108 protein-coding genes and 1 tRNA gene (1 of these 109 only partly in view) are annotated in these 110,778 nt (G+C 63.0%); 58 read left to right on the top strand and 51 right to left on the bottom strand.

Annotated elements, in window-relative coordinates; all coding sequences use genetic code 11:
• From Q0T48_RS11720 to Q0T48_RS11730, 3 genes are all read left to right on the top strand, one after another.
• Positions 1–529, top strand: a 529-nt coding sequence (locus tag Q0T48_RS11720) for an ATP-binding cassette domain-containing protein (RefSeq protein ID WP_295956517.1), incomplete at its 5' end; no start/stop codon positions are given.
• Positions 519–1,496, top strand: coding sequence for an MlaD family protein (locus tag Q0T48_RS11725; RefSeq protein WP_295956518.1), 978 nt, complete (start codon positions 519–521; stop codon positions 1,494–1,496). The genes Q0T48_RS11720 and Q0T48_RS11725, both read left to right, overlap by 11 nt.
• Before the next feature lie 59 nt (positions 1,497–1,555).
• Complete coding sequence (locus tag Q0T48_RS11730; RefSeq protein ID WP_295956521.1) at positions 1,556–2,176, top strand: ABC-type transport auxiliary lipoprotein family protein; 621 nt, start codon at positions 1,556–1,558, stop codon at positions 2,174–2,176.
• A 7-nt stretch (positions 2,177–2,183) separates the two neighbouring features.
• Here the strand turns inward: Q0T48_RS11730 and Q0T48_RS11735 are convergent, their stop codons facing one another.
• The gene (locus tag Q0T48_RS11735) at positions 2,184–2,723 is read right to left on the bottom strand and encodes a polymer-forming cytoskeletal protein (RefSeq protein WP_295956523.1); all 540 of its coding nucleotides are present in this window, start codon (positions 2,721–2,723) and stop codon (positions 2,184–2,186) included.
• 176 nt (positions 2,724–2,899) lie between these two features.
• Here Q0T48_RS11735 and ruvA point away from each other — a divergent pair, with 176 nt between their 5' ends.
• Together ruvA and Q0T48_RS11745 are read left to right on the top strand one after the other, a co-directional pair.
• Entirely contained in the window at positions 2,900–3,472 is a 573-nt protein-coding gene (gene ruvA / locus Q0T48_RS11740) for a Holliday junction branch migration protein RuvA (protein WP_295956524.1), read from the top strand.
• A 149-nt stretch (positions 3,473–3,621) separates the two neighbouring features.
• Positions 3,622–3,870, top strand: coding sequence for a hypothetical protein (locus Q0T48_RS11745; RefSeq protein ID WP_295956526.1), 249 nt, complete (start codon positions 3,622–3,624; stop codon positions 3,868–3,870).
• A gap of 60 nt (positions 3,871–3,930) precedes the next feature.
• Here Q0T48_RS11745 and Q0T48_RS11750 read toward each other — a convergent pair whose 3' ends face one another.
• Positions 3,931–5,091, bottom strand: a complete 1,161-nt coding sequence (locus Q0T48_RS11750) for a carbonic anhydrase (RefSeq protein WP_295956528.1) — start codon at positions 5,089–5,091, stop codon at positions 3,931–3,933.
• 120 nt (positions 5,092–5,211) lie between these two features.
• Between Q0T48_RS11750 and ruvB the strand changes: the two genes are divergently transcribed.
• Both ruvB and Q0T48_RS11760 read left to right on the top strand, forming a co-directional pair.
• Entirely contained in the window at positions 5,212–6,273 is a 1,062-nt protein-coding gene (gene ruvB, locus Q0T48_RS11755; protein WP_295956529.1) for a Holliday junction branch migration DNA helicase RuvB, read from the top strand.
• Positions 6,274–6,474: 201 nt separating this feature from the next.
• Positions 6,475–7,587, top strand: coding sequence for an NADH:flavin oxidoreductase/NADH oxidase (locus tag Q0T48_RS11760; protein WP_295956531.1), 1,113 nt, complete (start codon positions 6,475–6,477; stop codon positions 7,585–7,587).
• Positions 7,588–7,670: 83 nt separating this feature from the next.
• On the opposite strand, the gene Q0T48_RS11765 is transcribed toward Q0T48_RS11760, so the two are convergent.
• The 8 genes from Q0T48_RS11765 to Q0T48_RS11800 form a co-directional block, all read right to left on the bottom strand.
• The gene (locus Q0T48_RS11765; RefSeq protein WP_295956534.1) at positions 7,671–8,312 is read right to left on the bottom strand and encodes a histidine phosphatase family protein; all 642 of its coding nucleotides are present in this window, start codon (positions 8,310–8,312) and stop codon (positions 7,671–7,673) included.
• Positions 8,313–8,322: 10 nt separating this feature from the next.
• A complete protein-coding gene (locus tag Q0T48_RS11770; protein WP_295956535.1) occupies positions 8,323–8,937 on the bottom strand; it encodes a DUF4136 domain-containing protein in 615 nt (204 codons plus the stop codon).
• Positions 8,934–9,881, bottom strand: a complete 948-nt coding sequence (gene ttcA / locus Q0T48_RS11775; RefSeq protein WP_295956537.1) for a tRNA 2-thiocytidine(32) synthetase TtcA — start codon at positions 9,879–9,881, stop codon at positions 8,934–8,936. Before ttcA ends, Q0T48_RS11770 begins: the two co-directional genes overlap by 4 nt.
• 60 nt (positions 9,882–9,941) lie before the next feature.
• On the bottom strand, positions 9,942–10,694 hold the full coding sequence (locus Q0T48_RS11780) for a transporter substrate-binding domain-containing protein (RefSeq protein WP_295956539.1): 753 nt from the start codon (positions 10,692–10,694) through the stop codon (positions 9,942–9,944).
• Between the two features lie 44 nt (positions 10,695–10,738).
• Positions 10,739–12,088, bottom strand: coding sequence for a diguanylate cyclase (locus tag Q0T48_RS11785; RefSeq protein ID WP_295956541.1), 1,350 nt, complete (start codon positions 12,086–12,088; stop codon positions 10,739–10,741).
• Positions 12,079–12,855, bottom strand: coding sequence for a transporter substrate-binding domain-containing protein (locus Q0T48_RS11790; RefSeq protein WP_295956543.1), 777 nt, complete (start codon positions 12,853–12,855; stop codon positions 12,079–12,081). Before Q0T48_RS11790 ends, Q0T48_RS11785 begins: the two co-directional genes overlap by 10 nt.
• A gap of 91 nt (positions 12,856–12,946) precedes the next feature.
• Complete coding sequence (locus Q0T48_RS11795) at positions 12,947–13,318, bottom strand: dihydroneopterin aldolase (protein ID WP_295956544.1); 372 nt, start codon at positions 13,316–13,318, stop codon at positions 12,947–12,949.
• A gap of 9 nt (positions 13,319–13,327) precedes the next feature.
• Positions 13,328–14,128 (bottom strand): SDR family oxidoreductase, encoded by an 801-nt coding sequence (locus tag Q0T48_RS11800; RefSeq protein WP_295956546.1) that lies wholly within the window; start codon positions 14,126–14,128, stop codon positions 13,328–13,330.
• A gap of 17 nt (positions 14,129–14,145) precedes the next feature.
• Here Q0T48_RS11800 and Q0T48_RS11805 point away from each other — a divergent pair, with 17 nt between their 5' ends.
• The 6 genes from Q0T48_RS11805 to Q0T48_RS11830 all read left to right on the top strand — a co-directional run bounded on the left by Q0T48_RS11805 (position 14,146) and on the right by Q0T48_RS11830 (position 19,079).
• Entirely contained in the window at positions 14,146–15,246 is a 1,101-nt protein-coding gene (locus Q0T48_RS11805) for an SAM-dependent methyltransferase (RefSeq protein WP_295956549.1), read from the top strand.
• Positions 15,247–15,248: 2 nt separating this feature from the next.
• A complete protein-coding gene (locus tag Q0T48_RS11810; RefSeq protein WP_295956551.1) occupies positions 15,249–15,443 on the top strand; it encodes a DUF2905 domain-containing protein in 195 nt (64 codons plus the stop codon).
• Positions 15,444–15,456: 13 nt separating this feature from the next.
• Positions 15,457–16,383: an ROK family protein gene (locus tag Q0T48_RS11815; protein ID WP_295956553.1), complete on the top strand. Its 927-nt coding sequence runs from the start codon at positions 15,457–15,459 to the stop codon at positions 16,381–16,383.
• Positions 16,384–16,571: 188 nt separating this feature from the next.
• Entirely contained in the window at positions 16,572–16,859 is a 288-nt protein-coding gene (locus tag Q0T48_RS11820) for an H-NS histone family protein (protein ID WP_295956555.1), read from the top strand.
• Positions 16,860–17,116: 257 nt separating this feature from the next.
• Positions 17,117–17,800 (top strand): glutathione S-transferase family protein, encoded by a 684-nt coding sequence (locus Q0T48_RS11825; RefSeq protein WP_295956557.1) that lies wholly within the window; start codon positions 17,117–17,119, stop codon positions 17,798–17,800.
• Positions 17,801–17,813: 13 nt separating this feature from the next.
• Positions 17,814–19,079: a multifunctional CCA addition/repair protein gene (locus Q0T48_RS11830; RefSeq protein ID WP_295956558.1), complete on the top strand. Its 1,266-nt coding sequence runs from the start codon at positions 17,814–17,816 to the stop codon at positions 19,077–19,079.
• On the opposite strand, the gene Q0T48_RS11835 is transcribed toward Q0T48_RS11830, so the two are convergent.
• The gene (locus Q0T48_RS11835; protein WP_295956560.1) at positions 19,076–20,095 is read right to left on the bottom strand and encodes a substrate-binding domain-containing protein; all 1,020 of its coding nucleotides are present in this window, start codon (positions 20,093–20,095) and stop codon (positions 19,076–19,078) included. The genes Q0T48_RS11830 and Q0T48_RS11835 overlap by 4 nt on opposite strands.
• 509 nt (positions 20,096–20,604) lie before the next feature.
• On the opposite strand from Q0T48_RS11835, the gene Q0T48_RS11840 reads away from it, so the two are divergent.
• The 5 genes from Q0T48_RS11840 (at position 20,605) to ugpC (ending at position 26,369) form a co-directional block, all read left to right on the top strand.
• The gene (locus Q0T48_RS11840) at positions 20,605–21,639 is read left to right on the top strand and encodes a carbohydrate porin (RefSeq protein ID WP_295956562.1); all 1,035 of its coding nucleotides are present in this window, start codon (positions 20,605–20,607) and stop codon (positions 21,637–21,639) included.
• 340 nt (positions 21,640–21,979) lie between these two features.
• Positions 21,980–23,260, top strand: coding sequence for an ABC transporter substrate-binding protein (locus Q0T48_RS11845; RefSeq protein ID WP_295956564.1), 1,281 nt, complete (start codon positions 21,980–21,982; stop codon positions 23,258–23,260).
• 80 nt (positions 23,261–23,340) lie between these two features.
• A complete protein-coding gene (locus tag Q0T48_RS11850) occupies positions 23,341–24,273 on the top strand; it encodes a sugar ABC transporter permease (protein ID WP_295956567.1) in 933 nt (310 codons plus the stop codon).
• Positions 24,274–24,283: 10 nt separating this feature from the next.
• A complete protein-coding gene (locus Q0T48_RS11855) occupies positions 24,284–25,129 on the top strand; it encodes a carbohydrate ABC transporter permease (RefSeq protein ID WP_295956569.1) in 846 nt (281 codons plus the stop codon).
• A gap of 49 nt (positions 25,130–25,178) precedes the next feature.
• Positions 25,179–26,369 (top strand): sn-glycerol-3-phosphate ABC transporter ATP-binding protein UgpC, encoded by a 1,191-nt coding sequence (ugpC, locus tag Q0T48_RS11860; RefSeq protein ID WP_295956571.1) that lies wholly within the window; start codon positions 25,179–25,181, stop codon positions 26,367–26,369.
• Positions 26,370–26,480: 111 nt separating this feature from the next.
• Here the strand turns inward: ugpC and panC are convergent, their stop codons facing one another.
• From panC to Q0T48_RS11875, 3 genes are all read right to left on the bottom strand, one after another.
• Complete coding sequence (gene panC, locus Q0T48_RS11865; RefSeq protein WP_295956573.1) at positions 26,481–27,323, bottom strand: pantoate--beta-alanine ligase; 843 nt, start codon at positions 27,321–27,323, stop codon at positions 26,481–26,483.
• Between the two features lie 110 nt (positions 27,324–27,433).
• Positions 27,434–28,333 carry a 3-methyl-2-oxobutanoate hydroxymethyltransferase gene (panB, locus tag Q0T48_RS11870; RefSeq protein WP_295956575.1) on the bottom strand — a complete coding sequence of 300 codons (900 nt, stop codon included), beginning with the start codon at positions 28,331–28,333 and terminating at the stop codon, positions 27,434–27,436.
• On the bottom strand, positions 28,330–30,327 hold the full coding sequence (locus tag Q0T48_RS11875) for a lytic transglycosylase domain-containing protein (RefSeq protein ID WP_295956577.1): 1,998 nt from the start codon (positions 30,325–30,327) through the stop codon (positions 28,330–28,332). Before Q0T48_RS11875 ends, panB begins: the two co-directional genes overlap by 4 nt.
• A gap of 94 nt (positions 30,328–30,421) precedes the next feature.
• Between Q0T48_RS11875 and Q0T48_RS11880 the strand changes: the two genes are divergently transcribed.
• Positions 30,422–31,012 carry a 5-formyltetrahydrofolate cyclo-ligase gene (locus tag Q0T48_RS11880; RefSeq protein WP_295956579.1) on the top strand — a complete coding sequence of 197 codons (591 nt, stop codon included), beginning with the start codon at positions 30,422–30,424 and terminating at the stop codon, positions 31,010–31,012.
• Positions 31,013–31,231: 219 nt separating this feature from the next.
• Here the strand turns inward: Q0T48_RS11880 and Q0T48_RS11885 are convergent, their stop codons facing one another.
• Entirely contained in the window at positions 31,232–32,218 is a 987-nt protein-coding gene (locus tag Q0T48_RS11885; RefSeq protein ID WP_295956581.1) for a LysR substrate-binding domain-containing protein, read from the bottom strand.
• Positions 32,219–32,326: 108 nt separating this feature from the next.
• Between Q0T48_RS11885 and Q0T48_RS11890 the strand changes: the two genes are divergently transcribed.
• Positions 32,327–32,818 carry a DUF2917 domain-containing protein gene (locus Q0T48_RS11890; protein ID WP_295956583.1) on the top strand — a complete coding sequence of 164 codons (492 nt, stop codon included), beginning with the start codon at positions 32,327–32,329 and terminating at the stop codon, positions 32,816–32,818.
• A gap of 60 nt (positions 32,819–32,878) precedes the next feature.
• Here Q0T48_RS11890 and Q0T48_RS11895 read toward each other — a convergent pair whose 3' ends face one another.
• From Q0T48_RS11895 to Q0T48_RS11915, 5 genes are all read right to left on the bottom strand, one after another.
• Positions 32,879–33,685 carry a class III extradiol ring-cleavage dioxygenase gene (locus Q0T48_RS11895; protein WP_295956585.1) on the bottom strand — a complete coding sequence of 269 codons (807 nt, stop codon included), beginning with the start codon at positions 33,683–33,685 and terminating at the stop codon, positions 32,879–32,881.
• Positions 33,686–33,805: 120 nt separating this feature from the next.
• Positions 33,806–35,191 (bottom strand): hypothetical protein, encoded by a 1,386-nt coding sequence (locus Q0T48_RS11900; protein WP_295956588.1) that lies wholly within the window; start codon positions 35,189–35,191, stop codon positions 33,806–33,808.
• Positions 35,188–37,044, bottom strand: a complete 1,857-nt coding sequence (locus tag Q0T48_RS11905; RefSeq protein WP_295956590.1) for a hypothetical protein — start codon at positions 37,042–37,044, stop codon at positions 35,188–35,190. The genes Q0T48_RS11900 and Q0T48_RS11905 overlap by 4 nt, the downstream gene beginning before the upstream one ends.
• Positions 37,045–37,082: 38 nt before the next feature.
• Entirely contained in the window at positions 37,083–41,192 is a 4,110-nt protein-coding gene (locus tag Q0T48_RS11910) for an AAA family ATPase (RefSeq protein ID WP_295956591.1), read from the bottom strand.
• 16 nt (positions 41,193–41,208) lie between these two features.
• Positions 41,209–41,511, bottom strand: coding sequence for a 2Fe-2S iron-sulfur cluster-binding protein (locus tag Q0T48_RS11915; protein WP_295956593.1), 303 nt, complete (start codon positions 41,509–41,511; stop codon positions 41,209–41,211).
• Between the two features lie 108 nt (positions 41,512–41,619).
• On the opposite strand from Q0T48_RS11915, the gene Q0T48_RS11920 reads away from it, so the two are divergent.
• Positions 41,620–42,147: a GNAT family N-acetyltransferase gene (locus tag Q0T48_RS11920; protein WP_295956596.1), complete on the top strand. Its 528-nt coding sequence runs from the start codon at positions 41,620–41,622 to the stop codon at positions 42,145–42,147.
• Between the two features lie 196 nt (positions 42,148–42,343).
• On the opposite strand, the gene Q0T48_RS11925 is transcribed toward Q0T48_RS11920, so the two are convergent.
• Both Q0T48_RS11925 and Q0T48_RS11930 read right to left on the bottom strand, forming a co-directional pair.
• Entirely contained in the window at positions 42,344–43,006 is a 663-nt protein-coding gene (locus Q0T48_RS11925; RefSeq protein WP_295956597.1) for a cyclic nucleotide-binding domain-containing protein, read from the bottom strand.
• 83 nt (positions 43,007–43,089) lie between these two features.
• Complete coding sequence (locus Q0T48_RS11930; RefSeq protein ID WP_295956599.1) at positions 43,090–43,758, bottom strand: helix-turn-helix transcriptional regulator; 669 nt, start codon at positions 43,756–43,758, stop codon at positions 43,090–43,092.
• A gap of 236 nt (positions 43,759–43,994) precedes the next feature.
• Here Q0T48_RS11930 and Q0T48_RS11935 point away from each other — a divergent pair, with 236 nt between their 5' ends.
• Both Q0T48_RS11935 and Q0T48_RS11940 read left to right on the top strand, forming a co-directional pair.
• Complete coding sequence (locus Q0T48_RS11935) at positions 43,995–45,176, top strand: helix-turn-helix transcriptional regulator (protein ID WP_295956601.1); 1,182 nt, start codon at positions 43,995–43,997, stop codon at positions 45,174–45,176.
• 134 nt (positions 45,177–45,310) lie between these two features.
• Positions 45,311–47,638 (top strand): hypothetical protein, encoded by a 2,328-nt coding sequence (locus Q0T48_RS11940; protein WP_295956603.1) that lies wholly within the window; start codon positions 45,311–45,313, stop codon positions 47,636–47,638.
• Between the two features lie 61 nt (positions 47,639–47,699).
• Here the strand turns inward: Q0T48_RS11940 and Q0T48_RS11945 are convergent, their stop codons facing one another.
• A complete protein-coding gene (locus Q0T48_RS11945; protein WP_295956605.1) occupies positions 47,700–48,542 on the bottom strand; it encodes a DUF6279 family lipoprotein in 843 nt (280 codons plus the stop codon).
• 34 nt (positions 48,543–48,576) lie between these two features.
• Here Q0T48_RS11945 and glmU point away from each other — a divergent pair, with 34 nt between their 5' ends.
• The 3 genes from glmU to Q0T48_RS11960 are packed head-to-tail and all read left to right on the top strand — an operon-like array spanning position 48,577 to position 51,359.
• Positions 48,577–49,983, top strand: coding sequence for a bifunctional UDP-N-acetylglucosamine diphosphorylase/glucosamine-1-phosphate N-acetyltransferase GlmU (gene glmU / locus Q0T48_RS11950; RefSeq protein WP_295956607.1), 1,407 nt, complete (start codon positions 48,577–48,579; stop codon positions 49,981–49,983).
• Positions 49,980–50,723, top strand: a complete 744-nt coding sequence (locus Q0T48_RS11955; protein WP_295956609.1) for an ATP-binding protein — start codon at positions 49,980–49,982, stop codon at positions 50,721–50,723. Before glmU ends, Q0T48_RS11955 begins: the two co-directional genes overlap by 4 nt.
• Before the next feature lie 57 nt (positions 50,724–50,780).
• Positions 50,781–51,359, top strand: coding sequence for a hypothetical protein (locus tag Q0T48_RS11960; RefSeq protein ID WP_295956611.1), 579 nt, complete (start codon positions 50,781–50,783; stop codon positions 51,357–51,359).
• 85 nt (positions 51,360–51,444) lie between these two features.
• On the opposite strand, the gene Q0T48_RS11965 is transcribed toward Q0T48_RS11960, so the two are convergent.
• Both Q0T48_RS11965 and Q0T48_RS11970 read right to left on the bottom strand, forming a co-directional pair.
• Positions 51,445–52,701 carry an Hsp70 family protein gene (locus tag Q0T48_RS11965; protein ID WP_295956613.1) on the bottom strand — a complete coding sequence of 419 codons (1,257 nt, stop codon included), beginning with the start codon at positions 52,699–52,701 and terminating at the stop codon, positions 51,445–51,447.
• A complete protein-coding gene (locus Q0T48_RS11970) occupies positions 52,698–53,378 on the bottom strand; it encodes a dienelactone hydrolase family protein (protein ID WP_295956615.1) in 681 nt (226 codons plus the stop codon). The genes Q0T48_RS11965 and Q0T48_RS11970 overlap by 4 nt, the downstream gene beginning before the upstream one ends.
• Before the next feature lie 91 nt (positions 53,379–53,469).
• On the opposite strand from Q0T48_RS11970, the gene Q0T48_RS11975 reads away from it, so the two are divergent.
• A complete protein-coding gene (locus Q0T48_RS11975) occupies positions 53,470–54,222 on the top strand; it encodes a hypothetical protein (RefSeq protein WP_295956617.1) in 753 nt (250 codons plus the stop codon).
• A gap of 17 nt (positions 54,223–54,239) precedes the next feature.
• Here Q0T48_RS11975 and ftsY read toward each other — a convergent pair whose 3' ends face one another.
• Positions 54,240–55,301, bottom strand: a complete 1,062-nt coding sequence (gene ftsY, locus Q0T48_RS11980) for a signal recognition particle-docking protein FtsY (RefSeq protein WP_295956619.1) — start codon at positions 55,299–55,301, stop codon at positions 54,240–54,242.
• Positions 55,302–55,428: 127 nt separating this feature from the next.
• On the opposite strand from ftsY, the gene Q0T48_RS11985 reads away from it, so the two are divergent.
• The 4 genes from Q0T48_RS11985 to coaD are packed head-to-tail and all read left to right on the top strand — an operon-like array spanning position 55,429 to position 59,202.
• Positions 55,429–56,712, top strand: a complete 1,284-nt coding sequence (locus tag Q0T48_RS11985; RefSeq protein WP_295956787.1) for a pitrilysin family protein — start codon at positions 55,429–55,431, stop codon at positions 56,710–56,712.
• The gene (locus tag Q0T48_RS11990; protein ID WP_295956621.1) at positions 56,712–58,055 is read left to right on the top strand and encodes a pitrilysin family protein; all 1,344 of its coding nucleotides are present in this window, start codon (positions 56,712–56,714) and stop codon (positions 58,053–58,055) included. Before Q0T48_RS11985 ends, Q0T48_RS11990 begins: the two co-directional genes overlap by 1 nt.
• A 5-nt stretch (positions 58,056–58,060) precedes the next feature.
• Entirely contained in the window at positions 58,061–58,711 is a 651-nt protein-coding gene (rsmD, locus tag Q0T48_RS11995) for a 16S rRNA (guanine(966)-N(2))-methyltransferase RsmD (protein ID WP_295956623.1), read from the top strand.
• A complete protein-coding gene (coaD, locus tag Q0T48_RS12000; protein ID WP_295956625.1) occupies positions 58,708–59,202 on the top strand; it encodes a pantetheine-phosphate adenylyltransferase in 495 nt (164 codons plus the stop codon). Before rsmD ends, coaD begins: the two co-directional genes overlap by 4 nt.
• A 186-nt stretch (positions 59,203–59,388) precedes the next feature.
• Here coaD and Q0T48_RS12005 read toward each other — a convergent pair whose 3' ends face one another.
• Positions 59,389–60,093 (bottom strand): alpha/beta fold hydrolase, encoded by a 705-nt coding sequence (locus Q0T48_RS12005; protein ID WP_295956627.1) that lies wholly within the window; start codon positions 60,091–60,093, stop codon positions 59,389–59,391.
• Between the two features lie 66 nt (positions 60,094–60,159).
• Here Q0T48_RS12005 and Q0T48_RS12010 point away from each other — a divergent pair, with 66 nt between their 5' ends.
• Together Q0T48_RS12010 and Q0T48_RS12015 are read left to right on the top strand one after the other, a co-directional pair.
• Positions 60,160–60,624 carry a universal stress protein gene (locus Q0T48_RS12010; protein ID WP_295956630.1) on the top strand — a complete coding sequence of 155 codons (465 nt, stop codon included), beginning with the start codon at positions 60,160–60,162 and terminating at the stop codon, positions 60,622–60,624.
• Between the two features lie 43 nt (positions 60,625–60,667).
• Positions 60,668–61,627, top strand: a complete 960-nt coding sequence (locus Q0T48_RS12015) for a tripartite tricarboxylate transporter substrate-binding protein (protein WP_295956789.1) — start codon at positions 60,668–60,670, stop codon at positions 61,625–61,627.
• Positions 61,628–61,639: 12 nt separating this feature from the next.
• On the opposite strand, the gene Q0T48_RS12020 is transcribed toward Q0T48_RS12015, so the two are convergent.
• Positions 61,640–61,948 carry a DUF1840 domain-containing protein gene (locus Q0T48_RS12020; protein ID WP_295956631.1) on the bottom strand — a complete coding sequence of 103 codons (309 nt, stop codon included), beginning with the start codon at positions 61,946–61,948 and terminating at the stop codon, positions 61,640–61,642.
• 109 nt (positions 61,949–62,057) lie between these two features.
• On the opposite strand from Q0T48_RS12020, the gene Q0T48_RS12025 reads away from it, so the two are divergent.
• Positions 62,058–62,354, top strand: coding sequence for a polyhydroxyalkanoic acid system family protein (locus tag Q0T48_RS12025; protein ID WP_295956633.1), 297 nt, complete (start codon positions 62,058–62,060; stop codon positions 62,352–62,354).
• Between the two features lie 111 nt (positions 62,355–62,465).
• On the opposite strand, the gene rfbC is transcribed toward Q0T48_RS12025, so the two are convergent.
• From rfbC to rfbB, 4 genes are read right to left on the bottom strand one after another with little or no spacing between them, the layout of a single operon-like run.
• On the bottom strand, positions 62,466–63,014 hold the full coding sequence (gene rfbC / locus Q0T48_RS12030; RefSeq protein ID WP_295956635.1) for a dTDP-4-dehydrorhamnose 3,5-epimerase: 549 nt from the start codon (positions 63,012–63,014) through the stop codon (positions 62,466–62,468).
• Positions 63,011–63,898 (bottom strand): glucose-1-phosphate thymidylyltransferase RfbA, encoded by an 888-nt coding sequence (gene rfbA / locus Q0T48_RS12035; RefSeq protein ID WP_295956637.1) that lies wholly within the window; start codon positions 63,896–63,898, stop codon positions 63,011–63,013. The genes rfbC and rfbA overlap by 4 nt, the downstream gene beginning before the upstream one ends.
• Positions 63,895–64,800, bottom strand: coding sequence for a dTDP-4-dehydrorhamnose reductase (rfbD, locus tag Q0T48_RS12040; RefSeq protein WP_295956639.1), 906 nt, complete (start codon positions 64,798–64,800; stop codon positions 63,895–63,897). The genes rfbA and rfbD overlap by 4 nt, the downstream gene beginning before the upstream one ends.
• Complete coding sequence (gene rfbB / locus Q0T48_RS12045) at positions 64,797–65,864, bottom strand: dTDP-glucose 4,6-dehydratase (protein WP_295956641.1); 1,068 nt, start codon at positions 65,862–65,864, stop codon at positions 64,797–64,799. Before rfbB ends, rfbD begins: the two co-directional genes overlap by 4 nt.
• 158 nt (positions 65,865–66,022) lie before the next feature.
• Between rfbB and Q0T48_RS12050 the strand changes: the two genes are divergently transcribed.
• The 3 genes from Q0T48_RS12050 (at position 66,023) to Q0T48_RS12060 (ending at position 68,106) form a co-directional block, all read left to right on the top strand.
• Positions 66,023–66,484, top strand: coding sequence for a phasin family protein (locus Q0T48_RS12050; RefSeq protein WP_295956642.1), 462 nt, complete (start codon positions 66,023–66,025; stop codon positions 66,482–66,484).
• A 128-nt stretch (positions 66,485–66,612) separates the two neighbouring features.
• Entirely contained in the window at positions 66,613–67,296 is a 684-nt protein-coding gene (locus Q0T48_RS12055) for a TetR/AcrR family transcriptional regulator (protein WP_295956645.1), read from the top strand.
• Between the two features lie 36 nt (positions 67,297–67,332).
• On the top strand, positions 67,333–68,106 hold the full coding sequence (locus Q0T48_RS12060) for a hypothetical protein (protein ID WP_295956646.1): 774 nt from the start codon (positions 67,333–67,335) through the stop codon (positions 68,104–68,106).
• Here the strand turns inward: Q0T48_RS12060 and miaB are convergent.
• Together miaB and Q0T48_RS12070 are read right to left on the bottom strand one after the other, a co-directional pair.
• Positions 68,103–69,446, bottom strand: a complete 1,344-nt coding sequence (gene miaB / locus Q0T48_RS12065) for a tRNA (N6-isopentenyl adenosine(37)-C2)-methylthiotransferase MiaB (protein WP_295956647.1) — start codon at positions 69,444–69,446, stop codon at positions 68,103–68,105. The genes Q0T48_RS12060 and miaB overlap by 4 nt on opposite strands.
• A 101-nt stretch (positions 69,447–69,547) precedes the next feature.
• The gene (locus tag Q0T48_RS12070) at positions 69,548–69,790 is read right to left on the bottom strand and encodes a hypothetical protein (protein WP_295956649.1); all 243 of its coding nucleotides are present in this window, start codon (positions 69,788–69,790) and stop codon (positions 69,548–69,550) included.
• Positions 69,791–70,274: 484 nt separating this feature from the next.
• On the opposite strand from Q0T48_RS12070, the gene Q0T48_RS12075 reads away from it, so the two are divergent.
• From Q0T48_RS12075 to Q0T48_RS12095, 5 genes are all read left to right on the top strand, one after another.
• A complete protein-coding gene (locus Q0T48_RS12075) occupies positions 70,275–71,381 on the top strand; it encodes an extracellular solute-binding protein (protein ID WP_295956651.1) in 1,107 nt (368 codons plus the stop codon).
• A gap of 93 nt (positions 71,382–71,474) precedes the next feature.
• Positions 71,475–72,362, top strand: a complete 888-nt coding sequence (locus Q0T48_RS12080; RefSeq protein WP_295956653.1) for an ABC transporter permease subunit — start codon at positions 71,475–71,477, stop codon at positions 72,360–72,362.
• Positions 72,359–73,168 carry an ABC transporter permease gene (locus tag Q0T48_RS12085; protein ID WP_295956656.1) on the top strand — a complete coding sequence of 270 codons (810 nt, stop codon included), beginning with the start codon at positions 72,359–72,361 and terminating at the stop codon, positions 73,166–73,168. Before Q0T48_RS12080 ends, Q0T48_RS12085 begins: the two co-directional genes overlap by 4 nt.
• A 20-nt stretch (positions 73,169–73,188) precedes the next feature.
• On the top strand, positions 73,189–74,256 hold the full coding sequence (locus Q0T48_RS12090) for an ABC transporter ATP-binding protein (protein WP_295956658.1): 1,068 nt from the start codon (positions 73,189–73,191) through the stop codon (positions 74,254–74,256).
• 3 nt (positions 74,257–74,259) lie between these two features.
• The gene (locus Q0T48_RS12095; protein ID WP_295956661.1) at positions 74,260–75,438 is read left to right on the top strand and encodes an HAD family hydrolase; all 1,179 of its coding nucleotides are present in this window, start codon (positions 74,260–74,262) and stop codon (positions 75,436–75,438) included.
• A 4-nt stretch (positions 75,439–75,442) separates the two neighbouring features.
• Here Q0T48_RS12095 and Q0T48_RS12100 read toward each other — a convergent pair whose 3' ends face one another.
• The 7 genes from Q0T48_RS12100 to Q0T48_RS12130 form a co-directional block, all read right to left on the bottom strand.
• The gene (locus tag Q0T48_RS12100; protein ID WP_295956791.1) at positions 75,443–76,648 is read right to left on the bottom strand and encodes a multidrug effflux MFS transporter; all 1,206 of its coding nucleotides are present in this window, start codon (positions 76,646–76,648) and stop codon (positions 75,443–75,445) included.
• A gap of 70 nt (positions 76,649–76,718) precedes the next feature.
• Positions 76,719–76,795 (bottom strand) — tRNA-Met (locus tag Q0T48_RS12105).
• 37 nt (positions 76,796–76,832) lie between these two features.
• A complete protein-coding gene (locus Q0T48_RS12110; RefSeq protein ID WP_295956664.1) occupies positions 76,833–77,612 on the bottom strand; it encodes an enoyl-CoA hydratase in 780 nt (259 codons plus the stop codon).
• A gap of 93 nt (positions 77,613–77,705) precedes the next feature.
• Positions 77,706–79,529 carry a peptidase M61 gene (locus Q0T48_RS12115; RefSeq protein WP_295956666.1) on the bottom strand — a complete coding sequence of 608 codons (1,824 nt, stop codon included), beginning with the start codon at positions 79,527–79,529 and terminating at the stop codon, positions 77,706–77,708.
• 24 nt (positions 79,530–79,553) lie between these two features.
• Positions 79,554–79,997 (bottom strand): DUF3429 domain-containing protein, encoded by a 444-nt coding sequence (locus Q0T48_RS12120; protein WP_295956668.1) that lies wholly within the window; start codon positions 79,995–79,997, stop codon positions 79,554–79,556.
• 134 nt (positions 79,998–80,131) lie between these two features.
• A complete protein-coding gene (locus tag Q0T48_RS12125) occupies positions 80,132–80,848 on the bottom strand; it encodes a DsbC family protein (protein WP_295956670.1) in 717 nt (238 codons plus the stop codon).
• 1 nt (position 80,849) lies between these two features.
• Positions 80,850–81,977: an FAD-dependent monooxygenase gene (locus tag Q0T48_RS12130; RefSeq protein ID WP_295956673.1), complete on the bottom strand. Its 1,128-nt coding sequence runs from the start codon at positions 81,975–81,977 to the stop codon at positions 80,850–80,852.
• A gap of 90 nt (positions 81,978–82,067) precedes the next feature.
• Between Q0T48_RS12130 and Q0T48_RS12135 the strand changes: the two genes are divergently transcribed.
• The 4 genes from Q0T48_RS12135 to Q0T48_RS12150 all read left to right on the top strand — a co-directional run bounded on the left by Q0T48_RS12135 (position 82,068) and on the right by Q0T48_RS12150 (position 85,429).
• Positions 82,068–82,919 (top strand): MOSC N-terminal beta barrel domain-containing protein, encoded by an 852-nt coding sequence (locus Q0T48_RS12135; protein ID WP_295956675.1) that lies wholly within the window; start codon positions 82,068–82,070, stop codon positions 82,917–82,919.
• A gap of 90 nt (positions 82,920–83,009) precedes the next feature.
• Entirely contained in the window at positions 83,010–83,309 is a 300-nt protein-coding gene (locus Q0T48_RS12140; protein WP_295956677.1) for a hypothetical protein, read from the top strand.
• 188 nt (positions 83,310–83,497) lie between these two features.
• Positions 83,498–84,583, top strand: coding sequence for a redox-regulated ATPase YchF (ychF, locus tag Q0T48_RS12145; protein ID WP_295956679.1), 1,086 nt, complete (start codon positions 83,498–83,500; stop codon positions 84,581–84,583).
• Between the two features lie 93 nt (positions 84,584–84,676).
• A complete protein-coding gene (locus Q0T48_RS12150; protein WP_295956681.1) occupies positions 84,677–85,429 on the top strand; it encodes an RNA pseudouridine synthase in 753 nt (250 codons plus the stop codon).
• Here Q0T48_RS12150 and Q0T48_RS12155 read toward each other — a convergent pair.
• Positions 85,426–85,905, bottom strand: a complete 480-nt coding sequence (locus Q0T48_RS12155; RefSeq protein ID WP_295956683.1) for a YqaA family protein — start codon at positions 85,903–85,905, stop codon at positions 85,426–85,428. The two genes, Q0T48_RS12150 and Q0T48_RS12155, sit on opposite strands and share 4 nt — an antisense overlap.
• A gap of 304 nt (positions 85,906–86,209) precedes the next feature.
• Here Q0T48_RS12155 and aceA point away from each other — a divergent pair, with 304 nt between their 5' ends.
• Positions 86,210–87,529 (top strand): isocitrate lyase, encoded by a 1,320-nt coding sequence (gene aceA, locus Q0T48_RS12160; RefSeq protein ID WP_295956685.1) that lies wholly within the window; start codon positions 86,210–86,212, stop codon positions 87,527–87,529.
• A 62-nt stretch (positions 87,530–87,591) separates the two neighbouring features.
• Here aceA and Q0T48_RS12165 read toward each other — a convergent pair whose 3' ends face one another.
• Positions 87,592–88,125, bottom strand: a complete 534-nt coding sequence (locus Q0T48_RS12165; protein WP_295956687.1) for a septal ring lytic transglycosylase RlpA family protein — start codon at positions 88,123–88,125, stop codon at positions 87,592–87,594.
• A 166-nt stretch (positions 88,126–88,291) separates the two neighbouring features.
• On the opposite strand from Q0T48_RS12165, the gene dusB reads away from it, so the two are divergent.
• The 5 genes from dusB to Q0T48_RS12190 are packed head-to-tail and all read left to right on the top strand — an operon-like array spanning position 88,292 to position 91,842.
• On the top strand, positions 88,292–89,341 hold the full coding sequence (dusB, locus tag Q0T48_RS12170; protein ID WP_295956689.1) for a tRNA dihydrouridine synthase DusB: 1,050 nt from the start codon (positions 88,292–88,294) through the stop codon (positions 89,339–89,341).
• Positions 89,338–89,574, top strand: coding sequence for a Fis family transcriptional regulator (locus Q0T48_RS12175; RefSeq protein WP_295956691.1), 237 nt, complete (start codon positions 89,338–89,340; stop codon positions 89,572–89,574). The genes dusB and Q0T48_RS12175 overlap by 4 nt, the downstream gene beginning before the upstream one ends.
• A 50-nt stretch (positions 89,575–89,624) precedes the next feature.
• Positions 89,625–91,202, top strand: coding sequence for a bifunctional phosphoribosylaminoimidazolecarboxamide formyltransferase/IMP cyclohydrolase (gene purH / locus Q0T48_RS12180; RefSeq protein ID WP_295956693.1), 1,578 nt, complete (start codon positions 89,625–89,627; stop codon positions 91,200–91,202).
• Between the two features lie 4 nt (positions 91,203–91,206).
• Entirely contained in the window at positions 91,207–91,527 is a 321-nt protein-coding gene (locus tag Q0T48_RS12185; RefSeq protein WP_295956694.1) for a c-type cytochrome, read from the top strand.
• Between the two features lie 24 nt (positions 91,528–91,551).
• Positions 91,552–91,842, top strand: coding sequence for a putative quinol monooxygenase (locus Q0T48_RS12190; protein ID WP_295956696.1), 291 nt, complete (start codon positions 91,552–91,554; stop codon positions 91,840–91,842).
• A 98-nt stretch (positions 91,843–91,940) separates the two neighbouring features.
• Here Q0T48_RS12190 and Q0T48_RS12195 read toward each other — a convergent pair whose 3' ends face one another.
• The 5 genes from Q0T48_RS12195 to Q0T48_RS12215 form a co-directional block, all read right to left on the bottom strand.
• Complete coding sequence (locus Q0T48_RS12195; RefSeq protein WP_295956698.1) at positions 91,941–93,233, bottom strand: MFS transporter; 1,293 nt, start codon at positions 93,231–93,233, stop codon at positions 91,941–91,943.
• A gap of 4 nt (positions 93,234–93,237) precedes the next feature.
• A complete protein-coding gene (locus tag Q0T48_RS12200; RefSeq protein ID WP_295956699.1) occupies positions 93,238–93,846 on the bottom strand; it encodes a TetR/AcrR family transcriptional regulator in 609 nt (202 codons plus the stop codon).
• A 198-nt stretch (positions 93,847–94,044) separates the two neighbouring features.
• Complete coding sequence (locus tag Q0T48_RS12205; protein WP_295956701.1) at positions 94,045–94,698, bottom strand: hypothetical protein; 654 nt, start codon at positions 94,696–94,698, stop codon at positions 94,045–94,047.
• A 120-nt stretch (positions 94,699–94,818) separates the two neighbouring features.
• A complete protein-coding gene (hemL, locus tag Q0T48_RS12210) occupies positions 94,819–96,132 on the bottom strand; it encodes a glutamate-1-semialdehyde 2,1-aminomutase (protein ID WP_295956704.1) in 1,314 nt (437 codons plus the stop codon).
• Positions 96,116–97,117: a bifunctional hydroxymethylpyrimidine kinase/phosphomethylpyrimidine kinase gene (locus Q0T48_RS12215; protein ID WP_295956705.1), complete on the bottom strand. Its 1,002-nt coding sequence runs from the start codon at positions 97,115–97,117 to the stop codon at positions 96,116–96,118. The genes hemL and Q0T48_RS12215 overlap by 17 nt, the downstream gene beginning before the upstream one ends.
• Before the next feature lie 95 nt (positions 97,118–97,212).
• On the opposite strand from Q0T48_RS12215, the gene Q0T48_RS12220 reads away from it, so the two are divergent.
• Genes Q0T48_RS12220 through Q0T48_RS12245 form a run of 6 tightly spaced genes read left to right on the top strand, consistent with a single transcriptional unit; the run spans position 97,213 to position 106,724 of the window.
• Positions 97,213–97,386, top strand: coding sequence for a rubredoxin (locus tag Q0T48_RS12220; protein ID WP_295956708.1), 174 nt, complete (start codon positions 97,213–97,215; stop codon positions 97,384–97,386).
• Between the two features lie 49 nt (positions 97,387–97,435).
• Complete coding sequence (locus tag Q0T48_RS12225; protein WP_295956710.1) at positions 97,436–97,834, top strand: response regulator; 399 nt, start codon at positions 97,436–97,438, stop codon at positions 97,832–97,834.
• Positions 97,834–98,211: a response regulator gene (locus tag Q0T48_RS12230; RefSeq protein ID WP_295956712.1), complete on the top strand. Its 378-nt coding sequence runs from the start codon at positions 97,834–97,836 to the stop codon at positions 98,209–98,211. The genes Q0T48_RS12225 and Q0T48_RS12230 overlap by 1 nt, the downstream gene beginning before the upstream one ends.
• A 13-nt stretch (positions 98,212–98,224) precedes the next feature.
• Entirely contained in the window at positions 98,225–98,755 is a 531-nt protein-coding gene (locus Q0T48_RS12235) for a chemotaxis protein CheW (protein ID WP_295956715.1), read from the top strand.
• Positions 98,756–98,777: 22 nt separating this feature from the next.
• Positions 98,778–101,003: a methyl-accepting chemotaxis protein gene (locus Q0T48_RS12240; RefSeq protein ID WP_295956717.1), complete on the top strand. Its 2,226-nt coding sequence runs from the start codon at positions 98,778–98,780 to the stop codon at positions 101,001–101,003.
• A 42-nt stretch (positions 101,004–101,045) separates the two neighbouring features.
• Positions 101,046–106,724 (top strand): Hpt domain-containing protein, encoded by a 5,679-nt coding sequence (locus Q0T48_RS12245; RefSeq protein WP_295956719.1) that lies wholly within the window; start codon positions 101,046–101,048, stop codon positions 106,722–106,724.
• A 47-nt stretch (positions 106,725–106,771) separates the two neighbouring features.
• On the opposite strand, the gene Q0T48_RS12250 is transcribed toward Q0T48_RS12245, so the two are convergent.
• The 3 genes from Q0T48_RS12250 to betA form a co-directional block, all read right to left on the bottom strand.
• Positions 106,772–108,250 carry a deoxyribodipyrimidine photo-lyase gene (locus Q0T48_RS12250; protein WP_295956720.1) on the bottom strand — a complete coding sequence of 493 codons (1,479 nt, stop codon included), beginning with the start codon at positions 108,248–108,250 and terminating at the stop codon, positions 106,772–106,774.
• A gap of 132 nt (positions 108,251–108,382) precedes the next feature.
• A complete protein-coding gene (locus Q0T48_RS12255) occupies positions 108,383–109,774 on the bottom strand; it encodes an L-serine ammonia-lyase (protein ID WP_295956722.1) in 1,392 nt (463 codons plus the stop codon).
• Between the two features lie 15 nt (positions 109,775–109,789).
• Positions 109,790–110,778, bottom strand: partial view of a choline dehydrogenase gene (betA, locus tag Q0T48_RS12260; protein ID WP_295956725.1) — the 3' portion only. 682 nt of this gene lie beyond the right edge of the window; 989 of the gene's 1,671 nt are visible here — the last part of the coding sequence; the start codon falls outside the window, past its right edge; its stop codon occupies positions 109,790–109,792.

The raw sequence follows: 110,778 nt of genomic DNA on the forward strand, positions 1-110,778 counted from the left end.
GTTTTCGGCCTTTACCGTGCTTGAAAACATCGCCTTTCCGCTGCGCGAGCTTAAGACCCTGCCGGGCGATCTGATCCGCGAGGCCGCGATGGTCAAGTTGCAGATGGTGGGCTTGCCCCTTGATGCGGCCGGGAAGATGCCGAGCGACCTGTCTGGCGGCATGATCAAGCGGGTGGCGCTGGCGCGCGCCCTCATCATGGATCCGCCACTCTTGCTGCTGGACGAGCCCACGGCCGGGCTGGACCCCGACAGCGCCGACGCGTTTTGCGCCCTGCTGCGCTCTTTACACCGCGAACTGGGCTTGACCATGCTGATGGTCACGCACGACCTGGACACCCTGTTTGCGCTCAGCACCCGGGTGGCCGTGCTGGCCGAAAAAAAGGTGCTGGTCACGGGCATGCCCGCCGAGGTAGTGGCCTTCCCACACCCGTTTATCGAACACTTTTTTCTGGGTGAACGCGGGCGGCGTGCATTGGCACCGTTGCCTGTCGTCCCCCTTCCCCAAGGAGATCTACCCCATGGAAAATAAATCCCACGCGCTGGCCGCAGGTGCGTTTGTGCTGGCTATTACCGCGCTGCTGGTGGCGTTGGCGGTCTGGCTCACGCGCGACGCGGGCAGCAGCCACCCGTATGAACTCTCGTCGGGCGACGCGGTTACGGGCCTGCAGCCCCAGGCCGCCGTGCGCTACAAGGGCGTGGCCGTGGGCAAGGTAACCTCCATTGGCTTCGACCCCGACGTGGCGGGCAATGTGCTGATCCGCATCGCCGTGGACGACACCACGCCGCTGTCGCCCACCGCCTTTGCCAGCCTGAGCTACCAGGGCATCACCGGCCTGGCTTTCGTGCAGATCGACGACGCGGGCCAGCCGCAAGCGCCGATCCCCCCGGGCCGCAGCGGCGTGCCCCGGCTGCCGCTGGAGACCTCGCAACTCGGCAAGCTGACCCAGCAGGTGCCACACATTCTGGAGCAGGTAGACGAAGCCACGCTGCGCCTGAACCAGCTGCTGAGCGACGAGAACCAAAAGCTGCTCACCGGTGTGCTGACCAGCACCGACCGCGCCACCACCAGTTTGGCCCAGCTCAGTGCCCGGCTGGAGCAAACCGTGGCGCAGCGGCTGGATCCGGCGCTGGCCCGCATCCCGGCCATTGCCGACGACACTCACCAGGCCATGCGTGCGTTGCAAACCGCCGCCGACACTGCGAACGGTAGCTTTGCCGCCATTGGCCAGACGGCGGCACGGCTGAACGAAAAAGGCGGCGTGATGGACCGGCTGGCCGACGGTACGGGTGCGCTGTCCCATGCCGCCGACACCTTTGGCAGCGCCACCTTACCGCGCATCAACCGGGTGGCCGACGACGCGTCCCGCGCGGCACGGCAACTGGGCCGCACCGTCAACGGCATCAGCGAGCAGCCGCAGTCGCTGATTTTTGGCGGCGGTGCTGCCGTGCCCGGCCCCGGTGAGGCAGGCTTCGTCACCCCGGCTGCGCAACCATGAATACGGCTTACAAAGGATTTGCTATGGATATAAGAGCTGTTGGCGTAGGTGGAACATACATGAAATGCCTATTTGGCTTGGTATTTGTGGCCCTGAGCGCTTGCTCTGCTTTGCCTGATAAACCCCTGCGCGCAGTGCAATACGACTTCGGTCCTTCCACCACCACGGCCATGGCCAACGCCAGCTTGCCGACCCTGGCGTTGGCCGACGTGGAAGCCCCTGGGATGAGTGACGGTGGCACGGCCATTCTGTACCGTCTGGGCTATGCCGATGCCCAGCAACTGCGCCCCTACACCCAGGCCCGCTGGAGCGTGCCGCCCGCACAGTTGGTGGGCCAGCGGCTGCGCGATGTGCTGGGCCAGCGCCGGGCGGTGCTGGGTGCCAGCGACAGCGCGGCATTGGCGCGCACGACCGGCCCCGCGCCCCGACTGCTGCGGCTAGAGTTGCAGGAATTTACCCAGGTGTTCCAGTCGCCCGTCGCCAGCACCGGCCTGGTACGGCTGCGCGCCACCTTGGTGGAGAGCACGCTGCTAGGCGACAGCCTGCTGGCGCAGCGGTCTTTCAACGTGCAGCGCCCGGCCCCCAGTGCCGACGCGCCCGGCGGTGTGCGGGCGCTGGCAGTGGCCACCGATGCCCTGGCGCAAGAGCTCGATGGCTGGCTGGAAATGGCAGGGCGCTAAACCGGCATCAGGCGGCGATGGCCTGCAGCGGGGTTTTGGCCGTGGCTGCCTTGGCCGTGCCAAAGGCGACTTCGCCCGACAACTGGCCGCCTTCTTCGATCACCAGCTTGCCGTAGCGCACCTTGCCGGTGACGCGGCCGGTGGCGTAGATCACCAGCTTGTCGCGCACGGTGAGTTCGCCGTCAAAGGCACCGTGGATTTCGGCGATGTCGATGTCGGCCGAACCCTTGAAGGCCCCGGCGGCGGTGATTTGCATCAGGCGCGAATCCATGGTCGCCTCGACCGTGCCCTCGACCACCAGGGTGTCGCAGTCGGTGATTTCCACGCCCTTGAGTTTGATGTTGGGGCCCACGGTGAGGGTGCTGCCCGTGGCTTTGGCCGGGGCCTGGGCGGCCACGGCTTCTACCGGAATGTCTACGGTGTCGGCCACCGGCGGGGTGACCAGGGGCTGGGGCCGCTGCGCCAGGGTTTGTGCCTGGGCCAGGTTGTTGCGCACGCCAAAAGCTTCGGGTTCACGCTTGCCAAAAAACGGGGTTTGTAGAGCCATGGGAGTTCCCTTCATGAAAGAGGCCCATGGTAGGGGGCCAAGCCGGTTACATCTCCGCACAGGATGCAAGGTATGTAACAAAATGGAAGCAAATCCATCGTAAAGATTCGCGCAAATTACGACCTAATGGCGATGCACGTCGTCATGGACAATGGCGTTTTCTCTCCAGGATTTCCATGATCGGACGACTCCAAGGCCTGCTGGCCGCCAAAAACCCGCCCCAGGTGCTGATCGACTGCCACGGCGTGGGCTACGACGTGGACGTGCCCATGAGCACCTTCTACAACCTGCCGGGCCTGGGCGAGCAGGTTACGCTGCTGACACACTTTGTGGTACGCGAAGACGCACAAATCCTGTACGGATTTGCCACCCCCGGCGAGCGCGATGCCTTTCGCCAGCTCATCAAGATCAGTGGCGTGGGGCCGCGCACGGCTTTGAGCGTGCTGTCGGGCATGGGCGTGGACGACCTGGCCCAGGCCATCACGCTGCAAGAAGCCGGGCGGCTGGTGAAGGTGCCCGGTATCGGCAAGAAAACTGCCGAGCGCCTGCTGCTGGAGCTCAAAGGCAAGCTGGGTTCCGACATCGGTCTGCACCACAGCGCCACCAGCGATGCCCAGGTCGACATCCTGCAGGCCCTGGTGGCCCTGGGCTACAGCGACAAGGAAGCGGCGCTGGCACTGAAAGCCTTGCCCGCGGGCGTGGGCGTGAGCGAAGGCATCAAGCTGGCGCTGAAAGCACTGGGCAAGTAGGCACTATCTGGTAGCTTGGGTCTGTATAAAGAAATGTATAGCTGGTCAACCAGTGTTGGCGGGCTCCGTTGTAGGTGCAGGTCTGAACGCAATTCAGATTCGCTCTAGGAAGTCGGAGCACACACGACTGTCTTTGCCAGGAAATTGTTATGACCACGATCAAATCTCTCTTCGCCGCTGCCCTGATTTCTGCTGTGTCCCTGTCCTCGTTTGCCCAGGCTCCCGCACCTGCCAAGGATGCCGCACCCGCTGCCGCTGCCGCCCCTGCGGATGCCACCGCGAAGCCCGCCGCACCCGTGAAAAAGCACGCCGCCAAAAAGGTGAAGAAGCACGTTGCCGCCAAAAAGGTAGACGCGCCCGCCGCCGCACCGGCTGCCGCTGCATCGTCCGCCAAGTAAGTAGCGTCTCTTGCTGCTGAAAAAGGCTGGGTTCGCCCAGCCTTTTTTTACGCCTGCGTTTTACTGCGCGTCGCGCACCACACGGCCATTCAGGGGCTGCACAGGCCGTGCGTTGGCGGGGTACAACTGGCTGAACAGGCGAAGCTGCTCGGGGCTGATCTGCACCGGTTGCTTCAGCACCATCCACAGCACGTTTTCTGCACAGGGCGGCGTGGTCAGCGAGCCCATGAACTGGTAGTAGCGCATGTCTTGCGGCAGCAGCTCGTTGAGGTCCAGCAGACCGGCGGGCATACGCACCCGGTCGCCGGTATCCAGCGGCATGTAGGTCCAGACCTTGTTGATCAGCGCATTGGCCTGGCCGGGGTCGAGCAGCACGGCGACCACCGCCACCTGACCGTCCACATCGCGGTGCATCAGGTGCGCCACCATGGCAAACGCACGTCCGTTGACCCGCTCCTCGCTGGGGTGGTGGAACACGATCTGGTACAGCTTGTAGGTAGCACCGCGTACCGTCAGGGTGTTGTCGCCCACCACGTCTACCTGGATAGTGCGGCCATTGTTCAGCACCATGGCACCGCTGGGCTGGTAGCGGATTTGCAGCGGCTCGGCCGGGCCCTGCAAGGTATTGGTTTCATCAATGGCGATGGGCGACTGGCGTGTGCCCTGGGCGCACAGATTGAAGTCGGGGCTGAGCTTGGCCCAGGCCTGCGGGCCGGTGCTGCCCTCGTAGCCCCAGCGCACCTCGCCGCCGTGGACCATGGCAGCAGCGCCTGCTGCCGTACCTGCACCGGGGGCCGTGGCCGCCATGGCCGCGGCGCGGGTACTGGCTTTGCTGTCGGCCGGGTTGACCAGTCCGTGCGCCTTGGCGTGGGCGGCGGCGATGTCGGGCGGTGGAGCCGGGGCCGCACGCATACCGGCTTTTTTGGGCTCGGCTTCGATGGTGATGGTGACGGTGGGCGTGTCTGCGGCCTTGCCCTTGGTCTTTTTGGTCTTTTTGCCCTCACCGGCGTTGGCCTTGTCGATGGCCTCACGCACCTGCTGCGCCATGCTTTCCTTGCTGCCGGGGTCTTGCGGCTTGGGCTTGGCGGGCAGGGTGATTTTGCCCGTGGCCTTGGGCTTGTCGGCGGGCGCGTCTTCGGCATGGGCCGTGGCCACGCCCCCAGCGCAAAGCAGCAGGGCCAGCGCCCATCGGGTAGAAACAGAGTGCGTGCGGTGCGTCATGGAGGGTCCTGGCGGGGGCAAAAAGAGTTGGCATTGACTATAGCCACAAGCGCGAGGCGTTTTTCGGTGCGGGCAGGCCCAGGCGCTATAGTGGCCCATCCTTTTTTGCACTGCCTGCCCGTGTCCATCCAGACTGATGATTTTGCTGCGCCCCCCCCGAAGCGCATGGTCTCCGCCGCCCCCACTTCGCCGCAAGAGGAGGCGATTGAACGCGCCCTGCGCCCCAAGCTGTTCGACGACTACGTGGGCCAGACCAAGGCCCGTGAGCAGTTGGAAATCTTCATCGGCGCGGCCACCAAGCGCGGCGAGGCGCTGGACCACGTGTTGCTGTTCGGCCCGCCCGGCCTGGGCAAAACCACGCTCAGCCACATCATTGCCCACGAACTCGGCGTGAACCTGCGCCAGACCAGCGGCCCGGTGCTGGAAAAGCCCAAGGACCTGGCCGCGCTGCTGACCAATCTGGAAAAGAACGACGTACTCTTCATCGACGAAATCCACCGGCTCAGCCCGGTGGTGGAAGAAATTCTGTACCCCGCGCTGGAGGACTACCAGATCGACATCATGATCGGCGAGGGCCCGGCCGCCCGCAGCATCAAGCTCGATCTGCAACCTTTCACCCTGGTGGGGGCCACTACCCGTGCCGGCATGCTGACCAACCCGCTGCGCGACCGTTTCGGCATCGTGGCGCGGCTGGAGTTCTACACGCCAGAGGAGCTGGCCCGCATCGTCAAGCGCAGCGCCGGCTTGTTGAATGCGCCGATGGACGTGGAAGGCGGCTTCGAGATCGCCCGCCGATCCCGCGGTACGCCGCGCATCGCCAACCGCCTGCTGCGCCGGGTGCGCGACTACGCCGACGTGAAGGGCAACGGCACCATCACCCTGGACATCGCCAACCGCGCCCTGGCCATGCTGGACGTGGACCCGCAGGGCTTCGACCTGATGGACCGCAAACTGCTGGAAGCCGTGATCCACCGCTTTGACGGCGGCCCAGTGGGCCTGGACAACATCGCCGCCAGCATCGGCGAAGAGCGCGACACCATCGAAGATGTGATCGAGCCCTACCTGATCCAGCAGGGTTTTTTGCAGCGGACCAACCGCGGCCGCATCGCCACCCTGGCTGCTTACCGGCACCTGGGCGTGACCCCGCCGCAGACCGAGGGTGGCTTGTTTTCTGTAGATTAAATCGAGCTCTAGCGCATATAGTACCTGTGCTGGCAGCTATTTAAAGAGTAGCAAAACAACCGGCGTGCTTGCCACGGCTTGGGTTTTATTGCGCAGGCGGATGGCGAAGACCGCCGCGCCAGCGGGGCATGGGCGGCATGGTGGAGCGCAAAACGCCCGCAGTCCAATAATCACGGCCAACCCCCTTCCTTTGGACCGCCCATGAGCACCCTGTTTTCTCCGTTTCCGCTGCGCAGCCTGGTGCTGCCCAACCGCATCGTCATCTCGCCCATGTGCCAGTACTCGGCCGACCACGGCCAAGCCACGGCCTGGCACCTGCTGCATTTGGGCCACCTGGCCTTGTCCGGCGCGGCCATGCTGTGCCTGGAGGCCACGGCGGTAGAGCCCGATGGCCGCATCACCCACGGCGACCTGGGCCTGTGGGACGATGCCACCGAGGCGGCCCTGGTGCCGGTGCTGGCCGCGATTCGCCAGTATTCGCATACCGCGGTGGTGGTGCAACTGGCCCACGCCGGGCGCAAGGCCTCTAGCCACTTGCCCTGGAAGGGCGGCCAGCAAGTGCCCCTGGCGCAAGGCGGCTGGCTGGCCCATGCGCCGTCGGCACTGCCGCAAAAAGACGGTGAACTCGCCCCCCAGGCGCTGGATGCCACCGGGCTGCTGCGGGTGCGCGATGCCTTTGTGGCCGCGGCCTGGCGCTCTGAGCGTTTGGGTATCGATGGCATCGAGCTGCACGCGGCCCACGGCTATTTGCTGCACCAGTTTTTGTCGCCCATCTCCAACCAGCGTACCGATGCCTATGGCGGGTCGCTGGAAAACCGCATGCGCTTTCCGCTGGAAGTGTTCGCCGCCGTGCGCGCCGCGTTCCCGGCCGACAAGCCGGTGGGCATCCGCGTATCGGCCAGTGACTGGGTGGACGGCGGCTGGGACATCGCCCAGACCATCGCCTTCGCGCAGGCATTGAAAAAGTTGGGTGTGGACTGGATCGACGTGTCGTCCGGCGGCATTTCACCGCTGCAGAAAATCCCTTTGGCGGCGGGCTACCAGGTGCCGTTTGCCCAGGCGGTGAAAGAAGCTACCGGCCTGCCCACCATGGCGGTGGGCCTGATCACCGACGCGCAGCAGGCCGAAGACATCCTCGCCAGCGGCCAGGCCGACATGGTGGCCCTGGCCCGCGCTGTTCTGTACGACCCGCGCTGGCCCTGGCACGCCGCCGCCAAGCTGGGCGGCACCATCCAGGCCCCGCCCCAGTACTGGCGCTCGGCCCCGCATGGTTTGAATGGGATTTTTGGCGAAACGGTATTGGGCGGGCGCTGAATCCTGTTTTTATAAGAAAAGTATCTCTAGCGCATATTCCACTTGCGCAAGTAGCTATTAAATAAATAGCATTACCGACAAATTCAAGCCGCGTTTTCGTCCAGTGCGCCTTGTTGCTCCAGATGGAAGGTATCGGCCCAGCCGACCAGGGTGAAGCCTTCGGGGGTCCACAGCAGGCGGTTGATGGCGGCGTTGGCCAGGTCCCAGGTGCGGGGGGCTTGCAGGTCCTGGCCGGTGGCGGCGCGGTACAGCACGTCCATCACGCCGCCGTGGGCCACGATGGCGATCAGCTCGCCGGGGTGGCGGGCGGCTAGGGCGCTGACGCAAGCCAGCACGCGGTCACGGAAATCGTTCAGGCATTCGCCGCCTTCGGGGGCAAATTCCGGGTCGCGCTTGCGCCACAGTAGGGCTTGCTCGGGCAGGCGGGCTTCGATGTCGGCAAAGCTGTGGCCCTGGAAAATGCCAAAGCCGCGTTCGCGCAGGCCTACGTCGGTGGTGATGGGCAGATCGAGCGCCCCGGCCACGGCCTGCGCCGTTTCCAAGGCCCGCAGCAGGTCACTGGCGTAGACGGTGGTGATGGGTTCACCCGCCAGGGCCAGCGCCAACTGGTGGGCCTGCCAGCGGCCGGTGTCGTTCAGGGGAATGTCGAGCTGGCCTTGGATGCGGCTGTCGACGTTCCAGGCGGTTTCACCGTGGCGGATGGCGATGATGCGGGTGGCGTCCATCAAGATTCTTTCACTGCGGGGTGGGTGGAATGTCTACCGTAATTCTTTGCAGGCCTGCGGGCGGATTCGGGAAGCCGTGCAGGGCAGCCGTGACCATGGCCGGGATCTGGTCGCTGCCGATGGGCCCATTGCTGTCCTGGCTGGCCTGGGTTTCATACACCACCTGGCCGGTAGCGAGGTCGCGCAGTACCAGGCTGAGCAGGCGCTGGTAGGTGCGCACTTCCATGGGCAGCATCGGCATCATGGGGGCCATGAAGGGGCCGCGCATGCCGCGGCCGCCGCCCATCCAGGGGCCACCGCGGCCCCACGGACCGTAGGGGCGGCTGCTCCAGGTGCTTTCGGTCAGCAGCTGGGTGCTGATTTGCAGGCTGTAGCGGGCGTTGGCGGTGTCTTGCACCAGCCCGGCTTGCGCCAGGGCGGGCAGGGACAGTTGTTCGACCGCGTCCTGGGTGGCGGCATCGGTCTGCTGGGAGGGCAGGCGCTCGAAGCGGAAGCCCAGGGGCCGGGGCACGGCGCTGGTCCAGTTGGTGAAGCTTTGCACGTCGTTGTCCACCCGGGTGACGCTGGCGCAGCCAACGAGCAGCACGGCCGCCGTAAGGGTGAGGGCGCGCCAGCCGGTCATCATAGGTGCACCACTTGCAGACCGGGCAGGCCCGACATGCCGACAGGGGGAAAGCTGGGCGCATCAAAGGCCTGGTCGCCCTCAATGCTGGGTACGCCGGTGGTTTTCAAGCCTTCGAAGTCGTAGCGGCTGCGGTCCATCAGGTGCGAGGGCACCACGTTTTGCAGCGCGCTGAACATGCTTTCGATGCGGCCGGGGTGCTTCTTTTCCCACTCTTGCAGCATCTGGGCGATTTGCTTGCGTTGCAGGTTCTCCTGGCTGCCGCACAGGGTGCAGGGGATGATGGGGAACTGCTTGTGCGCGGCCCAGCGGGTCAGGTCTTTCTCAGTCACGTAGGCCAGTGGGCGGATGACGATGTGGCGGCCGTCGTCGCTGACCAGCTTGGGTGGCATGCTCTTGAGCTTGCCGCCAAAGAACATGTTCAAAAAGAAGGTTTGCAGCATGTCGTCGCGGTGGTGTCCGAGGGCGATCTTGGTCGCGCCCAGCTCGTCGGCCACGCGGTACAGAATGCCGCGGCGCAGGCGGCTGCACAGGCCGCAGGTGGATGTGCCCTCGGGGATCACGCGCTTGACGATGCTGTAGGTGTCCTGGTTTTCGATGTGGAAGGGCACGCCCAGGGCGGTGAGGTAGGTGGGCAGCACGTCGGCAGGGAAGCCGGGCTGCTTCTGGTCGAGGTTGACGGCAATGATGTCGAAGTGGATGGGCGCGCGGGCCTTGAGCTTGAGCAAAATGTCCAGCATGGCGTAGCTGTCCTTGCCGCCGCTCACACACACCATCACCTTGTCGCCTTCTTCCACCATGTTGTAGTCCACGATGGCTTTGCCCATCTCGCGGCACAGGCGTTTTTCTAACTTATGCGTTTCGCGCTCGATCTTGAAATCGGGGGCGGCAGGTGAAACTGTGGAAGTGGGGGCGGCAACCTCGTCGGTGGTCCATACGGCGCTCATAGGGGGCAATCGGTTCTAAAAGATGCCGATTATCCCGCGTCGGGTCTGATCCGTGCCAGATCAGGGTGCTTTGCCGGTGCTGGCCTTGGCTTCCATGGTGCGTTGCACCGTGCCGTTGGCCTTGAGTTGTTTGAATGCGGCCTGGGTGCGCTGCACCACGGCGGGTGGGGTGGCCAGGCTGTAGGCCATGTACAGGCCGGTGGTCAACGCGTCCAGGCTCAGCACCCGTTCCAGCCCGGCACAGTCGAAAGACGTGGCGCGGCACTGGGCCTCGGCACCGGCTTCGCTGAGCGGCACCATGTCCACTTTGCGCTTGAGTAACTGGGCAAAGTTTTCGCTGGTTTGCGCCGACATCACCAGCCGGGTAAAGCCCTGCTGCTGCAGGTACTGGTGGCGCAGGTCGTCACGCATTACGCCGATGGTGTAGCTGCGCGCAGTGTCCAGATTGCTGGCGTGGATGTTGGCACGCTCGCGCAGCTTGTACAGGTGGTAGCGGATCTGCAGGAATTCGCCGACCCACTGGAACTTGGGCTCGCGCTCGGGGGTGCGGGCCACCAGGTAGATCAGCACATTGGGTTCGTTCAGCGCCATGTCGTAGGCGCGGGCCCACGGGTACATGTTGAGCCGGTAGTCTTTGATGCCCGCCAGTTGCAGGGTTTTTTCCAGTACTTCGGTGGCCGGGCCGGCAATTTTCCCGTCTTGCAGGTAGACGAACGGGGTTGTCTCGGTCACCACCTGTACCGGCTGCGCCCAAGGGCTTAGCGGTAGCAGTAAGGTCCAGGCGAGGAAGCCGGTGCGCCATGCAGAGTTCATGTTGGGTTCCTGTGTGGCGGATAAAAAGTTGGCCGTGCGGGCGTTCATGCCGCTTGCCCGTGCACCACCACCCGGTTGCGGCCCGTGCTTTTGGCCTGGTAAAGGGCGCGGTCGGCCTGGTCGAACAGGGTGTCGAACTTGTCCACCTGGGTTGGATCGAGTTGCGCCAGACCGATGCTGATGGTTACCACCGGCGCAGCTTCGGAGTTGCGGTGGGCTATTCCCAGGTCGGCCACGGCGCGCAGCAGCTGACCGGCCAACAGGGCGCCCTGGGTGGCATCGGTGGCGGGTAGCAGTACGGCAAATTCTTCGCCGCCGATGCGTGCTACCAGGTCCCCGGCCCGGGCACTGCCTGCCCCCAGGGCCGTGGCCACAGCACGCAGGCACTGGTCGCCGCTGGCGTGGCCATAGGTGTCGTTGTAGCGCTTGAAGGAGTCGATGTCGCAGACCAGCAGGGTCAGCGGGTGGCCGGTGCGCAGGGCGCGGCGGAACTCGATCTCCTTCATTTCGTCGAATTGGCGGCGGTTGGCGAGCCCGGTCAGCGGGTCGGTGCGGGCCAGGCTGTCCAGCCGGGTGTTGGTGTCTTCCAGCTGGCTGTTGGCGGTTTCTAGTGCGGCCGTGCGTTCGCGCACCAGTGCGGCCAGGTTGTCGCGGTGGGCCAGCAGTTCTTTTTCGTCGCGCTGTTGCTGTTCCAGGTAGTCAGACAGCGTGGTTTGCAGTTGGTTGACCCCGCCCACCAGTTGCGAGAGTTCGTCCTGCCGCGAAGGGTGGCGGTCCAGGGTCAGTAGCTGGCGCAGGTTGGCGGGGGTCAGTTGGCCCAGGTGCTGGGCGATGCGGCGCACGTGCACCGTCACCAGGCGGTTCAGCAGCAGCATGATCAGGCTGGCCAGCAGCAGGGACTGGGCGATCTGGGTGGCCACAATTTCGGCTACTTCGCTGCGCAAGCGGGCCCATAGCACCCGCTCGTCGCCATACAGCGTTAAGGAACCCACCACCTCTTTGCTGCCCGCAAACAGCTCGTAGTCCAGCGGGCGGTTCAACACCGGTGCCAGGGTGGACGGCCGCCAGCTTTCGCGTACCCGCCGAAACACTTCCGGGGCGTGGTTGGCCGACTGCAGGGTCACCACCACCTGCCCTACCGAGGCGGCGTTGGCCATGCTGTTGAGGTGGGTCTGCAGGGAGTCGCGGTCCATCTCCCAGATGGATTTAGACAGGGTTTGCTGGTAGACCTGCGCAATCAGCGCCATCTCGCCCGACATGCGGGCCACATTGTTTTGCCAGGCCGACCAGGTGCGCACGGCGGCCACTACCAGCGTAAACAGCAGGCAAAACACCAGCGTGGCCAGCACGATGCGGCCACCCAAAGACGTGGGCTTGGCCGGCTTTAAAGCCATTTCTTCTGCAAGGCATCGTAGGTGCCGTTCTTTTTGATGGCCTCCAGCCCTTTGCGGAAGCGTTCCACCATGGCATCGGGGGTTTTCAGGCCAAAAGCCATGTAGTTGCCGCCACCGCTGAGCTCGGCGATGCGCAACGCTTTGTTCAGCACCACCGCCGGGTCATCCCCCGCCTGGCGCACCATGTAGTAGGCGCCCAGTTCGTTCATTACCCACAGGTCAACCCGGCCGAGTTTGAGCTTCTCGTAGTTCAACTCGTAGCGGGCGCTGGACTGCAGGTTGTGGCCCAGAGAAAACCCCTGTGAGGCCAGGTATTGCTCGCCAATATCTTGGTTGACCGTGCCGATCTGCAGGGGTTTGGCATCCTCCAGGCTGCTTAGGCGGATGTTGCGGCTTTTTAGCGAGAACAGATAGAAGTCGGTGGGGGTGATCTGGCCCACCCATTTGAAGAGCTTTTCGCGGTCTTTGGAGCGGTTGATGGAGTAGATCAGCACGCTTTCAGTGGTCTGCGCCGTCTCGTAGGCGCGGGCCCAGGGCACAGACTGGAACTGCCCTTCGATATTGATTTCTTTCAGTACCGCCTGCACCACCTCGGTTCCCAGGCCGGTGATCTTGCCTTTGTCGGTGAAGTTGAACGGTGGGTACTCTTCGGTCAGGATCTTGATGGTTTCTACAGCCTGGGCCGACCAGGCACAAACCCACAAACCCATGCCTGCGGCCAGCAATGCAGCGCGGCGGGTACTTGCTCGGACGCCAAACAATGTCATTCAACTCTCCAAGGGGGGCATCTAGGCACCCTAACACGAGGATGATTGATACATCTTATTACGTGTGGCGCATGCTACGCCGATTTCAGGCTCACCATTGCCCTGTTTCTACCCGGATTGCCACTTCGCAGTCGTCAAAAATCTCCAGTTTGGCGATTTTGACGCGCACGCCCAGCACGCCGGGTAACTGCATCAGCCGCTGGGCCAGTTTGCCAATCAGGCTCTCCAGCAGGTTCACGTGCTCGGCGGTGCAGTCGTCGATGATGATCTGGCGCACCTTGCGGTAGTCGAGCACGTGGTTGATGTCGTCGTCGCAGGGCTCCAGCGGCTGCGGGCCGAGGTTGAGCTCGGCATCCACCAGGATGGGCTGCGGCGCGGTTTTTTCGGATTCCAGAATCCCCAGGTTGGCATTGAAGCGCAGGCCGGAGAGTTGCAGGGTTTGGTTGCCGGAGGTGTGGGACATGGTGTTCTTTTAGGTGAGGTCCATCAGGGAAAAATCGCGCTCGAACTGCATCAAGTGCTGGCCGCCGTCTACCAGCAGGGTGGTGCCGGTGATGGACCCATTCTCCAACGCAAACTTCACCGTGGCCGCCACATCGGCGGCGGTGGACGAGCGGCCCAGCGGCGAGATCTGGTGCAGCACGGCAAACTGCTCGTCGCTGAGCATGTGGCTTTTGAGCGTCAGGCCGGGGGCCACGCCGACCACGCGCACGTGCGGGGCCAGGGCCTGCGCCAGCATGGTGTTGGCCACTTCCAGCGCGGCTTTGGACAAGGTGTAGCTGAAGAAATCGGGGTTCAGGTTCCACAGCTTCTGGTCTAGCAGATTGACCACGGCACCGCCTGCATTGCGCGCCTGCAGGTGGCTGTGCAGGGCCTGGGCCAGCAGAATCGGCGCGCCGGTGTTGCTGCGCAGGTGCATCTCCAGCGCGGCAAAACCGAAGGTGGCGGCGCTGTCGTGCTCAAAAGTAGACGCGCAATTCACCACCGCATCCACCGCGCCAAAGTGCGCCACCACCTGGGGCAGCAGGGCGCGCACGGCGGCTTCATCGGCCAGATCGGCTTGAAACGCATGGTGTTTTAGGCCGCTAGCGCATGTTATATCTACACAGTCAGCTACAGTTTGAATAGCATCCTGCTCGGAATGCCGGTAGTGCACGGCCACCTGCCAGCCGCCGCGCGCCAGGGCCAGGGCGATTTCGCGGCCCAGCCGTTTACCGGCGCCAGTTACCAATGCGGTACGAGCTGGGGGGGAGGGCGGGTTTGGTGGCAACATTCAGAGACAATCCGGGGGTGGAAAAAACATCCCCCAGTTTAACGATCGCGCTCCAGACCGAGATTCGGCGGGCCATTACCTCATCCGCGGCCGACGGCTGGATTCCCTTCGACCAGTTCATGGCCCAGGCCCTGTACCACCCCGGTTTGGGTTACTACGCCAACGAGCGCCCCAAGTTCGGTAGCCAGGATGCCGACGGCAGCGACTTTGTGACCGCGCCCGAGCTGTCCGGCCTATTCGGCCAGGCCCTGGCGGCGCAGGTGGCGCAGGCGCTGCAAGTGACCGGCACCAACGAGGTATGGGAGTTTGGTGCGGGATCCGGCGCGCTGGCGCTGCAATTGCTCGAAGCCTTGGGCGACCAGGTGCAGCGCTACTGCATCGTCGATCTGTCCGGCACGCTGCGGGCCCGCCAGCAACTGCGTCTGGCCCAGTTTGCCGATAAGGTGCAGTGGGTGACCGAGCTGCCCGCCACGCTACAGGCCGTGGTGGTGGGCAACGAGGTGCTGGACGCGATGCCGGTGCAACTGCTGGCCCGGGTGAACGGCCAGTGGCATGAGCGCGGCGTGGCCTGGTCGGGCGAAGAGTTCGTCTGGCAAGACCGCCCCACCACCTTGCGCCCGCCCGCCGAGGTTGACGGCCCGCACGACTACCTGACCGAAGTCCACCCCCAGGCCGAGTCCTTCATTCGCACCCTGGCCGATCGGCTCACGCAGGGCGCAGCCTTCTTTTTGGACTACGGCTTCCCCGAGGCCGAGTACTACCACCCGCAGCGCAATACCGGCACCGTGATGTGCCACTACCTGCACCGGTCGGACCAAGACCCGCTGGCCCTGGTGGGGCTGAAAGACATCACCGCCCACGTCAATTTCAGTGGCATCGCCCTGGCCGGGCAAGACGCAGGCCTGGCCGTGCTGGGCTACACCAGCCAGGCGCGGTTTTTGATGAACTGCGGTTTGCTATCTAAAATGGAGCATGCTAGCCATGCAGAACGTGCGCAAGCGCTCAAATTGATCACTGAACACGAAATGGGCGAGCTGTTCAAGGTCATCGCCTTTGGCGCAGGGCCAGAGTGGGAGCCGCTGGGTTTTACTCAGGGCGACCGGTCGCACACGCTGTAGCCATGTTCCGCTGGCTGTTGGTCATCTTTGTTGCCTTGTTACTCATAGACTGGTTTTCCCCGTTGCTGCAAAAGCTGGGTTTTGGCAGACTGCCTGGCGACTTGCGCTTTCGGCTGTTGGGCCGCCCCTGGTTTATTCCAATTACCACCACCCTCGTCCTCAGCCTGGTGGCAGGCCTGGTCGCTAAATTTATCTAACGAAAAGAGCTCCATGAAAGCATGTATCGATGTCGGCGGCACCAAGGTTGCCGTCAGCCTGGCTAGCGGTAACGACGATCTGCCGGTGCTGCAAGGCCGCCGCACCGAGCCCACCGCCAAAACCGGCACCAACGACGCGCTGGCGGTGCAAATCATCCGCATGGTCAATGAAACCTGCGCCGAACTGGGCGTAGACCCTGCATCGGTGCAAAACGCGGGCGTGTCGTCGGCAGGTCCGTTCATCATCAACAACGGCCTGATCGAGCTGGCTGGCCCCAACATCTGCGGCGGCATGGCCGGACCAGCGCGTGGGTTACCCAACGACTGGACCACGGCCCTGCTGGAAGCCCCGCTGGGTGCCCGCTTCGCCCGTGTGCGCATCGAGAACGACTGTGTCGCCGCGCTGGAGGCCGAACGCCACTGGGGCGCGCTGAAAGGTTTTGACCACTGTGCCTACGTTACCTGGAGCACCGGCATCGGTGTGGGCCTGTGCGTGGATGGCAACGTGCTGCGCGGCAAAAACGGCAATGCAGGCCACGCGGGCCATATGTTTGTAAGCGACAACGACGACGCACTGTGCGGCTGCGGCAATATTGGCGACGTGGAGGGTTTGGTGGCCGGTAATTCCATTGCCCGCCGTTTCGGCCAGGAGGCGCCGGTGCTGTTCCAAGCGGCCCGCGCGGGCGATGCCGCTGCTTTGAAAATCGTTGACGACCTGTGCCGTGTGATGGGCCGCACCTTGTACAACCTGGTGGCCGTGCTGGATTTACAGCGCATTAGTATGGGTGGTAGCGTGTTTTGGCATAACCGCGAGTTTCTGCTGCCACGCCTGCAGGCCCATATTGACGGCCATTTGCCCGCATTAACCGCCGGAGCCTTGTTGGTGCCCGCCGGTTTGGCCGACAAAGTGGGCGATTACGCTGCCGTGGCATTGGCCTGATCCCGGATCAGGGTGGTAAAAGGGTTGCTACTGGATTTGGTTTGGATATTTTTTGGTTTACAAGTTCTGTATGCTACAAATAAAGAGCCCGTTGGGCTCTTTTTAATGCCTCAGATCCAGTAACTGTTTATTTTGGGGTCTATAATATAGTTTCTCAGTCATATTTCTAGACATATCCGGACGCCAAAATGCCAACCTACAAAGAACTTCTCGAACAACGCGCACTCTTAGAGCAGCAAATCAAGCAAGCCCACACGCTGGAAAATGCCGATGCCATCGAAAAAGTAAAAGCATTGGTAGCTGATTTTGGTTTGACCGCCGATGATATTTTTGGCGCAGGCAAAACCCGCACCAAGGCAGTGGCCAAAGTGGCACCCAAGTTCCGCAATCCCCTCACCGGCGATACCTGGACCGGCCGTGGCAAACCACCAAAGTGGATTCAAAACCTGGACCGCGACCAGTTTCTGATTGCCTGAACGCCATTCTCTACCGCTTGCATAGCGCAGGCCGTAGAAGATATTCAAAAAGCCCGGTCGGTTGACTGGGCTTTTTGCATTGTGTGGCCTGGTATGGAAAATGGGCGTATGCATGTGGAGATGCCGCGCATCAATCCCACGCTGTTTTGGCATCAATAGCCCAGCCCGTTTGCGATAAGCTGTAATGCGGCTACGACATAGCTGTGGTTTCTACGTATCCACCCCATAAATGCCCCTCATTATTCTCGGGAAATACGATGCAACAACTTTACATTGGCAATAAAAATTATTCATCTTGGTCCATGCGGCCTTGGGTGTTGTTAACGCAGTTTGGTATTGCGTTTGAAGAAATTTATGTCCGGTTTGATTCCTTTGACGCCCATTCGCAGTTCAAAGCCACGGTGAATGCGGTGAGTCCGGTCGGCAAAGTACCGGTATGGGTGGATGGCACGCTGGCGGTATGGGACACATTGGCCATAGCCGAAACCCTGGCTGAGCAATACCCCGGTAAAAACCTGTGGCCACGCGATCCCCATGCCCGCGCCCGGGCCCGCAGCGTGTGCGCCGAAATGCACTCCGGCTTTGGTGCCCTGCGCAGCCATTGCCCGATGAACATCGAAGCCCAGCTGCCGCTGGTGGGGCAATTGGCCTGGCGCGACCAGCCCGCGGTGCGCGCCGACGTGGCCCGCTTGGTCGCCCTGTGGTCCGAGCTGCTGCAAACCCACCGCGGCCCCATGCTGTTTGGCGACTTCAGCATTGCTGACGCGTTTTTCGCGCCGATCTGCATGCGTTTGAACACCTATGCGCTGCCACTGCCCGCCGCTGCCCAAGCCTATGTAGACCGTGTGACGGCGCTGCCCAGCGTGCAGGCATGGATCAAGGACGCCCTGGCCGAGCAGGACTTCCTCGACTTCGAGGAACCGTACCGCGTGGCGCGCTAGCTAAACTGGGGAGATGCACATTTATTTAGTCGGCGGCGCTGTCCGCGACACCTTGCTGGGTCGTCCCAGCGGCGACCGCGATTGGGTAGTGGTAGGGGCTACACCCGATGCGCTGGTGGCCCAGGGCTACCTGCCGGTGGGCAAAGACTTTCCGGTCTTTCTGCATCCGCGCACCCACGAGGAATACGCCCTGGCCCGTACCGAGCGCAAGACGGCCCCTGGCTACCACGGCTTTGCGGTCCACGCGGCCATCGACGTGACGCTGGAGCAAGACCTGGCCCGGCGTGACCTTACTATCAATTCAATAGCTGCTAGCGCAAGTGGAACATACGCTAGTGGCCAATTAGACGTAAATTTTGAATCCTTGTCCGACCCCTTTGGCGGCCAGCGCGACCTGCAGGCCAAGGTGTTGCGCCACGTCACCGACGCGTTCCGCGAAGACCCGGTGCGCATCCTGCGCGTAGCCCGCTTTGCCGCGCGCTTCACCGACTTCACCGTGGCCTCCGAGACCATGGACCTGATGATTGAGATGGTGGCCGCCGGCGAGGTCGATGCCCTGGTGCCCGAGCGCGTGTGGCAGGAGCTGGCCCGCGGCCTGATGGAGCCGCGGCCTTCGCGTATGTTCGAGGTGCTGCGCGACTGCGGTGCCCTGGCCCGGCTGCTGCCCGAGGTAGCAGCCCTGTGGGGTGTACCCCAGCGCGCCGATTACCACCCCGAGATCGATACCGGCATCCACGTGATGATGGTGCTGGACATGGCTGCGCGCCTAAAGGCCCCGCTGCCGGTGCGCTTTGCCTGCCTGACACACGATTTGGGCAAAGCCACCACGCCCGCTGACGTGTTGCCCCGCCACATCGGCCACGAGATGCGCAGTGCGGATCTATTGAAAGGCCTGTGCCAGCGCCTGCGCGTGCCCACCGATTGCCGCGACCTGGCCGACGTAGTGGCCCGCGAGCACGGCAACATCCACCGCGGGCTGGACCTCAACGCCGCCGCCGCCCTGCGCTTGTTGGAGCGGGCCGATGCTTTTCGCAAACCGCAGCGTTTTGCCGATGCCTTGTTGGCCTGCGAATGCGATGCGCGGGGAAGGCTGGGCCTAGACGAGCAGGCTTACCCGCAGCGCCCGCACTGGCTGGCGGTGTTACAGGCCGCGCAGTCAGTGGTCACCGAGCCCATTGCCAAAGCCGCCCAGGACAAAGGCGTGCAAGGCAAAGAGATCGGGGGCTTGGTGCATGCCGCGCGGGTGGCGGCGATCAAAGATGCGCAGCTGTGCGATTAGCTGGTCGGAGGCGGGCCATCGCTGTCGCCGATTTCTAGTTCTGGCGTGCACAGTTTTTGCAGCGACTCCAGCGGTTCGCCGCGCAGGCGTGCCAAGGTCATTTCGGCCAGCGCCACACCGGTGGCAATGGGGGTGGGCTGCATCACCGCGGTGACGGTGGTGCGCACCACCGAGTCCGAGCCCAGTCCGTCGTACACGATCACAGACAGGTCGCGCCCCAGCACTAGGCCCGAATGCAGCACCGCGTGGACGGCACCGATACCGGCCAGATTGTTGTCTACCAGTACAGCGGTGGGGCGCTGGGGCAAGGCCAGCAGTTTTTGCATGGCCGCATAGCCGGACCTGCGCTCCAAGGCATTGCGCTGCACCGACAGCGGTTTGAGCGGAACACCCGCCGCCTTCAGGCTGGCGCAAAAACCGGCATAGCGCTGGTCAGCAAAGTTGTATTCAGGCGGCGCGCCCAGATAGCCCAAGCGGCGGTGGCCCAGGCGCAGCAAACGGTCGGTGGCCATGCGCGCACCGGCCAGGTTGTCGAAGTCAAACCAGGCGTATTCGGAGGTCAGCGATGCACTGCGGCCGTAAGCTACAAATGCCACGTTGCGCGCCTGCAGCAGCTCCAGCCGCCGGTCGCGTACGCGGGTGCGAGGCACCACGAACACGCCGATGTGGCGGCCGGTAATGGCCCGCTCGTAAGCGGCCAACTCGTCGTCGGCCGAGGCCGACACAATCAGCAAATCCAGACCCGACTGGGCGAAACGCTCGCTCATCGAGGAAGCGACCTGCAAGAACTGCTGGTCGCCCAGATCGCCGGTGGTGACGGGGAACACGATGCCCACGGCATCGGCCCGTCCCAGCGCCAGGCCCCGGGCCCGTGCGTCGGCCCGGTAGTCCATGCGTGCAGCAGCCTCTAAAACGGCGCGGCGTGTGGCCGCTGCCACTTCGGGATAGCCGTTCATGGCGCGGCTCACGGTGGTGAGCGACAGGCCGAGTTCTTCGGCAATCCGTTTCAGTGACATCTATGGAGGGTAGTGGGTGGGGCTGGTGGTCGATACAGGCCAAAGGGGGTTAAATGTAACGGCATGTCAAACACCCCTGGGCTGGGTACGGCACGCAGACTGTCGCAATTCTGCAACATGGGGCGGAATTTGGAAAAAATAATTAGTTCCTCTTTTGGTAACTTATTTTTCCGGTTACAGCTTTGTTACATCGACATAAAAGGCCACTTCGTCGATGGCAGGAATCGGCGTTCAAAAAAGGCGGTCATGGGAGGGGAAATCGGTTTTTTGTACCGGTATGTAACTCTCTTGTAACTATTGTTTGTACCTACCTCCTGTAAATATCTGAGAAGTAAGTTAAGGCTTCCCTATTTGTATGACTATTGGGGTTCAACCTGATCCCTGCGTAAACACAGGTAACAAAGAATGCAACAGGTTTGCAATCTTTGGTGGCGAATAAGGGCTCCGCAAGGCCCTGCCTGAACACAGACGCAAATCCCTCGCAAAACTTATACACACAGGAGATTTCCTTGAGCCACATTTTGAATACCGCACTCCGCGCCACTGCACTCGCCGCCATGGCGATGGTGTCCGCCGCCGCTTTCGCTGCCGTCGATATCGACGCCAACATCGAGTTGGACAGCAAGGTTCTGAACCAAAGCCGTGGCGCTTCCCAGTCGGGCCGCGTCGAGCTCAATGGCAGTAAGAAGATGGGTTCCCAGTACTTCATCGCTGGCCGCGCAACCTACCTGGCCCATCCAGATGGCACCGCTGGTACCGATGACTTGTGGGCTCAAATCGGTAACGACACCGCTGACATCAAGCTGGGTCGTTTCGAAGCCGCTAATCTGTTCCAAACCCCTGGCGACGTGTTGGTGGACTACGCTGGTTTCACGCCTTACCAAGCCAATGTGCTGCGCGGCCGTCAAGGTGCGTATGGCAATGGCAATGCATCTTTCCGCGCTGCTGGCACTTTGCTGCTGGGTGGCGGTTTCTCGTTTGAACTGGGTGCCGTGTCCAGTAAAGGTAGCGGCGCTACCGGCCTGCGCCCTGTGTTGAGCTACGCCAACGGCCCATTGCATTTGGCTGGTGGTATTGAAGCTATCCAATACAGCAGCGTTGCCGGTTCGGCTGCGGGCACCACCACTACCTGCGGTGTCACCGTAGGCTCGGCATGCACCACCACCGTCACTTCGTTGGCTACACCTGCTACCGTTGGTTCGCGCCAAACCGGCTTCGGCCTGACGGGTGACTACAACTTCGGTGGCTTTACCCTGACCAGCAATTTTGCGTCGGGCAAGGACATCAATGGTCTGAAGCAAAGCACGTTTGCCCTGATGGGTGCATTTGGTAACCTGACGGTTGCCAGCGTGTTCGGCAAGGCTGCACAAGCCACCGGCGACGACATGAAGGTCACCACTTTCTGGGCTGCTTACGCCATTCCTTTCTTTGACGTGAAGGGCGCAACCATCACCCCCGCAGTGATGTACTCCAAGGGCAGCGGCGCGAACAGCTCTGCTCCTAAGTCGTCTGGCGGCGCAGTGCGCGTGCACTACGATTTCTAAGCTGTTTACAGCGGTATCCGCTGTACCTGCAAGCCAGTTCCTCTAGGGGACCTGCTGGCCTGCTAAAAATAGAAAAGCCTACATCTGCCGTCTTGGCGGGTGTGGGCTTTTTGCATGGTGGGCCAGCATCGGCAGCCGCCGTATTTGCACCGCCCGCCAACGACTTTACCCAACAAGGGGGAGCTGTTTGGGGTTTCCTCGGGTAAACCCAGTGTTCAATTCAAAGCGCTTTGAATTTATACTGCATTGGCTTTGAATAGCGACAAACTTCGGCCTTTGGGGGTGGCAAAAGCCAGCTTTCTTACCCCAGGCCGATCCCGAACACAACAGGAGACATTCCATGACAGCAATGACTAAAACCGCAGCCGCCGTGCTGATCAGCTTCGGCGCACTGGGTGCCATTGGCGCGCATGCAGCAGGCGTTACCGTCACCATTTCGTGTGGCTCTGTCGGCCAGGATTTCGAGTTCTGCAAAAAGGCTGGCGACGAGTGGAGCGCCAAGACCGGTAACACCGTCAAACACCTGAGCATTCCCCAGTCCTCTAGCGACATTCTGGGCTTGTTCCGCCAGATGTTTGCGGCCAAGGCGACCGAGCTGGACGTGCTGTCCGTCGATGTGGTGTGGCCCGGCCTGTTGAAAGAGCATTTGCTAGACCTGACCCCATATGCCAACGGCGCGCAAAAAGACCATTTCCCCGCCATTGTTGCCAACAATACCGTTAACGGCAAGCTGCTGGCCATGCCCTGGTTTACCGATGCGGGCGTACTGTATTACCGCAAGGATTTGCTGGCAAAGTACAACGAAAAAGCACCTACAACCTGGGCTGAGTTGACCGCTACCGCCACCAAGGTCATGGAAGGCGAGCGCAAAGCCGGTGCTCCCGACATGCAAGGTTTTGTGTTTCAGGCCAAAGCCTACGAAGGCCTGACCTGCGACGGCGTGGAATGGGTGTCCAGTTTTGGTGGCGGCAACATTGTGGACAGTACCGGAAAAATCACCATCAACAACCCCCAGGCTGCCAAAGCACTGGACACTGCCGCTGGCTGGATCGGCACCATTGCCCCCACCGGCGTGCTGAACTACGGCGAAGAAGAAGCCCGTGGCGTGTTCCAAAAGGGCAATGCCGTGTTCATGCGCAACTGGCCCTATGCCTGGTCGCTGAGCCAGGGAGCAGACAGCCCCGTCAAGGGCAAGGTCGGTGTGGTGGCTTTGCCCAAGGGTGATGGCGGCAAGACAGCAGCTACCTTGGGCGGCTGGCAGCTGGCGGTCAGCAAGTATTCCAAGAACCCCAAGGAGTCGGCTGATCTGGTGATGTACCTGACCAGCGCTGCGGTGCAAAAAGACCGCGCCATCCGCGGTTCGTACAACCCAACGATTGCTGCGCTGTACAAAGACAAGGAAGTGCTGACTGCCAACCCCTTCTTCGGCGACCTGTATGACACCTTTGTGGGTGCAGTGCCACGGCCTGCCACCATCACCGGTGCCAAGTACAACGAAGTCTCCGCTGCATTCTGGAATGCCACCCATGAAGTGCTGTCCAAGAAGTCCACTGGTGCAGAAAGCGTGAAGAAGCTGGAAGGCAAGCTGAACGGTATCCGTCGCGGCCCTAACTGGAACTAAGCCGCTTCCGTTGAGCCTCGGGCCGCTGCATGCTTGCCGTGCAGCGGCCCGTTCAGCCACTAGATCCCCTTGGAGTCTCCATGAGCACTAAAACTTCTGAACTGACCCGCGAGCGCACCCGTAGCGCGTGGATATTTCTGGCCCCCACGCTGCTCGTTTTGTTGCTGGTAGCTGGCTGGCCGCTGAGCCGCACCATCTTTTTCAGTTTCACCGATGCCTCGCTGGAAGCGATTGGTGACTCCACTTACAAGATGGTGGGTTTCCAGAATTATTTTGGCGAATACGGCGTATTTAATTTGAACGCGGTCGAGGGCTTCTGGAACACCGACTGGGGTATGGCGATTCGTAATACCTTTAAGTTCTCCTTTTTCTCGGTGGTCACCGAGACGCTGCTGGGGGTGATCTTTGCTCTGGTGCTGAATGCCAACTTCAAGGGCCGCTCGTTTATCCGCGCTGCTGTGCTGGTGCCCTGGGCGATTCCGACCATCGTGTCGGCCAAGATGTGGGCCTGGATCATGAACGACCAGTTTGGCGTGATGAACGCCATGCTCCGCAGTGCCGGCATCATCGACCACAACATCGCCTGGACGGCCGATCCCCACTTTGCGCTGTGGTCCGTGGTGCTGGTGGACGTGTGGAAAACCACCCCCTTCATGGCCCTGCTGATTCTGGCCGCGCTGCAAATGCTGCCCACCGACTGCTACGAAGCCGCCCACGTCGACGGTATCCACCCGGTACGGGTGTTCTTCAAGGTCACCTTGCCACTGATTTGGCCCGCCTTGATGGTGGCGGTGATCTTCCGCTTGCTGGATGCCCTGCGGGTGTTCGACATCATTTATGTCATGACATCCAACAGCGTGGACACCATCAGCATGTCGGGCTTTGTGCGACGGGAAATTGTGGACAACAACTATGTGGGCTATGGCTCAGCGGCCTCCACGGTGCTGTTTCTGATCATTGGGGCTTGCACGGTGCTGTACCTGAAGCTGGCCAAAGTGGATATGTCGAAATAAGGACCACGCCATGAACTACCAACAACAAAAAATACTTGGCACCATCGGTTTGTACCTGCTGGTGGCTGTCATCGCACTGTTTTGCCTGTTCCCGTTCTACTTTGCGATTGTCACGTCGCTCAAGTCCGGCACCGAACTGTTCAGTTCCTCGCTGTGGCCTGCCGCACCGTCGTTCAAGAACTACATCGCCATGTTCACCGTGGCCGAGCACCCGTTTGGCCGCCACATCCTCAACTCGCTGATGGTGTCCACCCTGGTGGTGATTGCCTCGCTGTTTCTGGGCGTGACGGCTTCTTATGCGCTCGGCCGTATCCAGTTCCGGGGCCGTGGCCTGCTGCTGCTGACGGTGCTGGCGGTGTCCATGTTCCCGCAGGTGGCGGTGCTGTCGGGCATGTTTGAGCTGATGCAGTACATCGGCTTCTACAACCACTGGTGGGGCCTGACCTTGCCGTACATGGTGTTCACCCTGCCGTTTACAGTCTGGGTGCTGACCACCTTTGTGCGCGACCTGCCCAAAGAGCTGGAAGAGGCCGCCATCATGGACGGCTGCACCCCCTGGGGCATCATCACCAAGGTGTTTCTGCCGGTGATGTGGCCGGCGCTGGTGACGACCGGCCTGTTGGCTTTCATTGCCGCCTGGAACGAGTTCATGTTCGCCCTGACCTTCGTGCTGAACAACGCCGACCGCACGGTGCCGGTGTCGATTTCGCTCATCAGCGGTGCCGACAAGTATGAGATCCCATGGGGCAAGATCATGGCCGCCTCGGTGCTGGTCACCCTGCCATTGATCGCGCTGGTGCTGATATTCCAACGCAAGATTGTGGGCGGCCTAACGGCAGGCGCCGTCAAGGGCTGAGTGCCAGCCCGTCCTCCCCAACATTTCTTAAAAACAGTAGGAGACCTCCATGTCTGAAATTCGATTCCGTGATGTCCACAAGCGCTATGCCAGCCACCTGCCCGACACCATCCGCAAGGTCGATCTGGACATTGACAAGGGCGAGTTTGTGGTTTTTGTCGGCCCGTCGGGATGCGGAAAGTCCACGTTGCTGCGCATGGTGGCAGGCTTGGAAGACATCACCAGCGGCGAGCTGAGCATTAACGGCCAGCGCATGAACGAAACCCCCCCGTCGCGCCGTGGCGTGGCCATGGTGTTCCAAAGCTATGCGTTGTACCCGCATATGACCGTGTACGACAACATGGCCTTCGGCCTGAAGCAGGCCAAGACCGATGCCAACACGGTAGAGCAGCGGGTGCAAAAAGCCTCCAAGATTTTGCAGCTCGACCTGCTGCTCAAGCGCCTGCCCAAAGAACTCTCCGGCGGCCAGCGCCAGCGGGTCGCCATTGGCCGCGCCATCGTGCGCGAACCCGATGTGTTTTTGTTCGACGAGCCTTTGTCCAACCTGGATGCTTCGCTGCGCGTGCAAACCCGGCTGGAAATCGCCAAACTGCACAAAGACATCGGTACCGCCAGCATGATCTACGTGACCCACGACCAGGTGGAGGCCATGACCCTGGCCGACAAGATCGTCTTGCTCAATGCCGGTGAAGCCGTGCAGCGCGACGGTAGCGTGGCCCAGTGTGGCGCGCCGCTGCAGCTTTACCACCACCCGGTCAACAAGTTTGTGGCGGGCTTTATCGGCAGCCCCAAGATGAACTTCATCGCCGCCCGCCTGACCCGAGCCAACGGGAAAAGCGCGGTCGCCACCGTGGCCGATGTGGAAGTGCATGCCGAGGTGGATGCCACCCGCATCGCTGCCAATGCCGACGTGACGATTGGGGTGCGTCCTGAGCACGTGCAGATCGTGCCACCTGGTGGCCCCAACGTGGTGACCGGTTTGGTCGCCTTCCTGGAGCAACTCGGCGAAGCCAGCTACATCTACGTGCGTTTGACCGGTGGCGAGCTGGTCACTGTGCGCGAAAGCGGCCAGTCCAGCTGCAGCGTGGGCAACCCGGTGCACCTCTACTTCCCACCACATTGCATGCATTTGTTTGACGACAACGGCGTGGCCACCAAGCGCACCGCCCCACAGGAAATCCTGGGCCAGCCGTTGGTGGCGGGTGTGTCGATTTCGCGGGCCTCCACGCACGCCAATTAAGGCACCGGCCTGCGGGCCAGATTAGGCATAAAAATAGCTGTTAGCGCATATTCTATAAGCGCTAGCAGCTCTTTTATTTGTAGCGTACGTGGGGCCGTGCCCACCCTAGCCTCAGACCTCTAAATTGTCGATCAAGCGCGTGCTGCCCAAGCGGGCCGCGCCCAGCACCACCAGGGGCTCGTCGGCGGATTCTGGCGGCAGTAGGTCACTGCGGCGGCGGGCAACCAGGTAGTCGGGGGCCCAGCCGCGGGCGCGCAGGCTGTCCATGGCCTGGGCTTCCAGGGCCGGGATGTCGCTGGCACCGGCACGCAGCGCGGCGGCCAGCGTCTGCAAGGTTTTGGACAGTTGTACCGCCTCGGCCCGCTCGGCCGGGCTCAGGTAGCCATTGCGCGACGACAGGGCCAGGCCGTCGGCATCGCGCTGGGTGGGGCCACCCACCACGTCGATGGGCAGGGCAAACTGCTGCACCATGCGGCGGATCACCATCAGTTGCTGGTAGTCCTTCTGGCCGAAAAAGGCGGTGCGTTTTCCTTTGGCCTCGGAGAACACGCAGGTGAACAGCTTCATCACCACCGTGGCCACGCCGACGAAGAAGCCGGGGCGGAACTGCCCTTCCAGCAGGTCGGCCAGTGCCGGTGTGGGCTGGATCTTGAAGGTTTGCGGTTCGGGGTAAAGCACTTTTTCGGACGGGGCAAACAGCACATCGCAACCGGCATCGGCCAGCAGAGTGCAGTCGCGCTCCCAGGTGCGCGGGTAGCTGTCGAAGTCTTCGTGCGGCAAAAACTGCAACCGGTTCACAAAGATGCTGGCCACCGTCACATCGCCAAAAGGCTTGGCCTGGCGCACCAGGGCCAGGTGGCCTGCGTGCAGATTGCCCATGGTGGGCACGAAGGCCGGGTGCTGGTGGGCGCTGAGATGGGCGCGGAGTTCTTCGAGGGTGTGGGCAATGCGCATCGGTAGGCTGCTGCGTTGTCTGTCGCAGTTTTTTATATAGGTGGGACTTGTGCAGCCACCGGGTGGCGGGCCACAGGCCCTTGACCCGCTTGCTGCACAAGCCGTGTGAATTACCAGGCGTGCTGGCTGTTGTCGGGAAAGCTGCCGTCTTTCACGGCGCGCACATACGCTTCCATCGCGCCCCGCACGCTAGACGCGTCCAGCATGAAATTGCGCACAAAGCGCGGCATCTTACCCAAGTTGATGCCCAGCATGTCGTGCATCACCAGCACCTGGCCGGCGGTGTCCTTGCCCGCGCCGATGCCGATGGTGGCGCAGTGGGGCAGGGCGGTGGTCAATTCGGCGGCCAGCGGGGCGGGCACCATCTCCAGCACCACCATGGCGGCACCGGCGTCTTGCAGGGTGTGGGCGTTCTGGCGCAGGGTGCTGGCGGCGGCGTCCGATTTGCCCTGTACGCGGTAGCCACCCAGGGAATGCACGGTCTGCGGGGTCAGCCCCAGATGGGCGCACACCGGAATGCCGCGCTCCACCAGAAACTGCACGATTTCGGTGGTCCAGCCGCCGCCTTCGAGCTTGACCATATGCGCACCTGCCTGCATCAGTACGCCCGCGCTGCGGATGGCCTGCTCGCGGCTTTCCTGGTAGCTGCCGAAGGGCAGGTCGGCAATCACCCAGGCGGTGGATTGGCTGCGCAGCATGCCGCGCACCACGCTTTCGGTGTGGTAGCGCATGCTCTCCAGGCTGACACCCACGGTGCTGTGCAGGCCCTGGCAGACCATGCCCAGCGAGTCGCCCACCAGGATGCATTCCACGCCTGCCGCATCGGCCACGGCGGCAAAGGTCGCGTCGTAGGCGGTCAGCATGCTGATTTTTTCGCCGCGCTGGTGCATTTCGGCCAGGCGCGGCAGGCTGATAGGGCGGCGCAGTGCCGGGGTGCTGGTGGGGGGCAAGGTGCCGTAAGGCGAGGCGTGTACGGTGGTATTGGCCGGGGTGGTGTCGGGCGTGTTCATGGCAAGTCCTTGATCAGTTCTACCGTGTTGGCATCCAGCGGGCCGACCTGGCCGAGCCGGGTTTTCAGCGACTGTGGCTGGCCGGTCAGCAGGGCGGCGTAGTTGGTGGTGTTGGAGAGCACTTTTTTCACGTAGTCGCGGGTTTCGGTAAACGGCACATTCTCGGCCCAAATCGCGGCCTCCAGCACCGGCCCGTTGCGCCACACGCGGGGGCGGCCCGGGCCGGCGTTGTAGGCGGCGGCGGCCATGGGCATGGAGCCCGCAAAGTCGTCCAACACCAGCTTCAGGTAGCCGGTGCCGATGGTGATGTTGGTCTCGCGGTCGGCCAGTTGGTCGGGGGTAAAGCCGCTCAGGCCGATCTTTTTGGCTGTCCAGCGGGCGGTGGCGGGCATGACCTGCATCAGGCCGGATGCGCCCACACCCGAGCGCGCGTCCATGATGAAGCGCGACTCTTGGCGGATCAGGCCGTACACATAGGCCGGGTCCAGGTTGATGGCGCGGCTGCGCTGCACTACGGTGTCGCGGTAGGGCGTGGGGAAGCGCTGATCAAAATCCATCACCGTGCGGGTGCGTTCGCTGGTGTTGATGCAACGGTCCCACACTTCGCGCTGGCAGGCCAGGTCGGCGGCAGCCAGCAGTTCGCGGTCGCCCATGCCACCGCGCTCGTGCAGGTTGGTGCTGTAGTTCCATTCGCGGTTGCCTTCGCTGCGCAGGCCCAGCTGGATCGCGGCCAAGCCGCGCTGCAGGCCGATGTTGGCACGGGCAGCCTCTTTTTCTTCGGGGGTGACGGGCAGCGGGCGTGGTGGCACGGTGATTTTCTGGCCCAGTTCTTCCAGCGCCAGTTGCTCGTAGAAGCCGCGCACCCCGGCGATGCTTTCAAACAAACGCTTGGGTTCCACCCGGTCCAGGTCGGATTTGACCTGTGCCTGCAGGGCACGGGCTTTCCAGTACACCCAGGCGGGGTCGGCCTGCGCATCTTTGCCCATGGCGTTGATGGTGCTGACCACCTCTTTCCAGCGGCCCACGCGCAGTGCGCTGCGCACCCGCCAGGCCAGCATCTCGTCGTTCAGGTCGGTGTCTTCGGTGACGTGGGCGTAGTAGTCCACAGCCAAGGCCGACAGGCGCGTGGCCGACTGCTTGCCGATCACGCCCCAAATCCAGTTGCGCTCTTCGGCGTTGAGCTGGCTGCTCCACTTGCTGTCGAGCAGCGCGGCGGCGTTGTCAGGGTCGGAGGTGGCCATTTTGACCAGCGCCAGCAGCACCACTTCGCGGCGCGCGCGCGACAGGGCCGTGACTTTGCCTAGCAAAAATTTGGTCGGGCTGTCGTTGAGCTCGGCCAGCAGCGGCAGCGACTCGGGGGCAACAATCTCCACCGCCTTGGCGGCCATGCGCGGGCGATTCGCCTCCATGGCTAGGCGGGCCTTGCGCCAGATGTCCAGTGGCGCCAGCTTCTTGGCCGCAAACAGCTGGCTGGCGGCCTGGGTGCAGCCGTCGTCCAGCTCGCGCTGGGCGTACCAGTTCTTGCGCACTTCTTCGGCCAGCACGGGGCCGCTATTGGCACCTTGCTCGATCTGCTCGATGGTCAGGGCGTAGCAGCGCACTTCGCGGTCGTCGGCCATGCGGTAGCGGCTGTATTCATCGGCAAAGGTGGCCCAGTCGCGCCGCTGGCCCAGCAGCAGCAGCCAGTCGTTGCGCAGCCGGTCTTCCTGGTAGGTGTTGGGGAAGCGGCTACCAAAGACCTGCATGTCGAGTGTGGTCATCTCGTCCAGCCGCAGGCGCTGCTCCCAGTAGGCCGCCCAGGGCTCCAGAATATGGCCACGCACCTGGGGCAGCAGGGCGGTGAGGCGCTTGCGATCGCCCTTTTTGAAGGCTTGGGCCATGTCCAGAATGGTGGCATCACCAGCGGGATCGGACTTGGATTGGCTGCAGGCAGCGCCTGAGAAGACGAGGCTCAGGGCCAGCGTTAAGGATGTCAGAATGGCGGGAACTTGCATGTGGGGATTATGGACATGACTTGGCGCGGCTTTGGGGCGGAGGGCTGGAAGCCCTGGCTCCCAAAGCCCTGCCAGGTCTCAATCGGAAACACGAATGAACGACAAAGCCTCGGACAAAAAAGCCCTGCGCGAGGCACTCATCGCGCAACGTCTGGAACTACCTGACCGGATGGAGCGGGCCGATTTGCTGCAACGCGTCATGCGCATCTGGCTGGTGGGGCGGCCCGATACGGTGATCGGGGCCTACTGGCCCATCAAGGGCGAGTTCGACCCGCTGCCCGCCCTGCACCGCTGGAAGGAAGACGGTGAGCTGCTCGATGGCCCGCAGCTCAAGCGCATCGGCCTGCCGGTGGTCAACAAGCTGCACAAAACCATGACCTTCCACGCCTGGTACCCCGGCTGCCCCATGGAAGAAGATGCCTATGGCATCCTGAAACCCAAGGCCACCGAGATGGTGCAGCCCACCCTGCTGTTTGTGCCCTGCGTGGGCTACGCGGCGGGCGGCTACCGACTGGGCTACGGCGGCGGCTTTTACGACCGCATGCTGTCCACCCTGGAGCCCAAGCCCTTCACCGTGGGCCTGGGCTTTACCCAGGGCTACCTGGACGATTTTGAGCCCGAGGCGCACGACGTGCCCCTGGATGCCATCTTGAACGACAACGGCGTGGTTTGGCCTATCGGATAGGCACGCCCCCAGGCTACAGCGCAAGCGCTTTTCGCCAACCCCTTGCAGGGGGCAACAGCAGCAGCCTGGCAAAGCCAGTTCTGCGCTGTTCGCGAAGGGGCATCGCTTCGCTTGCCTTGAGAGTGGCAAGGTGGGCGAATACTCGAATTTATGAAAAAATGGCTTCTAGCGCATATTTCACCTACGCAAGTAGCTATTTTTAATATAGCAATCGTATTTTCAGTCGAAATGATCGACGGTGTCCGGGTCGGGCCCGTCGCCGATGGCTTTGCGTGTGGCCTGGGCCTGTAGCAGCAGCCAGGCACAAAAAGCCTTGATCTCCGGCCGGGCGGCGCTGCGCGGGCCGACCACCAGCCAGTAGGCCATGGGCGAGTCCAGCCGCATGTGGGGCAGTATTTCCACCAGGTCGCCGCTGGCCAGGCTGTCGGCGATCAGCGGCATGCGGGCCAGGGCCACGCCTTGGCCGGTGAGGGCGGCCTGGGCGATCTGGTGGGCGTAGTTGAAGTGCATCCAGCGTTTGGGCTCTAGCTTGTGGAGCTGGTGCATCTCGAACCAGCGTTGCCAAGTCAGCCATTCCAGGTGGTGGGTGCGGTGCGAGTCGCCCGCTTCCAGCAACGCGAAATGGGCTAAATCCTCGCCGCGCAGCAGCTTTTTGCCGGTTTTCAGCAACCAGGGACTGGCCACGACGGTCAATTGCTCGCCAAACAAGCGCACCGCGCCCGGCGGCACGGTATCGGGCAGGGCGTAGCGCAAGGCCAGGTCCACGTCGGCAGTTTCCATGTCCACCAGGTTGTCGGTGGCATCGATGCGGATGTCGATGTCGGGGAACTCGGTTTGGAAGGCCTCTAGCCGGGTAATCAACCACATCGACGCAAACGAAGCCCAGGTGCTGATGGCTACGCTTTTGCGTCCGGCGCTGCGCCGAATCATGCGCACCGTGCTGTCCAGCTGCTCCAGGGTTTGGCCCACGGTGCGCATCAATTGCGCGCCCGCGCCGGTCAGCTCCACGGCCCGGGTGTGGCGTAGAAATAGGGCTACGCCTACCTCGTCTTCCAGCGCCTGGATCTGGCGACTCACGGCCGATTGGGTCAGCGACAGCTCTTCGGATGCGGCCCGAAAATTCAGCAGCCGCGCTACCGCAGCAAAGGCGCGCAACTGGCCGACTCCGATGGGGCGGGTGCGCAAATGGGTTTGGGTGGTCTGCATGTAGATTGATGCGGTTTGGGAATCAATAGCCTACCGCGTTTTCATTGGACCCTGGGGTCTATCGCACCGATGATTCACCCCTAAGCAGTTATTTTCAAGGAGTATTCCATGGCCCAGTTCCGCACTTTCTCATCATCCCTCCCCCTGTCCGCAGCGGCATTGACGGAATGCTGGAAGCTGGATGCTGGCCAGGCCACCACCTTCCAGCCGCGCCAGCCCGGTGTGTTCCGCGTGGCCCAGGGAGAGGTGTGGGCCACCGTCAACGGCATGCAGCACGGCGAAACCGAGCTTCCGGGCGACCACCTGCTGAAGGAGGGCGACAGCCTGACTTTGCAAGCCGGTCAGCGTCTGGTGGTCGAGTCGTGGAACCTAGCGGCCAACGCCCCGGTGTATTTCAGCTGGGAGCCTGTGGCCGAGGTGGTCTGGGATGGTCGCCGCGAGGCCTCCAGCGCCGGTGCCCAGTGGCGCGGCGGCGTGGTGCAGCCCAGCCGGGAGTTGGCGCAGGCCCTGCGCTCGGCAATGGCTGCGGCCAGCCGACTGGTGTTGGGCCTGGTTGGGCTGGGGGACTACTTGGTGGTGGGGCGAGGTCGCACCGTTTAAATAGATTGCTATCAAATAAAGAGCTTCTAGCGTGGGTACTACCTGCGCTAGAAGCTCTTTTTATTTGGAAGCGTCGAAACGGAAGCTGGAAACGGTAACGCCGCCGAAGACGTTGTCCTCGTGGTACACGCAGGTGGCTGCGTCGTTTTCGGCGGCACCCATGGCCACCATCAACGGAATCAAATGCTCCTCCCGCGGGTGGGCGATGCGGGCGGCGGGTGCGGCGGCCCAGTCCAGCAGGCGGGCTTCGCGCTCGGCGGGGCTGGCGGCTACCACCGTGTCTTGCAACCATTGGTCAAAGGCCATGGACGGGGCCTTGCCCGGTGGGCCAAATTGGCGCAGGTTGTGGTAGCTCAGGCCGCTGCCCACGATGAGCACGCCCTCGTCGCGCAGCGGTGCCAGGGCCCGGCCCAGCGCGATGTGCACCGCCGGGTCCAACCCGGTTTTCAAAGACACCTGCAGCAGGGGCACATCCGCCTCGGGGTACATCACCACCAGCGGCGAGAAGGTGCCGTGGTCAAAACCGCGTTGTGCGTCCAGCCGCACCGGCAGCCCGGCATCGGCCAGCAGACCTTGGATGCGCACGGCCAGCTCCGGCGCACCGGGGGCCGGGTACACCACTTTGTAGGTGTGCGGCGGAAAGCCGCCGTAGTCGTACAGCATGCCGGGATGGGGGTTGGACATGATGCTGAAAGCGCTTTCCTCCCAGTGCGCCGAAATCACCAGAATCGCCTTGGGTGCTGGGTACTGGCGCGGCATGTCGGCCAGCGAGGTGGCCAGGCCGCGCATGGCCTCGCGCATGCTGTCCATAAACGGCCACGGCCCGCCGCCGTGGGAGATGGAGTAGATGGGCAGGGTGGTGGTCATGGTGAGCGGGTGTGAAATGGCGATGCAGTATTAAACCCGCTTCGTCTCCGGTTTGCAGCAGCGAGGATGCTTGCTATATAAAAAATAGCTACTAGTGAAAGTACAATATACGCTAAAGGCTTATTTAGTACTTATTTCATCGGCCAGGATGCCCAGGGTCGGCAAGCTTGGGAAGAAGCTGTACAGCGTGCCCTTGGTGGTCACAAACGGCGTGAAACCGCGGAGCTGCGGGTTCGGCCCGGTGACGCTGGGGATGTCGAACACACCGCCGCCGTCTTCGTGGTTGCCAACGATCGGGTCTTTGGCGGTGCTGGGGTTGGGCACGCCAAACGGGTTTTTGTTGCCCCATTCGGCCAGCAGGTGTTCAAACTGGTCTTCCAGGCTGGCGCAGAAGAACAGCCCGAGCAGACCGCGTTCGTTGGGGGTGGTGTAGGGGATGCCGCGCCGGATCAGCGGGCGTTTGCGCACCGGCACCACGGGGTCTGCGCGCGGGTTCATGCGGCGGATGTGCGCGCCGAACGGGCAACCCAGGCCTTGCGGGTCGGCGCTGAAGTCGAAGTCGTTCAGGCCAGCGCGGGTGCGGGGTGTGGGGCCGGTGGGCGGCGTGGATTGCTCTGGTGTAATGACCTGGCCGTCGTGCCAGCGGCCCAGCAGCTTGGCGCGCACGGTTTCCGCCGGGAGGGCGCTGCTGGCCTGGCTGTGCACAAAGGCATCAAACGCCACCGTGTCCTGCGCCATTTTGCGAAAGGCCGAGAAGCTGCCATTGGCAAAAAACTGCCGTACTTCCGCCGACTCAGAAGCGATCAGCCAGCGGTTATAGCCATCGCTGTTGCCGTAGCCCAGCAGGAATTCACCCGGTGGCTGCAGCTTTTGCGTCACCTTCAGGTCGGCGTGCCCACGGGTGTGGTGGTGCAGGCCGTCGATCAAGGGGTTGGTGATGCCGTCCAAAAAGCCAAAGTGCTCGCGCCGGGATTTTTTGTTGTGCCCCAGGTGCGCACCGTCGAAGGGCTGGGCCCAGCCCTCGGGCGCAAAGGCCTGGCCTGCCATGGCTTGCAGGGCGGCGCTGCACTGGTCCAGCACGGCCGGTTCATCGGCGTGGAGCGTCAAAAAGAGGTGGGCCGCGCTGGGTTGAAAGGCCGGCTCCCACTGCGCGACGGCGCTGGGCCCGGTGTCGGCCAGGCGGTGCGAGGCGCGCGGGGCTGCGCCTTCGGCAAAGGCGATGGCGCGGCTCTGGAACAGGCGCAGGTAGCGTGTGGGCAGCCCCATCGCCTGCAGGCCTGCAAAGGTAAAGCCAATGCCGACGGGGCAGCGCTGGTGTTGCAGCAGGGTCAGGGCCTGGTTGCGGGAGTTTTCTGCGTTGACCACCCAGCCGCCATCCAGCAGTTTGCGCACAAACTGGCGCGCGGCACCGTCCTGGGCGATGTGCAGCAGGAAATACCGGGTGTAGTGGGTGTCAAAGCCGTTGACCACCAGGTTCTGGAGGTGTGCGGGGTTGGGGGCTGTCATGGCATACCTTTGGTGGCGCGCTGGATGTCGTCAACGGTGCGCATCGGGTAGGCGCTGTAGAAATAGCCGCCCACGGGGGCCTGGTTGTAGCGGCGGATGGTGTCCACAAACTCTTTGGGGAACTCGGCCACGGGCAGGGGCGGTGCGTTCTGGATGTGTTCCAGCAGCTGGTCGAACAAGGGGCCGACGTGCAGTGCAAAGTGTTCGATGTAGGCATCAAAGTCGCCGTCGAACACGGTGTGCAGGGCCAGTTCGCTGTCGTTGTTTTGCAGGCTGAACCAGGCAAAGTGCACATGGCGCGACTGGTCCAGCCGCAGCTGGATGCGAGGTGCGCCATAGGCGATGATTTTTTTCACCATTTCGGCGTGCTCGGACAGTGGCGTTTTGATAGGCATGACCACGTTGAGCGACTGCTGGATGATGGCCTTGTCCACCGTGTATTGCAGCGGAAAACTCTCGCAGTTAAAGCCCCAGCGCTTGGTCAGCACGCCGATGTCTGCGGTGCGGCTGTCCAGTACCCGGTCCAGCCCGGGCAAGAGCAGCACCTGCTGCACTACCTGGGTGATAAGGGGCAGGGCGATGTGTTTGCCCAGGCACTGGTGCAGGTAGCGGGTGGCGGGGTTGTTATCGGGTGGTCCGCCGAAGATCAGCGGGTCGTCGGTGCTGGCATCGTGCCGGAAGCTGTGCAGCGGGCCGTTGACACCTTGGCGGGTGGCCGCACCGATGGCCAGGATGACGATGGCGTTGGCAGGAATCTGCATGCCTTCGGCATCACCAAAGGGGTTGGCTTGCAGTACCTTGCGCGGCAGGAACGGCGCGGGTGGTTGCAGGCGCAGGGCTTCCAGCACCAGCGGCTGCAGCGCGGGGTCGCGTGGGTTGGCGGCACGTGCCTGTGCGGCCGCCTTGGCGGTTTCCAGCAAGCCCAGGGTAAAAAATTGGCTCAGCGCAATCGACACACTGGCCTGCACGTTGCCCACGATGCCGGCAATGGAGCCGACCACGATGGCGGCCAGCTCGGTGCCAGAAAAACCCCCGGCGGTTGTGGCCAGGCGTTGTAGCACCGGTTCGAAGCCGGGCACAAAGCTTTGCAGTTCGGCCAATTCACCGGCAATGGTTTTGGCTGCGTCGATGTCGGCGCGGCTGATGGGGTTTTGGTACTGGTCGATGAGCTGGGCCACCCGGATCAGCAGTGCGCCCATGCCGCCCGAGGTTTCTACCAAGGTGCCGGGCGAGGTCACAAAATGCCGGGCAAACATCTGGTAGCTCATGCCCGCGTAGGCCAGGCGGGTGGTGCGCTCCAGCAGGGCGATGTCTGATTGGGCGAAGCCAAACAAAAAGCCCACAAAGCGCAGCGCGGCCTGCTCGGCCAGCAGAGCCAGGTCAAAGGTGCGCGATTTGAGCGGCAGGGTGGAGGCCGCCCGGTAGGCCACCGCGGACAGCATGCCGATGGTGGGCGCGTTGTATTGGAAGGCCTGCATGGCCAGTTTGCGTTGGGCCAGGTGCTCGTCGGTGGCGGGGCTGGGCTGGTCCTTGTCCAGCCCCAGCATGAAGGTACCGCTGCCCAGCGCAAGGTAGGGGGCATTGCTGAAAGCTGCGGTGTCGGTCAGTGCCTGTTCGATGTGCTGGCGCTGGGTCAGCAGGTAGACGGTTTGGTGGTATTCGGAGTTGCCGTCGTCGGTGGAACGGAACTTGGTGTCGGCCCGGCTGGTGAAGGGCAGTACCTGGGGGTGGGACAACAGTTCCTGGTACAGCTGGGTCCGCTGCGCGTTGTCGCACAGGATGCTGAAGAGCTGGTGGTTGTGGGTGGCACCGGTGGGGGCCGCCTTCAGGGCGGTCAGGTGGGGGGTGGTCATGGTGGCTCCATCGGATGGACCAGCATGCCCCCAGGTTTTCAAGCGGGTGTGGGTAGGCTGCTGGTGTGTTGTAGGACTTGCAGCAGAGCGTCGGCGGCCTGCACGTCGCGAGTGTAGTAACCTTCTGTTACATCGTCATACTCAATTTTGAGGATGCGCTGGGCATCGGCATCGCGCCCCTGGGTTGACCACAGGCGGGCCAGGCTGGTGGCGCTACGCAGGGCGGCGGCGGTGTGCCGGTGCTTGTGGGCAAATTCCAGCGCGCCCTGCAGCCACTGCTGGGCTTCCTGCTGCCGGTCCACGCCGTGCAGGCGGGCGGACTGCAGGATGAGTTTGCCGGTGAGGCGGCGCACTTCGGCCTCGTGGTAGTGCTCCTGGTAGTGGCAGACCAGGTCAAAGGCTTCGGCCAGCAGGGCCAGGCCTTCGTCCGGCCGTCCGGCCAGGGCCAGACCCTCGGCCTGCATGGCCAGGTACAGCGGGCGGGTGACGATGGCCCCGGTGGCGATCCACTGGGCGTAGGCCTGGCGCATCTCGGCCACCCCGGCCTCCGGGTCACCCAGCTCGGCCACCAGGCGGCCATGCAGCAACTGGGCATACGACAGCCACACCGCAAAACCGCCCTCGGTGCAGATATCGCGCGAGCGCGTGGCGCAGCGCAGTGCCTCGGCATGCTCGCCGCGGAAGAGGTGCACCGAGGCGCAAAACGCGTAGGCCTCGGCCATGCTGAATTTGTGGTCGAGTTGCTCGGCCATGGCCACCACCTTGTGTGCGCGCTCCAGGGCCTGGTCGGCCAGGCCGATCTCCCACAGCGCCCAGGCCGAATAGCACAGGCACATCACGCCCGGGTCTTGCACCATGCGGGGGTGGTGCTGCAACTGGTCGTACAAGGCCAGGCAGGCATCCAGGTGGGCCACGGTTTCCACAAATTCGCCCTGGTGGAACAGGATGTTGCCCACCGCCCATTGCAGCTGGATCTTGCGCATCGGGTCGGCCGAATCGGCCAGCACCGCGGCGGCCTGGCGGGCGATGACGTGGGCGCGGGCAAAGTCGGCCCGCATGAAGTGGTAGCCCTCCAGCCCGAGCAGGGTTTTCATTTGCGCGGCTTCGTCGCCTGCGCGCTGGCAGAGTTCGGCGGCGCGCTCGTAGGCGTGGCCCACCGGGTCGGCACCGTAGCCGTGGGTCGTGATGAGCTGCCCGGCCAGCATCAGTTGCATGCGCAGCTCGGTGCGGTCGCGCTCCGACACCGGGGGTAGCCGCGCCAGCAGTGCCAGCCCGCTGCGCAGGTGGCTGATGGCCTCGACATGGGCCCAGCGGCTGGCGGCGCGGCGGGCGGCGCGCTCCCAGTATTCCAGCGCCTGGGCATCGTTGCCCGACTGGGCAAAGTGGTAGGCCAGCAGCTCGGGCTGGCTTTGCGCCACATCGGGGAACTGCTCGCGCACCACGTTGGCGATGGTGCGGTGCAGGCGCTTGCGGTCGCGCTCCCACAGCGATTCGTAGGCCGCGTCGCGCACCAGCGCGTGCTTGAAGAAATAGCGCGGGCTGATCGTGTCACCTTTTTCCACCACCAGCCCCGAGCGCACCAGGGCCGCCAATTGGGCGTTCAGGTGGTTCAGGCCAATGGGTGAGGTTTCGTGGGACAGCACGGCCTGCAGCAGCGACAGCGAGAATTCGCGCCCCATGGTGGCCCCCACCTGGGCCACCTGCTTGGCACTGGCCAAGCGGTCCAGCCGCGCCATCAACAGGTCTTGGATGGTGGTGGGCACGGTGAAGCGGGCGGCCAGGGTGGCGTCCAAGCTGTCGGGTTGCACGCCCAAGTCCATCAGCATGCGGGCCGATTCCTCGATGAACAGCGGCACTCCGTCGGCCTTGTCGGCCAGCAGCTGCACCATGTCGCCGGGTACGGCGTTGGGGCCGCAGGCGCTCAGAATCATGGCCCGGGTGCTGGCTGCCGACAGGCCTTTGAGCGGCACTTCGAACACGGTAAAGCCAGGGTCGTGCGGCGGCGGCAGCTCGGAGCGCAGGGTCAGCACGATCAGCAGCGGGGCCTGCGCGCCCTCGGTGATCATGCGGTGCACGCATTCGCGGGTGGACGGGTCGATCCACTGCAGGTCTTCTACCACCAGGCACACCGGGCCGCTGCGGGCCTCAAACACCAGCCAGGCCGCCAGCACATCCAGGGTGCGTTGGCGCTGTTTTTCCGGCGACAGCGGCAGGGGTGGCAGATGGCCTTCGGTCGGCACCGACAGCAGCCCGGCCACCAGGACCAGGTCGCTCTCGGGCAGGGTATGGGGCATGCGGGCGCGGATGCGGGCCAGCTTGGCTTCGGTGCTGTCGTCTTCAAACAGGCGCAGGCGGCGGCGCAGCAGGTAGATCAGCGGGTGGAAGGCGCTGTGGGCATGCTCGGGGGTGCAGCGGCATTCGATGGTGCGGTGGCCGCGGGCACCCAGCGCGCGGCGGAATTCGCTGGTCAGGCGCGACTTGCCCATGCCCGCTTCGCCCGATACCAGCACCGTGCGCAAGCCGCTGGTTTGCACTGCCGACCAGTGCGATTCCATCAGTTGCAGCTCGGTGTCACGGCCCACAAACGGCGTGCGCTGGGGGCTGGCATCGGCCGCACGGATGCTATGTTCACGCACCTCGCCCAGCACCTGGTAGGCACTGGTGGCCAGCGGGAAGCCTTTGAGCTGGGGCAGGTTGGTGAGCCGTTCGAAGACGAACTTGTCCCGGGCGATCTGCCGGGTGGAGTCGCTGGCCACCAGCGTGCCGGGGCGGGCAATCGACTGCAGGCGCGCGGCCAGGTGCAGCGACACGCCAATCGGCTGGCCCGCCTTGACCACCACATGCCCGGTGACCACGCCGATGCGCACCTGTACACCCAGCTGGGCCACGGCCTGCAGAATTTCCAGCCCGGCCCGCAGCGCCCGGGCCACCGAATCCTCGTAGGCCAGCGGCACGCCGAAGTAGCACATGATGCCGTCGTCGCCCTGCGGGTCGTCGGACACCCCGCCCCAGCGCGCCACGATGCCCGCGCAGGCGGCGTGGTAGCTGTCGAGCATGTCGCTGTAGCGTTCGGCCCCCCAGGTGCCCAGCAGCTGGGTGGAGTCCACCAAATCGCAGGCCATGGCGGTGACCTGGCGCAGGTTGTCGTCCAGCCCGGGCCGGTCGGCGCTGGGGCGCAGCACCAGAGCCGCATCGCCATACAGCGCCGCAGCCCAGGGCGGCGCACCGGTGTCGGCCGGGTGGGCCTGGAGAATGCTTTCGCCCCGGGCCTGGCGCACGGCTTCGCCCAACGGCAGGCCCTGGGCCAGACCCCGGTACATCTGCTGCAGGAAGTCCAGATGGCCCGGCGCACCCCCGCGGCCAGCGTGCACCAGCACTGGAGCACCGCGGCGGCAGGCCATGTGCAGCCAGGGGCTGGGGGCCTGCGCCGGGGTGGCGGCATCGAACACCAGCAACTGGGTCGTTCTGGACTGGCGGGCGATATCGGTCCAGCCAAGTATGCCGCCGGGGACGGCATCGCCTCCCGCCAAGTCGGGTGCCATCGGGCCGATGCAGTGCACCACGTCGTGGTCGGCGGCCAGGCGCAGCAGGGTGGTCCGGTCCAGGGACTGGGCGTGTTCCACCTCCATGCGGGTCAGGGTCAGACCTTCGATGGTCTGGATGCGGCTGGCCAGCCCGGCACCCCAGGCGTTGTGGGCCGGTGTGCTGCCCAGGCCTTGCAGCAGCAGCACGCGCAGGGTTTCGCGGTGCGCCCCGGGGCGCACGCTGGGCGGTAGTGCCGCATCGGACAGGATGCGCCGGGTGGTTGGGAACTTCTCGCCCAGGTAGTGGCTGCCATCAAAGGCCATTTCCCAGGGGATGTCGAGCAGGTTGTCGCCCAGTTGCAGGCACAGACTGCGCGGCGGGCTGCGTTGGAGGAACTGGTGAATTTTTTCGGGGAACAGCCGGGTGGTGATGCGGGTGCCCAGCGCCACCGGGCTGTCCAGGGGCGCGGCCAGCAGAGTGTGCAGGCAGCCGCCGGGCAGCACCAGGCGGTCGATGTGGCCGATGGCGCGCCCATCGCTCAGGGCCATGGACAGCACAGCGTCCTCCAGCAGCACCGTGAGGGTCAGTGCCGGGGTGTCGGGGGTGTGCACAAGCAGGTCCATGCGGGAGGGGGCCAGGTCAAAGGGGCCTGGACAGGCGCATCACCACATCGGACACCGGGTAGGCCACGCAGGGCAGGATGTAGCCCTCGGCTTTTTCTTCGGCGCTCAGGCCTGGCCAGGCAATGCGGTAGGCCACCTGGCCGCTGACCAGCAGGCAGATGCAGGTGCGGCAGGTGCCGTTGCGACACGAGCTGGCCAGCAGCCGACCCGCATGCTCGGCCGCCACCAGCAAAGGCAGATCGGGCGGGGCGTCAAACTGCGATTCCTCGGGGGTGATCTGGGCTTTATGGGCTGTACAACAGGCGGTTTCGTATTGCATAGGTAAAGCCGAGTTTAGTCGGAGGCCTATGGGGTGCCAATACCGTGGTGTTTTGCGGCGACAATCCTCGTCCCCCAGAATATTTTCGTCTCAGGCCCCTACTTTCCCATGACCAGTTCTTTTACCGTTGATGTCCGCCCCGCTGTCTTGAAAGAGGCCCAGGCGATTGCCGATCTGCACGTCAGTGCCACACTGTCTGCTTACCAGGGCCTGGTGCCCGACGAGCACCTCAACACCATGCCCGCCCCCAAGCGCCTGGGCATGTGGCGCGATGCCATTGAGTACGGCGACCCGCAGGTGCAGGTGGCTTTGGACGGCAGCAAGATCGTCGGTTTTGTCGGTTTTGACCGCTCGCGCGACAAAGGCACCAAGAACACCGTCGGTGAGATCTGGTCGATCTACGTGGCGGAAAGCCACTGGGACAAAGGTGTCGGCTTGGCCCTGTGGGATGCCGCCCGCGAAGCCTTGGTAGAAGAAGGCTGCACCACCGTGACCGTGTGGATTCCGCTGCGCAACGAGCGCGCGCTGCGCTTCTTTGACCTGGCTGGCTTCAAACGTGAACTCAACACCGCCAAGACGGTGCCCATGGGCGACATCAAAATCGAAGAAATCCGCCTGAAACGCGCGCTGGATTGATTTACTTCCAGGCTGCAGCGCTACGCGTCTTTTGCCCACGCCTTTACTGGGGGTAACAGCGGCAGCCCGACCAAGCCAGTTCCGCGCTGTTCTGGAAGGGGTGCTTCTGGGCTAAATGGAGATGTCGCGTTTGCTATATTTAAAATAGCTACTTGTGTAGGTGGTATCTACGCTAGAGGCCTATTTTTTATAAATATTACCACCTGGCCGGTAAGGGCTGCACCAAGACGATCTGGCGTTTCTCGATTTGCACATAGCCGCCGTTTTCCAGGTCTTTCAGAATCCGGCTGACCATTTCGCGACTGCAGCCGGTGCGGCTGGCGATTTCCTGGTGGGTGATGCGTTCGGTGATGCGCTGGGTGCCATCGGGCTGGGGCGTGGCCAGGTTCTGCAGGCACTGGCTGAGGCGGCCGTACACGTCCACAAAGGCCAAATTACGGGCGCTGTTGGTGGCCATGCGGGCGCGGCGGATCACTTTAGACAGCAGGTCCAGCGCAAACTCGGGGTGCCGACCAATAAATTCCAATAGCGTGGTGCGCGTCAGCAGGGTGCAGACAGTGGGCTCCAGGGTCACCACGTTGGCCGAACGCGGGCCACCATCCAGCGCCATTTCGCCAAAATAGTCGCCCGGGCCGATCACGCCAAAGGTCATTTCCTTGTCAAAGTCGTCGGTGCAGTACACCTTGACCCGGCCTTCCACCACCACAAACAGCGTGTCTCCGGGGTCTGACTCGTGGATCAGTACCGTGCCCTTGCGGTAACGGCGTGATTCGCCCAAAGGCACCAGTTCGCGCAGCAACTGGGGCTGCACGGGGTCGTTACAAAAAGCGTGGGTGAGGGCGTTGATTGGTGACTGCATGGCTTAGAGGGACGCACATTGCGCGCATCCAGTCTATGCCATTCTCTTATTGTGTTTACATTTTCGACCAATCGGGGGGCGGATTAATGCTGTATAACAGCCATATGCCGGGCCATGGGCGGCAGGATAGACACGGTCTCTACCAGTTGGCGGATGGTGTCGCAACGGGTTTTGATGCGAATACTGCGCAACTGGCTGCGCACGGTGGAGATTTGTACGCCGTGGTGGGTGGCGATTTCGGTGGGCCGCATGCCGCTGCACACCGAGGCCAACACGTTGCTTTCGGCACTGGTCAGGCCGCGCTCGCGGGCAAACAACGCCATGGTCGAGCTGTCGCACAGTTGTTGTTTGGCAAACACCAGCAGGGCATAGGGTGCCGCGCCAGGCGCATTCAGGGGAACCAGGGCCACGCTGGTGGTGCAGTCTTCACCGCCCAGGCTGATCAGCGCCCGCACCCCGGTTTGGGCACGCAGCAGGGCATGCTCCAACTGCGGAGTGTCGGTGCGCAGCAGCGTATTGAGCCGTCCGTCTGCCGCGCACAGGCCGCTGCGCAGGCTGCCGGGGCCGTTTAGCGCGTCGTGCGCCAGGCGGTTGGCAAAGCGGATCTGGCGGGTGGCCATGTGCACCAGCGCCAGACCGTAGTCCATTTGCTCCAGTACGCACTGCATCAGCACCAGAGTGTCGGATGGCTCGGATTCGTTGATGTAATTGATGGGATCGGCGGCGAAAGAGGACGGAGCGATATTCAGCATGGCGGATTCCCAAGGGTGCCTGCTGGTCCTGCGACATGCAGGCTGGAACAACGAGATACAAAAACGATCAATTTGCAGCAAGGCTGGCATGAAGCATAGACATTTGGATCGTTTTTGAGCTGGTATTTAGACCACTGGAATTTGTGACGTATGCACCAAAAATACGGTTGGGCTTTGCGCCAGATGCGTACATGTGAACAATTGGCACATGCAACGCTGTTGAAGAGGGGAACTCCATGGCACTCGACTTTGCCCGCTATGACGAGCTGGTTCACCGCATTTACGATGCGGCACTGGAACCCTCGCACTGGCCGGATGCCCTGAAGGGTATCGCTGATGCCTGTGACGCGGCCCGTAGCGCTATGTTTACGCCCCTGCACAGCCCGGAACAAGGCGGCTATGCCGTTGTGTATGACTTGCCGCCGATCGTCGTGGAGCGCTGGGCCAACAAGGTGCGGCAGGACGATCCGTTTGCCATTGCCGCCTTTTCCCGAGGCCTGTTTCTGGACGGTGCAGCCTGGAACGGAGACGAACTGGTGCCCCATGCTGATCTGGTGCGTACCGCGTTTTACCGTGAAATATTTGAACCTATGGACGTGGCCCGTGTCTGCGCGGGCGTAGTGTTCGATGCGGTCGATGCCCACAAGGTGCCTACGGTGATTACGGTGTACCGTCCCGAGCGGGATGCACCATTTGCGCCGATGCAGGTAGAGACGCTGCGGCGATTGATTCTCCACGTGTCCCGTGCTTTGGGAGTGATGTTCCACCTGCGTAACAGCCAGTTCCAAGTAGCCGCGACCCATGCCGCGTTAGACCGGCTGTCCAGCGGCGTGGTGTTGCTGAATGGGCGTGGCGGTGTGGAGTTTTGCAACAGCAGCGCGCTGCGGCAGTTGCAATCGCAAGACATATTGGTGTTGCATACAGGTGGTACGGCGCAAGGCGGTGACCGTCTGGCGTTGGTGCCGCGCTTGCAGAGGTACTCTGCTGAATTCCAAAGCACCCTGGGCGATGCCTTGTCGCCCTTGGCCGCTGTGCCAGGCCATTTTTCGAATGCCCTGCTACTGCCGGATGCCCACGGCAAACCCATTTGCGTAGTGCACGCAGCGCCGCTGGGCCAGGCCTCTGCGCTGGCGGTAGGAAACAGCGCCCCCAAAGCCATCGTATTCATATACGACCTGGCCGCGGTGGGCAAAGTGCCGCCGACCCTGCTGTGCGAGCTGTTTGGGCTGACCTCTGCCGAGGCCCGTGCGGCCCAGCAAATGCTGCGAGGCGGTACCGCCGAGGAGATTGCGCTGCGACTGGGCGTGTCGGTCAACACGGTCAAAAGCCACCTCAAGGCGGCCTATGCCAAAAGTGGCACACACCGGCAGGCGGACTTTTTGAAGCTGCTGATGGCGCTGACGGTAGCGGCTGGATAGGTGCTGTGGTGCATCCCCATTTTGGGGGATGCCAGACCGGGTTTCTCACCTGAACGGGTGATGCGGGGCGCATGGTGCAGGCCGAATATCGGGTCGGCTCAACCCCACAACACACAGACAGGAGTGATGACCCCATGAAAACCCAGCTCAAACTGGCGCTCAGCTGCGCCGCGATTGCCGCCTTGGCAGCCTGTGGAGGCGATGGCGACAGCAGCCCCGTTGCGTCTACCACCACCGACATATCCGTGACCGTACTCGACGGCCCCATCGTCGGGGCCAAGGTGTGCCAGGACGTCAACCAGGACGGAGCCTGTTCCTCCGGTGAGCCGTTTGCCGTCACCAATATCAACGGTGTGGCAGTGGTGACCGTGCCCACGGTTGATAAAGACAAGTACCCGATGGTGGCCGAGGTGGTGGCCGGGACTGCCACCGACAGCGGTACGGCCATTCCCACTGGTTTTGTCATGAAAACCCCGGCAGGCAAATCGGCCCTGATCACCGCGCTGACCACCCTGGTACAAAACGTCGTAGCCCAAACCGGCCAGACCGTGGATGCGGCCGAGGCACAGGTGAAGCTGCAAACGGGCATTACGTCGTCCTTATTTACCAGTTTCGCCGGTACGGCCATAGATGCCAAACCTGCCGACGGCAGCGTCAACCCTGCGGCTCTGGCGCGCATGCTGGTGCTGACCACCCAGCAACAGGCGCAGTTGGTGGCCGCCGCCAACGCGGTGAACACCACGCTGCCAGACGGCACCACCAAGATCACCCAGCCCATGTCGGATGCGGTAGTGCAAAAACGGGTGCAAGACCTGCTGAGCGCTATCGTTGCCGCACTGCCCAGCGCGACCACCGAGGCCAGCCTGCAAACCGCTGCGGCGGCCTTGGTGGCCGACAAGGGCATCCAGACGGCTGCGGTGGTTACAGCCGTGGCCATCAACGTGCTGCCGGCTGTGGCCGGCACACCGGGCGTGGCTGGTGCGCACCTGAACTATCTGAACTTCAACAGCGCCACCAACTGGACCACCAATGCCAATGCCTGGACGGCAGCGCAAAACACCCCTGCAGCCGACGGCAGTACCCATTGGCACCAAGTCCATACCGCACTCAGTGGCGGCTCTGCGCCCTACAGTTGGGGTGCTGGCTCGCACCCAGGCAGTGGTTCCGAGCTGCATTGGTCGGGCACGGCCTGGACCGGTTGCCCCATCAACTTTGAAAACACCAGCTCGGCCACCCAAGCCAATGGTCACAGCCCTTACAACTACTGCGATGGAAAAGAGTTGGGTGAGGACTACAAAACCACATGGCTCAGCCTGGAAGGCCAAACCATGGTGGTCCTGCTGGACCAGGTAAAGGCACTGGGCTACAGCAACTTCAATGTGGCCAATGCCGCTAGCGTGCTGGGCACGGCGACCTTTCCTGCGGGCGCCAGGGTGGGCTATGCCGCCGGTGCGGCTCTATCGAAAGCCGTTAGCTATGTGCCCTCGCCGTGGGAATACATCGAGCTGTACCCCATGGCGGTGGCTGCAGGCAAAACCGATGTGAATGACACCACATCCGCCTGCTACCTGGATGTGCCGTCCACTCCGGCCACCAGCCTAGACACCGTGGTGGCCACCATGACCGGTACGCCTTGCATCCAAAGTGCAGGCACCCGTCCCGGCCTGAATGGCACCACCTTGTCCAGCGGGCCGCGCAACGACTGGTGGAGTGCAACCAGTATCCAGGTAGGCCGGATCGGTAATGCGCCGCACAACCTGCAAAACGGCCAATCCACCACCTACTACACCGGCAATACCCAGATCCGCGCCTCGTTTTCGGCGGGCAATGTGGCCAAGTACTACGCCTGCCAAGAGCGATTTAACGGTAGCGCCCGCAATTGCGACCCGATAGGCACGGGCAGCTACGCCATCCAGACCCTGGGTGATGCACGGGTGCTGACCTTCAGCGGCCTACCTGCACTGGATGCGCAGCTGGGCTACGTGGATGCCTATGTGGAGCGCGGCGGGCATGTCTACTGGGCCTACCAGGACAAGCCGCAAGCCTGGGCCGGTGCCAACCTGAACCTGGTGGCAGCAAACGCGCTATTGGCCCAACTTGGCATGCCTGCGCTGGACCCGAATGTACCCGTGGTGCTGACCACTGCGTCCTACCAGGGTGATTACCGGGGCACCTACAGCGGCAACCGTTCAGGCAACTGGTATGCCACGGTGCATGCTGACGGCTCAGCGCAGTGCAGCGGCTCTGACAATAGCCTGGGTGCGTGGACCACGGTCTGCACCATGGTCGTCACACCGTCGTCCGCCGACTCCACCCTGACCAGCTTCACTATGGCGGTGGCCAGCGCCTGGAACTTCAGCGGCAGCTTGAACTACAACACCGGGCTGGTGACCTCGAGCACTTGGAACTACAACGGCAACATGAGCGATCTCGGCGTGTTTTCGGGCTACACGGAAGAATAAGTCGCCCAAGCACTGTCTTTTGCCCCGCAGGTTTCGGCCCAGCGGGGCTTTTTACTTTTTCTTACCTCTGTGCCGCCAGCTCCCGCAGTGACTGCTCGTACCCGGCCAGCCAGCGCACTGCCGCCTCGCGCTGCTTGGTCGTGGTGCTGTTGTGCACCAAGGCAATGGCCTGGCAGTCTTGCTGCGCCAGGGCTTCGGCATAGCTGTGGTAACTGGCTTGGGGGGAGTGCATGGAGCGCTCTAGCAGCCCATGCACGGCAGCCCGTGCCTCTGCCGCGGTGGGGGTGTCGCGCTGCAGTTGGCGCAGGGTCTGCAGGGTGTCGGTTTGGCGGCGCAGGCGCTCGGCCTGGACCTGCTGCGGGTCGAAACGGGACTGCTCCACCTGCTGGCGAACCAGGGTTTTTTGCGCTGTGTCCATGCGGCCATAGACCATTTCGGCGCGTTCCAGGGCTTTATCAAAGCGCTTTTGGTGCATTGCAGTGGGGGTCAATGCCAGCCAGTCGCTACGGTATTCGGCATTGGTTTTGGCGTATTTGCGCTCCAGGTAGCTGATTTGTGCCGGTGTCAGGCTCTGTACCAAGGTGGTGGCGGCCGGTTCGGCATCTACCAGCAGGGCATCGATGTAGCCGCGCACGGTATTGGCCACACTGCAGACCTGTTCGGTGCTCAGGTCGTGGGCGACCAGAGTTTGGGTTTGGCGCAGGGTTTGGGCGTAATCGGGCAGGTCTTGCTGGCGGTGGCGCAACTGCAGTTGGCCCAGGTCGTAGCGCACCTGCTGCGACTGGGCCTTGTTGAAGTCGATGTGGCCATCCAGCCACCAGGCGGCCAGATCCACGCCGTTGTTGTAACCCAGCTTGATGCCGGTGCAGGCCTGCAGCGCGCCTAGCAACAGCAACAGTCCCATAATCCGAGTCCATTTAACTAAAAAGTTGCAAGCTATGGCAGAAGTCGATGTGGTCATCATGGCAGCGGGCAAAGGTACCCGCATGAAAAGCAAATTGCCCAAAGTGTTGCACACGCTGGCTGGGCGCGCATTGTTGGCCCATGTAGTGGACACCGCCAGTAGTTTGCAGCCGCGCAACGTAGTCGTGATTACCGGACATGGTGCTACAGAAGTAGAAGCAGCTCTCCCTGGCTACATCTGCGATGGAGCCGAATTTTCTGTAAATTTTGCACGCCAGGAACCGCAGCTGGGCACTGGCCATGCAGTGCAGCAAGCGCTGCCGTTTTTACCCGACGACGCGGGTGTGGTGGTGGTGCTGTCGGGTGATGTACCCCTGACCCAGGTGGCTACTTTGCGCCAGTTGGTGGCGGCCAGCGGTGGTGACAAACTGGCCCTGCTGACCCTGGAGCTGCCCAACCCCACCGGCTATGGTCGCATCGAGCGCAACGGCGACGCAGTGCAGGCCATCGTCGAGCACAAGGATGCCACCGAAGCGCAGCGCGAAATCCGCGAAATCTACAGCGGCATCATGGCCGCGCCTGCCGCCCGCCTGCGCACCTGGCTGGCCCGGCTGGACAACCGCAACGCCCAGGCCGAGTACTACCTGACTGACATCGTCAAGATGGCTGTGGCCGATGGTGTGCCGGTGGTGGCCCACAAGATTACCGACGAGGTACAGGTGGCTGGTGTCAACAGCCCCGTGCAACTGGCCGAGCTGGAACGCGCCTACCAGCGCCAGCAGGCCGTGGCCTTGATGGAGCAGGGCGTGCGCCTGGCCGACCCGGCGCGGCTGGACGTGCGCGGCAGCCTGGTCTGCGGGCAAGACGTGTCCATCGACGTGAACTGCGTGTTTGAAGGCACGGTCACGCTGGGCGAGGGCGTGAAGATCGGTGCCAACTGCGTCATCGCCAACGCCAGCATCGCGGCGGGGGCCATCGTCCACCCCTTCACCCACATCGATGGCGAAAAAGCCGGTGTCACGGTGGGTGCGGATGCGCGTATCGGCCCGTTTGCCCGCCTACGTCCTGGTGCGGTGCTGGGGGCCGACGTGCACATTGGCAACTTTGTCGAAGTCAAAAACTCCACCCTGGGCACCGGCGCCAAGGCCAACCATCTGGCCTACCTGGGAGATGCCACGGTGGGTGCGCGCGTCAATTTTGGCGCGGGCAGCATCACTGCCAACTACGACGGCGTCAACAAGCACCGCACCGTGATCGGCGACGACGTGCACGTGGGCAGCAACTGCGTGCTGGTGGCCCCCATTACTGTGGGCGCGGGCGGCACGGTGGGCGGTGGATCGACCCTCACCAAAGACGCGCCGGACGGCGTGCTGAGCGTGGCCCGCGGCCGCCAGGTGGCCATCACCGGCTGGAAGCGCCCTGTCAAAAAGGCCCAGCCTTGAGCGATCTGGAGATCCGCCTGGCCGATGTGCAGGCGCGCTTGCAGCAGAGCGAGGCCCGCAACATAGCCCTGCAGGCCGAGCTGGAGCACTTTGTGCGCAACGTCTCGCACGACCTGCGCGCCCCGCTGCGCCACATCACCGCCTACGCCCCGCTGGTACGCGAGATGCTGGCCGAGGGCGAAGACCCCGCGCCCTGCCTGGACACGCTGGAGCAATCGGCCCGCAGCATGGCCCGCATGGTGGATGCACTGCTGGAGCTGTCGCGCCTGTCGCGCATCCCGTTGCAGAGGGCGGCCGTGTCCATGGCCGCACTGGTGGCCGAGGCACAGCGTGCGCTGGCGGCGGACGCGGTGGGCCGCAGCATCCAGTGGCAACTGCCCGCCGATTGGCCCGAAGTGCAGGGCGATGCCGCGCTGTTGCGCCAGGTGTGGGAATACGCGCTGTCCAACGCCCTCAAGTTCACCCGGACCCGGACCCAAGCGCAGATCACTCTGGGCTGGGAGCATGCGGCAGACGGCATTACGTTTTGGCTGCGCGATAACGGCGTGGGCTTCAACCCCGCCAGCAGTGCCAACATGTTCGATCTGTTCCAGCGCCTGCACACCACGTCGGCTTTCGAGGGCGCCGGTGTGGGCCTGGCCCTGGCGCGCCAGATCGTGCATCGCCACGACGGCAGCATGGCGGCGCAGGGCGTGGTCGACGGCGGCTGCACGCTGCGGTTTACTTTGCCAATGCATTAGCTGGTGATAATGAACGGCAAAGCCCTGCTGGGCTTCTTTCAACTACGAGATCCGACTATGAAACACACATTCCTGGCCGTTGCATTGCTGTCCATCGCGGCGGTGGTGCATGCCGAGCCCAATCCGGCCAAAAAAGAGTTGATCAACAAGATCGTGCAATTGCAACAGCCCATGGTCGAGGCGACCGTGCGCCAACTGGCCCAGCAGCCGCTGATGCAACTGATGCAGCCTGTGGGCCCGGTGATCCAGTTTCGGGTTCCGCCTGAAAAGCGCGAGGCTTTGGCCAAAGACATCCAGACCGACATCAAGAAATATGTGGACGATGTCACGCCCCTGTTGACGGATCGCGCCAACAAGCTGGCTCCTGCAGAAATCGGCAGCTTGCTGGATAGCAAGTTCACCGAAGACGAACTGCGCCAACTTATCGTGGTGCTGGAATCTCCGGTGCTGCGCAAGTTCTCGTTGCTGTTGCCAGACCTGCAAAAGGCCTTGGTCGACAAAGTGGTTGCCGACACCAAGGGCCAGGTCGAGCCCAAGCTGAAGGCACTGGGCCAGTCGGTTGAAAAGCGTGTCAATGCGGCAACCCCCGCGCCGTCTTCCCAGCCTGCTCCAGGTGCCAAGCCTGCTATCAAATAATAGAAAAAATTAGCTGCTGAAAATAGCAGGATGCGTAAATAAAGTCTACGTATCCTGCTATTAATTTAGCATGTAATTTTCAAAATTATGCGGTGGCCGCTTCCATGGCTACCGATCCCGCGTAGGCCAGGCCTGCCGCCACGCTGCCAAAGCGGTCGCCGGCCACCATGCGGGCCTGCGGAAACAGGGCCTGCATCGCGGTTTGCAGCGGTGCCAGGGCCGACGAGCCGCCGGTCAGGTACACGGCATCGGGCCGTTCCACCCCGGCCAATTCCACACACTCCTGTGCGCACTGCACCACCCTGGCCAACTGGGCCTGCAGCGCCTGTGCCAGGCCCTCGGGCGTGAGGTGCGCGGTCAGGTCGCGGGCAATGCAATCCAGGTCGATGGTGGCCGCTGCGTTGGACAGCGAACAGGCGATTTTGGACGTCTCCACATTGGCCAGGATATGGTGGCCCACCCGCTCTTGCAGTACGTGTAGCAGGCGCTGGTGCATTACACGGTCGGTGTAGGCATCGCGCAAATCCACGGCCTGGGCCAGGCTCTTGCGCGAGTACGACTGGTGGATCAAATGCCAGGTGCTCAAATCAAAAAACACGCCCGACGGCACTTCGCGCCCGCTCGGACCCACATGCCCCAGGCCCAGCAGTGGCATGGCGTGGCGCAGGTTCAGCAATTGGTCAAAGTCGGTGCCGCCGATGTGCACACCGGTGGTGGCCAGAATATCGCCGCTGCGGTCGCCCAGGGCCTGTCGGCCCGGGCCGACGCGCACCACGGTGAAGTCGGAGGTACCGCCGCCAATATCCACTACCAGCACGGTGGTGTCCTGGGTGACACGGCGCTCGAAGTCGAAGGCCGCGGCAATCGGCTCCAGCTGGAACTGCACCTCGTCAAAGCCCGCGGCGCGGGCTGCCTGCTCCAGCGTGGCCTGGGCCAGCGCGTCGCGCTGTGCGTCGCCGTCCACAAAATGCACCGGGCGGCCCAGCATGGCGTGCTGCACCGCGTGGCCCAGGTGCGCTTCCGAGCGTTTTTTCAGCTCTTTGAAGAACATGCCCAGGATGTCGGTGAAGCTGACCAGTTGGCCGTTGACCACGGTTTTCTCGTCCATCAGGCCGCTGCCCAGCAGGCTTTTGATGGAGCGCATCAGCCGCCCCTCGGTGCCTGCTAGATAGGCCTGCATGGCGGCGCTGCCGTAGCTGGTGTGCTGGTCTTCGTGCGAAAAGAACAGCGCGGTGGGCAGCGTGGGCTTGCCCGCGTCCAGCGCAATCGTGTCCAGGCTGCCGTCGGCCCGCACCAGCGCGGCTACGGTGTTCGAGGTGCCGAAATCAATACCGAGCATCATCCCTTGTTTGCTCCCAGCACCGATTGCAAAAACGCGCTGATGTCGGCCACCTCCTGGGGATGCACGCTGTGCGGCATCGGGTAGGTATGCCATTGCACGGCATAGCCCTGGACCAGCAAGGCCTGGCGCGAGGCCTCGGCACGGGTCAGCGGCACCACCGGGTCGGCCGTGCCGTGGGCCATGAAGATGGGGGTTTTGAAGTTGGCCGGGTGCCGCTCGGTGGCCAGCGTGTCGGCCAGCGGCAAATAGCCTGACAAGGCCATGATACCCGCCAGCCGCGCGCTGTGGCGCAGCCCCGTGTGCAGAGCCATGGCGCAGCCCTGCGAGAAGCCTGCCAGCACGATGTGTTCGGGCGCAATGCCGCGGGCCACCTCGTGCGCCACCAGCGCCTCGATGGCGCGGGCCGAGGCGTGGATGCCGGCCGGGTCTTCCTGGCGCACCAGGTCGGCATTCTTGATGTCGTACCAGGCCGGCATCACGTAGCCGTTGTTGACACTGACCGGCATGGTCGGCGCGTGGGGAAAGACGAAGCGGATGGGCGCGCAGCCGGTCAGGTCCAGCTCGGGCACGATGGCAGCGAAGTCGTCGCCACTGGCCCCCAGGCCATGCAGCCAGATAACGGCAGCGGTGGGGTGGGGAGCGCTTTCAATTTCGATGCGTTGCAAAAGGGTAGTCATAGTGGTCGGAATGAGGGCTTACCCTGGTATTGCGGTCTTGGGAGGAACGTGATTCTAAGGATGTCGCGTTAACCCGTGCAAAATCGCCCGCATGCTGCCATTTCATCGCCACGTGTTGCTATCGTTTTACCTGGGTTTTTGTAGCGTGGCCTGGGCTGTGCCCGACATCCCCGCCAGCAAAGACATGCAGATTGTGCAGCGCATTGACGATGTGCTGGTGGGCGTGGACGCGATGTCGCTGGCCATCATTGGCCGCCGCCATGTGGCGGGGAGCTACTTTTTGATCAATCTGCACCAGCCCAGCCCGGTGTCGGGCACCGCCGAGTTCGTGGCCGACTGCCAGAGCCCGCTGCGCTTGGCCACGCTGGCATCGAGTTTGCCCTCGGGTTCGATCAAGCCTGAAATTCCCTTGCTGCAGCGCCACGCTACGGTGCTGGACATCGACAGCCTCGCGTTCAACCCGGTGCACATGCTGGACGGCAGCTGGATGGTGGCCGAATTTGCCTGCCGCAGCACCAGCCAGCCGGGCCGCGCCCGCCAGATCGCTCAGGAGCTATTGGAAAAAGGCGGCCCGCCAGACGTGCGTAGCCTGTGGTGCGACCTGCAGGCCGACGGCAGCACGCAGACACGGCGCAACGCCGAGGTGCGCTACAGTGCCAGCGACGATGCGGTGGCGGTGCAAACGCAGTGGCTGAGTTCGGGGTTTGTGAGCGACAGCGAGGTGCTGTTTGGCAGCGGTGCCCAGTGGATCGTGGACCGCCAGCCGAGCCGGGCGCGGCTACTGGGGTCGGATGGGGCACTGCTGTTTGCGGGCGCATGCCGCAGTACGCCGCCTGCGCCTTAAATTGGCAGGTAGGGGGCTCAGGCCAGCAGTGCCTGCGCGAATTCTCGCGCGTTGAAGGTCTCTAGATCTTCCAGCTGTTCGCCCACGCCAATGAAGTACACCGGAATCGGCCGCTCTTGCGCAATTGCGGCCAGCACACCGCCCTTGGCCGTGCCGTCCAGCTTGGTGACGATCAGGCCGGTGAGCTGGATGGCATCGTCAAAAATCTTCACCTGGCTCACGGCGTTCTGGCCGGTGTTGCCGTCGATCACCAGCAGCACTTCGTGCGGCGCGCTGGCATCGGCCTTGTTGACCACGCGGCGGATCTTCTTCAGCTCTTCCATCAGGTGTAGCTGCGTCGGCAGGCGGCCTGCGGTATCCACCAGCACCACGTCCTTGCCGCGCGCCTTGCCGGCGCTGACCGAATCAAACGCTACCGAGGCCGGGTCGCCGCCTTCCTGGCTGACAATTTCCACCGTGTTGCGGTCGGCCCAGACACTGAGCTGCTCGCGGGCAGCGGCGCGGAAGGTGTCGGCCGCAGCTAGCAAAACACTAGCGCCTGATGCAGACAGGTGGCGCGTGAGCTTGCCAATTGATGTGGTTTTACCCGCGCCGTTCACGCCGGTCACCATGATCACCGTGGGCGTGTGCTGGCCGATCACCAGGGCTTTTTCCAGCGGGGCGAGCAGGGCGGTGATGGACTCGACCAGCAGCGCCTTGACGGCCTGCGGCTCGGTGGCCTTGGCGGCCTTGACGCGCTGCTTCAGGTCGGCCAGCAGAAATTGCGTGGCCTTCACGCCGGTATCGGCCATCAGCAGGGCATCTTCCAGCTCCTCGTACAGCGCATCGTCGATCTGCGTGCCGGTGAACACCGTGGCGATGCTGGAGCCGGTTTTGCGCAGGCCGTTTTTGAGCTTGTCCATCCAGCCCGCGCGCGGGGTTTCGGCTACTTCGGGCGCTTCTGGGGCTTCGGTTACTTCTGCGGCCACGGGTTTGGCGGCAAACGGGTTGCGCAGCCAGCCGGTGGCGGGCGCTTCCACGACCGGTGCGGGGGCTGCAATTTCGGGAACAGGAGGTTTTTTCTTGAAAAAGCTGAACATTTGGTGGGTTCTTAGAATCAGCCATTCTATGAAACGCCAAATACTTCCGGTTTTCGCCCTGTTCAGCGCCTTGGCGTGCGCCCAGACTCCCCCCACCCAGCCCACGCAATGCGATCTGCCCAACGGCATGGCGGTCATCGTTCAGCCCGACCACCGCGCCCCCACCGCCGTGCAGATGCTGTGGGTGCGTGTGGGCTCCCTGGACGAGGTGGACGGCACGTCGGGCGTGGCCCACATCCTGGAGCACATGATGTTCAAGGGCACGCCCAGTCTGCCGCCGGGGGAGTTTTCGCGCCGCGTGGCGGCCCTGGGCGGACGGGAAAATGCGTTCACCGCCAAAGACAACACCGGTTATTACCAGCAGATTCCGGCGGGCCAGCTCGAAGCGGTGATGCAGCTGGAAGCCGACCGCTTTGCCCACAACCAATGGTCGGATGAAGAATTCAAGCGCGAGCTGGAGGTGGTGAAGGAAGAGCGCCGCATGCGCACCGAAGATTCGCCGCGCTCCTTGATGAACGAGGCCATGCTGGCCACCGTATTCGCCGCATCCCCCTACCGCCGCCCGGTGGTGGGCTGGATGAGCGACCTGGATGCCATGACCCCTGATGATGCCCGCGCCTTCTACCAGCGCTGGTACACCCCGGCCAACGCTGCCTTGGTGGTGGCAGGTGATGTGGACCCGGCCCAGGTCTGCCAGTTGGCGGCCCAGTACTACGGCAGCATCCCGGCCCGCCAGGTACCCGTGCGCAAGCCCCGGCTGGAGCCCGAACAGGCGGGCACCAAGCGCCTGGACTTCAAAGCCCCGGCCGAGCAGGCAGTGGTTTCCCTGGCCTTCAAGGTGCCCGGTTTGCAGCCTGACAGCGACGACGCACTGGCCCTGACTGTGCTGGCCGCCGTGCTGGACGGCTACAGCGGTGCCCGGCTGGAGCGCGCCCTGACGCAAGACCACGGCCAGGCCGGTGGCCCGGTGGCCGACAGCGCCGGGGCTTACAACGGCCTGGTCGGGCGGGGTCCGCAGCTCTTCATGCTCGAAGGCGTGCCCGCCGCAGGCCACAGCGCCGCGCAGGTCGAAGCCGCCTTGCGTGCCCAAATTACCCTGGTGGCGCAAAAAGGCGTGACCGAGGCCGAGCTGAGCCGTGTCAAAACCCAGTGGGTGTCCAGCGCCGTCTACAAGCTCGATTCGGTGATGAACCAGGCCCGCGAACTGGGCAGCAACTGGGTGCAAGGCCTACCGCTCGACGCAAACGACCGCCTCATCGCCCGGCTGCGCGGCATCAGCGCCGCCCAGGTACAGGCTGCCGCCGTGCGCTACTTTGGCGACGACCAGCTGACGGTGGCCACGCTGCTGCCCCAGCCGCTGGACCCCAACCGCAAGAAACCCCGTTCCATCCCACTGGGGGAGCTGCGCTGATGCTTACTATCAAAAAAATAGCTACTCGTGTAGGCGTTATATGCGCTAGCGGCCTATTTTGCTTAAATTCTGCGGTCGCGGGTATTCCTATCCAGCATTGGGTTCAGCCCAGTGGCGCGCAGGTCTACCTGGTGCCCAGCCCGGCCATCCCCATGCTGGACGTGCAAATTGACTTCGACGCAGGCAGCCGCCGCGACCCGGCTGCGCAGGCCGGGCTGGCCGGCCTGACCGCAGGCATGGCCTCGGAAGGCGTGCGCGCCGTGGGCACCGCGCCCGCACTGGACGAAAACGCCCTGGGCGAAGCCTGGGCCGACCTAGGCGCGTCGCTGGACAGCAGCGCCAGCACCGACCGCTTCAGCTTCTCGCTGCGTACCCTGACCTACCCCGACCTGCTGGAAAAAGCTACCGCCCTGGCCGCCCGCCAGATCGGCGAGCCCGCCTTCAGCGACAGCCTGTGGCAGCGCGAACGCCAGCGCGTGGCGGCCCAGCTCAAGGAATCCGCCACCCGGCCCGCCACCGTGGCCGGGCGCGCGTTTGCCGCCGCGGTGTACGGCACGCACCCCTACGGTTACGAGCTGACCGCCGAGACGCTGGCCCGCATCCAGACCGCCGACATGCGCGCCTTCTACGCCCGCAGCATCCTGCCCTGCCGCGCCATCGTCAGCCTGGTGGGTGCCGTAGACCGGGCGCAGGCCGATGCGCTGGTGACCCGGCTGCTGGCCCGCCTGCCGACCACCGGCTGCACGCCCTTGTCCGCCGTGGCGGATGTGCAGCCGCTGGCACGCAGCAGTGACCAGCACATCCCCTTCGATGCCGCCCAGGCCCAGGTGCTGATCGGCCAGGTCGGCTATGCGCGCAGCGACCCGGCCTTCTTCGCCCTGCTGGTGGGCAACCACATCCTGGGTGGCGGCGGTTTTGGCTCGCGCCTGACCACCGAGGTGCGCGAAAAGCGCGGCTTGAGCTACAGCGTCTACAGCAGCTTTGCGCCCGCCATGCACGCCGGGGCCTTCACCATCGGCCTGCAAACCCGGCCCGACCAGGCCAAGCAGGCCATCCAGGTGGCCCAAGACGTGTTAAAGCGCTTTGTGGCCGACGGCCCCACCGCCGCCGAACTGCAGGCCGCCAAAGACAATTTGCAAGGCGGATTTGCCCTGCGCATCGACAGCAACCGCAAACTGCTCGACAACGTGGCTAACATCGCGTGGAACCATCTGCCACTGGACTACCTGGACCACTGGACCGCACAGATAGAGCGCGTCACGCAAGCCGACATCCAAACGGCTTTTGCCCGTATCCTGCAACCCGAAAAAATGGCCACTGTGGTGGTCGGAGAAACTCCCTAAATCCTATGTCTACGTTGCAACGTCCCCCCAAAAAAATCGCCAAAAAGACCAAACCCCGCCCGTCCGACCCGCATCCGGTGGGCGGCAAGCCCGGCGAGATCCGCATCATCGGCGGCGAGTGGAAGCGCACCCGCCTCACCGTGGCCAGCAAACCCGGCCTGCGCCCCACGCCCGACCGGGTGCGCGAAACCCTGTTCAACTGGCTGGGCCAGGACCTGACCGGCTGGCGCTGCGTGGACGTGTTTGCGGGCACCGGCGTGCTGGGCTTCGAGGCCGCCTCGCGCGGGGCCGCCACCGTGCATTTGTTCGAACAAGACCCGGCCCTGGTGGCCCAGCTCAAAACCACGCAAACCAAGCTGCAGGCCAGCGCTACCCAGGTGCAGCGCGGCGATGGTGTGGCGGCGCTGCGGCAACTGGCGACGGGTAGCTTGGATTTGGTGTTTCTGGACCCGCCGTTTGAATCGGGCCTGTACGAGCCCGCACTGAACGCCGCCGCCAAGGCCGTGCAGGGCAATGGCTTCGTCTACCTGGAAGCCCCCGCCAAGTGGACCGACGAGCTGCTGGCCCCGCTGGGCCTGCGCGTCCACCGTTACCTGAAGGCGGGCGCGGTCCACGCCCATCTGCTGCAACTGCTGACCGCAGCCGAAGCGCCATGAATCCGCCGGTGATCGCGGTCTACCCCGGCACCTTCGACCCCATGACCCTGGGCCACGAGGACGTGGTGCGCCGCGCCACGCAGTTGTTCGACCAAGTCATCGTCGCCGTGGCCGCCGGGCACCATAAAAAGACGCTGTTCAGCCTGGAGCAGCGGCTGGAGATGGTGCGCGAATCGGTCAAAACCTACCCGCAGGTGCAGGTAGAAAGCTTCAGCGGCCTGCTGCGCGACTTCGTGGTGGCTAAGGGCGGCAAAGCCATGGTGCGCGGCCTGCGCGCGGTGACCGACTTCGACTACGAATTCCAGCTGGCCGGCATGAACCGCACCCTGATGCCAGACGTGGAAACCGTGTTCCTGACGCCCAGCGACGGCTTCCAGTTTGTCTCCAGCACCTTTGTGCGCGAGATTGCTCTGCTGGGCGGTGAAGTGCACAAGTTTGTCTCGCCATTCGTGCTGGAAAAGCTGGCCGAAAAAGTACGCGAACGCGCTTGATTTAACGCACCCCCAGGCTACAGTGCTGTGCACTTTTCGCCCACCCCCTTGCAGGGGACAACACCAGTGGCCCGGCGAAGCCGGTTCCACGGTGTTTCTGGAAGGGGTATTTTTTGCGGGTGCTATATGCTTCTTAGGCTGCTAGTGCTTATACGGTCTGCAGTCTAAGCTATCTAAAATATAGCATTACAGTTTCAGCCGTCCCAGCCAGTCCAGCAACACGGCATTGACTTCTCCGGGCTGCTCCATGGTCAGCATGTGGCCGCAGCGGGGCAGCAGGTGCAGCTCTGCGCCGGGCACCAGGCTGGCGATTTCTTCCGAGAGTTTGGCCGGGGTCAGCAGGTCTTTGTCGCCGCACAGCACCAGGGTCGGGCAGCGCACGGTGCCCAAGTGCAGGCGCGCGTCGGGCCGGTCGGCCAGGGCGCGGTTTTGCTGCACCCACAGGGCGGGCGGGGTGCGCAGCACCATGTCTTTGTAGCGCTGCAGGTCGGCCTTGTCGCTGGGGTGCGTGGGCGAAAACGCCATGGCGGCGGTGGCGCGCACAAACTCGGCCAGGCGGCCCGCCTCCACCATCTGGATGGCGGTCTCGCGCTGCGCCCTGTGGTGCGGCAGTTCGGGCCGGGCGCTGGTGCCTAGCAGGGCCAGGGCGCGGACGCGCTCGGGGGCCTGGCGCACGGCCTCCATGGCGATGATGCCGCCCATGGAGGCACCGCACAGCACCAGTTCGCCAGGGTGCTGGCGCAGCACGGCCTGGGCCATGTCCTCAACGCTTGTGGGGTGGGCGAGCACGTCGGCCACCGTGGCACGCCAGGCGGGCGGCACGGCGGCAAGCTGGTCCTGCCACATATGGGCATCGGTGGCCAGGCCGGGAATAAATACAAGTTGGTGCATGGGGGAATCTTGGGAGACCCAATTTGGGCCTATGCTGACTTGGTTTAAACCTCGGGAGAATACGCGATGAAGATTTTGTTGCCTTTGGATGGCTCTGAGGTGTCGCTGCAAGCCGTGCGGCAGGTGATCCGTCTGGTACGCCAGGGCCTGCAGGCCGAGGTGGTGTTGGCCAATGTGCAGGAGCCCGCCCACCTGTACGAGATGGTGATGGCCGCTGACCCGGCGCTGATCGCCCGGGCCAGCGCCCAGGCCGGTGCCAAGGCGCTGAAGGCGGGCGAGGCCTTGCTGCGGCACGCAGGCATCGCCTATGCCTCGGAGGTGGCCGTTGGCGACCCGGCCCATACGTTGATCGATATCGTGGAGCGCTTTGGCTGCGACATGGTGGTGATGGGCGCGCGCGACAAGGGCAGCCTGCGCAGTGCGCTGCTGGGCTCGGTGTCGCACGAGGTGCTGCACGCCGCGCAGATACCGGTGATGTTGATCAAGCCCAGCGATGTGGCTGACCCGGATCTGGGGGCTGAGAGCCTCTAGAAGAAGGTAAAAAAGGGTAGAAGACATGGTGCACAAGTTATGCATGGCCGTGGCGTTGGCGGCTGCGGTGCTGGTCGGCCACGCGGCAGAGTTCCCTGCCAAGCCCATCAGCATCATCGTGCCGTTCCCGGCCGGTGGCCCTACCGACCGCGTGGCGCGGGATCTGGCCGAAGCCCTGCGCAAGCCGCTGGGCGGGGTTAGCATCGTGGTGGACAACGTGGCGGGCGCGGGCAGCTCTATCGGCTCTGCCAAGGCGGCACGGGCCACGCCGGACGGCTACACCCTGCTGCTGAACCACATCGGCATGGCCACCATGCCCACGCTGGTGCGCAACCTGCCGTTCAAGGTGGAAAGCGATTTTGAATATCTGGGCCTGGTGGACGAGGTGCCGATGACGCTGGTTAGCAAACCGGGCCTGCCTGCCGCCACCTACCCGCAGCTGGCGGCCTGGATGGCGCAGAACAAGGGGCGCATCAACCTGGGCAATGCGGGTGTGGGTTCGGCCTCGCACCTGTGCGGCCTGTTGGTCCAGGCTGCACTGCAGATGGACATGACCACCGTGCCCTACAAAGGCGCGGCCCCGGCCATGACCGACCTGATTGGCGGCCAGATCGACCTGATGTGCGACCAGACCACCAACACCACCAGCCAGATCGAGGCCAAGAAGGTCAAGGCTTTTGCCGTCACCAGCGCCAAGCGCCTGGGCACGCCCGCTCTAAAGTCCCTGCCCACGTTGCAGGAAATGGGTTTAAAGGGTTTTGAGGTCAGCATCTGGCATGGCCTGTATGCCCCGAAGGGCACACCGCCTGCTGTGCTGGCCAAGCTCAATGCGGCCCTGAAGCTGGCCTTGAAAGACCCCGACTTCATCAAGAAGCAAGAGGGCCTGGGTGCGGTGGTGGTAACCGATAAGCGCCTTGAGCCTGCGGAGCACAAGAAGTTCGTAGCCGCCGAAATCGCCAAGTGGAGCCCGATCATCAAGGCGGCGGGCGTATACGCCGATTAGCGTCGGGAGGGGTTAGGTCCCCCAGGTCACGTCGGCGTTTTCTTTTTCGCAGCGGTGTAGCATGTCGATGAAGGGCTTGGCGCGCTGGTGCAGCGAGACGGTGTCCATTTCATGGACCTTGGCTTCGACGGTGGCGGCTTTGCGGGCAGCATCGTCGAGCACGATGGCGGCTTGCAGGGCGGCGACGGCTCCGGCCATCTCGGCGACCAAGATGATGCCTTGGGCACCGGGGGTCTTGCCAATGATTTCCAACACTTTGCGCCCATTGGCTTCGAGCATGATGAGGTCGCCGTCGGCTTTAGACTTGAATTTGTACAACATGGCACTTCCGTTAAATAGAGTGTCACTATTGTGCCCGGCTTGGCGGGCTTGGGCTGGCATGATGCGTCCGGTAACACCAATTCCCGTACTTCCCCTAGGAGATTTTTGAGTGACCGACATCCACATGCAGCGCGAACACACTCTGGGCCTTCCCGCCGCCCGCAAGCTGGCCAACGAATGGCTGGAGCAGGCCGAAACCCGGCTGGGCATGACCTGCGAATACACCGAGGGCGCGGCCAGCGACGAAATCAGCTTTCGCCGCGCGGGTGTGACCGGCACGGTGCAGATCACCGACGACCGTTTTGTGCTGGACGCCGAGCTGGGCTTCTTGTGGAGCGCCTTCAAGGACAAGATTGAAACCGAGGTCGCCCGCCGTATGGACAAGATGCTGACCCAGGTGACCTGACCAAACTAGCGGCGCTTGCAGCGGTACTTTTTAAGAAAAAAAAGGCCGCTAGCGTATATTCCATATACGCATAATGCTATTATTTAAATAGCATTATGTGCGGTGCGCAATTTAGCCTTCAAACACCTCGGCTTCGGCCAACAGCCGACCCACGGCATCTTTAGCCGACAGTTGGGGTGTAATGCCCGCAGGCCATTCAATACCGATGGAGGGGTCGTTCCAGGCGATGCAGCGCTCAAATGCCGGGGCGTAGTAATCGGTGGTTTTGTACAGAAAGTCGGCGGTGGCCGTCAGCACCACAAAGCCGTGGGCAAAGCCGGGAGGCACCCACAGCTGGCGGTGGTTGTCTTCGCTCAGCTCCACACCCACCCATTGGCCAAAGGTGGCCGAGCTGCGGCGGATGTCTACCGCTACGTCGAACACGGCACCGCGCACGCAGCGCACCAGCTTGCCCTGTGGGTTCTGGATCTGGTAGTGCAGGCCGCGCAGCACGCCCTGGGCCGAGCGCGAATGGTTGTCTTGCACAAAGGCTACGTCCAGACCCGTGGCCTGGGCAAACGCATGGCCGTTGAAGCTTTCATAGAAGAAACCGCGCGCGTCGCCAAATACCTTGGGCTCCAGGATCAGTACGTCGGGGATGCGGGTGGGGGTGGCTTTCATTTGCGGATTTCTTCTTTCAGCATGCGCAGCAGGTACTGGCCGTAGCCGTTTTTGGCCAGCGGCTGGGCCAGGCGTTCCACCTGCTCGCTGGTGATGAAGCCGTTGCGCCAGGAAATTTCTTCCGGGCAGGCGATTTTCAGGCCCTGGCGGCGTTCCAGCGTGGCGATGAACTGCCCGGCTTCGAGCAGGCTCTCGAAGGTGCCGGTGTCCAGCCAGGCATAGCCGCGCTGCATGATTTGTACATTCAGCGTGCCCTGGTCTAGATAGGCCTGGTTGACGGCGGTGATTTCCAGCTCGCCACGCGGGCTGGGCTTCACGGCCTTGGCGATGTCCACGACCTGGTTGTCGTAGAAGTACAGGCCGGTGACGGCGTAGTTGCTTTGCGGTTCTACAGGCTTTTCTTCGATGCTGCGGGCTTTGCCTTGGGCATCAAACGCCACCACGCCATAGCGTTCTGGGTCTTGCACGTGGTAGGCGAACACCGAGGCACCCGAGGTTTGGGCATCGGCCGTGCCCAGTAGCTGGGTGAAGTCGTGGCCGTAGAAGATGTTGTCGCCCAGCACCAGCGCGCTGGGGTCGTTGCCGATGAAGTCTTCGCCGATCAAAAACGCCTGTGCCAGGCCATCGGGGCTGGCTTGCACGGCGTATTGCAGGTTCAGGCCCCACTGCGATCCGTCGCCCAGCAACTGGGTGAAACGGGGGGTGTCCTGCGGCGTGCTGATGATCAGAATGTCGCGGATGCCCGCCAGCATCAGCGTGCTGAGCGGGTAGTAAATCATCGGCTTGTCGTAGACCGGCAGCAGTTGCTTGCTGATGGCCAGGGTCGCCGGGTGCAGGCGCGTGCCTGAGCCGCCTGCGAGGATGATGCCTTTGCGTTGGGTCATGGTGTGAGTGTCTCGTTGAGCATGCGCGCCACGCCGACCTGCCAGTTGGGCAAGGTCAGACCAAAAGCGGCTTGCAGTTTACGGGTATCCAGTCGGCTATTGAGCGGCCGCTGGGCGGGGGTGGGGAAGGCGGTGGTGGGTACGGCGACGACCGCTTCGGGCCCGGCTTTGAGCGCGATACCGGCCTGCTGCGCGTGGGCCAGCACGGTTTGGGCGTAGCCGTGCCAGGTCGTTTCGCCCGATGCCGCCAGGTGGTAAATACCTGCCAGCGATGGCGCAGAGAACGCGGATCGCAAGGCCAGTGCGGTGACATCCGCCAGTAGTTCGGCCCCGGTGGGCGCCCCGGTCTGGTCGTCGATTACGGTGAGTTGTTCGCGCTCTTTGGCCAGCCGCAGCATGGTTTTGGCAAAGTTGCCCCCGCGTGCGGCATACACCCAACTGGTGCGGAAGATGAGGTGCCGGGCGTTGGCGGCCTGGATGCGCTGCTCACCTTCAAGCTTGCTGCGGCCGTACACGCTCAAAGGCGCAGGGACGTCCGATTCCTGCCAGGGCAGGTTGCCGCTGCCGTCGAACACGTAGTCGGTGGAGTAATGCACCAGCCACGCGCCGAGCTTTTCGGCCTCGGCCGCCAGCACGCCGGGGGCCAGGGCGTTGAGGGTGTGGGCCAGTTCAGATTCGCTCTCGGCCCGGTCCACGGCGGTGTGGGCGGCGGCGTTGACGATGATGTCGGGCTGCAGGCGGCGCACGGTGTCGGCGATGCCGTCCAGATTAGACAAATCACCGCAGTAGTCAGTGCTGTGGCGGTCCAGTGCGGTCAAGCTGCCCAGTGCAGCCAGGCTGCGCTGTAGCTCCCAGCCGACCTGGCCGTTTTTGCCCAAGAGCAAAATTTTGGGGGACTTCATGCGGCGCGGGCCGCGTAGTTGGTGTCTACCCAGTCGCGGTAGGCACCGCTTTGCACCCGGGCCACCCATTCGGGATTGTCCAGATACCAGGCGATGGTTTTGGCGATGCCGCTGGCGAAGGTTTCGGCCGGCTTCCAGCCGAGTTCGCGCTCGATCTTGCTGGCATCGATGGCGTAGCGGCGGTCGTGGCCGGGGCGGTCGGTGACATACGTGATCTGCGTGGCGTAGCTTTGGCCGTCGGCGCGGGGGCGCAGCGTGTCGAGCAGGCCGCACACGGTGTGCACGATGTCCAGGTTGGGCATTTCGTTCCAGCCACCCACGTTGTAGGTCTCGCCCAGTCGCCCGGCTTCCAGCACCCGGCGGATGGCGCTGCAGTGGTCCTTGACGTACAGCCAGTCGCGGATTTGCTGGCCGTCGCCATAAATGGGCAGAGGCTTGCCCGCCAGCGCGTTGACCACCATCAGCGGGATGAGTTTTTCGGGGAAATGGTAGGGGCCGTAGTTGTTACTGCAGTTGGTGGTCAGCACCGGCAGGCCGTAGGTGTGGTGGTAGGCGCGCACCAGATGGTCGCTGGCGGCTTTGCTGGCCGAGTAAGGGCTGTTGGGTTCGTACTGGTGGGTTTCGGTGAAGGCCGGGTCGGTGGCGGCCAGCGAGCCGTAGACTTCGTCGGTGGACACGTGCAAAAAGCGGAAGTTGGCCTTGGTATCGCTGGCCAAGCCTCCCCAGTAGGCGCGCACCGCTTCCAGCAACTGGAAGGTGCCCATCACGTTGGTCTGGATAAATGCTTCGGGGCTGTGGATCGAGCGGTCTACATGTGATTCGGCCGCAAAATTGACCACGGCGCGTGGTTGGTGCTGGGTCAGCAGGGATGCCACGAGTGCGTGGTCGCCAATGTCGCCCTGGGCGAAGATGTGGCGGGCTTCGGCTTGCAGGCTGGACAGGTTTTCCAGGTTCCCGGCATAGGTAAGTTTGTCGAGGTTGACGACCGCTTCGCCCGTTTGCGCGACCCAGTCCAATACAAAATTGGCACCGATAAAACCCGCACCGCCAGTCACCAAAATCATAGTATTCCTTGTAAAGCAGAGCGCTGTGGGCAGCGCATGAAGCGCTAAAGTTTAGTTCACACGGGCGAGTGGCACTGGCCATTTAGAAGTCCGCATCTACACGCAACACCGGCTACTGCGTACAGTTCAAGGTCCAAATCCCCTTTAAAGAGACTGCCATGGACAAAAACCCCAGCCCTTCCAACGAAGACAACACGGCCAACGCGTCGTCCAAACCCAGTGTTAAAGATTCTGCCCAGCAAATCTGGCTGGCGGGCCTAGGTGCTTTTGCCAAGGCGCAGGAAGAAGGTAGCAAGGTGTTTGAATCCCTGGTCAAGGACGGTATCGGCATGCAGACCAAGTCGCAAGCCATGGCGGAAGAAAAGCTGGCCGAGGCTGCCAGCAAAATGACCAGCATGGCCCAGGGCATCACCGAGCGGGCTACCGGCCAGTGGGACAAACTGGAAAATATCTTTGAAGACCGTGTCGCCAAAGCCCTGAAAAAATTGGGCGTGCCCTCGGCCCAGGACGTGGCGGTGTTGACGGCCCAGGTCGAAGAACTCAGCAAACTGGTGCAAACGCTAGTGGCCCAGCAGGAGCCAACAGCTAAAGCCAAGCGCGCGACCAAACCTGACGCTTGAGCGTGCCGGGTTTTAAAAAAGGGTACTGCGGCACCCTTTTTACGTTGGTGCTGGCACTAGCACCTTCCCTAATTCCTTAGCCACCCCGTGTGGGTTAGAGTGGATGCTCAATAACGGGGAAGACATCCATGGCGAAAAAAGCGCCGCGCCGCACGGCCGAACGCATTCTGGAAGTGACGCTGGATCTGTTCAACCGGTTTGGCGAGCCCAACGTCTCCACCACCTTGATTTCGGCCGAGCTGTCCATCAGCCCCGGCAACCTGTATTACCACTATCCTGCCAAAGAGGAACTCATCAACGCGCTGTTTGACCGCTACGAGCGCGGTCTAACCGAGCTGCTCAACGCCAGCGACGGCGTGCGCGATGTGGAAGACGCCTGGTTTTTCATGCACAGCCTGTTCGAGCTGATTTGGGAGTACCGGTTTTTGTACCGCGACCTGAACGATCTGCTGAGCAATAACCGGCACCTGGAAACCCATTTCCAGTCGGTACTGAAGCACAAGACCCGCGCCATCCGTGCGCTGCTGGACGGCATGGCCCAGTCGGGTGCGTTGCAGATCGACAGCCGCGAAGCTGAGCCCACAGCCACCAGCATGGTGGTGGTGCTGACCTACTGGCTGAGTTTTGAATACGTGCGCGACCCGCGCCATGCGCTGGAGGCCGACAGCGCCCAGATGGCGCTGCTGCGAGGTGCCCACCACGTGCTGAATTTACTGCTGCCCTACCTGGAGGCGGGCCAGCGCCTGCATTTACTGAATCTGGTGTCCGCCTACTCCCAGCCCGTCCAGCCCGTTGCCAGCGCAGTAGGCTGATATTGACTTTCAAGCCCGCCCACGAGGAGACACACCATGTCCTTATGGACCGCCTTTCCCCATCCCGGGGCCTATGCGTTTGATGCTGCCAGCACCGCCCTGGGCTGGGCGCGCCTGCACCGGGGTGACTCCGAGCCCTTGCCTGCAGATGCGCCTTTGCTCGAGGCCTGGGCGCTATTCCACAACGGCGAATTCCAAAAAGCCGCGGTTGCCGGGCTCGCTCTGGGCGGTGCCGGGCTGACCTTGGCCAACAAGGCCACCTGCATTTACGCCACCTATTTAGAACCGTTTGAACGCCTGCGGCTGGACCTTTTTCTGGAAGTGGCGGCGCGCGCCGAGGCCCAGGCCCAGCAAGATCCCCAAAATGCCAATGCCTGGTACTGGCATGCCTACGCGCTAAGCCGTTATAGCCAGGGCATCAGCGTGGCCAAGGCGCTGGCGCAGGGCCTGGGCGGCAAGGTCAAAGATTCGCTGGAGCGCACCATCCGCCTGGAACCCAAGCATGCGGGTGCCCATATCGCGTTGGGCGCGTTCCATGCCGAGGTGATCGACAAAGTGGGGGCTTTGATTGGCAGCATGACCTACGGCGTGCGCAAAGACGTGGGCCTGAAGCTCCTGCAAGAAGCCTTGAACTTGACCCCCGGTGCCGCCATCGCCATGGTCGAATACGCCAATGCCCTGCTGATGCTGGACGGCGAGCAGCGTCTGGCTGAAGCCACCCGCCTGTACGAGCAGGCCGCCACCGCCGCACCCTTGGATGCCATGGAGCACCTGGACGCCGACCTGGCAAGGTCGGAGCTCGACAGTTAAACCGTTTCCTGCAGCAGCACCTCGCCCCGCAGCGAGAACGACATGGCTTCGGTGATGGTCACATCGACCATCTGGCCGATCAGGCGCTGTTGCCCCTGAAAGTTCACCACCCGGTTGCACTCGGTGCGGCCCATCAGCTCCAGGCCCTCGGCGCTGGGGCGTTTGCTCGGGCCCTCGACCAGAATCCGCTGCACCGTGCCGACGCGGCGGGCGGCAATGCTGCGCACGCTGTTGTTCAGCACAGCTTGCAGGTGCTGCAGGCGCGCCAGCTTGACGGCGTGCGGGGTCTCGTCGGCCAAGTTGGCGGCGGGGGTGCCGGGGCGGGGGCTGAAGATGAAGCTGAAGCTGTTGTCATAGCCCACGTCGTCAATCAGCTTCATCATTTTCTGGAAGTCGTCTTCCGTCTCGCCGGGGAAGCCGACGATGAAGTCGCTGCTCATGGCCATGTCGGGGCGGATGGCGCGCAGCTTGCGCACCGTGCTCTTGTATTCCATGGCGGTGTAGCCGCGCTTCATGGACATCAGGATGCGGTCCGAGCCGTGCTGTACCGGCAGGTGCAGGTGGCTCACCAGCTTGGGCAGCGTGGCGTAGGCCGCGATCAGGCGCGGGGTAAATTCGTTCGGGTGGCTGGTGGTGTAGCGGATGCGCTCGATGCCGGGGATGTCGGACACGTATTCCAGCAGCAACGCGAAGTCGGCAATTTCGGCCGTGTCACCCATCGCGCCGCGGTAGGCATTCACGTTCTGGCCCAGCAAGGTGACCTCTTTCACGCCCTGGTCGGCCAGCCCGGCGACTTCCACCAGTACGTCTTCAAACGGGCGTGAAACCTCTTCGCCACGCGTGTAGGGCACCACGCAGTAGCTACAGTATTTAGAGCAGCCTTCCATGATGCTGACGAAGGCCGACGCGCCCTCAACCCGCGCGGGCGGCAGGTGGTCGAACTTCTCGATCTCGGGGAAGCTGATGTCCACCTGCGGGCGGCTTTGCAGCAGGCGCTGGTTCAGCAGCTCGGGCAGGCGGTGCAAGGTTTGCGGGCCAAACACCACGTCTACATAGGGTGCGCGGGCGATGATGGCCGCGCCTTCCTGGCTGGCCACGCAGCCGCCCACGCCGATCTGCACGCCTTTTTTCTTCAAGTGCTTGATGCGGCCCAGGTCGCTGAAGACCTTTTCTTGCGCCTTTTCGCGCACCGAGCAGGTGTTGAACAGAATCAGGTCGGCCTCGTCCACGTTCAGCGTGGCCTCGTAGCCCTGGGCGGCGTGCAGCACATCGACCATCTTGCCCGAGTCGTACTCGTTCATTTGGCAGCCGAAGGTTTTGATAAAGACTTTTTTAGACATGGGAAACTCTCAACGTAAAACTGCTTGCATGGTCCGAGGTGCTCTGCCCCCGCGTCCAAGAAAGCTAATATGAACTGTGCAGCGGGCCAAGCCGCTAGCGCTCAATCGAAAAGGCCAAAGAAGCGCCAGGGCTTGGCAGCGGTGGGGCGTTTGACAGAGGCTTCGGCCTCGGTCAGCACCCAGACTTCGGACACGGCACCGCCGATCTCTCGGGTGTAATTGACAGCCAGCGCTGACTGGCCGACCAGGCTGCCCGACAACATCAGCATGTTGTTGCTGCCGTGGATGCGCGCACCGGGCGAGAGTTGGTCGGTCTTGCCATCCAGCAGCACCTGCGGCGGCACCGTAACCTCTAGCGTGCCGCGCAGGGCCGTAGCGGGGAAGGTCCGCTCCTGGGCGTGCAGATTTAAAGAAAAAGTGGTGCTAGCGCATATGATGCATACGCTTGCAGCTATGTTAAGTATAGCAAATCTATTTTTGATGGGTATTGGCATACAGCGGTTCGTGGTGGACATCCAGAGGCTGGAAGGCCGGATTTTACTGTGCGTGCGCTTTACACCATTTCGGTGTAAAGCTGATCAGTGAATGGCCTGCATATTGCCAGTTGTCACGGAATGGTCGCAGAGTGGTCATAAATCGCCACTACGATTGCGCAAGCATAAGGCTGGCAGTAGTATGCAATCGGGGAGTACAAGGCAAATTTTTATGTCTCCACGCCGCCAGTCCAGGCTGGGTGTTTGCAAACGGGTTTTCTTGTGGAATCGTTTGCAGTGCCCTGATCTTTCATGTGTCAAATGTGTCTTCATCGGATTACGAAAAGGAAGTGATATGCCTCGTCAAATGTTCAAAGTTCTAGCCGTCACCGCAGCGGTCTCCGCAGCCCTGGGTGGTGTGCAAAGCGCTTCGGCCCAGTCGGCCCAACTGGTGGCCGCAGCCAAGGCCGAGGGCGAGTTGACCGTCATCGCGCTGGCACGCTCATGGTGTGGCTATGGCAAATTGATCGACGCCTTTAAGGCCAAATACGGCATCAAGGTCAACGAACTGAACCCCGACGCGGGCTCCGGTGACGAGCTGGAAGCCATCAAGGCCAACAAAGACAACAAAGGCCCGCAAGCGCCCGACGTGATCGACGTGGGTCTGTCCTTCGGCCCCCAGGCCAAGGCGGCAGGTTTGCTGCAGCCTTACAAAGTGGCCAACTGGGCCACCATTCCTGATTCGACCAAGGATGCACAAGGCTACTGGTACGGCGACTATTACGGTGTGCTGGCCTTCGAAGTCAACACCGACCTGATCAGCAAAGTGCCTACCGACTGGAGCGACCTGCTCAAGTCCGACTACAAGAATTCCGTGGCCCTGGCGGGTGATCCACGCTCGGCCAACCAGGCTATCCAGGGCGTGTACGCCGCGGGTGTGGCCATGGGCGGCAAAGATGCGGCCTCTGCCAGCGCTGCCGGTTTGAAGTTCTTCGCCGACATGAACAAGGCCGGTAATTTTGTGCCCGTGACCGGCAAAGCCGCTTCGCTGGCCCAGGGCACCACGCCTATCGTGATTCGCTGGGATTACAACGCCTTGGCCGACCGTGACGCGCTCAAGGGCAACCCCAAGGTCGCCGTTGTCGTGCCCAAGACCGGTGTGGTCGCAGGCGTGTATGTGCAAGGCATCAGCGCCTACGCACCGCACCCGAACGCGGCCAAGCTGTGGATGGAATTCTTGTACTCGGACGAAGGTCAGATTGGCTGGCTGGACGGCTACTGCCACCCCATCCGCTTCACCGACCTGGTCGCCAAGAACAAGCTGCCCAAAGCCATGCTCGACAAGCTGCCACCCGCAGCCGGTTACGCCAAGGCTGTGTTCCCCACCCTGGAAGACCAAAACGCCTCCAAAGACATCATCACCAAGCAGTGGGGTGTCGTCGGTGCGGATGTAGCCAAATAAACACCGCGTTGCGTTAGTGACCTCGCTGGCATGGTTCTCACGGGCCATGCCAGTATTGTTTTAGGGATAGTTTGCACAAAGGCGCAGCACCACGTGGCACATACTTTGAATTCCGGGGCGGGCTTGGCTCCGGCTAAATCCGCCAACTGGCACTGGCTTGGCGTGTTGCCATTCCTGCTGTTTGCTGCGTTGTTCTTGATTTTGCCCACTGGCTACCTGATGGTCGGGGCTTTCCAGGACGAAGCCGGGCATTTCACCCTGGCCAACATCATTGGCCTGTGGACCGACAGTGTCATCCAGGCTTACTGGATCAGCTTTCGCATCAGCGCCGCATCGGCCCTGGGTGGTGGCATCATTGGTTTCTTACTGGCCTGGGCGGCAGTGCAGGGCAAGTTGCCCGCCTGGATACGGCCTACGCTGATGACGTTCTCGGGTGTGGCCTCCAACTTTGCGGGCGTGCCGTTGGCCTTTGCCTTCTTGGCGACGCTGGGCCGGGTCGGCTTGGTCACCGCGCTGATGCGCAAGTATCTGGGGTTCGACCTGTACTCCACCGGCTTCAGCATCCTCAGCTTCACCGGCTTGACGCTGACCTACCTGTATTTTCAAATTCCACTGATGGTGCTTATCGTTTCCCCCGCGCTGGAAGGCTTGAAGCGCGAATGGCGCGAGGCCTGCGATTGCCTGGGCGGCTCGGCCTACCACTATTGGCGCTACATCGCGCTGCCGGTGCTGTGGCCCAGCATCATGGGCGCGATGCTGCTGCTGTTTGCCAATGCCTTTGGTGCGGTGGCCACAGCCTACGCGTTGACCGGTAGCTCGCTCAACATCGTACCTATCTTGCTGTACGCGCAGATCCGTGGCGATGTGCTGCACAACCCCAACCTGGGCTACGCGCTGGCCTTGGGCATGGTGGTGATTACCGGTGTTTCCAACGCAGGCTACATCTGGCTGCGCAGCAAATCAGAAAAGGGGCGCACATGAGTTCCACCTCCAAGTCCTCCCAGTCCCCGTCCAGATTAGGTGCCTGGATCGCCATTGGTGTCGGGGCCAGCTACTTTTTGATTCCGCTCATCGCCACTTTCGAGTTCAGCCTGCGCATGCTGCGTGGCGAGTACAGCTTCGAAGCCTATCGGGTGGTGTTTACCGACCCGCTGTTCCAGGCCACGTTTGGCTACTCGATCATGATGGCCGTCATCACCATCGTGGTGGGTGTGCTGTTGGTGGTGCCCACGGCGTATTGGGTGCAGTTGCGCCTGCCCAAGCTGCGGCCGCTGGTGGAGTTCATCACCTTGCTGCCACTGGTAATTCCGGCCATCGTCATCGTGTTTGGCTACCTGCGCATCTTTGGCAGCAATTCGTGGATTCCGCTGACCGGCAACGAGCGGGCGACCGACTTTTTGCTGGTGTGTAGCTACGTGACCTTGTCGCTGCCCTACATGTACCGCTCCATCGACACCGGCCTGCGGACCATCGACGTGCGCACCCTGACCGAGGCCGCCGAAGTGCTGGGGGCAGGCACCTTCACCATTCTGTTCAAGGTGATCTTCCCGAACCTGCGCTCGGCTATTTTGTCGGGTGCTTTCCTAACCTTTGCGGTGGTAATTGGTGAATTCACCATGGCCAGCCTGTTGAGCCGCCCCGCGTTTGGCCCCTACCTGCAACTGGTGGGTGCCAACAAGGCGTACGAGCCGTCCGCGCTGGCGGTGATGGCTTTCATGATCACCTGGGCTTCCATGGGCCTGATCCAAGTGTTTGGCCGTAATGCCAAGAACGCTGTCAAACAATAATTTTCAGAAAAAAACCGCACATGGCTTTCCTCGAAATCTCCCATCTGAAAAAAACCTTTGGCACGCAAACGGCTGTGCATGATTTCACCATGGACATCGCCAAGGGCGAGTTCATCACCTTCCTTGGCCCGTCCGGCTGCGGCAAGACCACCATCCTGCGCATGCTCGCCGGGTTTGAAGACCCTTCGGGCGGCACTATCAAGTTCGACGGCAAGGATGTCACCCACACGCCCACCAGCCAGCGCAACATCGGCATGGTGTTCCAGTCGTACGCGCTGTTCCCCAATATGACGGTGGCCGAGAACATCGGCTTTGGCCTCAAGGTGGCAAAAATGCCGCAAGAGCAAATCCACGTGCGCGTGACCGAGATGCTCAAGCTCATCGGCCTGGCCGCCCTGGGTGCGCGCTACCCCTGGCAGCTGTCGGGTGGCCAGCAGCAACGGGTGGCTTTGGCCCGTGCGCTGGCAGGCAAGCCGCAGGTGCTGCTGCTGGACGAACCCTTGTCGGCACTGGATGCCAAGATCCGCGTCTCGCTGCGCGAAGAAATCCGCGCTGTGCAGCGCGAGCTGGGCATCACCTCGGTGTTTGTGACCCACGACCAGGAGGAGGCGCTGTCCATCTCCGACCGCATCGTGGTGTTGAGCGAAGGCCGGGTAGAGCAGATCGGCACGCCCAGCGAGGTCTATAACTTCCCGCGTACCCGTTTTGTGGCCTCGTTTGTCGGCACGCTGAACCTGCTGTCGGGTGTGGTGGTAGACCCGGACTCGGGCCAGATTTCGGTGGCCGGGCAGCCTTTGGTTACCGCCACCAAGATGCCGGGGGCGGTGGCGGGGCAAACCCGTGCACTGGCCATCCGGCCCGAAGCCATCACCCTGGAGCCGCCCGTGCCGGGCCGCAATGCCCTGCAGGCCACGGTGGAAGAGGTGAATTTTCTGGGGGCGGTGGTGCGCATCCGGGTGCGTGCGGATACTTTTGTGCTGTCGCTCGATGTGTTCAACGACCCCCACCGCGCTTTGCCGCAGCGTGGAGAAAACGTGACCCTGGGCTTTTCGTTTGACAACCTATTGGTACTGGAAGAGACGGTCTGAGCCATGGCATCTGCATTGACACCCGGCTGGTCTGCAGCCAATCGCCACGCGCTCCAGCAGATGCTGGACTCCCTGGGCAAGCACAGCACCAGTTATGACCCGGCGCGCAAGCCCTATGCGGTGTTCGACTGGGACAACACCTGCATCATGAACGACACCGAAGAGGCCTTGTTGCTTTACCAGGCTGAGAACCTTCAGTTCAAGCTGACCCCGACCGAGTTTGCCGAAGTGTTGCGCCAGGGTGTGCCCGAGGGCGTGTTCCACGCAGCCTACACCAACTTGGACGGCCAGCCCGTGTCCATGCACGACCTGGCCGCCGACATCGACGAGGCCTACGCCTGGCTGTACGCCCACTGCAATACCCTGGGCGGCACCCAGCCCCTGGCTGCCATCCGCCAGACCGAGCCTTTCAAAAACTTCCGCGCCAAGTTCTACTTTCTGTACGGCGCGCTGTGCGATACCTACCCCATGGAAGTGGGCTACAAGTGGATCATCTATTTCTACAAAAATTTCACCCCGGCCGAATTCCAGGCCATGGTGGCCGCCTGCGTGGCACAGAACCTGGGCGAGGACCTAGTGCAAGCGCCCATCCACAGCAGCGCCGAGCTGCCGGGCCGGGCGGGCCGGGTGGCCCCGGTGCACTTTTATGGCATGCGGGTGGATGCCGACATGGTGGCGCTGATGGGGGCGTTGCGTGCCTACGGTTTTGACGTGCATGTGTCTACCGCATCCATGGACGATGTGGTACGCGTATTTGCCAACCACCCCGACTACGGCTACGGCGTGCCGCCCGAGAACGTGCTGGGCTTGAAGCTCGAGATCCAGGACGGCAAATACACCAACGTGTACCGTGCAGACTGGCATTTCAACTGGGGTCCTGGCAAGACCATCGGCATCGAAAAGCACTTTGTCGCCACCAAAGGCTACGGCCCGGCCCTGGTGTGTGGCGACAGCGATGGCGACGCGTGGATGATGAAAGACTTTGCCGACACCCGGCTGGGGGTGATCATCAACCGCCTGCACACTGGCCAGATCGGTGCCAACAGCCAGCAGGCGGTGGCCACGCTAGGCCAGCCGCATGTGCGCTTTTTACTGCAGGGCCGCGATGAGCACACGGGCCAATTCAACGGCCAAGAGGCCACCTTGAAATACGGCCAGGCCGAGGCCCGGCTACTGGCCTGAAAGTTTAGACGGCGGGCACCGAGCGCGTACCGCCCAGCGTGATCCGCGCAAACACAAAGGCGGCAATTGCCGACCCGGCAATTCCCAGCACCATAGGCCGGGCGCTGCCGTCCACAAACAGGCCCACCACGGCCATCACCAGCGCGCCCACCACAAATTGGAGAGTGCCCATCAGGGCCGATGCGGTGCCAGCAATCTCACCGTGTTCTTCCAGCGCCAGTACGGCGGTGGTAGGTACGACCAGGCCCAAAAAGCCAAAGCCGACGAACAGCAGGGCAATCAGCACGTCCAGTCGGTCTACGCCGCCCAGGTTCACCAGCAGCAGCACCGCCATCACTGCGGCAAAGCCGGTTACGGCGATGTTCACCACCTTGACCAGCCCAAAGCGCTGGCTGAGCTTGCCGGTGAATTGCGACACGCCGATGAAGGCGGTGGCGTTGACCGAGAAGGTAATGCTGTACTGGCGCGGTGTGAGCCCGTAGTGGTCGATCATGATGAAGGACGAATTGGCCAGGTAGGCAAAGAAGCTGGCCATGCCAAAGGCCCCGATCAGCACCAGCCCCAGGTAATGCCTGTCGCGCAGCAGCTTGCCGTAGCCCGCCAGGGCACTGCCTACGCTGCTGTTGACCCGCTCGGACGCAGGGCGGGTTTCGGGCAGGCTGGTGGCCAGCAGGGCCAGGCCCAGAGCTGCAGCCACCGTGACGGCCCAGAACACGCTGCGCCAGCCAAACCATTCGATTAAAAAGCTGCCCGCCAGCGGGGCCAGGATGGGCGACACGCTGAACACCAGCATCAACAGCATCAACAGCGACATCAGCCGGGCAGCATCATGGCCGGTGTGCAGGTCGCGCACGATGGCCCGTGGAATCACCATGCCCGCGCAGGCCCCCAGGCCCTGGATGAAGCGCAGCACCACCAGGGTGTGCACGTCGGGGGCCAGCGCGCAGCCAATGCTGCCTGCGGCAAACAGCAGCAGGCCAAAGTACAGCGGTGCCTTGCGACCAAACATGTCGGATACCGGGCCGTAGATGATTTGCCCAATCCCCATCGACACAAAAAACACCATCAGACTGAGCTGCACCGCCGCCATGGAGGCGTTCAAGGTCTGGCCGATGGAGGGCAGGGCGGGTAGGTACATGTCGATGGCGAACGGGCCAATGGCGGACAGCAAACCTAAGACCAGTGCGGTGCGGAAAAAGTGCGATTTTATATGGCGACTCTGTAACGGAAACCCAAAAACGGAAAAACCCGCAGAGCGTGTGCTCTGCGGGTTTTAAATTTGGTGGTGATAGGTGGATTTGAACCACCGACATCAGCATTATGAATGCTGCGCTCTAACCAACTGAGCTATATCACCAAAGAAGAAAATTATATACCGGATTTTGCTGCCCGTTTTAACGGTGCGTAAAAACTGCCTTGCGCTTGTTCAAAAACGCATCCATGCCTTCGCGTTTGTCGGCGGTGGAGAACATGGCGTGGAACAGGCGACGTTCGAACAGCATGCCTTCGCTCAGGCTGCTCTCGAAGGCGCGGTTGACCGATTCCTTGGTGGCCATCACCGCCAGTTGCCCGTAGTCGCAAATCATCAGGGCGGCGCCCAGCACCTCGGTCATCAGCTGGTCCAGCGGCACCACGCGGCTGACCAGGCCAGCGCGCTCGGCTTCGGTGGTGTCCATCATGCGGCCGGTGAGGGCCATGTCCATGGCCTTGGATTTACCCACGGCGCGCGGCAGGCGCTGGGTGCCGCCGCCGCCGGGAATCACGCCCAGCTTGATTTCGGGCTGGCCAAACTTGGCATTGTCTGCGGCGATGATGAAGTCGCACATCATCGCCAGCTCGCAGCCGCCGCCCAGCGCAAAACCCGCCACGGCCGCAATCACCGGCTTGCGCACGGTGCGCATGATTTCCCAGTTGCGGGTCACGAAGTCGGTCTTGAAGGTTTCGGCAAAATCGTAGGCTGCCATGGCCGCGATGTCCGCGCCCGCTGCAAAGGCCTTCTCGCTGCCAGTGACCACCATGCAGCCAATGGCGGGGTCGGCATCAAACGCCTTGAGCGCGTGGCCCAGCTCGTCCATCAACTGGTCGCTCAGTGCATTGAGCTGCTTGGGACGGTTCAGGGTGACGATGCCGACCTTGCCGGCTTCGGTGGTAACGGTAATTGCCTGGTAATCCATGAAATGTCCTTGTATTGCTGAAAATCAGTTTGCTATTAAAAAAGTAGCATTTAGCGTAGGTGGTGTATGCGCTAAAAGCACTTTTTATATAAATCAGGTTTTGCCGGGTTCCAGCCACGCCATCACGGCGCGCGGGTTCTCGGTGGCCAGCCGCCAGGTGGTGGTGCTGGCTACCGTGGGCAGGGTCAGCGGCAGGCGCAGCAGGCGTTTGTCGCGTGCCACCAGGGCAGTGACCTGGCGTGCTTGGCCCGCCGATCCGGTGTAGAGCAACAGATCGTCCAGCTTGGCCATGCGCCAGCCGCCCGCGGCGGTTTCCACGCCCAGCCATTCGTCGCCCGCTGCCATGCCCGCCTGCTCGGCCGCACCGCCACGCAGCACCACCTTGACCTGCACGCCCTGGGTCTCGGCCACGCGCAGGCCCAGGCGCTGGGCCAGTTGGGCCGGGTCTTCATGCACCGCCACGCCGTGGCCGGCCAGCAGGTCTTTCAGCGGCAAGTCGGCGGTGCCGTGCACCCAGGCCTGGATTTCGGCCTCGAAACTGCGCCCGGACAATTCGGCCAACACCTCGGCAAAGTCTGCCTCGCGCATCGGCCCGGCCTGGCAACGCTGCCACAGGGCGCGCATCACCTCGTCCAGCGTGGTCTGGCCCTGGCCGCGCAGCGTCAGGTCGAAGCACAGGGCCACCAGTGCGCCTTTGGTGTAGTAGCTGACCGTGGCATTGGGGGTGTTTTCGTCCTGCCGGTAGTACTTCACCCATGCGTCCATGCTGGCCTGGGCCACCGACTGCACGAAGCGCCCCGGCGTTTGCTGCACCTGGTTGATGGTTTTGTTCAGCAGCTTGAGGTAGTGGGCGTTGTCCAGCAGCCCGGCGCGGCGCAGCAGCAGGTCGTCGTAATAGCTGGTGAAGCCCTCAAAAAACCACAGCAGCGAGGTGTACTGCTCCGCGTCATAGGCGTAGCGCGCAAACTCGGCCGGGCGCAGGCGCTTGACGTTCCAGGTGTGGAAGTATTCGTGGCTGATCAGGCCCAGCAGGGTGGTGTAACCCTCGCTGCGCTTGACCGGGGCCGCGGGTTTCTTGGCCTCGGCATCCGGGGTGCGGGGCAGGTCGCGGCGGTTGCAGAACAGCACGGTGGAGTTGCAATGCTCCAGCCCGCCGTAGCCGTCGTCCACCGCGTTGAGCATGAAGACATAATTTTTGTGCGGCGGTTTGCCGGGCTTTTTGCCGTTGCCATCGGCGCTGTGCCAGAAGCGGATCTCGGTCTCGCAAATCGCCTTGGTGTCGGCCAGCAGCCGCGCGCCGTCAAACGAGGGCGGTGCGCCCGCCACTACAAAGCGGTGCGGTACGCCGCAGGCCTTGAACTCACCGCTCCAGAAGGTGCCCAGTTCCACCGGGCAGTCCACCAGTTCGTCGTAGCTGGCGGCCTGGTACTGGCCGAAGCCTGCGGTGTCCACCTTGGTGGCGGTCAGGCCGGTGGCGACCGACCAGTGGGCGATGGCCGGGGCGGCCACCAGCTCCAGCCCGTGCGCCGCATCCTCCTGCCCGTGCACCCGCAAAAACAGGCTGCTGCCGTTGAAGAAGCCACGCGTCGCATCCAGCCAGGCGGTGCGCACCGATGCGTCATTGGCGTAGACCTCGCACACCAGCACCAGCGGTTTGCCTGGCTGTGCCGCGACTTCCCAGGTGTTTTTGTCCAGCTGCTGCAAGGGCAGGGCGCGCTTGCCTTGGCGGGCGTGCAGATGCTGCAGGTTTTTGGAGAATTCACGGACCAGGTAGCTGCCCGGAATCCACACCGGCAGCGACACCCGCTGCAAGGCGGTGGGCTGGGCAATGGTCAGCGTGACGCGGAAAAGGTGTGCGTGGAGATTGGCAACCTCCACGCGGTAATGGACGGAAGTGGTCGCGATGGGGTTAGGCATGGGGCCAAGAATACCCCACTGGGGTCAGGTGCCTGCAGCGCCCAGTACGCAGCACAGCACCGCCACGATGGTGATGTGCAGGCGCATCGGCAGCCAAGCCGCCAGCCCGGCGCGGGGCCAGGTCTTAAAGTCCACCACGCAGCAGGCCATCAGCAGCAAGCCCAGCAGCGGCAGCCCCGCGTAGGCCGGCATTACCACCGCCACCCATGCGACCAGCGAGGGCACCACCCCCCAGCCGAGGTGCCATCGGCCATGCGGTGCGTTCAACGTATCGGGGCGCAGCGCAATGCCCCAGTGGATGCCGCCCAGAAACGCAGCGATAACCCCCGCGTAGCTGACCAGCGCGATGGCCACAAACGGGTGCAGGTTGTCCGCCACCATCCACACCAGCGCGGCCAACAGCACGAAAGGCACCAGGCCCAGATAAGCCAGGCGGCGCACCAAAGTTTCCACAGACATGTTTTGCATGGGCAGAATTCTCACGGCATTCGAGGCCGGTGCCGCTGGGCGTCTGAGGATTATTTTGCGTGCTATGTATTAAATAGCTTTAGCCCCTTGCAAGAAGGGGCTTGGCGAAGACACGAAGTGTGTAGCGTGGGGCGCTACTTGATCTTGGCCAGTTGCGCTTCGACCTGTTCCGATGGAACGGCGCCGGGGATGCGCGAACCGTCAGCAAACAGTAGCGTGGGCGTGCCGGTGATGCGGTATTTTTTGCCGAATTCAACGTTGCGTGCCAGCGCGGGCGCATTGCAGTTGGCGGCTGCCTGGGGCGGTGTCTGGCTGCGCAGCATCCAGTCGTTCCAGGCCTTGGCCTTGTCTTTGGCGCACCAGATATTGCGGGCCTTGTCGGTAGAGTCGGCGCTCAAAATGGGGTACAGGTACAGCGAGACGGTCACGTTGTCCACCTTCTGCAGGTCTTTCTCAAAACGCTTGCAGTAGCCGCAGTTGGGGTCTTCAAACACCGCAATCTTGCGTTTGCCGTTGCCGCGCACGATGGTGAAAGCGTCTTTGCTGGGCAGGCTGTCGAAGTCCACCGCGCTGAGTTTGTTGATACGCTCTTCGGTCAGGTTGCGGCGGGCCTTGGTGTCGATCAGGTTGCCCTGGATCAGAAAGTTACCTTCGGCATCGGTGTACATGACGTCACCGCCGCTGATGGTCAGCTCAAACAGCCCGGGCATGGCACTTTTATTGACTTCTTCGATCTTGGGCATTTGCGGAATGCGCTCGGCCAGGTTCTTTCGGAGGGAGGCTTCATCGGCCTGTGCGCCCAAGCACGCGATGGCCATGGTCGTGGCCACCGCAAATTTCAAAAACGTCATGTCAATTCCCAATTGTTTCTAATCCCATAGCCTGCCGAGCGACCCAGGTTTTGACCCAGCCGCTGCGCTCAAACCCCTGCATGCCCCAGTTGCGCAGCCCCTGCGTGGTCGCGTCGCCGCGCGCAAACAACTGCTGCAAGCCATCCGTCGCCCCGCCCACCGCCAGCAGCGCCGTCTTGCGCGCCCGCTCGTACTGCCGCAGCAGCTTGGTATCGCCCACACTGCGCCAATAATCGCGGCCTTGCAGCACTTGCGCCAGCGTGGCCGCATCGCCCAGGCCCAGGTTCAGCCCCTGGCCCGCCAGCGGGTGCACGGTGTGTGCCGCATCGCCTGCCAATACCCATGCGCGCTGGTCAAGGCTTCCGATCCAGCGGCTGGCCTGCGCCTTGTGCAATGGCCAAGCCGCCCGTGTGCCGTCCAACGCCAGGCTTCCCAGCGCGCCGTGGCTGGCCTCTTGCAAAGCCAGGCAGAAATCTTCGGGCGACAAGGCCTGCAACGCGGCGGCGCGGCCGTCTTGAACAGACCACACCACGGCCACAGAGTTCCCAGCCTCGCCCTGCAAGGGCAAAAAAGCCAGGATATCGCCGTTGGCAAACCACTGCCGTGCCATCTGTTCGTGCGGCCTCTCGCACATCAGCCGGGTGGCAATGGCCTGCTGGTGGTAGGGCATGCTGTCGAAATCTACGCCCAACTCGGCCCGTGTGGCGCTGGCCTTGCCTTCGCACACCACGGTGAGGGCGGCCGTAACGGGGCTGCCCACCACTTCGATCATCGGCTGGTAGCGTACGGCCTCGCCCAGCCGGGCTTCCAGCGCGGGTACGTCCACGATCCAGGCCAGCGCGGGCGCGCTCTGCTGGCTGGCGGTAAAAGTGACCTCGCCGCCCTTATCGCCCCAGACGTGCATCTGCTGCACCGCCGTGGCGTGCTCCGCATCGGGCCAGCAGCGCAATGATTCGAGCAGGGTGCGCGATGCCGTGTTGAGTGCGTAGGCGCGCACGTCGTCGGCCGGGTGGGGGTGGGCCGGGTCGGCCACCAAAGCTACGCGCAGCCGGTCGCGCGCCAGCAACAACGCCAAAGTGCGGCCGACAATGCTAGCGCCACGGATACAAATGTCAAAAGGTTGGGCCATAAGAATCTAGGTTGAACGGACGCTGCGGTCCGTCCAAGGATTGTAGGAGCCGGGCACAATCCAAGACTTTGCCCCCCCAGGATGCCCCTCATGGATGTCAACGCCACCATCACCCGCCTGTTCGTCTACCCCGTCAAATCCTGCGCCGGTGTAGCGCTGGACCATGTGGCGCTGACCGAGACGGGCCTGGAGTTCGACCGCGCCTGGATGGTGGTGGACGCGCAGGGCCAGTTTGTCACCCAGCGCGAGCTGCCGCGCATGGCTCTGGTCCAGCCCCAGCTCAAAACATTTGAGATGGTTTTACGGGCTCCAGGCATGCTGGACCTGCACGTGCAGCTAGACAAAGTAGAGCACGCCGTGCAGGCCACCGTGTGGAAAGACACCGTGCCCGCCTTCGACATGGGCGACTTGGCGGCGCAGTGGTTTAGCGACTTTCTGGGCCGCCCGCTGCGCCTGGTGCGCTTCAACCCCGACCACCGCCGCTTGTCTAGCGCGCAATGGACGGGCGATGCCGAGGGCCTGAACCAGTTCTCGGACGGCTACGCGGTGCTGGTCATCAGCGAAGCCTCATTAGACGGGCTGAACGTGCGCCTGGCAGCCGCCGGGGAAGCCGCGGTGGCCATGGAGCGCTTTCGCCCCAACATTGTGCTGGCAGGCATGGAAGCCCACGACGAAGACCGCCTGGACGAGCTGTTGATCGCCACCGCCCAAGGCGAGTCCCGCCTGCGCATGGTCAAACCCTGCCCGCGTTGCCCAATTCCCAATATCGACCCGGCCACCGCGTTGAGCACCCCCACCGTGGGCGACATGCTGCAAACCTACCGCCAGACTGCCGTGGTCGGCGGGGCTGTGGCCTTTGGCATGAACGCCATCGTGCTGGCTGGGGTGGATAGCGAGTTGCGCGTAGGCCAAAGCGCCTCGGCTGACTACAAATTTGACTGACCGCATGCTCGACACTATTGAAGCGGACGATGGGGAGTTGCAGGCCGGGCTTAGCGCCGTGCAAAAGCTGCCAGAACCCGGGGCGATGCCATGACCGAACCCTTGCAAAGCCTGGGCCTTCAGCTCACCGCCCTGTTGCGCCAAGCAATTGCAACTGCGAACACAGAGGTGGATGCCATCATCCAATGCGGCGAACGTGGTAGTGCCCGCATCGACCACCAACTCGACCAGATGCTCGGCTTTTGCTGCGATCCAGACATGCTGCTGGCGTTCAAGCGCCTGTGCCGTTACTACTTCACCATCGACCCAGCAGCCACGGCTGGGCATATGCAAGCGTATCGGGAGATGTGGGATATGCCGGATGACCTGCAAGTCGGGGGGTGCGCATGAGCGCAGTCAGGCTGGCTTTGCAGCAACTGCAGGTCATCGGTGAGGATTGGGCGCTCTGACTGGGGTCATTACAATGGCGGGCTTCACACAGCCCCCTGCAGCAGCGCAGCGGGCCTGTTCTCCCTCTTTTTTCCTCTGCGCCGCGGTGTTTTTACCGGCGCAAAGATTCGGCTCCTGAAGGATTCCCCATGAAATGTGGCATTGTGGGCTTGCCCAATGTCGGTAAATCGACCCTGTTTAACGCCTTGACCAAGGCGGGCATCGCTGCGGAAAATTATCCCTTTTGCACCATCGAGCCCAACGTCGGCATCGTCGAGGTGCCTGATGCGCGCATGTCCCAACTGGCCGATATCGTCAAACCCGAACGCATGGTGCCCGCGGTGGTCGAATTTGTCGACATCGCTGGTTTGGTGGCTGGTGCCAGCACCGGCGAGGGCCTGGGCAACAAGTTTTTGGCGCATATCCGCGAAACCGATGCCACCATCAATGTGGTGCGCTGCTTTGAAGACGACAACGTGATCCACGTGGCGGGCAAGGTCGATCCAATCTCGGACATCGAGGTGATCCAGACCGAACTCTGCCTGGCCGATCTGTCCGCCGTGGAAAAAGCCTTGCACCGCGTCACCAAGCTGGCCCGCTCGGGCGACAAGGAATCCATCAAACTGGTGGCAATTCTGGAGAAGTGCCAGGCGGCGCTGAACGAAGCCAAGCCGGTGCGCACGCTGGACTTCAGCAAGGACGAGTTGCCGCTGCTCAAGCAATTCTTCCTGATCACTGCCAAGCCCGCCATGTTTGTGGCCAACGTGGCCGAAGACGGGTTTGAGAACAACCCCATGCTCGACCGCCTGAAGGCCTATGCCGACGCGCAAAACGCGCCCGTGGTGGCCATCAGCGCCAAGATGGAAGCCGAAATGGCCGAGATGGAGGACGAGGACCGCGCCATGTTCCTGGAAGAGCTGGGCCAGACCGAACCCGGCCTGAACCGCCTGATCCGCGCCGCCTACACCCTGCTGGGCCTGCAAACCTACTTCACCGCCGGTGTAAAGGAAGTGCGCGCCTGGACCATCCACGTCGGCGACACCGGTCCGCAAGCGGCCGGTGTGATCCACACCGATTTCGAGAAGGGCTACATCCGTGCCCAGACCATCGCGTTTGACGACTTCATCGCCTTCAAGGGCGAGCAGGGTGCCAAGGACGCGGGCAAGATGCGCGCCGAAGGCAAGGAATATGTCGTCAAGGATGGCGACGTGATGAACTTCCTGTTCAGTTCTTAATTTATAAGCTTTTTAGGCCTCTAGCGTATATCCTACCTGCGCTAGTAGCTATGAAAACTGTAGTAATCACTTTTCTCCACTGTATTGCCCCCCATGACCGAACCGGTTCGCCTTGCCAAACGCCTAGCTGAACAGCTGGCCTGCTCCCGTAGCGAGGCGGAGAAGTACATCGAAGGCGGCTGGGTGCGGGTGGACGGGCAGGTGGTGGACGAACCGATGTTCCGCGTCGGCGCGCAAAAGATCACCGTGGACTCCGATGCCAGCCTGCTGGTGGCGCCCACGGTCACGCTCTTGCTGCACAAGCCGGTAGGCTTTACGGCAGGGCTGGACGCAGGCCCCGGCCCGAAGGCGCAGCCCGCGCTCAGCTTGCTGACGCGCGAAAACCATGCTGCCGACGACCGCTCCGGCATCCGCACCCTGAAGAAGCACTTCGCCCAGTTGCGTCTGGCCACGCCCATGGACAGCCGCGCCAGTGGTTTGGTGGTCTACACCCAGGATGGCCGCGTGGTGCGCAAGCTGGAAGAAGATGTGGACCTGATCGAGCACGAGGTGATGGTGGAAGTGGCGGGCGATGTCACCCCCGGCATGCTGCGCAAACTGGCCGACCCGGTGCAATACATTGAAAAAATTCTGACGGCCGCCAAGGTCAGCATCAGCAGCAACACCGATACCGAGACCCGCCTGCGTTTCGCCCTCAAAGGCGAGCGCCCCGGCCAGATCGACTACCTGTGCGAAAGCGCGGGTTTGCAGATCCGCAGCGTCAAACGCATCCGCGTGGGCCGTGTGGCCATGACGGCCCTAGCGCCCGGGCAGTGGCGCTACCTGGCCGAACACGAGCGGTTTTAAAACCAGTGTGCCGGGAACGCCCACACCAGCGACCCGGTCAGCACCACATAGCGCAAAAACTTGCCTATCGCCATATAGCCCAAGCAGGGCCAGAACGGCAGCTTGAGCCAGCCCGCCACCGCGCACAGCGGGTCGCCCACCAGGGGCAGCCAGGCCAGTAAACAGGCTTTAGGCCCCAGCTTTTCCAGCCAAACCAGCACGCGGGTGTGGTGCTTGGAATGGCTGTATTTGTCTGCCACCCGGTGCGCGCCAAAACCCATCCACCAGTCCACCGCACCGCCCAGGGTGTTGCCCATGGTGGCGACCAGCACGGCGGGCCAGAATAGTTCGGGGTTGAGCTTGACCAGCCCAAACACCACCGGCTCCGAGCCCAACGGCAGCAGCGTGGCGGAGATGAATGAGACAATAAAGACGGTGCTCAGGCCGAATTGCGGCAGGGCCAGCAGGGTCAGCAAATGTTCGATCCAGGATTCCATCGGGGCAGTATAGGAGGGCGCTGGCAGCGGTTTACCGCCAGTCCCGCATAACTTCCACTATGTGAAATCATGAAGCCGCACTGCGAAACCGGCCATTGCTGCACTGCAATAATTTTTACCAAACTACAAAAACTGTTTTCGCATCATAAAAAATTAATTGTAAGTTGTTGATTTTGTTGATTTATATTTTTAATCTTATATAAGACATAAGAGTATGAAAAGTCTTATAGAAGACTTAGAATTTGTCCATCGGCACCGCAAGCAACCGCAGTGCAGACCCCTTTCAATCCACCTTGGAGTTTTTATGCCGCAATCCATCACCGAACAACTCAGCCGTGACCAACAAGCTGCCGCTCTGCAAAAAGACTGGGACACCAACCCCCGTTGGAAGGGCATCAAACGTGGTTACACCGCCGCCGAAGTCGTGCGTCTGCGTGGCTCTTTCCCCATCGAGCACACACTGGCCCGCCGCGGCGCAGAAAAGCTCTGGGATTTGTTGCACACCGAGGCGTACGTTAACTGCTTGGGTGCGTTGACTGGTGGCCAGGCCATGCAGCAAGTCAAGGCGGGTGTAAAGGCGATTTACCTGTCGGGCTGGCAAGTCGCTGCAGACAACAACGGTTACGCCGCCATGTACCCCGACCAGTCGCTGTACCCCGTGGATTCGGTGCCAAAAGTGGTTGAGCGCATCAACAACACCTTCCGCCGTGCCGATGAAATCCAGCACTCCAAGGGCATCGACGCTGGCGACGCAGGCTACATCGACAACTTCGCGCCTATCGTGGCCGATGCCGAAGCCGGTTTCGGCGGCGTACTGAACGCATTTGAACTGATGAAGGCCATGATCAACTCCGGCGCGGCCGGCGTGCACTGGGAAGACCAATTGGCTTCGGTCAAGAAATGCGGCCACATGGGTGGCAAGGTGCTGGTGCCTACGGTGGAAGCCTGCCAGAAACTCATCGCCGCCCGCATGGCTGCCGATGTGTGCGGCGTACCGACTTTGGTGATTGCCCGTACCGATGCCGAAGCCGCCGACCTGCTGACCAGCGACTACGACGAAAACGACAAGCCCTTCATCACCGGTGAGCGCACCTCCGAAGGTTTCTACAAGACCAACAAGGGTATCGACCAGGCCATCAGCCGCGCCATTGCCTACGCCCATTACGCCGATCTGGTGTGGTGCGAAACCGGCACGCCGGATCTGGAATTCGCCAAGAAGTTTGCCGATGCCGTGCACAAGGTGCACCCCGGCAAGATGCTGGCCTACAACTGCTCGCCGTCCTTCAACTGGAAGAAGAACCTGGACGATGCGACCATCGCCAAGTTCCAGCGCGAACTGGGTGCCATGGGCTACAAGTACCAGTTCATCACCTTGGCTGGTATCCATTCCATGTGGTACAACATGTTCGACTTGGCGCAAGACTACGTGAAGCGCGGCATGACGGCCTATATCGAGAAGGTGCAAGAACCCGAGTTTGCCGCCCGTGACCGGGGTTACACCTTTGTGTCGCACCAGCAGGAAGTGGGCACCGGTTACTTCGACGAAGTTACCACAGTGATCCAGGGCGGCAAGTCCAGCGTCACCGCGCTGACCGGTTCCACCGAAGAAGAGCAGTTCCACTGATCTAAGGCCTTTGGGCCTATCCGCAAAAAGCCCGTCTGTGTACGGGCTTTTTGCATTGTTGGCTATCGATTCCAGAGCGGCGGCAAGCGCAGTGGGGGCGGGGCAGGCGGCGGGTCGTCGTCGCTGCGGGCCACCACGCGTTCCACCAGCACGTCGCCCGTGCCGCGGTCCAGCAGACCAAGCTCGGCGGCCGCGGCCTGGCTCAGGTCGATGATGCGGTGGGTCAGGATGTGCGGTCCCCGGTCGTTGATGCGCACGATGACGCTTTTGCCGGTGCTCAGCAAGGTCACCTTGGCGTAGCTCAGCAAGGGCAGGGTGCGGTGTGCAGCCGTCAGGGCGGACATCTTGAAGATTTCACCGGATGCTGTGCGTCGGCCATGGAAACGTTTACCGTACCAACTGGCTTTGCCGCGCTGGGCCGTACCGCTACCCAGATCAGTTGCCCAGAAGTCGGTTGCCGAGGCACTGGGCGGCGGGAGCTCGGGGGCTTCGGCGCTGCTGTCGGCCGAGGCGGGTGTTTGTGCCTGCACCCCGGTCGCACATCCCCACAGGGCGGTCACCACCAGCGCAAACACAACGGAAGACTTTTCAAACATGGCGGCATGTTAGTGCCTGTCTGCAAACGGTCATCGACAGGTCACCACGCGCGTGTAAGCAAAAGTGAGATTTCAATTGCTGAAATTTTGGGCAGTTAGAATGCCTTTCCTCCCCGATTTCCCATCGTATTTCCTTGGCGCCCCACCGGCGCTGACTCCTATTCCTATGCACATTGGCCCGTACGCTTTAGCGAACCGCTTGTTTGTTGCGCCCATGGCAGGCGTGACGGACCGGCCGTTTCGGCGTTTGTGCAAATCCCTGGGCGCAGGCTATGCGGTCAGCGAAATGGTCACCTCGCGGCGCGACCTGTGGGCCACGCTGAAGACCTCGCGCCGTGCCAACCATGACGGCGAAGTCGCCCCCATCGCCGTGCAAATCGCCGGCACCGATGCCGAGATGATGGCCGAGGCCGCCGCCTACAACATCGCCAACGGCGCGCAAATCATTGACATCAACATGGGTTGCCCGGCCAAGAAGGTCTGTAACAAATGGGCCGGTTCGGCGCTGATGCAAGACGAGCCCCTGGCCCTGGCCATCGTGGAGGCCGTGGTGGCCGCCTGTGCTCCGCACAACGTACCCGTCACCCTGAAGATGCGCACCGGCTGGAGCCAGGCGAATAAAAATGCCGTGTCGCTGGCGCGACAGTTCGAGCAAGCCGGTATCCAAATGCTGACCGTGCATGGCCGCACCCGCGAGCAGGGCTATACCGGCCACGCCGAATACGACACCATCGCCGCCGTCAAAGCCGCCGTGCGCGTGCCCGTAGTGGCCAATGGCGACATGACCACCCCCGAAAAAGTGCGCGATGTGCTGGCCGCCACCGGGGCCGACGCGGTGATGATTGGCCGCGCCGCCCAGGGCCGCCCGTGGATCTTCCGCGAAGTGGCGCACTTTCTGGACACCGGCACCCACCTGGCCCCGCCCCTGGTGGTTGAAGTGCAGCGCCTGCTGCTCGACCACCTGCAAGACCACTACAGCCTGTACGGCGAGTACAGCGGCGTGCGCACCGCCCGCAAGCACATTGGCTGGTATGTCAAAACCTTGCCCGGTGGCGAGGCCTTCCGCGCCCGCATGAACCTGCTGGAAGATCCACAGCAGCAATGGGCCGCGGTGGACGTATTTTTTACCGAGATGGCCAGCCGTATGGACCGCATGCCCGCGGCCATTAGCCTGGACCCCGAACAACAACATCTGCACATGGAGAGTGCCGCGTGAGCCAAAAAAGTATCGACGAGTGCGTGCGCGCCAGTCTGGAAAGCTATTTCAAAGACCTGGACGGCATCGACCCCGCAGGCATGTACGACATGATGGTGCGGGTGGTGGAAAAACCCCTGCTCGAAGTGGTCATGGCCCAGGCCGACCACAACCAGTCGCGCGCCGCCGCCTGGCTGGGCCTGAACCGCAACACCCTGCGCAAAAAGCTGCTCGAACACAACCTGATGGAGTAAGCCGCCACGGCTTGTTCATAACGATTTTTAACCTCCCCCTCGACTTCCCGATGCCCATGAACGCACTTCTCTCCGTCTCCGATAAAACCGGTGTTTTAGAACTTGCCCAGTCCCTGCACGCTCTGGGCTTTGGCCTGCTGTCCACCGGCGGCACCGCCAAGCTGCTGGCCGACAACGGCCTGCCGGTCACCGAAGTGGCCGACCACACCGGTTTCCCCGAGATGCTGGATGGCCGCGTCAAAACCCTGCACCCCAAGGTCCACGGCGGCCTGTTGGCGCGCCGCGACTTCCCTGAGCACATGGCCGCGTTGAAGACGCACGACATCGCCACCATCGACCTGCTGGTGGTCAACCTCTACCCGTTTGAAGCCACCGTCGCCAAGCCCGGCTGCACGCTGGAAGATGCCATTGAGAACATCGACATCGGCGGCCCCGCCATGGTGCGCAGCGCCGCCAAGAACTGGAAAGACGTGGCCGTGCTCACCGATGCCAGCCAGTACGCCACCGTGCTGGCCGAGCTGCAAGCCACCGGCAGCGTCAGTCACAAGACCAAATTCGCCCTGTCCGTTGCCGCGTTCAACCGCATCAGCCAGTACGACGGGGCCATCAGCGACTACCTGTCCAGCATCGCTGAAGACGGCAGCCACGCCCAGTTCCCTGCGCAAACCAATGGCCGCTTCGTCAAGCTGCAAGACCTGCGCTACGGCGAAAACCCGCACCAGCAGGCTGCCTTCTACCGCGACCTGGTCCCCGCGCCCGGCTCGCTGGTTACCGCCAAGCAGTTGCAAGGCAAAGAACTCAGCTACAACAACATCGCCGATGCCGACGCGGCCTGGGAGTGCGTGAAGAGCTTCGACGTGCCTGCGTGTGTGATCGTCAAGCACGCGAATCCCTGCGGCGTGGCCGTGGGCGCGAACGGCCTGGAAGCCTACAGCAAGGCCTTCCGAACCGATCCCACTTCCGCTTTTGGTGGCATTATTGCCCTCAACCGCATATTGGATAAAGACGCTGCACTACAGATTTCGAAGCAGTTCGTCGAGGTGCTGATGGCCCCCGGCTACACCGCCGAAGCGCTGGAAGTGTTCAAGTCCAAGGTCAATGTCCGCATTCTGGAAATCGCTTTGCCACCGGGCGGCACGACCGCCTGGGACAAGGGCCAGAACGCCATGGACATCAAACGCATTGGCTCCGGCCTGCTGATGCAGACCGCCGACAACCATGAGCTGGTGCTGGCCGACCTGAAGGTCGTCACCGCCCTGCAACCCACGCCGCAGCAGCTCGAAGACCTGCTGTTTGCCTGGAAAGTCGCCAAGTTCGTCAAGAGCAACGCCATCGTCTTCTGCAAGGACGGCATGACCATGGGCGTGGGCGCTGGCCAGATGAGCCGTCTGGATTCCGCCCGCATCGCCAGCATCAAGGCTGGTCACGCCGGTCTGGCCCTGGCGGGCACGGCTGTCGCAAGCGATGCCTTCTTTCCGTTCCGCGACGGCCTGGACGTGGTGGTGGACGCGGGCGCGACCTGCGTGATCCAGCCCGGTGGCTCCATGCGCGACGACGAAGTGATCGCTGCCGCCAATGAGCGCGGCGTGGCCATGGTGCTCACCGGCGTGCGCCACTTCCGCCATTAAAAGCATGCTGCGTGCCCCGCTGACCCTGGCCGTGCTGTTGGGCAGCGGGCTAGCCGCAGCCCAGTCGCTCCCGCCCCAGGAGTTGGCCCAGAAATCCGACTGCATGGCCTGCCACGGCATGGTGCAAAAACAGATCGGCCCCGGCTTTGCACAAATCGCCGCGCGCTACCGGGGCGATGCAGATGCCCCGACACGGCTGGCGGGCAAGATTCGCAACGGCAGCGTGGGGGCCTGGGGCCGTGTCATCATGCCCCGGCACCCGCAACTGACGGATGCAGAAACTCTGGCACTCGCCCGCTGGGTCCTATCCCAACCATCGCCTTAAGCCATTCATAACAGGAGACTTCCCATGTCCGATCTCATCATCATCGCCCGCGCCCAGGCCAAACCCGGTTTTGAAGCCGTGCTGGTCGCTGCCCAAACCGCACTGGTCGAGCTGTCGCGCCAGCAGCCAGGCTGCATCGCCTACGAACTGCACGAAGACCTGGGCCAGCCCGGCAAGGTGTTGTTTTACGAGCGCTGGGCCGACCGCACATCCTGGGAAAACCACATTGCCGGTGCCCACAGTGTCGCCTTCCGCGCCCAGGCGGGCGACTGGGTGGGTGAATCTGAGCTGCTGCAGATGCGCCAGGTGGCTTAGGGCATTCCTGGCCTGCACCTGAAAATTGTGTTTTTAGAAAAAATAGGCCGCTAGCGCATATGCCATATACGCTAGTAGCTATATTTTAAATAGCATCCTCATGCGGATGCGGGCTGGCTACGGGGCTTGGCTGTCGACTTGGCCAGCAAGATCGCCGTGGCCGCCACCAGGCAGGCCGCGCCCGCCACGTACAGCGCCGGGGTGTACGAGAACATCACCGTGCGCGTCAGCCCGGCCCCGTAGGCGGCGACCGCGCTGCCCAGCTGGTGGCCGGCAAACACCCAGCCGAAAATCATGCCCGCGCGCTCTTTGCTGAAATGTGCGCTGACCAGCTTCACTGTGGGCGGCACAGTGGCCACCCAGTCCAGCCCGTAGAACATGGCAAACAACGACAGGCCGTAGAGCGTGAAGTCCGAATGCGGCAGCCAAAACAGCGACAGCCCGCGCAGGCCGTAGTACCAAAACAGCAGCTTGCGGTTGTCAAAGCGGTCGGACAGCCAACCCGACAGGATGGTGCCGACAAAGTCGAAGCCGCCAATCATCGCCAGCACCGAAGCCGCAGGCAGGGCCGCCAGCCCATAGTCGCCACAGAGCGAAATGAAGTGCGTCTGGATCAGCCCGCTGGTGCTGAGCCCGCAGACGAAGAAGGTCCCAAACAGCACCCAGAAGGTCGAACTTTTAGAGACGCTGCCCAGCACGTTCAGCGGCTCCATGAAGCCCAGGCGCTTGTTGGGCAGCGGTGCGTCGGGCACGTCGGGATTCGCCCCAAAGGCGCGTAACCCCAGGTCTTGCGGGCGGTTGCGGATGAAGCAAAAAGCCAGTAGTGCCACCAGCAGGCAGGTGATGAACACCGGCGTGATGGCCACGCGCCAGCCGTAACGCTCAATTAGCCAGGCCGCCAGCGGCAAAAACACCAGTTGCCCGGTGGCCGAGCTGGCCGTCAGCATACCCAGCACCAGGCCGCGGCGCTGGTCAAACCAGCGGGTGGCGACCACCGCGCCCAGTACCAGGGCCGTCATGCCCGAACCTACGCCCAGCAGCACGCCCCACAGCAACACCAACTGCCACAGCGCCGTCATTTGCGTGGCTAGCAGCAGGCCGCTGGCCACCAGGACCAGGGCGGTGCAGATGATGGTGCGCAGGCCGTAGCGTTCCATCAGGATGGCGGCAAACGGCCCCATCAGCCCGAACAGCATGAAGCGCAAGGCCATGGCGCTGGAGATCTGGTCGGTGCTCCAGCCGAACTCTTTGCTTAGGGGTTGCAAGAAGGCACCGGGCAGGCCCAGCGCGGCCGACGAGCTGAGCATGGTCAGGAACACGATGGCCAGGATGGCCCACGAAAAGTGGATGCCCCGGCGTTGCAGCCAGAGGGAAACGGGTTGTGCAAACATGGTTTTAGACGTGGGGGGAGGTTGGGGAAATGGTGGCCAGCAGGTGTTCGCGCGCAGCCACCAGCAGTTCATCCGACAGCGCTTCGCCCTGCGTGGCCCGGGCCAGCACCAGTGCGCCGACCAGGGTGGAGAGCTGCGCCAGCGACTGGCTGCGGTCGGCGGCGGCGTCACCGGTGTTTTGCAGCGGCAACAGCACCGAGAGCAGGCTGGTCACGCCGGCCAGGTAGGCGGCGTGGATGGGCTTGTCGGCAGCCTCCCGGGCCACATCCCCGGCCAGCGAGGGCAGCGGGCAGCCGGTGCCCACATCGTCGCGGCTTTGGGGGGTGAGGTAGGCCTGGACGATAGCGCCCAAGGCGGCGGCAGGGGTTGGCTGGGCGGCGGCACGCTGGGTCCAGCGGGCGGTGGATTGCGCAAACGCCTGTGCGCAGGCCACGGCCGCCAGCGCGTCTTTGGACGCAAAGTGGCCGTAGAAGCCGCCGTGGGTCAGCCCCACCTCGGCCATCAGATCGGCCAGGCTTAAGCCCTGGATGCCCCGGGTGCGGAACAGGCGCGAGGCGGCTGCTTCGATGGCGAGGCGGTTGCTGTCGGTCTGGGCGCGTGAAACTCGGGGCATGGATGGTCCTGCGGATGGTTAATAGATTGTAGGCATCATGAATAATAGATGTCAATAACAATCTATTAAAGAGAAAATTTATACAAAATCAGCCTATAGCGTAGGTTGCGTCTGCACTAGCAGCTATGTTTACGATAGTAAGCAGGCGAAAAAAAAGACCGCGCAGGGCGGTCTTTTTAGGCGGTGGAGTAGCGTGGTTTAGCGCCAGTAGCGGCCACCGCGCTGGTAGCCGAAGTTCAGCTCTACGCCAATCGGCACGGCGGGGCGGTAATAGGGCACGGCCTGAACAACCACCGGGGCGGCCACGGTGTAGGCGGGTTCGGGCTGGTAGTAGTCGCCCGAAATCACCTGTTGCTGTAACGGTGCACGCACGGGCGGCATGTTGCTGCTGCCCATGGGGCTGACTTGCAACGCGATGGTCGGGCCGGGGTCGTTGGGCATCGTGGTGGTGTACTGCTTGCCCGCGTACTCGTAGACCACGCTGTAGCCTGCGTTGCGGTTTTCAAAGAAGGTTTGGGTGCTGCAGTTTTGCACGGTTTGCAGCTGGGTCTGGCCGGGCGCTTCGATGCTGTTGCCCAAAATGGCCCCGCCCACAATGCCCAGCATGGTGGCCGCCGCACGACCACCGCCACCACCGATAGCATTGCCCATGGCACCACCGGCAATGCCGCCCATCAAGGCCCCCGCACCGGAGCGCTGGGTTTCCACCGCCACCTGCTGGTTGCTGCACACCTGGCGGGGCACGGCGACTTGCTGGTTGATGGGGGTGCTGGAGATCACACGCCCGGTTTCCTGGGCGGCCGCGAAGCCTGTGACCAGGGTCAAGGCGCTGAGGAGAAGAATCTTTTTCATGGTAATGATTAAACGCCTGGAGGCCCGAAAAGTTTCAGGCTTTACCGCGTATTTTCAATTTTCCCACAGAAAAATTTATACAAAAAATGCCTCTAGCACAGGTAAAACCTACGCTAGTAGCTATATTTTTGATAGTTCTTTGAAAACTGCATGCGCCGCTGCTACGGTGGTCGCAATGTCGTCTGGCGTGTGGGCGGCGCTGACAAAACCGGCCTCGTACAAAGCCGGGGCGATGTACACGCCGCGGTTCAGCAGGCCGTGGAACAGGTGGTTGAAGCGTGGGCCGCTGGTCTTCATGACCTGCGGGTAGTTGCTTGGCAGGGTGTCGAGCAGGAAGAAGCCGAACATGCCACCCTCGCTGTCGCTGCTGAAGGCGACGCCCTCGGTATCGGCAGCAGCCTGCAGGCCGCTGACCAGCGACTGGGTGGTAGCAGACAGGGCTTCATAAAAACCGGGCTTGCGGATTTCGCGCAACGTGGCCAGCCCGCAGGCGGTGGCCACCGGGTTGCCCGACAGCGTGCCCGCCTGGTACACCGTGCCCAGCGGGGCCAGGTGTTCCATCACCGCGCGCGAGCCGCCAAAGGCCGCCAGCGGCATGCCGCCGCCAATCACCTTGCCCAGCACCGTCATGTCGGGGGCAAAGCCGGGGATGGATTTGGCGTAAACGCTTTGGGCGCTGCCCAGGGCGACGCGGAAACCGGTCATTACTTCGTCGAACACCAGCAGTGCGCCGTACTGCGTGCACAGCTCACGGCAGCGGCGCATGAAGGGCACCGAGGCGCGCACAAAGTTCATATTGCCCGCGATGGGCTCGATCATCAGGCAAGCGATGTCCTTGCCGTGCAGGGCAAAGGCTTCTTCCAGCTGGGCGATGTGGTTGTACTCCAGTACCAGGGTGTGCTGCACCACTTCCGGTGGCACACCGGCGCTGGTGGCGCTGCCAAAGGTGGCCAGGCCGGAACCGGCCTTGACCAACAGCGCATCGGCGTGGCCGTGGTAGCAGCCTTCGAACTTGATGATCTTGTTGCGGCCGGTGGCACCGCGCGCCAGGCGGATGGTGCTCATGGCGGCTTCGGTGCCGGAGCTGACCAGGCGCAGCATCTCCATGGAGGGCACCAGCGACAAAATTTCTTCGGCCAGTTCGACTTCGCGCTCGGTGGGCGCACCGAACGAGAAGCCTTCGAGCAGCGCTTTTTGTACCGCTTCGACCACGGCGGGGTGGCCGTGGCCCAGGATCATCGGGCCCCAGGAGCCGATGTAGTCGGTGTAGCGCTGGCCGTTGGCATCCCAAAAGTAGGCACCTTGGGCGCGCTGCACAAAGCGCGGCGTGCCGCCCACGGCCTTGAAGGCGCGCACGGGGGAATTTACGCCGCCGGGGATGACTTTGACGGCGCGGTCAAACAGGGCTTGGTTCAGATCAGTGTCGGGTTTCATTCGGGGCCTCTAATGCGGCGATTGCGCGCAGGGTTTCTTCGTCTAAGGGTTGGTCGGGGTCGCTGCCGTCGTCCGGTGCGTCGTCGTCTTCGGGCTGGGCCCAGAACATGCGGTCGGGCAGGATGTGGCCCATGCCGGGGCGGAAACCGCCGTCCAGGCAGCGGTCCAGGTAGCTCATGGCTTCATTGGTGGCTTCGGCCAGGTCGCTGCCACTGGCCAATAGCGCAGCCAGCGCGGCAGACAGGGTTTCGCCCGCACCGGCAAAGACGGCTTCAAACAGCTCGAACTTTTCGCTGACCAGCACGGCCTGCGGGCTGGTGAGCACGTTTTCCACGTGCTGGTCGGGCAGAGGGATGCCTGTGACCAGGGTGTAGGGCACGCCCATGGCCGCGGCGGCCTTGGCGATATCACGCGGGGTAGGGTTGCGCTCACCGCTCCAGTCGGGCAGCAGCCAGCGGCGCAGTGTGCTGTGGTTGCCCACCAGCACAGTGGTTTGCGGCAGCATCAGCTCGCGGAAGGCATCCAGGTAGTCTTCGATCTTGTCCTCGTCCCACCACGATAGGTTGGGCATGTAGGCCACCACCGGCACGTCGGCGTAGTCGGAGGTGATTTCGGCAATCGCGCTGACGTTTTCCGGGCTGCCGACAAAGCCGACCTTGAAGACCTGCACGGCAATGTCTTCCAGCACCGCGCGGGCCTGCTCGGTGACGGCTTCTTCGTCAAAGCAAAAGTGCTCAAAAATTTCGCCAGTGTCGCGGGCATAGGCCCCGGTGACCACGGGCAGGGCATGGCCGCCGACCGAGGCAATGGCGGTGGTGTCGGCCGCCAAGCCGCCTGCGCCGCTGGGGTCGCTGGCGTTGAACACCATCACGCAGGCCGGGCCTTCCAGCGGGTCGTCTTCGGCCTCTTCCAGGGCTTCTGGCACTTCGGCCACATCGGGCAAATCGTCGGCAGGAGGTTTTTTGGGGGGAGTTGGGGAAGTCATGGGCCTAAATCGGCATGGGCCGCGTACAAAATGGTCAAGGCAATAATTTGCGTCTATACAATCCTTTTCATTCTATTGCTAAGGCTTTTTACGCTGTGACTGACTCTAAAACTTGGATGTGCCTGATTTGTGGCTGGATTTATGACGAAGCCACGGGCGACCCCGACTCGGGCATTGCCGCAGGAACCGCCTGGGCCCTGGTACCCATGAACTGGACCTGCCCTGAATGCGGTGCTCGTAAGGAAGATTTCGAGATGGTTCAACTTTGATGCGCGGCGACCGTCCGCGTTGTCCTATTCTTTCCAGAAGAGGTGTCACGTGAGTACGCTTGCCACGACTTTCAAAGTCCTTGTGGTGGACGACAGCAACACGATCCGTCGCAGTGCTGAAATCTTCCTGAAACAAGGCGGGCATGAGGTGTTGCTGGCCGAGGACGGCTTTGATGCCCTGTCCAAGATCAACGACCACCAGCCGCAGCTGATTTTTTGCGACATCCTGATGCCTAAGCTGGATGGCTACCAGACCTGCGCCATCATCAAACGCAACCCTAAATTTGCGTCCATTCCGGTGGTCATGCTGTCGTCCAAAGACGGTGTGTTTGACAAGGCCCGTGGCCGCATGGTGGGCTCGCAAGACTATTTGACCAAACCGTTTACCAAAGACCAGCTGCTCCAGGCGGTGCAGCAGTTCGGTGCCGCCTTGCAAGGAACCATTTGATGCCTATCCACAACGTGCTGATCGTGGACGATTCCAAGACCGAGCTGATGTACCTGACCGACTTGCTGGAAAAAAATGGCATGTCGGTGCGCACCGCGGAAAACGCCGACGAGGCCTTTCGCCGCCTGGCCGAGCAAAAGCCGGACCTGATCCTGATGGACGTGGTAATGCCGGGGCAAAACGGCTTCCAGCTGACCCGCACCATCAGCCGCAACCCTGAGTTTGCCGACGTGCCCATCATCATGTGCACCAGCAAGAACCAGGAAACCGACCGCGTCTGGGGCATGCGCCAGGGGGCCCGCGACTACATCACCAAACCGGTGAACGCTGCCGAGCTGAAGGCCAAGATCGGCGCCTTGAACAGTACTTCGAAGTAGGGTAGCGGCACCCATGGCGAACCGCGAAGCGCTCCGAGAACTACAAACCCGATTGGCCTCCCGCCTGCAAGCGGCCCGCAGCGAAGGGCTGTCGGTGCGTTGGTTGGCGGCCCATGTCGGCGGTGCCCGCTACCTGTTTCCACTGGCCCAATGCGGCGAAATTTTTCCGTGGACCCCGGTGCAGCCCGCGGCCTACACCCAGGCCTGGTTCATGGGCGTGGCGAATCTGCGTGGCGGCCTGTGCGGTGTGGTTGATCTGGTGCGCTTCATGGCTCCCGACACGCTGGCGCTTCGCAGCGATGCCGCCTTGTCCGAGTGCAGCCTGTTGTCGTTCAACGCGGGCATGGAGCTCAACTGCGCGCTGCTGGTAGACCAGCTCAGTGGCTTGCGCGGCCTGGATTCATTTACCGCATCGGCACCCGCTGCCGAGGGTGCCCCCAGTTATTTTGGCCCCGTCCACACCGATGCGGCCGGTCTGCCCTGGCAGGAAATCAACCTGCTGAACCTGTCCCAACTTCCTTCTTTTCTGAGCATCAGTGCTTAGGGCCCCTCCAGAAAGCTGCACCATGCCTGCTGTTGACGACAAGAATTTCCCCCATGCAACGCTAGACCAGCCCGAGGACACCGATACCGTGGCCGACTACCCCGAGCACTCGGATGACTCGGCGCGGTCCGGTGCGGACTTCAGCGAGAGCCGCTTTGTCAGCGCCCACGTGCCCGACGCGGCGGACGAATGGGTGAAGCTGCCCTTGCTGGGCAACCGGCGTATCACGGCCCATCAGCGGATTCTGGCAGTGGTGATGGCTGCGGCCTTGCTGGTGCTGGCTGTGGGGGCGGTATGGGCCTTGCACCGTGCCGACACCGTCGCGCAGCAACTGGCTGCTACCGGCCAGGCCCTGATGCAGTCACAGCGGCTGGCTAAATCGGTCTCGCAAGCCCTGGTGGGCAGCACCGCAGCCTTTGCCGACGTGGCCGAAAGCGCCGACGTGCTGGCCAAGAACGTGCGCGGCCTGCAAGCCGGTGATGCGCGTTTGACGGCGGTTAACGCCGATGCCCAGACCGATATCGCCAAAATCACCCCCCTGATGGAGCGGGCTGAAAAGAACGCTGCCACCGTTATGGGCCAGCAAAAAATCTTGACCCAGGTGGGTGCCGCGCTGCACACCATTAACCGCCAGTCGTCCGATCTGCTGGAAATCGCCGAGACCATCGCCTCGTTCAAATTACAGCAGGCTGCCAGCCCCACCGAGATTTCGGCAGCGGGCCAGTTGGTGATGCTGACCCAGCGCATTGGCAAGTCGGCGAATGAATTCCAGACCATGGAAGGCGTCAGCCCCGAGGCGGTGTTCCTGCTGGGCAAAGACTTGAACTCGTTTAAGGAAATCACCCAGGGCCTGCTGGACGGCAGCCCGGAACTGCGTTTGGGTGCAGCCAAAGATGCAGCCACCCGCGAGCAGCTCAACGCCTTGCTCAAGCTGTACGACGAAACCCGCACCCAGGCCGGTGCCATTCTGGGCAATCTGCAGGGTTTGGTGTCGGCCCGTGAGGCGCAAACCGCCGTGGTGGCCGACAGCGAGCCGTTGCGCCGCCAACTGGAAGAGCTGCAAGACAAGCTGTCGTCGCAAACCGGTTTGGGCCTGGTGGCCATCGTGGTGTTGGTGTTGTCGGCGCTGCTGGCGCTGGCCTGCGCGGCCGGTTTGGCCGCCGTGCAGCTGCGCGGTAGCCGCAAACGACAGGCCACGGCCGAAATGCAGCGGCTGGATGCCGAGTCGTCGCAACAAGGCACCAAGCGCGTCAACGATGCCAACCAGGCGGCGATTTTGCGGCTGATGAACGAACTGCAGGCGGTGGCCGAGGGCGATTTGACCCAGCAGGCCACGGTGACCGAAGACATCACCGGTGCGATTGCCGATTCGGTGAACTACACCGTGGAAGAACTCCGCGCCCTGGTGGGCAGCGTGCAAAACACCGCCACCCAGGTGGCCCAAACTACCGCCCAGGTGGACAGCACCTCGACCGAGCTGCTGGCCGCATCGACCGAACAGCTGCGTGAAATCCGCGAAACCGGTCGCTCGGTGCTGGACATGGCTTCGCGCATCAACGAGGTGTCCGCCCAGGCACAAGAGTCGGCCACGGTGGCGCGCCAGTCGCTGCAAGCCGCCGACTCGGGCCTGCAGGCGGTGCAAAACGCCATCGGCGGCATGAACTCCATCCGCGACCAGATCCAGGAAACCTCCAAGCGCATCAAACGGCTGGGCGAGTCTTCGCAAGAGATTGGCGAAATCACCGAGCTGATCTCCGACATTACCGAGCAAACCAATGTGCTGGCGCTGAACGCTGCCATCCAGGCCGCATCAGCAGGCGAGGCTGGGCGGGGCTTCTCGGTGGTGGCCGAAGAAGTGCAGCGGCTGGCCGAGCGTTCGGCCGATGCGACGCGCCAGATTGCCGCGCTGGTGAAGGCCATCCAGACCGACACCCAGGATGCCGTGGCCGCCATGGAACGTTCTACCCAGGGGGTGGTGGCCGGTGCGGCCCTGTCCGACAGCGCCGGTACGGCCCTGACCGAGATTGACCATGTGTCGCGCCGTTTGGCCGAGTTGATCGAGCAGATTTCACAGGCCACCTCCCGCGAGGCCGAAAAAGCCAACGTGGTAGCCGACAACATCCAGCACATTTTTGCAGTGACCGAGCAGACCGGCGAAGGCACGCGGACCACAGCGGCCCAGGTGCGGGAGCTGTCCCAGATGGCCGAAGAATTGCGCTTGTCGGTGGCGCGGTTCAAAATCAAGTAAGCCGCCATGCTGTTGTCGCCCCCTGCCGCTACAGACACCTCTATGTCCCTCTCCGCATCCACCACCGAAGATGCCCCCGAACACGACCTGGGTCCGCTGGCCTGGGTGCTGGACGAGCTACGCAAAACCTTGGATGTTGCCGTCAAATCCCTCAAGCGCTATGTGCGCGAGGCAGATGCATCGCAGGCCGCCGGTTTTGCCGTGCCCGATACCAGCCACTTGGGTGCCGCACTCCAGCAACTGCACCTGACCGTGGGCGCGTTGGAGATGGTGGGCATGATGCCGCCGTCGCTGCTGCTGCGCGCCATGGAATCGGCAGTCGCTAAATGCCTGGACAACCCCAGCCTGTGCACACCGGATGCCGTGGACAAGATCGAACGGGCCAGTTTTGCCGTGGTGGACTACCTGGAGGCCGTATTGGCCAGCAAGCCGGTGTCGTCGGTGGGCCTGTTCCCGCAATACCGCGAAGTGCAGGCACTGGCCGGTGTGACCCAGGTGCATCCGGCCGATCTGTGGCCGATGGAGCCGCACTGGCGGGATATTGCGGTGGCCGAACCGGTGCCGCCTTTGGCTTATGCGCCTGCGCTGCGGGCGCGGCTCGACCAGTGCGTGCTGAAAGTGGTAAAGACCGGCGATCCGGTGGCCGCCCAGGAACTTGTCGGCATCTGCCTGGGTTTTGCACAGCATCAGCAGCGCCAGCCCGAGCAGGTTTTCTGGAACATCGCCGCTGCGTATTTTGAAGCACTGTCGCTGGGGCTTTTTGCGCCCGACGTGTATTCCAAGCGGATTGCTTCGCGGGTATTGACCCAGTACGCCGCACTGGCCAAGGGCGATGCCACCGTCAACCCGCGTCTGGTGCAGGACATGCTGTTTTTCTGCGCCCAGGCCGTGCCAGTGCGGGCGGCCGATGCGCCCACGCTGGCAGCCGTGCGCCAGGCCTATGGCTTGCAGCGCCACGCGCCGATCGACTACGAAATGCGGCCTTTCGGCCGGTTTGACCCGGCTTTGCTGGCCCAGGCGCGCAAGCGGCTGGCGGCAGCTGCGGAAACCTGGTCGGCCTTGGCTGGGGGCGATACACACCGCTTCAAGCCTGCTCTGGACCAGTTCGCCATGGTGGGCGAGTCGCTGACCAAGCTGCATGCCGGCAGCGCGGTGCTGGCCCAGGCCTTGACCCAGGCGGTCGAGTCCACGGTGCGCTCCAAGGCCCCGCCTTCGGCCGCACTGGGCATGGAAGTCGCCACCTCGGTCTTGTACCTGGAGGCCGCGTTTGAAGAGCTGGACCAGGCCGATGCCGAGCTGGCCGAACGCGCCACTCTGCTGGCCGACCGTTTGACCGTGGTGGGGCAGGGCGGTAGCCCCGAGCCGCTGGCCCCGTGGATGGAAGAGCTGTACCACCGCGTTAGCGACCGGCAAACCATGGGCAGCGTGGTGGATGAGCTGCGCCACACCCTGGCCGAGGTCGAGCAGGCGCTAGACCAGTTTTTCCGAACCCCGCGCGAGAAAGTGCCGTTGGCCAAGGTGGCGCACCAACTGACGCAAATGCGCGGTGTGCTGTCGGTGCTGGGCCTGGACCAGGCCTCGCACGCCGTCATGCGCATGCGCGAAACGGTCGATGGCTACATGGCCGATGACTTGGGTGATCCTATGGCCCAAGCCGCCAGTTTTGACAAGCTGGGGAACAGCCTGGGGGCGTTGGGCTTTTTGATCGACATGCTGGGCTACCAGCGGGCCCTGGCCAAAAAACTGTTTTCCTACGACGAAGAGGCGGGCGAATTCAAACTGGCCATGGGCCGCAGCACGGTCTCGGCCGCAGATTCGGTGCAAGCACCGTTCCAGGATGAACTCGAAGAGCGCGCCCATGTGGCAGAGCTGGCGGCCGAGTCGGCCCCGCAGGCAGAAGCTCCTTTGCCGCTGCTGGATGCCGAGCCGTGGGCTATTTCCGAACTGCCCGACTTGCTGGACCTGGACCTGGCGACCGGAGCCGCGCCACTGGTGCCGCCTGCCGTGCCTGTGCCCGCAGAGGCCTTGGAGCCGGTATCGGTACAACTTTTGCCCGCGTTGGAGCCCGAGTTCACTCTGACCACTGCCACGCCCGGACAAGGGCGTGTGACCGAAGTCACCCCGGCTCCCGAGCCTGCGACGCCTGCCGTGGAGGCGAACGCTCCCGAAGAAGATGCCGAGTTGCTGGGCATCTTTTTGGACGAGGCCCGCGAGGTGGTGCAAACCGGCCTGGGTGCTGTCGTTGCGCTGAAGGCCGCACCCAGCGGTGTGGGGCCGCAAATTACGCTGCGCCGCGCCTTCCACACCCTCAAGGGCAGTGCCCGGATGGTGGGGCTGTCTGAATTTGGCGAAGCCAGTTGGGCTATGGAGCAAATGGTCAACGGCTGGCTGGCCGAACAAAGTCCCGCCCACCCTGATTTGCTGCAGGTCGCCAGCGATGCTCTGAACGCCTTTGGCCTGTGGGTGGAAGACATCGCCGTGGGTGCGGCAGGCCATTGGCGCGCCCAGCCGTTCCGCGCCTCTGCCGATGCCCGTCGACTGGAGCTGCGCCATCTACCACTGGCCGTGCCCCAGGCCTTGGCCGATGTGATCACACCAGAGTCGTTGCTGGAGGAGTTGCCTCCGGTACCTGATGCCGTGCCTGAACCGGTTGCCGAACCGGTGGTAGAGGCAGCAGTCGAGGACACCGTAGAACCTGTTGTAGAGGAATTCGTGGCCGAGGCGCTGTCTGCGCCGATGCCAGAGCCCGTACCCGAAGCGGTACCCGAGCTTGAACCCGAAGAAGCCGTTGCCGATACCGCCCCGCTGGACCCCCCCGAGCTCGACGACGCCACCAAGGTGATCGGGCCGCTGCGCATCGGCATCCCCCTGTACAACGTCTACCTGAACGAGGCCGATGAATGGTCACGCCGTCTGCTGACCGAACTCAGCGAATGGTCGCTGGAGCTGCACCAGCCTCTACCGGACTCAACCGTCTCGTTGGCGCATTCGCTGGCGGGTAGCTCGGCTACGGTGGGTTTCCAGGCGCTGTCGCAAATGGCCCGGGCGTTGGAGTCGGCGCTGGAACATGTGCAGCTCTTGCACCAAGGCACGTCCCAGCACGCGCAAATATTTACCGATGCGGCCGAAGATATCCGCCGCCTGTTGCACCAGTTTGCCGCCGGTTTCCTCAAAGAGCCCAACCCCAGTGTGCTGCAGGCGCTGCGCGATTTGCTGGAAGATGCCTCTGCATCCGTGTCCCTGGCCGCCCCCGAGGTGCCCGAGCCGCAAGAGCATGCGGATGCAGAAGACCTGGCTGATTTGGCACTGTTGGATGCGGCCCCGGAGCCCCTGGCTACCGTGTCGGCCGTCGAAGCCCCCGTTCCCGCCGAAGCAATACCCGATTTTGCTGCGCCCGTGCAGTCCGACTTCGACGACGAAATCGACCTGGTGGACGTGATCGATGCCGATCTGTTTCCCATCTTTGAAGAAGAGGCTTCCGAGCTGCTGCCGCAACTGGGCGGAGCCCTGCGCCAGTGGTGGGCCCGACCCGAAAATGGCGGTGCCCGCAACGAAGTGCTGCGTGCCCTGCACACGCTCAAAGGCAGCGCCCGTTTGGCCGGTGCCTTGCGCCTGGGCGAACTGGCCCACCGGCTGGAAACCGAGATTGAGCACCTGGGCTCCGAGCCCTTGCAGTCCGCACAGATAGAGCCCCTGCTGTCGCACTTTGATGCCTTGCAAGCCAATATGGACGGCCTGCGCCAAGTCCATCTGCGTGCGCCCAGCGAGGCCGTGGCAGCCCCCGCGCCCGCGCCAGAGGCAAAGCCCGAAACCTCGGCCATCATCACCCTGCTCACGCCCGCGCTGCCCACCCCGGTGTTGCCGGTTGCGCCACGGCTGATGGCCCACCAGTCGGTGCGCGTGCGCTCGCAGCTGCTAGACCGGCTGGTCAACCAGGCGGGCGAGGTCATCATCACCCGCACCCGGCTGGAGGCGCGCTTGTCCCAGTTGCGCGGTGCGCTGGTCGATCTGACTGGCAACCTAGACCGCATGCGCGGCCATTTGCGCGACATCGAAGTGCAGGCCGAATCGCAAATGCAGTCGCGTTTGGCGCTGGCCAAGGACACGGCGCAGGGTTTTGACCCGCTGGAATTCGACCGCTTCACCCGGGTGCAAGAGCTGACCCGCATGATGGCCGAGTCGGTCAACGACGTGGGTACGGTGCAGCGCAATCTGCAGCGCACCATCGAGGGCACCGAGGACGACCTGGTCATCCAGGCCCGCCAGGCCCGCGAGCTGCAGCGCGATCTGCTGCGCACCCGCATGGTGGAATTTGAAGGCATTGCCGAGCGCCTCTACGCCGTGGTGCGCCAAGCCTCCAAAGACACCGGCAAACTCATCAAGCTGGACATCACCGGCGGCTCCATCGAAATGGACCGCGGCGTGCTGGACCGCATGGCCCCGGCCTTCGAGCACCTGCTGCGCAATGCCGTGGCCCATGGCATCGAGCTGCCCGAGGTGCGCACGGCAGCGGGTAAAACCGCCATTGGCAACATCCTGGTCGAGCTGCACCACGAGGGCAACGACATCTCGGTGCGCTTTGCCGACGACGGTGCCGGGCTGGACATGGCCCGTATCCGCCAAAAAGCCGTGGCCCAAGGCTTGGTGCAGGCCGATACAGAGCTGGACCCGGCCGCCGTGGCCGACATGATTTTCCTGCCCGGCTTCTCTACCGCGGCGCAGATCACCGAGCTGGCCGGGCGCGGCATCGGCATGGACGTGGTGCGCGCCGAAGTGCTGGCCCTGGGCGGTCGCATTGAAACCAAGACCGCCGCCGGGCAGGGCACGCAGTTCAAGCTGGTGCTGCCCTTGACCACCGCGGTGACGCAGGTGGTGATGCTGCGTATGGGCATGCTGTCCATCGGCGTACCCGCCAACGTGATCGAAGTGGTGCGCCGCATGCCGCAGGCCGAATTGGCCCAAGCCTACGAGAGCCATGTGGTGGATGTGGCGGGCGAGGCGGTGCCGTTCTTTTGGGCCGGTGCGCTGCTGCAGGTGTCGCAACACAGCACCGAACCACCCGGCAAAAACAGCGCGGTGGTGATCTTCCGCAGCGCGGCGCAGCGCCTGGCCCTGCACGTGGACGAGGTGCTGGGCAACCAGGAGGTGGTGGTCAAAAACCTCGGCCCCCAGTTGTCGCGCCTGCCGGGTTTGTCTGGTATGTCGGTGCTGGCATCGGGTGCGGTGGTGCTGATTTACAACCCGGTGGCGCTGTCGTCGGTCTACGGTGCGCATGCCCGCCAGTGGCAAATGGGCGTGGGAGACGTGGCCCCGCTGCTGCCCACCGTGCAACACACGCCGCTGGTGCTGGTGGTGGACGACTCCATCACCGTGCGCCGCGTCACCCAGCGCCTGCTGCAGCGCGAAGGCTACCGCGTGGCGCTGGCCAACGACGGCCTGCAGGCACTGGAACGGCTGCGTGACGAAACACCCGCCCTGGTCTTGTCCGACATCGAAATGCCGCGCATGGACGGCTTTGACCTGGCCCGCAACATCCGCAGCGATGCCACGTTGAAAGATTTGCCCATCATCATGATCACTTCGCGCATGGCCGAGAAGCACCGCGAACATGCCCGTGCGTTGGGGGTGAACCACTATCTGGGCAAGCCCTACCCGGAAGAAGAGCTGCTCAGCCTGGTGCGGCGTTACACCACTAAAACTGAGGGTGTTTTAGGCCTCTAGCGTAATATCTACATACACTAGTAGCTATTTATTTAATAGCGTTTGGGTCAAGGTAAGGCCTGGGGCTTTTTGACCACCGCGTAGCGCAGCAGGGTGCGGGCGCGGGCCTCGTCGTGGGCCACGACGGGGAGTGGGTAGGTGGTGCCCAGTACCACCTCCGCCGCCTGTAGTTCCATGGGTTTGGCCAGCCACGGTGCGTGGAGGGCGGCATTGGGCAGCTTGGCCAACTGCGGCAGGTAGCGGCGGATGAACTTGCCCTCGGGGTCGAACTTTTCGCTCTGGCTGGTCGGGTTAAAGATGCGAAAGTACGGCTGGGCATCGCAGCCGCTGGAGCTGGCCCACTGCCAGCCGCCGTTGTTGGCCGACAAATCAAAATCGTTCAGGTGGGTGGCAAAGTAGGCCTCGCCCCAGCGCCAGTCCAACCCCAGGTCTTTTACCAAAAAGCTCGCCACCACCATGCGCAGGCGGTTGTGCATGTAGCCGGTCTGGTTGATCTGGGCCATGGCGGCATCCACCAGCGGGTAGCCGGTGCGGCCCTCGCACCAAGCGGCAAACAGGGCCTTGGCGGTCTTGCCGTGCTCCCAGGCGATACCGTCGTATTCGGGCTTGAAAGCACCTTGCGCCACGTGCGGAAAGTTGCTCAAAATCTGCGCATAAAAATCCCGCCACACCAGTTCGCTCAGCCACACGCTGGCCCCCTGGATGCCTTGCAGATGCAGCGGATACGCGGCCGCCGCCATCTGCCTAATCGACACCGTGCCAAAGCGCAGGTGCACACCTAGATAGCTCGGGCCTTTGATGCCCGGGAAGTCGCGGGTGGCGTGGTACTGGTCCATGCGCTCGAAGAATTCTTCAAACAGCTGCTGCCCACCGCTTTGCCCGGTGGGCAGTTTCAGTTGGGCCAGGTTGGTGGATTCAAAGCCCAGCGCCTGCAGGCTTGGCACGGGCTGGGGATTCTTGCGTGGTGCCAGCCGCACGGCGTACTTCTCCACAGGGTAAGACTTCAGATAAAAGTCGTCCACCTTCTTCAGCCAGGCATTCTTGTAGGGCGTAAACACGCCGTAGGGGCGGCCCTGCTGGGTCAGCAGTTCCTTGCGCTCAAAGATGACGTGGTCTTTGAAGGTATGTAGCGCAATGCCCAGATGCGCCAGAGCTCCCAGCACCACGGCATCGCGGGCCAGGGCTTGCGGTTCGTCGTCGTGGTTGGTAAACACGGCCTGGGCGTGCAACTCCTTGGCCAGCGCCGGAATCGCCTCACGTGCCGCTGCGTGCAGGGTGATGAGACCGGTGCTGGGCTGCAGGGCGCGCAGGGCGGTGTCCAGCTCGGCGACCGAAGCCTGGATGAATTCCACCCGGCGGTCGGCGCGGGGCAGGCTGTCCAGAATCTCGGTGTCAAACACAAACACGCAGTGCACCTGCTGGCAGGACCTGAGCGCGTGGTGAAGTGCTGCATGGTCAAAGCTACGCAGGTCGCGGCGGAACCAGACCAGGCCGGTGGCGAATTTTCGGGAGGGGCGTTCTAGCATGGCACGATGTTAACGGTGCGCCCTGCGCGCGACGAACTGCCGATACTGAAAATTTGAGTGTTTTAGGGCGCTAGTGCATGTAGTACATACGCCAGTAGCTATAAATTTAATAGTATACGTGGGCGGGTCGCTTCAGCACTCCACAATATTCACCGCCAGCCCGCCTCGCGCCGTTTCCTTGTACTTGGTCATCATGTCGGCACCGGTTTCGCGCATGGTCTTGATGACCTTGTCCAAGCTCACAAAGTGGCTGCCGTCGCCGTGCAAGGCCATGCGGGCGGCGTTGATGGCTTTGACGGAGGCGATGGCGTTGCGTTCGATGCAGGGTATTTGCACCAGGCCGCCCACCGGGTCGCAGGTCAGGCCCAGGTGGTGTTCCATGCCGATTTCGGCGGCGTTTTCGACCTGCTCTGGCGTGCCGCCCATGACCGCGCACAGGGCGGCAGCGGCCATCGAGCAGGCCACGCCCACCTCGCCCTGGCAGCCCACTTCGGCACCCGAGATGGAGGCGTTTTCTTTGTACAGCATGCCGATGGCGGCGGCGGTCAGCAGAAAGTCGATGACCCCGCTGGGTGTCGATGTGGCCACAAAGCGCACGTAGTAGTGCAGCACGGCGGGCACGATGCCCGCGGCCCCGTTGGTGGGCGCGGTGACCACGCGGCCGCCAGCGGCGTTTTCTTCGTTCACGGCCAGGGCGTACAGGTTCACCCAGTCCAGCACCTGCAGCGGGTCGCACAGGGCGAGTTCGGGATTCGCGCAGAGCTTGGTGAACAGGTCGGCGGCGCGGCGCTTGACCTTGAAGCCGCCGGGCAGCACGCCCTGGGTGCGGCAGCCGCGTACCACGCAAGCCTGCATCACCGCCCAGATCTTTTGCAGGCCCGCGTCGATCTCGGCATCGCTGCGCCAGTGCTGTTCGTTGCGGCGCATCAGCTCGGCAATCGAGATGCCCGCACCCTTGCAGCGGGCTAGCAGCTCGTCACCGCTGTGGAAGGGGAACGGCAGCACGGTGGTGTCGGGGGCCAGCACCTTTTGCTTGTTGCCGTCGGCGGCCACCTCGTCGCTGACGATAAAGCCACCGCCCACCGAGTAGTAGCAGCGGTTCAGCAGCTCGGCACCGTCTGCGTCATAGGCTACGCAGCGCATGCCGTTGGGGTGGAAGGGCAGGGTCTCGCGGCGGTAGAAGGCCAGGTGGTCTTTTTCCTTGAACACCACCGGGTGCACACCGCCCACGCGCAGCAGGCCGGTGGTGCGGATGGCTTCCAGCAGGGCGGGAATGGCTTCCACGTCCACGCTTTCCGGGTCATGGCCTTCCAGGCCCAGCAAGACCGCCTTGTCTGTGCCGTGGCCCTTGCCGGTGGAGCCCAGCGAGCCGTACAGCTTGACCTCGACCTTGGCACACGCACCCAGCAGACCCTGGTGGGCCAGCCGTTCGGTGAACATTCGAGCGGCGCGCATGGGGCCGACGGTGTGCGAGCTACTGGGGCCGATACCGATTTTAAAGATGTCGAAAACACTGACGGCCATGGGGGAGTTCTCTGGTTACCGCTGTGCGGTGAGGTAATCGGGATGGACAAAGAAAGGTGCGTCCGAGCGTGGCAAGGCGGCCTTGCCACGGATCACGTCGGCCATTTTTTCGGCCAGCATGATGGTCGGTGCGTTCAGGTTGCCGCTGACCACGTCGGGCATGATGGACGCGTCCACCACCCGCAGATTGGCAATGCCGTGCACGCGGCCCGAGCCGTCGGTGACGGCCATGTCGTCGGTGCCCATGCGGCAGGTGCAGGACGGGTGCAAGGCGCTTTCACCGTGCTCACGGATGTGGGCATCGATCTCGGCATCGGTCTGCACGCTGTCTTTGGGCGACACGGCATCGCCGCGGTATCTGTCGAACGCGGGCTGGTTGAAGATCTCGCGCGTCAGGCGGATACCGGCGCGCATTTCCTTGCGGTCCTGCTCAGTGGCCATGTAATTGAACAGGATGCGCGGCGCGTCCTTGGGGCTGGCGGTTTTGAGCGTGACGGCACCGCGGCTGGTCGGGCGCATCGGCCCCACATGCGCCTGGAAACCGTGGAAGCTGGCGGGCGCGCTGCCGTCGTACTGGATGGCCATGGGCAGAAAGTGGTACTGCAGGTCGGGGTGCTTCACGCCTGCCGCGCTGCGGATGAAGCCGCCCGACTCGAAGTGGTTGGTAGCCCCCAGGCCGGTGCCCTTGAGCATCCATTCCGCACCAATCTTCACCTTGGCCACGGGGTTCATGGCGCTGTACAGGGTGATGGGTTCCTTGCACATGTACTGCACATAGGTTTCCAGGTGGTCCTGTAGGTTCGCCCCCACGCCGCGTAGCGCGGCAACGATGGGGATGCCCAGCTTGCGCAGGTCGTCTGGGTTGCCCACGCCCGAGAGCATCAGCAACTGGGGCGAATTGATGGCACCGCCGCACAGAATGACTTCGCGGGTCGCCAGGATGAGGTCGGTGCGGTGGCCGTTGACCACCTCTACACCGATGGCGCGCGGCGGGCTGGTGTCTG

The organism is Rhodoferax sp. (assembly GCF_025354435.1).
Lineage (GTDB): Bacteria > Pseudomonadota > Gammaproteobacteria > Burkholderiales > Burkholderiaceae_C > Rhodoferax_B.

Excerpts from the sequence above, each read along its gene's own strand:
- Q0T48_RS11725 (WP_295956518.1), top strand. The coding sequence starts at position 519 with ATGGAAAATAAATCCCACGCGCTGGCCGCAGGTGCGTTTGTGCTGGCT.
- Q0T48_RS11730 (WP_295956521.1), top strand. The coding sequence starts at position 1,556 with ATGAAATGCCTATTTGGCTTGGTATTTGTGGCCCTGAGCGCTTGCTCT.
- Q0T48_RS11735 (WP_295956523.1), bottom strand. The coding sequence starts at position 2,723 with ATGGCTCTACAAACCCCGTTTTTTGGCAAGCGTGAACCCGAAGCTTTT.
- ruvA (WP_295956524.1), top strand. The coding sequence starts at position 2,900 with ATGATCGGACGACTCCAAGGCCTGCTGGCCGCCAAAAACCCGCCCCAG.
- Q0T48_RS11745 (WP_295956526.1), top strand. The coding sequence starts at position 3,622 with ATGACCACGATCAAATCTCTCTTCGCCGCTGCCCTGATTTCTGCTGTG.
- Q0T48_RS11750 (WP_295956528.1), bottom strand. The coding sequence starts at position 5,091 with ATGACGCACCGCACGCACTCTGTTTCTACCCGATGGGCGCTGGCCCTG.
- Q0T48_RS11760 (WP_295956531.1), top strand. The coding sequence starts at position 6,475 with ATGAGCACCCTGTTTTCTCCGTTTCCGCTGCGCAGCCTGGTGCTGCCC.
- Q0T48_RS11765 (WP_295956534.1), bottom strand. The coding sequence starts at position 8,312 with ATGGACGCCACCCGCATCATCGCCATCCGCCACGGTGAAACCGCCTGG.
- Q0T48_RS11770 (WP_295956535.1), bottom strand. The coding sequence starts at position 8,937 with ATGATGACCGGCTGGCGCGCCCTCACCCTTACGGCGGCCGTGCTGCTC.
- ttcA (WP_295956537.1), bottom strand. The coding sequence starts at position 9,881 with ATGAGCGCCGTATGGACCACCGACGAGGTTGCCGCCCCCACTTCCACA.
- Q0T48_RS11780 (WP_295956539.1), bottom strand. The coding sequence starts at position 10,694 with ATGAACTCTGCATGGCGCACCGGCTTCCTCGCCTGGACCTTACTGCTA.
- Q0T48_RS11785 (WP_295956541.1), bottom strand. The coding sequence starts at position 12,088 with ATGGCTTTAAAGCCGGCCAAGCCCACGTCTTTGGGTGGCCGCATCGTG.
- Q0T48_RS11790 (WP_295956543.1), bottom strand. The coding sequence starts at position 12,855 with ATGACATTGTTTGGCGTCCGAGCAAGTACCCGCCGCGCTGCATTGCTG.
- Q0T48_RS11795 (WP_295956544.1), bottom strand. The coding sequence starts at position 13,318 with ATGTCCCACACCTCCGGCAACCAAACCCTGCAACTCTCCGGCCTGCGC.
- Q0T48_RS11800 (WP_295956546.1), bottom strand. The coding sequence starts at position 14,128 with ATGTTGCCACCAAACCCGCCCTCCCCCCCAGCTCGTACCGCATTGGTA.
- Q0T48_RS11810 (WP_295956551.1), top strand. The coding sequence starts at position 15,249 with ATGTTCCGCTGGCTGTTGGTCATCTTTGTTGCCTTGTTACTCATAGAC.
- Q0T48_RS11815 (WP_295956553.1), top strand. The coding sequence starts at position 15,457 with ATGAAAGCATGTATCGATGTCGGCGGCACCAAGGTTGCCGTCAGCCTG.
- Q0T48_RS11820 (WP_295956555.1), top strand. The coding sequence starts at position 16,572 with ATGCCAACCTACAAAGAACTTCTCGAACAACGCGCACTCTTAGAGCAG.
- Q0T48_RS11825 (WP_295956557.1), top strand. The coding sequence starts at position 17,117 with ATGCAACAACTTTACATTGGCAATAAAAATTATTCATCTTGGTCCATG.
- Q0T48_RS11830 (WP_295956558.1), top strand. The coding sequence starts at position 17,814 with ATGCACATTTATTTAGTCGGCGGCGCTGTCCGCGACACCTTGCTGGGT.
- Q0T48_RS11835 (WP_295956560.1), bottom strand. The coding sequence starts at position 20,095 with ATGTCACTGAAACGGATTGCCGAAGAACTCGGCCTGTCGCTCACCACC.
- Q0T48_RS11845 (WP_295956564.1), top strand. The coding sequence starts at position 21,980 with ATGACAGCAATGACTAAAACCGCAGCCGCCGTGCTGATCAGCTTCGGC.
- Q0T48_RS11850 (WP_295956567.1), top strand. The coding sequence starts at position 23,341 with ATGAGCACTAAAACTTCTGAACTGACCCGCGAGCGCACCCGTAGCGCG.
- Q0T48_RS11855 (WP_295956569.1), top strand. The coding sequence starts at position 24,284 with ATGAACTACCAACAACAAAAAATACTTGGCACCATCGGTTTGTACCTG.
- ugpC (WP_295956571.1), top strand. The coding sequence starts at position 25,179 with ATGTCTGAAATTCGATTCCGTGATGTCCACAAGCGCTATGCCAGCCAC.
- panC (WP_295956573.1), bottom strand. The coding sequence starts at position 27,323 with ATGCGCATTGCCCACACCCTCGAAGAACTCCGCGCCCATCTCAGCGCC.
- panB (WP_295956575.1), bottom strand. The coding sequence starts at position 28,333 with ATGAACACGCCCGACACCACCCCGGCCAATACCACCGTACACGCCTCG.
- Q0T48_RS11875 (WP_295956577.1), bottom strand. The coding sequence starts at position 30,327 with ATGCAAGTTCCCGCCATTCTGACATCCTTAACGCTGGCCCTGAGCCTC.
- Q0T48_RS11880 (WP_295956579.1), top strand. The coding sequence starts at position 30,422 with ATGAACGACAAAGCCTCGGACAAAAAAGCCCTGCGCGAGGCACTCATC.
- Q0T48_RS11885 (WP_295956581.1), bottom strand. The coding sequence starts at position 32,218 with ATGCAGACCACCCAAACCCATTTGCGCACCCGCCCCATCGGAGTCGGC.
- Q0T48_RS11890 (WP_295956583.1), top strand. The coding sequence starts at position 32,327 with ATGGCCCAGTTCCGCACTTTCTCATCATCCCTCCCCCTGTCCGCAGCG.
- Q0T48_RS11895 (WP_295956585.1), bottom strand. The coding sequence starts at position 33,685 with ATGACCACCACCCTGCCCATCTACTCCATCTCCCACGGCGGCGGGCCG.
- Q0T48_RS11900 (WP_295956588.1), bottom strand. The coding sequence starts at position 35,191 with ATGACAGCCCCCAACCCCGCACACCTCCAGAACCTGGTGGTCAACGGC.
- Q0T48_RS11905 (WP_295956590.1), bottom strand. The coding sequence starts at position 37,044 with ATGACCACCCCCCACCTGACCGCCCTGAAGGCGGCCCCCACCGGTGCC.
- Q0T48_RS11910 (WP_295956591.1), bottom strand. The coding sequence starts at position 41,192 with ATGGACCTGCTTGTGCACACCCCCGACACCCCGGCACTGACCCTCACG.
- Q0T48_RS11915 (WP_295956593.1), bottom strand. The coding sequence starts at position 41,511 with ATGCAATACGAAACCGCCTGTTGTACAGCCCATAAAGCCCAGATCACC.
- Q0T48_RS11920 (WP_295956596.1), top strand. The coding sequence starts at position 41,620 with ATGACCAGTTCTTTTACCGTTGATGTCCGCCCCGCTGTCTTGAAAGAG.
- Q0T48_RS11925 (WP_295956597.1), bottom strand. The coding sequence starts at position 43,006 with ATGCAGTCACCAATCAACGCCCTCACCCACGCTTTTTGTAACGACCCC.
- Q0T48_RS11930 (WP_295956599.1), bottom strand. The coding sequence starts at position 43,758 with ATGCTGAATATCGCTCCGTCCTCTTTCGCCGCCGATCCCATCAATTAC.
- Q0T48_RS11935 (WP_295956601.1), top strand. The coding sequence starts at position 43,995 with ATGGCACTCGACTTTGCCCGCTATGACGAGCTGGTTCACCGCATTTAC.
- Q0T48_RS11940 (WP_295956603.1), top strand. The coding sequence starts at position 45,311 with ATGAAAACCCAGCTCAAACTGGCGCTCAGCTGCGCCGCGATTGCCGCC.
- Q0T48_RS11945 (WP_295956605.1), bottom strand. The coding sequence starts at position 48,542 with ATGGGACTGTTGCTGTTGCTAGGCGCGCTGCAGGCCTGCACCGGCATC.
- glmU (WP_295956607.1), top strand. The coding sequence starts at position 48,577 with ATGGCAGAAGTCGATGTGGTCATCATGGCAGCGGGCAAAGGTACCCGC.
- Q0T48_RS11960 (WP_295956611.1), top strand. The coding sequence starts at position 50,781 with ATGAAACACACATTCCTGGCCGTTGCATTGCTGTCCATCGCGGCGGTG.
- Q0T48_RS11965 (WP_295956613.1), bottom strand. The coding sequence starts at position 52,701 with ATGATGCTCGGTATTGATTTCGGCACCTCGAACACCGTAGCCGCGCTG.
- Q0T48_RS11970 (WP_295956615.1), bottom strand. The coding sequence starts at position 53,378 with ATGACTACCCTTTTGCAACGCATCGAAATTGAAAGCGCTCCCCACCCC.
- Q0T48_RS11975 (WP_295956617.1), top strand. The coding sequence starts at position 53,470 with ATGCTGCCATTTCATCGCCACGTGTTGCTATCGTTTTACCTGGGTTTT.
- ftsY (WP_295956619.1), bottom strand. The coding sequence starts at position 55,301 with ATGTTCAGCTTTTTCAAGAAAAAACCTCCTGTTCCCGAAATTGCAGCC.
- Q0T48_RS11985 (WP_295956787.1), top strand. The coding sequence starts at position 55,429 with ATGGCGGTCATCGTTCAGCCCGACCACCGCGCCCCCACCGCCGTGCAG.
- Q0T48_RS11990 (WP_295956621.1), top strand. The coding sequence starts at position 56,712 with ATGCTTACTATCAAAAAAATAGCTACTCGTGTAGGCGTTATATGCGCT.
- rsmD (WP_295956623.1), top strand. The coding sequence starts at position 58,061 with ATGTCTACGTTGCAACGTCCCCCCAAAAAAATCGCCAAAAAGACCAAA.
- coaD (WP_295956625.1), top strand. The coding sequence starts at position 58,708 with ATGAATCCGCCGGTGATCGCGGTCTACCCCGGCACCTTCGACCCCATG.
- Q0T48_RS12005 (WP_295956627.1), bottom strand. The coding sequence starts at position 60,093 with ATGCACCAACTTGTATTTATTCCCGGCCTGGCCACCGATGCCCATATG.
- Q0T48_RS12010 (WP_295956630.1), top strand. The coding sequence starts at position 60,160 with ATGAAGATTTTGTTGCCTTTGGATGGCTCTGAGGTGTCGCTGCAAGCC.
- Q0T48_RS12015 (WP_295956789.1), top strand. The coding sequence starts at position 60,668 with ATGGCCGTGGCGTTGGCGGCTGCGGTGCTGGTCGGCCACGCGGCAGAG.
- Q0T48_RS12020 (WP_295956631.1), bottom strand. The coding sequence starts at position 61,948 with ATGTTGTACAAATTCAAGTCTAAAGCCGACGGCGACCTCATCATGCTC.
- rfbC (WP_295956635.1), bottom strand. The coding sequence starts at position 63,014 with ATGAAAGCCACCCCCACCCGCATCCCCGACGTACTGATCCTGGAGCCC.
- rfbA (WP_295956637.1), bottom strand. The coding sequence starts at position 63,898 with ATGACCCAACGCAAAGGCATCATCCTCGCAGGCGGCTCAGGCACGCGC.
- rfbD (WP_295956639.1), bottom strand. The coding sequence starts at position 64,800 with ATGAAGTCCCCCAAAATTTTGCTCTTGGGCAAAAACGGCCAGGTCGGC.
- rfbB (WP_295956641.1), bottom strand. The coding sequence starts at position 65,864 with ATGATTTTGGTGACTGGCGGTGCGGGTTTTATCGGTGCCAATTTTGTA.
- Q0T48_RS12050 (WP_295956642.1), top strand. The coding sequence starts at position 66,023 with ATGGACAAAAACCCCAGCCCTTCCAACGAAGACAACACGGCCAACGCG.
- Q0T48_RS12055 (WP_295956645.1), top strand. The coding sequence starts at position 66,613 with ATGGCGAAAAAAGCGCCGCGCCGCACGGCCGAACGCATTCTGGAAGTG.
- Q0T48_RS12060 (WP_295956646.1), top strand. The coding sequence starts at position 67,333 with ATGTCCTTATGGACCGCCTTTCCCCATCCCGGGGCCTATGCGTTTGAT.
- miaB (WP_295956647.1), bottom strand. The coding sequence starts at position 69,446 with ATGTCTAAAAAAGTCTTTATCAAAACCTTCGGCTGCCAAATGAACGAG.
- Q0T48_RS12075 (WP_295956651.1), top strand. The coding sequence starts at position 70,275 with ATGCCTCGTCAAATGTTCAAAGTTCTAGCCGTCACCGCAGCGGTCTCC.
- Q0T48_RS12085 (WP_295956656.1), top strand. The coding sequence starts at position 72,359 with ATGAGTTCCACCTCCAAGTCCTCCCAGTCCCCGTCCAGATTAGGTGCC.
- Q0T48_RS12090 (WP_295956658.1), top strand. The coding sequence starts at position 73,189 with ATGGCTTTCCTCGAAATCTCCCATCTGAAAAAAACCTTTGGCACGCAA.
- Q0T48_RS12095 (WP_295956661.1), top strand. The coding sequence starts at position 74,260 with ATGGCATCTGCATTGACACCCGGCTGGTCTGCAGCCAATCGCCACGCG.
- Q0T48_RS12110 (WP_295956664.1), bottom strand. The coding sequence starts at position 77,612 with ATGGATTACCAGGCAATTACCGTTACCACCGAAGCCGGCAAGGTCGGC.
- Q0T48_RS12115 (WP_295956666.1), bottom strand. The coding sequence starts at position 79,529 with ATGCCTAACCCCATCGCGACCACTTCCGTCCATTACCGCGTGGAGGTT.
- Q0T48_RS12120 (WP_295956668.1), bottom strand. The coding sequence starts at position 79,997 with ATGCAAAACATGTCTGTGGAAACTTTGGTGCGCCGCCTGGCTTATCTG.
- Q0T48_RS12125 (WP_295956670.1), bottom strand. The coding sequence starts at position 80,848 with ATGACGTTTTTGAAATTTGCGGTGGCCACGACCATGGCCATCGCGTGC.
- Q0T48_RS12130 (WP_295956673.1), bottom strand. The coding sequence starts at position 81,977 with ATGGCCCAACCTTTTGACATTTGTATCCGTGGCGCTAGCATTGTCGGC.
- Q0T48_RS12135 (WP_295956675.1), top strand. The coding sequence starts at position 82,068 with ATGGATGTCAACGCCACCATCACCCGCCTGTTCGTCTACCCCGTCAAA.
- Q0T48_RS12140 (WP_295956677.1), top strand. The coding sequence starts at position 83,010 with ATGACCGAACCCTTGCAAAGCCTGGGCCTTCAGCTCACCGCCCTGTTG.
- ychF (WP_295956679.1), top strand. The coding sequence starts at position 83,498 with ATGAAATGTGGCATTGTGGGCTTGCCCAATGTCGGTAAATCGACCCTG.
- Q0T48_RS12150 (WP_295956681.1), top strand. The coding sequence starts at position 84,677 with ATGACCGAACCGGTTCGCCTTGCCAAACGCCTAGCTGAACAGCTGGCC.
- Q0T48_RS12155 (WP_295956683.1), bottom strand. The coding sequence starts at position 85,905 with ATGGAATCCTGGATCGAACATTTGCTGACCCTGCTGGCCCTGCCGCAA.
- aceA (WP_295956685.1), top strand. The coding sequence starts at position 86,210 with ATGCCGCAATCCATCACCGAACAACTCAGCCGTGACCAACAAGCTGCC.
- Q0T48_RS12165 (WP_295956687.1), bottom strand. The coding sequence starts at position 88,125 with ATGTTTGAAAAGTCTTCCGTTGTGTTTGCGCTGGTGGTGACCGCCCTG.
- dusB (WP_295956689.1), top strand. The coding sequence starts at position 88,292 with ATGCACATTGGCCCGTACGCTTTAGCGAACCGCTTGTTTGTTGCGCCC.
- purH (WP_295956693.1), top strand. The coding sequence starts at position 89,625 with ATGCCCATGAACGCACTTCTCTCCGTCTCCGATAAAACCGGTGTTTTA.
- Q0T48_RS12185 (WP_295956694.1), top strand. The coding sequence starts at position 91,207 with ATGCTGCGTGCCCCGCTGACCCTGGCCGTGCTGTTGGGCAGCGGGCTA.
- Q0T48_RS12190 (WP_295956696.1), top strand. The coding sequence starts at position 91,552 with ATGTCCGATCTCATCATCATCGCCCGCGCCCAGGCCAAACCCGGTTTT.
- Q0T48_RS12195 (WP_295956698.1), bottom strand. The coding sequence starts at position 93,233 with ATGTTTGCACAACCCGTTTCCCTCTGGCTGCAACGCCGGGGCATCCAC.
- Q0T48_RS12200 (WP_295956699.1), bottom strand. The coding sequence starts at position 93,846 with ATGCCCCGAGTTTCACGCGCCCAGACCGACAGCAACCGCCTCGCCATC.
- Q0T48_RS12205 (WP_295956701.1), bottom strand. The coding sequence starts at position 94,698 with ATGAAAAAGATTCTTCTCCTCAGCGCCTTGACCCTGGTCACAGGCTTC.
- hemL (WP_295956704.1), bottom strand. The coding sequence starts at position 96,132 with ATGAAACCCGACACTGATCTGAACCAAGCCCTGTTTGACCGCGCCGTC.
- Q0T48_RS12215 (WP_295956705.1), bottom strand. The coding sequence starts at position 97,117 with ATGACTTCCCCAACTCCCCCCAAAAAACCTCCTGCCGACGATTTGCCC.
- Q0T48_RS12230 (WP_295956712.1), top strand. The coding sequence starts at position 97,834 with ATGCCTATCCACAACGTGCTGATCGTGGACGATTCCAAGACCGAGCTG.
- Q0T48_RS12235 (WP_295956715.1), top strand. The coding sequence starts at position 98,225 with ATGGCGAACCGCGAAGCGCTCCGAGAACTACAAACCCGATTGGCCTCC.
- Q0T48_RS12240 (WP_295956717.1), top strand. The coding sequence starts at position 98,778 with ATGCCTGCTGTTGACGACAAGAATTTCCCCCATGCAACGCTAGACCAG.
- Q0T48_RS12245 (WP_295956719.1), top strand. The coding sequence starts at position 101,046 with ATGTCCCTCTCCGCATCCACCACCGAAGATGCCCCCGAACACGACCTG.
- Q0T48_RS12250 (WP_295956720.1), bottom strand. The coding sequence starts at position 108,250 with ATGCTAGAACGCCCCTCCCGAAAATTCGCCACCGGCCTGGTCTGGTTC.
- Q0T48_RS12255 (WP_295956722.1), bottom strand. The coding sequence starts at position 109,774 with ATGGCCGTCAGTGTTTTCGACATCTTTAAAATCGGTATCGGCCCCAGT.